Below are 115,343 nucleotides of genomic sequence, written 5' to 3' on the forward strand. Positions count from 1 at the left end.
ATGGTTAAAAATCCTTTGACCTATAAATTAAAGGATTCATATCCTCTTATTTATGAATTGGCTGTGTTTATCTCGAATCAAATTCAGTTGATGGAAAACATTCATATTATGGAAGATGAGATTTCGTATATTGCCTTTCACATCGGTTCGTACTTTGAACGAAAGAAAAACTTAGAAAAGAAAATTGTCTGTGTAGTCATTTGCCCAAACTACTATGATATGCGTCTGCAACTCATTCAAAAGCTTGAAAAAAAATTTCACGATTCTTTAGAGATTATCAAAGTGTTATCGGACTCAAGTGAGATTGCATTACTCGGACAAATCGATTTAATCATTAGTACATTGCCTATAAAGGATGAGCAAACCCCATCTGTGTTTATTCATCCTTACTTGACAGAAGAAGACTATGAATACATTCAAATTCAAGTAAACAAATTAAATAAACAGAAAAAGAACCGCAAAGTGAAACAGTATCTTGATTTATATTTTGATGAAGAATTGTTTATGAAAAATGTTTATCTCGATAGCGATGAGGCTTATATTGAATTCATGTCAAACCTTCTCCATAAGAAAGGCTATGTCTCCAAAGAGTATGGAACGTCTGTACTCGAGAGGGAACGAATGTCCTCCACTGCCTTTAATAACAATGTGGCTGTCCCCCACTCTATGCACATGGACGCTGCAAAAACAGGAATATGTCTGATTATCCTTGACCGCCCGGTAACATGGGGAAAAGAGAAAGTGCAAGTCATTGTCATGATTTCCATTAATAAGCAGCAACGTGAAGTATTCAGCCCTTTCTTTGAAGGGGTGATCAATATCCTTTCCGAATGGAAAAATGTTCATGAGCTTATCAAAGCCAAAGATTATGATGATTTTATGGATAAGATGATGAAGCTGTTAAACGAGAGCGAATAAGCGGAAGCCCCAATTTCTTCGTCATAGAACTGAGAAATGGGGGCTTTTCGTGGCCTTACCATTTTATGGTGGTAACCTATTTAAATCCGTATGGAAATGCATAGCTGGAGTGCTGCTACATTGTATGCTGCCTATCGCTAAATTATTGCTTAAGTAATAAAATTAACATCATACATATTATGTTATTCTCTTTATCGGACCAGCATCTATGCAACCAGACTAAATCAAAGCCATTTTTATTAGCATAGTCGACAATAGTTGGATCCGGTTCTCCATAAAGGTTTTTACTTTGTAAGATCTAACCCATCTGCAGCTAATAAGTTTTTTTTATCCATTGTTTCACCTTAAAAACTTTGTTTAGTGTGCTGGTAGTTTTGCATTAGCATTCTTATATACTGCTAATTTATCAACGATTTTTTTGCTAGATGAATTTAAGCCTTTGATGGTAACTGAATTGTCGTTCTCCTTATATTTAAGAACCACTTTGTCTACCGCACCGACAGCGGAATCATCCCAAATATGCGCATCAGAAAAATCAATCATGATCTCTTTATTTTTAACATTAAAGTCAAATGCATCTATAAAGCTATCTACGGAAGCAAAGAACAATTGGCCTTGGACGGTAAAAGTCGTATGTTTATTTTCTTGTTTTTCTTTTACTTTAAGGTGTGATATTTTAGCTACAAAGAAAATAGCGCTTAACACCACTCCTGCGATGACTCCTTTTGATAAGTCATGAGTTGCTACAACAATACCGACAGTTACCAACATAACGGCAGCATCGGTTTTGGGAGCTTTTCTTATATAAGAGAATGAAGACCAGTCAAATGTACTAATCGACACCATCATCATGATTCCTGCAAGCACAGGCATTGGAATCTGAACAACTAAATCGCCTAAAACAATGATTAAAAACATGAGGCACAACCCCGCAATCAAAGTAGATAGTCGGCCGCGCCCCCCAGATTTAACGTTAATGACAGATTGGCCAATCATCGCACAGCCGGCCATACCGCCAAAGAAACCTGTAACAATATTGGCAATGCCTTGTCCTCTGGCTTCTTTATTTTTATTACTCTCTGTCCCTGTCATATCATCTACAATAGATGCTGTCAGTAAAGTCTCTAATAAACCAACAATGGCCAAAGCAAACGAATAAGGAAAAATGACAGCTAATGTCTCGAACGTAAATGGTACATTTGGAATGAAGAATTCCGGTAATGATCTTGTGATCGCTCCCAGATCGCCTACTGTTCGCAAATCGATGTTTGTGTAAAGAGCCACAGCAGTTAAGACAATAATAGCGATTAATGGTGCAGGGATTGCCTTAAAAAATCTAGGTACGATATATACAATGAGTAATGTGACTGTTGCAAAAACATAAGTCATTGTTGAACTACCTATAAAGTGTGGCACTTGAGCCATAAAAATCAAAATGGCGAGTGCGTTGATAAAACCAATCATGACAGCTCGTGGAATGAATTTCATCACTTTAGCGATTTTAAATATCCCGAAGAGCAGTTGAATGATGCCTGTTAAAATAGTAGCTGCCAACAGGTAATTAAGCCCATGTTCTTTTACCAAAGGAACCATCAACAATGCCATGGCCCCAGTTGCAGCTGAAATCATTCCAGGTCGGCCACCAACAAAAGCAATCATGACAGCGATACAGAAAGAGGCATATAGCCCAATCATTGGATCGACTCCTGCAATGATTGAAAAAGCAATCGCTTCTGGAATTAAGGCTAATGCGACAACAATCCCAGCAAGGCTATCTGCCCTTATATTATTAAACCATTGTTTTTTAATGCTTTCCCCCATTTTGTTACACCTCATTTATTTTATTCCTTTGGCTTTTACTGCTTATAAAAGACGGGTCCGATTTCAAACAACAAAAATTAGTGTAGCATCTTTCTTCCCAAAACGGAACCTTTTTGGTACTTTTTATAAAAATAACAAGTATGGTATGATGATAAGGGAAAACTATTTATAGGCAGGGGAGTCTACATGTTAATAGGGTATATGAGACCTTATGACGGGGATCAAGATTGCCATATCCAATTAGAAAATTTAACAAAATCGGATTGCGATAGAATCATTAAAGAAGAACATTCATCAGCAAAGAAAAGAACCCAACTAAAAAACATATTGGATCATGTCCAACCGGGCGATAAAATGATTGTTCATAAACTGTTTGCGCTGGCTGATTCAACACGTCATTTAGTAGAGTTGTTAGAAATACTAGAAACGAAAGGCGCTTATTTTCAATCCCTTACAGAAGGGATTGATACGAGTAATAAAAATGGATATCCGTTTAATGATATTGTCAGACACCTAGTTGAATTTCAAAGCGATGTCATAAGTGAGAAAACAAAAAAAGGCTTGAATAACGCAAAACAAAAAGGAGTTCCTACTGGAAGACCAAGAAAACCTGATGAAAACGTAAAGCGTGCCATTCATATGTACCAAAGTAAAAAATATAGTTTAACTGAGATAAAAAAAGAAACAGGCATCAGTAAATCTACTTTATACAGATACCTTGAACGTTAAATGTCTTGTATGAATAGGCAAAAAGCCGATTGCCCCTTTGGTAGGAGTTGTCGGATTTCTTGGTGAATCAGGTTATTTAAAACCAACATTTTAGGAGCAGCCTACTCCATTTTAGTTGGTATTTGTCAGCCACCTAACTTTCAGTAGAACCACCAACAACTGCATTCAATTTTTGAAGAAGAAAAGGTAACGCTTCTCTCGATGCAACTTCCACCCAAAGCTTGATTTGCAAGTAGCATACTTTGTTGATTGAGAGGTTTTCCTTTAATGTCCAAAGTTGAATTAGGTGACATATTTGTCTGTATGACCGTTTCGGATGGTCAAAATAAACGTCTGGGATGAAGAGCTTGAAAAAACGCTTATTTTTTTGAATTTAGCTGTATAGCCGAAAAAAAACAGGGCAAACTACGAGCAGCTAACTTACAATAAAAAGGAGCGTTTGGCATGTTGTCGTTTTTCATCCACGCGTTCGTTTCCATTTTTGCGATCCTTTACCCCATTGGCAATCTCTCTGTGCGGCTTGGACTTGCCCACATAAAATGGGATAAACAACGAATACATAAAGCAGCAAAAGCAATGCTTGTCGTTTTAGGAGCCTTGACAACGTTGTTGTTGCTGGAACAATTGATGTTATTGGTCTATAACATTTCCATTGAAACATTTTCGATTGTCTGTGGGCTATGTTTATTAGTGATTGGCTGTAAATTGCTTCAAGGGAAAACGAGTTATCAGAGCAAGCAGCAAACCATTTACCCAACAGTTGCTAGCCAGGGCGCCGCCGGAGCAACAATGTGCTTAACGGCGAACCAGAATCATCGCTGGTTTTATGTACCGATAACTTTTTTGGCATTCGTGAGTGTGCTCGTTCTATCCCTTGGGCCGCTCTTGGTTGCCAATTGGCTTCGCGGACGCACGGGACAAAAGGGACTTTCGTTGGTGAAACGAGCAACAGGCGTTGCCTTAACGGTGATTGCGATTGAAATAATGGTCATGGGCTTTGCCGATATCCTTCCATCTTTTGAACAAGAAGCAGCATAACAAAAAAGATTGCCATAGCTGGCAATCTTTTTTGTTGTTAGGAAAGGTCGTATAGGTTGCTGTATTTCTCGGTTAAATAGGAAAGCAAAGGCTTGGCGTCAATCGATTTTCCAGTAATATCAGCAATGATTTCTTGCGGTTTTTTCAAACTGCCAAAACGGTGGACATGCTTTGTCAGCCATTCGCGAATAACAACGATCTGTTCTTGTTCAAGCAATTGATCGAAATTTGGCAAATCGTTTAACATCGCTTGCTTCATTTGTGCCGCATAAATGTAGCCAAGTGCATACGAAGGAAAATAGCCAAAGGAACCTGATGACCAGTGGACGTCTTGGAGAACGCCTTCTCCATCGTTTTCAGGCCGGATGCCTAAATATTCTTCCATTTTATCATTCCATAGACGTGGCAAATCTTTGACTTCAATCGTCCCTTCAAACAGGCCTTTTTCTAATTCATAGCGCAAAATAATGTGCAGGCAATAGGTAAGTTCATCTGCTTCAATACGAATGAGGGATGGCCTAGATTCGTTTAAAGCAAAGTAAAAGTCCTCAAGCTCGACATTGTCGAATTGGCTACCGGCATGTTGTTTTAAAAGGGGATACACGTTTTTCCAGAAAGGAAGCGATTGGCCGATAAATTTTTCAAAGAACAGTGATTGCGACTCATGGATGCCCATGGAAGTGCCACCAGACAGAGGCGTTCCGATTAAATCATGATCGATGTTTTGCTCATATAGGGCGTGACCGCCTTCATGAATTGTGCCAAGCAGGGCAACGCGGAAATCATGTTCGTTGTATTTGGTTGTGACGCGCACATCATTTGGGTTAATGCCTATCGCAAATGGGTGGACGGTTTCATTTAGTCGTCCTTTGTCAAAATCATAGCCAATATGTTTTAATACATCATGACTTAGTTTTTCTTGGGCGGCCTTCGGGAAATAGGCATACAGTGGTGCCGTATTTGGCTGTTTCTTTGCGTTAGACACTTTTTTCACAAGTGGAATCAACGCTGCTTTTAGCTCAGCAAAGACTCGGTCGAGTGTATCGGTGAAAACGCCAGGCTCGTAATCATCGAGGAGCGTGTTGTAAGGATGCCCTTCATAGCCACGGTACTCAATAAACTTCTTATTGTATGAGACCAGCTCTTCCAAGTAGGGTTGGAACATCGCAAAGTCGTTCTTTTCCTTCGCCTCCTCCCACACCGACTCGGCTGTCGATTGCAGCATGACATACGCTTTGAACTCGTCAGCGGGAATTTTGGTGTTCTGGTCATACGTTTTTTGGCAATGTTCCTTTGATTTTTTTACTATTTCTGACAAATCTGTTGCTTTATCCAATGCAGCGAGCATGTCTTTCATTTGGTCGGACACAGACATGGTAAATACTTCAGCTGATAAAGTACCAAGCACTTCAGCACGCTGAGGTACGCCTGCTTTTGGCGCGCCCGTACGACTATCCCAAGCCATAAGCGCCATCGCTTGCTTATAATGGTTGATTTTTTTCACATACTCAAGAAACTTCTTTTGGATATCGTTTTCCATTTGCTTATAACCACCTTTCTATTTTCTACAATAGCAAGGTTTGTATGGTTTGGACAACTATTTTATGAACGGTATGGTACACTAAAAAGCGGATAGGAGTGGAAACAAATGAACATTCATGTATCGAAGCAAGCGGCTTCTTTCTATAAAAAAGAAATGGAATTGCCTGCAGGCGCGATTCTTCGCCTGTATGTTCGTGTTGGCGGTGTTGGATCTGGCGGTTTTTCAGTTGGCATTATGAGAGAAGAAGAACTTAATAACCGTTATTATATCGAATCAGGATCGCTTTATTTTACTGTTTCAGAAGATGATTTTTGGTATTTGGACGGCATGACCATTGATTATGACGCTGACTTGGATATGATTGTCTTCCATCAGCCCCGTTTTGCTGATTTGCACCATCCACTGGAAACGTGACAAGGTTGTTGGTTTAGGAGGCAAAGCTGAATTTTAACGATCCTTATCCTTACGCTGTTTTTTTTACAAGCTTTCTGAGGTCGGACGAAATGGGCCTCTTCCTTCTAAATGTTTGACGATCTGAATTGACGGAACTCTAGGGGGGCCTCTTTTTCTTACTGGTCACAAGATAAACTTAATGTTAAATGGAATGTTTTTCACGGAAATTCGCTTTTCCTTTAAACTCAATGCTCCTTTTTTACAATAACGATAAAAACTAGTTGTTACGTATAAATAAACAACTAGTTCAATACTGGTTTAATCATTTTTTTGGGCCACAATGATATAAACGGGCTGATTAGCCACTTTAGCTTGAGGATAAAAAATGTCGACTATATCAAAGCCAGCATGAAGAACTTCTTCTTTCATATTTTCTGATGAAACTCTCGGGCCAGTTGATAACTTTGACTTTTCTAATTCAATACAGAGAAACACCCCTTTATTTTTTAAGACCCTATATATTTCACCTAATGCAAGCGAAAGTGGTTTAACTTCGTGAAGTGATATGGAAGCAACAGCCTTATCAACTTTTTCGTCATCTAGTTGTATATCTTTGAAATCTGATACAAGCGTTTTAATATTGGTTATTCTATGTTCCCTCGCTTTTGTTTCCAAGTACGTTAAAATCTCTTCATCAAAATCAAGTGCAATGACTTCATCTACATACTTAGAAATTGGAAGACTTATATAGCCTACTCCTGCTCCAAGATCTAATAATTTATCCTCTTTATGAAGGGGTATAAATTGAAATAGCTCATCAGCAGAGGGACGCTTTATCGTCTCCATATTAGTTATTTTTCTATTTAATTTCTGATTCATTGCCAATCTCCTTTCTATTGTAGATATTTCGACTCTGTTTTAACTTTAATTAAACCGTTATTATTTGTCAACATTTTTGGTCCAAAGGCATGAAGATGTTTCTTGGGTTGTAATCCACGTTTGTATTCATTATTTAGATAAGCTATTTTACGGTCTCCGACAATTGCATGCTCGTTAAGCAAAAACCCAATTCCCCATTTTGATAACGAAAATGGGGAATTTATATTAAGTCGATATTTTCTAACGCAGCTATGTTGTACTTTTCTAATCAGTGTTAGATACTTGCAATGGATGTTTTTCAGAATAATACGCTGCTTTCGAGGGGTGTGTATTAAAGAAAAACAATAGAATCGTTACGACAAACATAATTAGACTTCCTAATACAATGACGAAGCGAATCGAGATGAATTCGGCCATTATTCCAAAAATAATCGTTCCAATAATGATGAAAAAAGCTTCGATGAAACTATAAACACTACCAACCCGCCCCATGACGCTGACCGGAACATTGTTTTGATAAAAGGTGTAAAATCCCGTGTTCATAAAAGCCATCGAAAATGATAAAGTAAAAAAACCAATGGCTGCAGTTAAAAAAGTACCTGAAAAGGCATAGATGACATAACCGATTGAAATCATGAACGAGCCAAGACCGATTAGCCAGGAGGTAGCTATCTTTTTGACAATGAGTATGTTTACGAAGGAACCTACGATGATTCCAACACCCGCAATACTTACCAGTAATCCATAATCTCTTTCTGATAAAGAAAGCACTTTTGTAGAAAACGCGACTTCCAGTGAATCGATCGCAGTTGCCAAAACCATTACCGCACTGAATAGGAAGTAAATAACCATAATGTACACGTGCTTACGACTAAAATCCACGACTAGTTGCCAATCAAGTTTTAAAACTGCCAAGCTTATTTTTTCTTCTTTCGTTTCAATAAAATCATCTTTTTCCATATTAGGCATGAATAATGTGAGTAGGGTTGATAAAAATAGAGCGATTGCATTCATGTATATCGCAAAATGGGGAGTGCCAATCATAAACAACATTCCTGCAATAGCTGGCCCAATAACAAATGCTCCAGAATCAATTAAGCTTCGTAGAGAATTAAACCGTTTCCTTTGATCTCGGGGAATCAACTTCGTAATATAAGTCATTGATGTAGGCTCATATATGGAACTAGCTATACTTATTAAGAAGACAATGCCATATATTGCCCAAAGAGATGATAGTGAAGGAAGGACAGCAATAAACACTGCTTGGAATATAGTACACCACACCATAAGACGCTTTTTATGAAATCGGTCAATTAGACTACCTGACCAAAAGGTGGTAAACAATGCAGATAAAGCGCGAACTATATATAGACCCGAGACAGCCATTACGCCCATCCTATCAAGAACGATTAAATTTAATGCTATAAAATACACCCATTCCCCTATACTGGAAATACCAATACTGGACAATAAAATGGAAGGGTATTTCCATGACCTTATAAACTTTTTTATACGCATTTTTATTTCCACTCCTATGAGAATCTAAAGTTGGACAATAAAAAAACTCACCCCCAAGACCTTTGTCTTGAGGACGAGTTGTTGCGCGCCGTGGTGCCACCTCAGTTTGGTAATATGTCACCATATTCCCCTCATTAGGTACGGTATGAAGTTCATACATATACCCTAGCTCTATAACAGGAGCTCCTGTCACACTATCACCTACATGGATCCAATGTGCTGCTCTGAGGCTTGCTTCCAATCATTCATTCTTACTCCTTTTCACCAACTGGAGCTCTCTTTGAAGAATTGGCGATTGTACTCTTCTCTTCGTAGCATTTTTTTGATGGTTGCTTAGTGAATGTTAGACAATCATAGCAAATCTTTAAGTGGAAAGTAAAGAACTTTATACCCAACCTATACTTATTGAATATAGATTTGATTCAAATGGATGGCTAACTTATTGTGGAGGGATCCCCCAATACAAAAAGGTTTAGCTACCTACTGTCGCAAAGTGGAAAGCTTGCATGGGAATGAGGCTGTCAAAAAGGATGGGCAGCCTCTTTCCTTTTGTTGTTTGTCTCATAAGTCCATACATGCGTGTATTTTCAATCCTGTAAAAGTAAGAGTGAGCATTTCCAGGCGGCGCCTAGTCCTGCAAGTCTTCTTCTGCCTCTTGCAATTGGTGTGCTGCTTGATCAAGCAAAGCCGATGAATGGGCAGCGAAAGCGTTATCCATGTTATGCTGGTGGGCAAGTGCATGCGTAAATTGTTCACGTGCTTGCTTTAATGCCGCATTTGCATTTTCAAGTTGGTCAGGGTCCATGCTATGGGTAGCTTGGCCAACCGCATGTTGTGCGGCTTCGATTGCAAGTTCAATTTGCTTAAGGTCGCTGTAGCCATATACATCTTTTGGGTAATTGTTCATGTGTCTGCCTCCTTTATGGCTAGCATGAACAGAGTTTTACCTATTTATTCAATTTAGTTAACATAATAAAATTATGGTTTACTTATTTTGAAAGGCTGCAATGGCGCTAAATTCTGTTTCTAGTTTTCTGTATAGTCGCTCATACATGGCAAACAGCTCTTGGTATACCTCTGTATGTTGAAGGTTCGGCTTAAAAACGAGCGTCTGCTCTTTTTTCTCTGTTCTTGTTGCTGTAAACAAATCGTGCTCCCCTATTGCATGTTTGGCAAGCAGAACGGCTCCTAGTGCTGAAGCATGATGAGACGGGGGCAAAGTGACATCTTGTCCAATGATATCCGCCAGCATTTGCACCCATTCAGGCGAACGAGCGAATCCGCCTGAAGCTTGCACGCGATCGATTGTGCCGAGGGATTGCTTCAATGCGTTTACAACGGAGCAAATGCTATATAAGACTCCTTCCATTACAGCTCTTGCAAAGTGTGAATGTTGATGGTGCATAGAAACGCCAAAAAAAGTCCCTCTTGCATCTGGGTCCCAAAACGGAGCGCGCTCCCCATTTAAAAATGGAAGAAACAGCAAACCTTCCGAACCAGCAGGGACATTGGCTGCCGACTTAATAATTGATTCATGGATAGAGCGTCCATTTATTTCCGCTTCCGTTTGCGCTCCTTTTGAAAATTGGTCAATAAACCATTGCAATGCCATACCGCCGTTGTTGGTTGCACCGCCTGCGATAAACTTTTCTCCTGTAAGCGCATAACAAAATGTTCGCTGTAATTCGTCTGTCACTACGTCGTCTACAAGTGTTCGCACAGCTCCACTTGTCCCGATTGTAATCGCAACTGTTCCTTTTTCTAGCGCGTCTGCGCCAATATTGGCCAATACGCCGTCCCCTGCGCCAATAAAGAAGCGGCAACCAGCTCCTACTGGAAGCAGCGCTTGTGCCTCTGCTGTTAACGGCGGCAATTCGTAAGTTGTGGGTACGAGCGAAGACAACTTATCTTCACTAATTTCAAGAAAAGCTAACACTTCTTTATCCCATGCTTGTTTCCGTAAATGATAAAGGCCTGTACCACTCGCCATTGAGTGATCGACGACATAGTGGCCAGTCAATCGCTGGCATAAATATTCTTTAATAGTGATGAATTTATACGTTTGTTTAAAAACAGATCGTTCATTTTCTCGTAACCAGTGGATTTTGCCGATCCAAGACATTGGATGAATCGGTATTCCTGTATTTTCATAAAAATGTCTTCCTTGGCTTGTCCCTTTAAACGCTTTAATAAAAGGGGCGCAACGATTGTCTGCCCAAGTAATCGCTAGCGTTAGCGGTTTCCCGTTTTGGTCAACGGCGATGAGCGAGTGCATGGCTGAGGATAAGGCAACCAATGAAACATCTTTTCCTTGTATTTGCCCTTTGTTCATAACGTGATGAAGTACTTTGAAACAAGCATCGACAACAACATCAGGATCTTGCTCTGCATAGTTAACCTTCCGTTTCAGCAATGGATAGGCGATTTCACATGCGCAGATTTCTTCGTTGTTCGCTGTATAGAGTACTGCTTTTGCGCTCGTAGTTCCTATATCTAAACCAATTGAATACACCGAAAAATCCTCCTCTCCCTTCCTATCATTACGCAAATTTGCTATTTTGTCACGGGTTTTGTTGGAATTACTTGCAGGGTAAGACGAGTCAGTATTTCTGTTAATTATCTCACAATGAAAAAGGATTTCAAAAAGGAATTTCTTTTCGCCGCTCCCCTATTTCAGAAAACCAATTGGCGTCTTTCAATTCCAGTGCAAGTAATTGCATCGTATGGTAATCCTCATCTTCTAACGTCAATTCGGCCTTATGTATATCTTTATAGTAAATTAAAATCGGCGCTTTTGATCGTTCGGGATGAAGCGTATGAAAATAGTACGTTTGGTATAAAGGGTCTTTGCAATGAAATGATTTATTTTTTTCAATCCAACCTAAAATCGTGTGATTGCCTCGTTTTATTTTTGCCCACGATCCATCTAGCATAGCGTGCACTCCTTTAGATGTATTGTGGTTTATTTTATTGTTTTTATGTAAATACGGTAAGTGAAATTATGAGGATCGTGTTGGAAGCTTAAATGGATAAAAAACACGTGTCAGTTATGGAGAGACACGTGTGGATCCAAGGGGAATACTGTGAAACAAATGCGTTCGCCTACAGTTTGAATTCGGTCATAAAAACAACGAGGGTTGCCCTTTCAGGTCGTTCTTGGCCGATCAACGATTCGCTCTTTCTATTTTGCTTGTTGTTGCTTTAACGGCATGGTCAGCCGGAATCCAACCTTCCTCGCCTTTTTCTGTACGAGCAAACAACCAGCCATTTAATTCTTTTTTGACAATAAGCCGTTCTCCTGCTGCTACTGTTAGCTCGTGGGCAGTATAGGTTTCCAACAAATAGGCCTCTCCCTTTTCATTTGGAACTGTTAAAAATTGTTTCGGTACCCACCCCTTCTTATGCGATTTGTCCGTTTCACAAAAAATCCACTTTGGGTAGTCGGTATCTTCCTCGCCATATTGAACGCTATCGCCTTTATTTAAAATGAGTGGATCAGGATAACAAGTTTGGTAACTTGTCGTAACCATATATAATGTCATCATGACGGCTCCTTCCGTTTTTTTTATTATAGAAGCTTGGATAAGATTTCGTCAAAACGATACTCATGATAAAAAGAGCTATTCCGTTCTTTGTCCGTGAGGTTTGTCATTTTTTGATGTGTTTTCCTTGCTATACAATTTAATTTCATGTTCTTTTCCATATAAAATGGTTTAACTGAAACACATAAAAAATGACTCCGCAAGATAGATCAAAAAATGACTAATGTAACTTGATATTTTAAAAATAAAGGAGGGAAGCTTGCGTTGTACGATTACGAAATGGTCATTAAAAAAATTATTATGTATGTGGAAGAAAACTTACATCAGCCCCTTACCTTAGAAAACGTCGCAAGGCACTCGAATTTCTCAAAATACCATTTTCATCGAATTTTCCAATCGACGGTTGGTATGACAATAACTGATTACATTCGAAAAAGAAGATTGGCAAATGCTTCTGTCGCTTTACTTCACACAAATGAACGCATACTTGACATTGCGTTATATTATCAATTTGAATCACAAGAATCATTTACAAGAGCATTTAAAGAAGTATACAATCTGACACCTGGCAAATATCGCAAGATCATGTCTACTGTAATTAAGAACAAGGAGAAGGCGTATATGAAAACAAAAATGAAAGGTTGGTTTTTAAGTGGATCCAATCCATTTAATTACGAAATGGGTATTGATCATGAAGTTGTTCATCAAGGGAAGGTATCCGGTTATTTAAAATCAAAAACAGTGCTAGATTCAACCGAATTCTCTACTATGATGCAGACATTTAAGGCGAATAAGTTTGTTGGAAAACGCATTCGACTTTCGTGTTTCATCCGTACAAAGGATGTAGAGACGTACGCTGGAATGTGGATGCGGGTAGACAACAAAATGGATGATGTTCTTCAATTTGATAATATGAGTGACCGCCCTATTAAAGGCAACACAAACTGGAACCGTTATTCTATTGTTTTAGATGTCCCAGATCAAAGTGCTGTTATTTCGTTCGGTATTATTCTTGCTGGTCAAGGGAAAGTGTGGGCAGATCAGTTTGCATTTGAAGAAGTGAGTGAAAGTATTCCAACAACTAATTTGGAAGTTCATGGCGAACTGTTGGATGAACCGGTTAATCTATCGTTTGAGGAAGAAATAGAATAGAAGGAAGGGAGATAACATGGCTAATTGCGAAAAGAAAACAATTGGAGTAGTGTCAAGTATTATCGTAATCGTCGTTATTGTGGCCGTGAAATTTGTAGGAAGCAATACGATTGTTCATCTCTTGAAATTTTGGTGATGGTTAACGATTACGGAAAATTCACTGGCTAAAAGAAACCGCCCCCCATTGGATCTTATGAAATTACAAAAGTGAGACTTCTACAGGTTAAATGAAGTCTCAGCTCTCTTCTTATTAGTCGATGTACAGTGGGAAATGCGATCTTGAAATAATTTGTATCCAATGTACCTAATCCGTGATACGGCCCCTGGTGTCAATGTCTTTCCCTACGCATGCCCTTATTTCTTTCAATAGCACAACTTCACCAGATCTGATCTCTTCTGCGACCATCCACTGTACAGGTGTATCCAGCTTCTGTCGATATCAGAGTCCTGTTCCAACATAACCACAATTTTATTGGCAAAATAGTCCTGTTCAACGATGCCGGGAGACAATGCAGTCATATAAATGGTTGGACCTCTCGCCCATGCTCTTGAAACAGAGCGGTCCTAACGAGACGTTCTCCGGTTTTGCCTCCTTCGACAAAGCAGGATGTCGCCTGATCGCTACTGACGATGGTTTTCTCTCATTTCCAAGCTACGACCGATTTAAACGACGTCCATGCCATAAATATCGCGACTATCAGCCCTTTTTCCACACGTTCTCCTTTTCATGCATAAAAGAGGCGTCCCGACACAGACTAATGGACATGCCAATCTCGGAGTGATGCCAATGCCTAAACAAAGCAAACAAGGCCGTCTTGAACGAAAAATCCGTAAACAAACACGTTCAAGCGCGAAGACGCTGGAAGAGCTCCTTGACTTGTGTCGGCGATCAAATGATTTTCATTCCTTTAAACAAGCGGACGACAATCCTTTTGAGATTTATTATTTTTCATCGATCGTCAAACCCAAAGTCATCCATGAAGAGATTTTGCCGGCTCTTGCCAATAAGCAACTTAAAACGCTCGTTGGTTTAAAAGAAGCAATCAGAGTAGAAAAAACGAAAATTGAACATCATTTAGCCAAAATTGAACAAGCTTTAATGCGCGGAGAAGTCCTTATCTGTCTTCAACAGGCGCCGACAGAAGCGTTGCTTGTCCCAGCAGAGCAAGCTGAAACTCGTTCGATCAATCCACCTGAAGTTGAGTTTAGTGTAGTTGGACCAAAAGAAGCGTTTGTTGAACCGCTGTCTACAAATATAAACTTAGTGCGCAGGCGTCTGCCGATTCCAGACCTTGTCATAACCGAAAGGATTGTTGGCCATTTAAGTAAAACAAAAGTAGCGATTCTACATATAGATGGCATTACAAACAGTCAAGTCGTACAAACGGTTACACAACGCATTGAAGATATCGGCTTTGATGAAATTGTCGATAGTTCTTATATCGCGCAATTGATTTCAGACAACTCCAATTCGATTTTTCCACAACTGATTGATACTGAACGCCCCGACCGGGTTGCAGCGATGCTTGCCGAAGGAAAAGTTGCCGTAATTGTTGATGGCTCGCCTCATGCACTTACCGGGCCAACTTCGTTTGTTGAATTCTTTTCTGCTTTTGAAGATTATTTTTTGCCATGGCCGCTCGCATCTGCTTTTCGCCTTATCCGACTATGTGCTGTATTGTTTTCGATTTTGTCGACAGCCTTATATGTGGCTGTGATGACCTACCATTATGAAATGATTCCGACACAACTGCTGCACACACTCGTTTCGTCGCGGAGCGGGATTCCCTTTCCGCCTATTTTTGAGGCATTGATCCTTGAAGTTGTCATTGAGTTGCTACGAGAGGCAGGAGCGCGATTGCCGAATAAAATTGGGCAAACGATTGGGATCGTTGGCGGCATTGTAATCGGAACAGCCGCTGTCGAAGCAGGACTTACAAGCAATATTCTCTTAATCATTGTTGCATTGACTGCGCTTGCTTCCTTTACGACACCTATTTACCAAATGGGTAATACGATCCGCTTGATTCGTTTTCCTTTTATTCTTGCCGCCCAGTGGCTTGGCTTTTTAGGGGTAGCGGCTTGTTTCGCCCTCATACTAAGCCATCTACTCGTTTTAACTTCTCTTGGACAACCTTATTTAGCGCCGATTTATCCGTTAAGAGCAATCGATTTGAAAGACTCCTTTTTTAGGTTGCCGTTTAACAAACAGAAAAAGCGCCCCATTAGTGTGCGAGCCAAGAAACGCAAGCGCTTTAGTTCCAGCCACGATGGCAATCATCTAAAAAAGAGCGATATCGAGGAGTAAAAAAAGGAGTGCCCGATTATGCCAGCTACACACACTCAAGGCCCCAGTGAAAGTCGGCTGCTTTCGCCGTTTTTCAGCTTTTTTATCGTTGTCGGCGCCCAGATCAGCGTTGGCGTCCTAGGTTTTGAGCGAATTATCGCTACGTTTTCGGGCCAAGACGCTTGGTTATCTGTATTGCTGGCAGGGATGACTGTCCATGTGCTCGTATGGTTTCTATACGGCATATTGAAGCGAGGAAACGGAGACCTTGTTGCGATCCACAAAGCCGTGTTTGGAAAAGCAGTTGGTGGTTTGCTAAACCTTTATTTTATCGGCTATTTTGCCTTGCTCGCTTACACGGTTATTCGTACGTATATTGAGATTATCCAAATGTGGATGTTTGTCGAAGTGTATGTATGGGTGTTGTTTTTGCTACTTGTCTGTCTTGCCTATTCTTATGTAACAAATGGATTGCGTGTCGTTGTCGGCCTTTGTGTGATTGGGCTATTTCTATCAGCCCCATTGCTTTTGGCGAATTACTTTGCATTTACACATGCGAATGTTAGCAATCTGTTTCCTGTGTTTGAACATTCACCGCAGGCACTTCTCCTCGGCAGCAAAGCAATGACCCTTAATATGCTCGGGTTTGAGGTTTTATTGGTTGCCTATCCATTTTTAAAAAACGGTCCTGCATCACAAAAATGGAGCCATATTGCGGTCTTTACGACCACTCTTATCTACACGTTTGCGATTGTGTTAACGACTATCTATTTTAATCAAAATCAACTTAATCAAACGATTTGGGCCACGATTACATTATGGAAAGTCGTCGATTTGTCCGTCATCGAACGGTTTGAGTACATTGGTATTTCGATTTGGCTATTTGTCGTGTTGCCTACCATTTGCTTGCTGCTTTGGGCGGCGAGCCGTATTGCAAACCAAGCCTTCTCCATCAAGCAACGCACAGCATTACGTCTGCTAATTGTCTTGCTGTTTGTTTGCTCCTTTTTCGTCGTAGGGCGTAAAGAAGTCAATCAATTAAATGATGTGACAGCCGCAATCGGCTTTTGGACCATTATCACTTACATCCCGTTCTTATACATTGCCCAAAAAGTAAAGCTTGCTGTCGTTAAAGGAGGGAGCAAACGATGAAAAAATGGCTGCTTGCCTTTTGCTGCGTTTTACTGCTAGTAGGATGCGCGCCTCGTACAAAAGTGATTGAAGACATTCAGCTCATTCAAGCAATTGGCTATGATTATGTGAATAAAAACGAATTCAGGAGCGTAGCCAGTTCACTCATCGTCCTTCCTAGCGAGGAAACGCTGCCGCAAACGAAAGTATTTACTGCTACCGGAAATACTTCGCGGATCACACGCAAAAAAATGCAAACAGAGTCTTCCAAATACATGGTTGTCGGCCGGATTGGGCTCATGTTGTTTCAAGATCGCCTTGCAGAAGACGGCATTTTTTATTTTTTAAATGTCCACCAACGGGATTCAATGATCGGACGCAATCTCCGCCCGGCAATTGTTGAAGGAAAAACACTCGACTTACTTTCCGAAAATTACCATTTGGACACGACTGTTTATCAATATTTAAATGAATTACTTGAACAGAGTGAACGGGAAATTTACCCACGTGTCACACTGCATACCGCCTTATACCAATATTACGCAGAAGGCACTGATATGTTTTTGCCCATCATTAAAGGCAATGGTGATCACGCTCGTGTAACAGGCCTGGCATTGTTTAAAAAGGACCGTTATATCGATAAGCTGAATGTCCGTGAAGCTTCCTTTTTTAAGTTGCTTTCAGAACCGTTCCGCGGTGGGTTTTACCAAGTTCAAATTAACAGCGATTCGTTTGCAAACCTTGAGAATGTCCAAGCAACACCTCACTACACGATTACCAAAGACGATAACGGCTTACATGCTTCTATTCTCGTCTACATAAAAGGCGTTGTTAGTGAAAGTGGCGACTTAAGCATGAGTGCCAAAGACCTCGCTAAAATAAAAGAGCTCGGTATTCAACAGTTCGAAGAGCAAATGCGAACACTAGTCAACAGGTTCCAACAGCACGGCATCGACCCGATTGGCCTTGGCGACGTGGCCAGAAGCAAAATCCGCCATTTGAATATGGAACAATGGCATGACACCTACCCATCTCTTGATATTGATGTCAACGTCGATCTAACCGTGATCGGAAGCGGCATTACAGATTAAAGCGCAAAAATCGTATCTGGTCTTTGGATACAGCTTGTTGATTTAATAAACTGCAACTAAAAAATCGCTCTTACTGTATACTCGGATTGGAATATCAGGATACTCTTTTTTTAAAGAAGGAATTTGTTGCAACGCTTTTTCCTTTTTCTTGTAATACTCAGGCTTGCCTACCCGCTGCCCAGCTTCATCAATTAGCGTAATCAGCCACATTGCCTCAAACACGTCGTATGTGATTTCAATTCTGCTATCCATAAAAACAAGCCTCCGTTTATTTATTGATACTGTTTCATTTCATTGTAGCAAAAAAGCAAGAAAAATGTCGATTTTTCTTGCTTTTTTGTTCCTACTTTGATTAAGAAAATGGATCCTGCAAGCAAAAAAACCTTTGCCACACTGGCAAAGGTCAAAGAAAAATGTTGAAAAGGGATAAGGGGGATCTTACAAATCAAATGATAATGAATATCATTCTCATTGTCAAGTCTTTTTTTGTGAGCATCCTCTCTAAATGCCTGTTGCTGCTTCCTCCCCTTTAATCTAAAAAAGGAGCTGTCTAAAGTCAGCTCCAATCATGGCTCACCCTACTACCAGAAAGAAGGGAGATAATGGTATTATAGCGAACAATGTTTTTGTTGTAAACAAAAAAGTTTCCCTAAGGAAACTTTTCGTTCATCTCACTCTATTTCTTTTCCAAATCATTCATTATGCTTCATGATCAGCCGCAAATACAATATTTGCTGACTGTCTTGCTTTTTCAAATACTTGCATAACAGCATAAGAATGTTTCAGTAATTCCTCGCAACGGTCATAGTGCTGTTTGTCAAAGATGTCTTTAAATGCAAGAAGTTCATAATACATCAGGTTACTGCTCGTTTGTTCATTCAAATTGATTTCTTGATCTTCTAAATGCACGCTCACATTGCGACATCCATTTGCACCATTTTCTACATGAATGTAGCCTTTTTCTCCTTGAATCAAAACGAAATTTTTGCTTCTTGTATCTTTAGCGCCTACACACTCGGCAACCAAATCACGGTATTTTAATACGACTACTCCTGAAGTGTCGATTCCATTTGGATGTTTGTTTGCTGTGTAGGTAACGGACTCAGGCGCTCCAAATAAATGAAGGACAAAATGAAGATTGTAAATATTGATATCGGCTAATGCACCACCAGAAAATTGTGGATTGAACACATTTGGAGTTTCACCAGCCTTTAACCGATCATAGCGGCTAGAATATTGACTATAATTACATTGAATGAGTTTGAGCTGGCCTAATTTGCCAATCTGTTCTTTAATGAGTTGAAAATTTGGCAAATGAATCGTCGTAATTGCTTCAAACACCATTAACTGCTTTTCACGAGCAAGTTCCATCACTTGTTCTGATTCTCTCACGGTCGACGTAAATGGCTTTTCACAGATGACGTGTTTTCCACTTTGTAATGCCTGATACGTATGGCTAAAATGGAAACTGTTCGGCGAAGCTACGTAAATAAAGTCGATTGCTGGATCAGCAAACATGTTTACTAAATCAGTGTAAATCGTCGTTATCTTGTGTTTCTCAGCTAATGGCTTCGCCGTTTCTTTTTTACGGGAGTACATGGCAACACATTCAGCGCCGTCTATGTCTTTTAAAGCGGATAAAAATAAATCTACAATCGAACCAGTGCCAATCGTTCCTATCTTCATCTTGTTCCTCCCTGATAAGTTTTCGTTTCGAAAAGCCCGCTCGTAAGCGGGCTTTTATTAAAGCTAGTCGTTTTTGGGTGGGCGTGGCCCAAAAAATTGATAGAAGTCTGTCTTAATGTTGCCGTTGTAAAGTTTGCGTTTTTTGTTTGCTTTTTTGCCATATAGCTGTTCAAACTCCTCATGAGAAGTCAAAACATAAACAGACCACGTATCATGTAAAGCCATGACTTGTCCCATTTCTTTATACAAATGCTCGACCTCTTGTTGCTCTCCTAACCGTTCACCATAGGGGGGATTGCCAACTAAAATCCCGTACGGGCGCTTATGGCGAAAATCTTTCATTTGCATTTGTTTAAATTGGATGACATCGCCTAACCCAGCTTCCATTGCATTCCCCTTTGCCAGTTCGACTGCACGGTGGTCAATATCAGATCCGATTATATCAAGAGGCTGGTCATAATTAGCTAAATCCTCAACTTCTTCGCGCGCTCGTCTCCACCGCTCTTCACCAATCCAGTGCCACTCCTCAGATACGAAATCACGATTAAACCCTGGTGCAATGTTCTGGCCGATCATAGCCGCTTCGATCGCAAGCGTGCCCGAACCGCAAAAAGGATCTGCAAAAGGGCGATCTTTCGTCCATGTCGTTAATTGGACCATCGCCGCAGCAAGCGTCTCTTTTAACGGCGCCTGATTATGTAAAGCACGGTATCCCCGCTTATGCAAACCAGTTCCGCTTGCATCTAATGTTAATGTAGCTACATCTTTTAATAGCGCCACTTCTATTCGGTATAGCGGCCCATTTTCATCAAACCAGCTACGTTTATAGCGTTTTTTTAAGTTTTCGACGACTGCTTTCTTTACAATCGCTTGGCAATCTGAAACACTAAATAGCTTCGATTTGACAGAGCGCCCAATAACAGGAAATTCCGCATGAGGCGGCAACAAATCCGCCCACGGGAGCGCCTTTGTTTTCTCAAATAATTCATCAAATGTCATGGCTTTAAATTCGCCAATGCGGACTTTGATCCGATCGGCTGTGCGCAACCATAAATTTGCCCTCGGAATCGCTTCAACTGCTGCTTCAAACAACACACGGCCGTTTTCAACTGTTACGTTTTCATAGCCGAGCTGGCGTATTTCCCTTGCGGCAATTGCTTCCAGCCCCATTGTGGTTGTGGCAATGAGCGTCACTTTTTTCATCGTTCATGCCCCTTTCTCTTATCTTCACTGGCGCTAATGCCATAAATAGCCGCCTTGCGTATAAGCAAAAACAGCTCCTGCAATAGCGATGACGCCGAAAGCAAACATTAAAAATGTCGCAAGCTTTTGCGTACGTAAGGAGCGGTGGTACAAAAAGACAATCAGCATGTATAACGCAAAAAACAAGACAAGGAATATCCCACCTGCAAGTAAATCACCTTGAATCGCAAAGCCAATTCCAGTTAACAGGAAAAGCACAACGCCTATGAGATACATCGTTTTTGCTTGGTTGTCCATTTTTCTTCCCTCCTGCCAAACAGTGTTCCCCGTTTATTCTAACAGATTCCATTAAAAAAAACCCTTGTAAAGGGTTTTGGCTCGCTTATAACGATCATCTCCATGCCATCGATAAGCCATGTTCTGTACCTTTGTACTACAAACGGTGATGAGCCTCGTACTCCGGCGACAACCATCTATCTACGAATTGCTTCGTTTTTTCAGTTCCGTTCATTTTCAGACTGAAAAATGCCCCTACCATTGTTTGGGTTTCTCGCTCGAGGGGTTTACCGCGTTCCACTCTGCCCGTTTCCAAGCAGACTACGTCACTGTGGCACTTTCAAGGAGTGCATGCCTTATCCATTTGGACGTAGGCATCTCTCCTGCCGTCAGCTGCATGGCAGCTGCCCTAGCTTATGGATTGGCTAGGCACGAACACTACCGGCCTCTCAGCCGGTGCGAGCATGGACTTTCCTCTACGCATAAAATACGCAGCGGTTGTCTGAGGACATGTGTCTGTCATAAGCGACCTGTTCATTTTAACACATTTGCGCCAACTTGGCAATCACTATTGAAATAACCGCTTTGGTTCACGTATGGCCAAACGTGCAAGCTCATCCGCTTTTTTGTTTTGTTTACTCGGCACCCACATAATAAAAAAAAGCTCCAGTTGTACAATTTTATCCAAAATGGAACAAAGATAGCCGGCATATGCTTCTGTTTTTACATGGCGCTTTTCAATGCTGTCACTGACAAGCTTTGAATCCGTTCGTACCGACACTTGTTGCCATTCCTTTTGGAGGCATATATCTAGGGCAATATCAACTGCGGCAAATTCAGCTTCATGGTTCGTTTTGTCACCAAGGTGAAAACGAAATTCTTGTGCAGCGCCGTCTTTTAAAAAAACAAGCCCAGCTCCAGACGGACCTGGATTGCCAGCACTGGCGCCGTCCGTGTATACATGGATCATTACTCGTACATCTTGCTGCCAAACACTTTTTTCTCCAAGTTGGAAAGGCGTTGCAAAATGTCATAATTGGTGCTGCCAGCCGAAGGCGACGTAACGGTTTGGCTCCGTTGCGGGCGTTCTGTCTGCTTTTTTAAATCTTGTTTTAACAGTTCATTTTCTCGTTCAAGCTGCTCAATTTTTTTTTGGAATGCTTCATAATCTTGAATGACGGTATCGAGAAATTTATCGACTTCGTCTTGGTTGTACCCTCTCATGCTTTGTTTAAAATCTTTATCTAAGATTTCTTTTGCTGTAAGCCTAATCTCTATTTGGCTCATCTCAGATCACCTCATGTCCTATTCCACGTTACTATCTATTTTTTCAAAACTCGCCGCTAAAGTCAATTTAAACCGAGGTAATTCACAAACTTTTACAACGGTTTTAAAGAAAGTCGTCGTATTGGTCTTGGCGCACCGTTTCCTCGACCTCTTCAGGCGAGATGTAAAAAATCGGCTTCCGCTGAGCTTTGGCGCTAGCAATATAGTATAATGGCGAACCTTGCTTTTCTTCATCATAAAGGACAAGCAGACCGTCCGTCCGTTGAACTAAAAAATCATTTTTTTGCCTAAGTTGGCCAACATGCTCATAAGGGCGCTTCGAGATGCACTCTACAAAATCAGCCGTTGCTAGCCTTGCCGCATAGCGCTCTTGCGCTGCCTGGGACCAATTTGCCTCTTGCCCTTCAAAAGGAGGCAATATCGCCAGTTTCAAGTGTGGATAGGCGGTCTTCTTTAGAGAGGAGACCACATCTGCCGCCCATTGTTCAACGCCAAGTTGGCCGCTCGTAATGATCCACTCTGTTCCTTCTTCGATAAAAGGGCGCAACCGGTTTTCAATCGTTTTTTTTAAATAGTGGACCCCCTGATGACGTTCCTGAAAAATCCCCAATTCATGGGCTTTATAGCCTGTTACAAGCAATGAATGGATAGCTCGTCCCTCCTTATTCAATACGTAAGGCAGGCTCGCGCCCGCCCAACGTATTAACCTTAGTACTCGTAGCCATTAAATGGCATCATGCCACTAGGCTTCATATCTGATTTTGTTTTTGCGGTTGGTTTTGTGCTTGCCGGCTTTGTATTTGTTGGCATCACATTGCTCGGCATCACATTACTTGGCTTTACATTTGACGGCATAACGTTTGCTGGCATCGTCGCTTGCGGCTTCTCGCAGAACTGCAAATTTTGCACATTCTCTTTCACGCTTTCGCTATGCGGGAATTTATGAATGTGTTTGTACACATGGTTATTGACATGTGTCGTATGGGTTGGATGGATTTCTGGCACAATGTATTCGTTGGTGCTTTCAACAACATTGTGCTTCGTCGGATGAACAACTGCTGGAAGCTCATGCGTTTGCGTTGGCAACGTCATATTCGGCAAATTTGGCGCCTCACACCCACAGTCTGCGGCAGGCTTTACGTTTGGTTTGCATACTGGCCTTGGCGGCGGGCAGCAATGCGGTGGACGTTTATGAAACATAAAGTAAGTTCCTCCTTTTAATATTAGAGTCACTAATACCTTATGTCAGACTATCAGCAGGTGTACTAGTTCGATTACCTATTTTTACGCCCTCGAGCCATCGGCGTTTGGCAAATCGAAGTCAAAAAACGTCGCATAGTTGCGCATTTCACAGCGAAAACCGTCGACTATTGCGCTTCCCCGGGAAATGCTTATCGTTTTAATTTCCCGCTTATACGCGTTGCCCGCTTTAAAGCAGCTTCCCTTTCCTTGTTAGAGGAGGAAGACTGTAATGCCCGATAAGCGTAGATTTCCGCTTTGTCCCTTTCTTTTAAATAATGCTCATAAATAAGGGACAGCTCCGTCCAACAATGGTAGCTGGCAAACCCTTGCCGCACACAGGCATGGAACTGCTCTGCCGCTTCTGCGTAGCGCCGTTGTTTTTTCAATAAGTCGCCAAGGTGGCGCCTGGCTAAAAGGGGAAAGTCTTTGCTATCCAATAAGCTTTCATATAAAGAAAACGCAGCTTGTTGCTGGCCGGCTGCTTCATGCCATCTAGCAATTTGGTAGCGTTCCGCGTCACTCGCATGCCCCTTTGCATCTAAAATCAAGTCGCTTAACTTGGCATACAAAGCAATTAAAGACAGCATATCTGCTTCATGGTGGGCAAACACAGACTCCATGAATGCCGGGTTCCCTTCCCTGACAAAGTCAAAATAAAGCATTGGCACTAGGTAGGACGGTGTATCCGCTGTACGCTTGATGCCAAGCTTCTCTGCTTCAAGCGTACTCAAGTTGCACGAAGGAAGCTCGTTTTTCCACAGCCTGCGTGAACCGTGGAGCAAGTCGAAGTGACCGAACTTCGGCAATGCTGGTACAGCTTCCCGCAAGTAAGAATGGCGTGTTTTTAACCTTGGCCAATCAAATGCCTTGCCGTTAAAAGTGACAAGATGGTCAAGCTTTTTGGCATCGGCGAGAAAAAAGTGGTACAAAGCCACCTCAGCATCAGGTGCAGACAGCAAATACTGTTTAACCTCTACTTCTTTTTCCGTAAAAGAAGCAAACCCAAGCAAAAACATTTGCGTGCCTGCCCCACTGCTTAAGCCAGTCGTTTCCGTATCAAAAAACAACAGTTTTTCAGTAGGAATGCCCTTCTTTGACAAAGGATGGGCTAAAGCACTCGTATCCCAACGATCAATGGCTGCTTTCATTTCAGCAAATGTTTTGGGGCCATGTTTTTCTTGCAAAGAAAAACGAGTCGTCCGAATATAACAAACCATACCGTCAAACCAGCAAGCCTCAGTATTCAATTGTTCCCAACTTCCATGTTCGTTGTTGTTAGTAACCGATCCCTTCTCTTTTTCGGTGGTCGACATATGCGATTCAAACCGTTTTAATTTCGCCTTGATCGACATAGCCCCCTCCTTTCATCTAATACGGTATGTGAAATTATACAGTCATACTCCCTTTTTGCAATTGCTGAACAAGCATTTTGACGAGAACTTTTATGTTTTTTGCTGAAGAGGCGCTGCCGACACAAGACGGACAGCCTGATTCGCACTGGCATGAGTCGAGGAGTGCCGCGACATCGTTTAAAATGACACTTGTCCGCTCATATACTTCCTTGGCAAGCCCGATTCCTCCTGGGTAAGAATCGTATAAAAATATCGTCGGCAAACCGGAATGGGTCGCCTTCCGTTGTGGCACAACATGAATATCGCCACGGTCACACATAATACGCACAGGCGCAACGTGATGAAGCAAATGAGCCAAAGCTACTAGTGCTTCGTCAAAGTCGCTTTCGCCGATTGCCTCTACTAACTTGGATTTAAACGACAACCACATCCCATTCGTGTGCAACTCTTCTTCTGGTAAATGAATCGGCCCTGAACCGATATTTTCCAACGTGCTAATGCGCAGCTTTTTAAAAATCGTTGCTTTGCCTGTCACGCTAACATCGCCAAATGAAAGCTGGACATCACCCTCTTCCCGGCTCTCGTCTTCTTCAAGCACGCGAAGAGATACAGCCAGATTCGCGTCTGTAAAATATTCAACGCTCACTTCACGGACAAACGCTTTTTTTTCATCCCAATCTAATTGTTCAACTTGATATTGAACGCCTTCATGTAAATAAATCGCTTCCTCATGCAAGAGCGTCATTGCGCTAAAGCGGTCCATTTCGCCAATAACGCGATGATTGGTGACATCTGATTGATCAATAATGACGACGTTTTCTTGTGAAGCTGAGCGTAAACTAATCCCATGGGCTGGAAAAGCGTCGCTCATCCAATGCCATTTGCCGTTGTTGGCATGGAGTACATGCTGCTCTGTTAAGTAATCTAAATAGTCATCAACGACCTCACCACCAAAGACGTCTCCCGTTGAAAACGGCAGCTCGTAGGCGGCACATTTTAAATGGTCGATAAAAATAACAAGATTATGAGGGTTTAACCTTGCTGTTTCTGGCGGCCGTTCAAAAAAATAGTGTGGATTTTTTATCATATATTGGTCGAGTGGTGTAGAGGCGGCAACCATAATTACACACGACTCTTTTTGCCTCCGTCCAGCACGACCTGCCTGCTGCCAAGAGCTGGCAATGCTACCAGGATAGCCAGTCATGATGCAAACTTCCAGTTGGCCAATGTCAACGCCAAGCTCCAACGCATTGGTGGATACGACTCCTTTAATCTCTCCTGAACGGAGCCCTCTTTCAATTTCACGGCGTTGTCTCGGCAAATAGCCGCCACGGTAGCCTCTGATTGCTGATCGGTTAAATGTCCGTTTCGTCAATTCTTGGAGCCTGCTTAAAATCAGTTCAACACGCACTCTACTTTTCGCAAACACAATCGTTTGGATTCCTTCTTTTAAAAACATTCCCGCCAGCTCATTCACTTTGGCCACAGCGCTTTGCCGAATTTGCAAAGGCTCATTCACTAACGGCGGATTGTAAAACAGGAAGTGTTTTTTTCCACGTGGTGCCCCATTGTCATCAATTAAGTCAAACGTTGACCCAGTTAACTCTTGGGCCAGCTCTTTCGGATTCGCAATCGTCGCTGAAGTGCATATAAATTGAGGGTTAGCGCCGTAATATGCACAAATCCGCTTAAGCCGAGCGATGACATTGGCGACATGGCTGCCAAAAACACCCCGGTACGTATGAAGTTCATCAATGACAATATAGCGCAAGTGCTCAAAAAACGATACCCACTTTGTATGATGGGGCAAAATTGCCGCATGAAGCATATCGGGGTTTGTTAGGACGATATGGCCTGCTTTGCGAATCGACGTACGAATTTGCGGAGCTGTGTCGCCATCGTATGTATGGCATTTAATATCCATCCCTATATCGGCAATCATGCCATGCAAATCGCTCATTTGGTCTTGTGCAAGCGCCTTTGTCGGAAATAGGTACAGCGCCCGGCTATGTGGAGAAGAAGCGATCGTATGTAGAACAGGCAAATTGTAGCACAGTGATTTCCCAGACGCTGTCGGGGTAACAGCAACAAAATGCTTGTTGGCTAATGCCTTTTGAAAGGCTTCTGCTTGATGTGTATACAGTTCACCAATCCCTTTTTTTCGCAAGGCCTGGCAAATGTTAAAATCCAATTCTGCTGGAAAAGGCACTGTCTTCGCTTCTAGCGGAGCAATTTCTTTCCAGTAAGATACATTTTCATCTTTCTTTAACTGGTTCATAAGCTGTGGCAAACGCCGTTTAAACATGGAACCACCTCATTTATTGTCTATCCCCATTTTAGCGAATGGTTGTTCTCTTGGCTACACGTAACCACTCATAAAAAAATTCTGAAAGATGGCTGGCAAAGGACAGGCATTCATGTATAATGAAAACATATTTCGATTAACGAAACATAGGAGGCTATTATGGACTTAACAAAACGTCAAGATGTCCCTGTAGAGGAAACGTGGGATTTAACGGCCCTGTTCCCTAATGATGAAGCATGGAAAGCAGCACTTGCCGACGTAAAAGAACAAAGCGCTAAGCTTCCTGTTGGTGAGAAACTTGGGGAGCGCCCTGAACATTTGCTAAACGGTCTCCAAGCAAGAGAAGCGCTATTGGAAAAAGCGGTTCTGGTAATAACACATGCTTCTCTTTCTTTAGCAGGAAATGGAGCTGATGAGATCGCTCAAGCAAATGCAAGCCGAGTTGAAGAAACACAAGCACTCATCCAAGCTAAATTAGCAAAGCTGGAAGCTGATATTATCGCATTGCCGACTGGATTAATCGAGCAATTCCGCAAGTCCCTTCCTGAGCTCGAACGGTTTAGCGTCTATTTGGACAAGCTGTTAGCAAAGCAGCCCTATACCCTTTCTGCTGAAACGGAAGAAGCCCTTGCCGCTCTGTCGCCCGTTCTGTCAGCGCCATACAGCACGTATTCACAAAGCAAAGCTGCTGATATGTCGTTTCCTGCTTTTAAAGGGGCAAACGGCCAGGATAAGCCCCTTTCATTCGCCCGTTTTGAAGACCAGTATGAGCTTTCGCCAAATACAGAAGAACGGAGAAATGCGTTTCACGTTTTCGACGACACGTTAAAAACATATGAACATACGTACGCGAAATTGTTTGCAACCGAGGTATCAAAGAATGTCACAATCGCTCGCCTCAGAGGGTTTAAGTCGGCCGAAGCCATGCTTCTCCACGATCAGGACGTCAACGAAACGATGTACCATAACCAGTTGGACACGATTTATGAAGAACTTGCTCCTCATATGCGCCGTTACGCGACGCTAAAAAAAGATGTCCTTGGCCTTTCTGAGCTTCGTTTTGAAGATTTAAAAGCACCACTTGACCCAGAGTTTGAACCAGAAACGACCTATGACAACGCATTTGCAACTATCATTGACGCACTTCGCGTATTTGGCGACGACTATGTGGACATGTTGCAAACGGCAAAGACGGACCGCTGGGTTGACCGTGCCGACAATATTGGCAAAGCAACAGGCGCTTTCTGTTCTAGCCCATATGGGGCACACCCTTACATTTTACTGACTTGGAAAAATACGATGCGCGGCGGGTTTATTCTTGCTCACGAATTAGGGCATGCAGGTCATTTTTATCTTGCCAATGCCCATCAGCCTCTCAGTGCGACTCGCCCATCGATGTATTGCATTGAAGCGCCGTCAACGATCAACGAATTGTTTTTAGGGAACCACTTGCTTAAACAGACAGACGATCCTCGTATGAAACGTTGGGTGCTGTTGCAATTTATTGGAACGTATTATCATAACTTTGTTACACACCTGCTCGAAGGGGTTTTCCAACATCGTGTCTATCGCTATGCTGAAGAAGGCGTGCCTCTGACCGCTGTTTTGCTTCGACAAACCAAGCAGGAAGTCATTGCCGGTTTCTGGGGCGATGCCGTTCACATTGACGAGCGTGCTGGCCGGACATGGATGAGGCAGCCTCATTACTACAAGGGCCTCTATCCGTACACGTATTCTGCTGGCTTAACGGCAGCGACAAAAGCGTACTCCCTTTATGAAAAAAACGGCCAGGCAGCGATTGACCGCTGGCTAGACATGCTCAAGGCAGGTGGAACCAAAAAACCATTGGATTTATTTAAAATGGCCGGAGTCGACATGGAAAATAAAGAAACAATCCGCGATGCAGTTGCCTACGTTGGACGTCTCATCGAGAAACTTGAACAAAGTTACTAAGCAACGCTCACACTGTTCGCCCAGTCGAACAACGAAGATTAAGAGCGTTTGGCTACAGTTTAAAAACCCGCCTGCTGGAGGCGGGTTTTTTCATGCATAAGCGCAGCTAATTATTGCACACTAACAATAAAAGAAGGAGGCTCTGGTTGTGGCAACAGATTATATAGGCATTTCATACGACGATATCAAAAACAACATCCAGGCCGCCTTCCAAGAGCAAGGCGATTTTGTTAGCAAAGAGATCACCATTCCTGGTTATGGGCAAAAATGTTGCTTATTCTTCCTTGGATCGCAAATAAGTTGGAAAGTCATTGCAGAAGTCGGCTTAAATATTGAGAAAATGAGTGGTTCCGAACGTTTTGACGCTGCTTTATGTTCTTTGCTTGCACCAACATTAAGCAAAACCACCCTTTTTCTAGATGAAATGGTCATGGCCATTTTTGAAGGCAATACAGTTGTAGTAGCCGAACACTTATCGATTGCCTTTATTCTCCGTACGCACGCGCCGAAAAAGAGAAGTTTTGCTGAACCGACCACTGAAAAAGTTGTCCGTGGCCCGAAACTCGCTTACATAGAAGACTTAGACGATAATATCGGCCTAACAAGGCAAATGGTGAACAGTAAAAATTTAAAAGTAGAAGAGCACCAAATCAAAGAAAATGAAAGCATCAAAACATTGTCGCTCCTTTATATCAAAGGGCTTGCCGATGAAGGAATTATCGCTGACATTACCGATCGCCTCCATAAGATTAAAACAACCGAGATTCAAGATTCAGGCATGATTGAAGAGTTGATCGAAGATGCACCTTTTTCTCCTTTTCCACAAGTACAGAGTACAGAGCGCCCAGACCGGGTTACCGCTGCCTTAAACGATGGCCGCCTTGTTCTTTTTGTCGCTAATTCGCCGTTCGCCTTGATTTTGCCGACCACGTTCGATATGTTGTTGCAGTCTCCAGATGACTATTATGAACGTTGGATTGCCAGCGGCTTTCTCCGTTCCCTGCGTTATATGTCGTTGTTTATAACCGTGTTTCTATCATCGCTTTACATTTCATTTGTTTCGTTCCACCATGGGCTTTTGCCGACAGACGTGGCTATGACGATCATCGCCACCAGGGAAGACATTCCGTTCCCACCTATTTTAGAAGTGTTAATTATGGAAGTGACGATTGAATTGCTGCGCGAAGCGGGGATACGCTTGCCAACGCCCCTTGGGCAAACGATTGGCCTAGTCGGCGGCGTTATCATCGGCCAAGCGGCAGTAGACGCCAATATTGTCAGCTCACTCATGGTCATTATTGTCTCGATTACAACCATTACTTCCTTTACCGTACCAAGCTACAGCTTTGGTCTGTCGTTTCGCCTCCTTCGTTTTGGAGCGATTATTATTTCTTCGGTTATAGGGCTCGTTGGCGTGATGCTCTTCTTTTTGTTCGTGTTAATCCATTTGTCGAAACTAACAAGCTTTAAACAGCCTTATTTATCAGGCAAGTTCTTTTTTTATAACCAAAAATGGAAAAAAATTTTCTTGTTGGTATCGAAAAAGAGAACGCTTAGAAAGCCAAAAGGGAGCGGAGCTTAGCCATGATTCCCAAACAGACGCTATCGACTATACAGTTAACCGTCTTAACAGCAACCACATTGCTCGGTGTAGAATTTTTGATTTTGCCCCGCGTGTTGACGGTAACGGCAAATTCAACGGACGGCTGGCTAACGATTGTGGCTGGAGCGCTTTATACATTCATTCTCACTTGCTTAGCGCTCTACTTCATGGGCCGTCACCATGCGACTGACCTCTACACTTACGGGTATATGAGTTTCGGCAAAATCGGCGGCACATTGCTTCTTTTTTTAATCAATGTTTACTTTTGGTTGTCTTCAAGTTATCAAATTGCCGCTATGGCGGAAATGATCCGTTTTTATTTGCTACCATCGACGCCGACTTCCTTAATAAAAGTGCTCATTTTTTTATTAATTGCCTACTTGCTAAGCGGAAACTTGCAAACGATTTTGCGCGTCTCATCGATTATCTTTCCACTCACCCTTTTAGTGGCAGGGACGATTTTATTGTTTAGCATTAAAGAAATGGACATTGGCCACATGAATCCGCCCTTCACAAACGGGGTTACCAATGTCCTATTTAATCCGAATGGTGTCTTTTTCCCTTTTGCAGGAATTGAAATCGTTTATTTCCTTCTTCCTTTTGTCAACAAAAAAGCAAAAATAAGCCTTTCTGTCCTCAGCACACTTGTGCTCCTCTCAGTCATTTACATTATTACTTATTTGATCGTTGTTTTAAATTTAGGGGAACGGGAAGTCAAAACGCTTGTTTGGCCAACGATTTCGTTTATCCAGTCGTTTGAAACAGAGGGGATTTTCATTGAAAGAATGGAAGGATTTTTGCTAAGCGCATGGATCATGCAGTTTTTCTCCACGAGCGTCATTTATAGCTTTTTGTCAGGGTATTCCCTTCGCAAATACACAAAGTTAAAAAAGTCTTTCTCTGGAATGGCGGTTGCCGTTGTCATTAGCATGGTCGTCTGCTTATGTTTTCAACACACATTAGATATAAGAATACTGCGTCTGATGAGTTTTTATGGATTCGAAGTGGTGTTGTTGCTTCCGTTTGTATACTTTCTTATTTACTCGATCAAAAGGAAGGTGGTCCGATGAAACGCCTGTTTTTAGCAAGTGTTGCGGTTATACTATTATTGTCAGGTTGTTGGGATAGCCGAAATATGGAAGACGTGACGTTAAACCTTGGCATTGGCGTTGATGTGACAGAAGAAGGGCTTATTTCGGTTACGAACCAAGTGATCGTGCCCCCCGCTGAACAAGGTGGTTCGTCCGGCTATAACAACGTCACTGGTGAAGGCCCGACCTTTCACGCTGCAATCCGTGATGTTACAACGTTGGAATTCCCGGTGTTCAGCCAACATCAGTCTATTGCCGTTTTTAATGAGGGCGTTTTACGAGGCAAACGCACGTTAGAGAGTTTGATTAACCAAATGATTCGCGACGATCATGTTCGCCGCAGCTCCCTTGTGCTCCTTACGAATGAGCCGACAAAAGATGTACTAGTTGCTCCCGATGAATCGACGATCCCCGCACGTTTTATTGCCGAGCTGTTTGGAAACCGCACACACTCGACTGCGATTTTAAAAGAATCTACGTTAAGCTCTGTTTCATCGGACTTGCAGGAGGATTTGACGTTTCCTATGCAAATGGTCGTCAGTGATAACGGCAGTGCCTCATTAAGCGGTTCTGGTATCTTTAAAAAGGGCAAACTACTTAAACCGTTGTTAAACGAGCAAGACAACATCCGCCTTAACTGGCTTTCAGGGGAACTAGAAGGCGGCATCATCGTTTCTGAATGTAATGGCGATCCGCTCACATTTGAAATTCTTGAGGTCGAGGTCCCTGACATCGAGCCAACGTATCAAAACGGCCACTTTCATTTCCATATTCACCAGCATTTTTCCGGCCGAATCTCCGAAAACTGGGACACACGGGATGAAAGTTTTTCCGATGATTACTTGCAAACATGCATGGCCGCAGTGAAAAAGACGGTCGAAGACGGAGCGTCAAACATGATGGAGCGGTTGCAAAAGGAATACAAAGCGGACGCAGCGCGGCTCTATTTGGAAGCGCAACTCGCTTATCCAAAATTATGGCAACAAATTCGCGACGATTGGGATGATGTTTATTTTGCCAATGCTTCTTTTGATTATGAGCTAACAATTGAAGTCATAGACTTAGGAGCAAAAGCTAGCCGCCGCAACAATCCACAAATTAAATGAGGCTGCAGGCAAAAGTCGTTACGTTTGCTTGTCTTCACTCGCCTGCAACAATGCTTTATAGCCAGAACGCGTCAACTGGTTGTCTTCATCAATAAAGTCTGATTTCGCTAATGCTTCGGCACTCTCTTTAGAAAGACGTGGAATCAAGCGCTGAATTTCTTCATTCAATGCTGTAAATGACCCTGTTTCCAATACGTCCTGATCGATGGAAGCGGCAATTTCTTTCATCGGCGATTCACGGACAAAAAAACGTTTTGTGCCACGCATTAACGTCATCAGCCGGCTCGAAGCTGTCAGCCATTCTTGGCGGATTCGCGAAGTTTCACTATCGGCTTGCTGAAGGCGTTCGCGCATCGTTGATTTCTCAGCTTCTTCCAGCTCCGCTTTATTCAACAGCTCTTCAAATAGCCGCGTCCGGTCAAGGTCTAATTTTTGCAGTTGGAATTCTTTTTCTTCCAGTGCTCTTAAATCATGTTCTTTTGTTTTCTCAAACTCCGTTTGTTCCTGTCGGGCAAGCTCTGCTGATGAAGCTTGCTTTCTTTTCATTTCTTCCAGTTCTCGCTCAATTTTTTTCGTTTTTGCAACGAACACATACATAAGGGCAACTAGGCTTGCCAACACGACAATCTTGTACCAAATATCGCTCCATATGGCGACAATGATAATGGCTACAAGAGCAATCCCTGCAAAAATGTAGGAGCTTGTAGGGTATTTTCCTTTATTTGTAGTCAATTTCAATCGACCTCCCTTTTCTCGCCCATCTTTTTTGCATTCTAGCGGGTTCACACATGTTTGTCTAGAAAAAGATTATCAAAAAAAACGGCAGAGCAACCTGCCGTTTATTCTGGAAACATTCGCTTGTACCATGTTTTTGCTGCATGGATTTCTTCAACAGTCAGCTCGTGTCCTCCTTCTGTCCAATGAACATCGGAGGCAGCGCCGGCAGTTTGCAAATCCGCTAGCAATTGTTCTGTCAGCGGTGCAGGTATGAGAGGGTCATGCTTGCCTGCCCCTAGAAATACAGCCGTATTCTGCAAGGAAGGCAACGCCTCTTTTTCTTGAGGCACCATCGCGTGGAACAAAATAGCCCCTTTAAACGGGTTGCTGTATTCGTACATTAAATTAGCGGCAATATTTGCCCCATTTGAATAGCCGACTACAATGACATTGTCACGGTCAAAACCGTACATTTCTGCGGCTTGATCAAGAAAGGCATACAATTCACTCGTCCGCTTTTGTAAATCTTCCTTGTCAAACACGCCTTCAGCCAAGCGCTTAAAAAACCGAGGCATCCCATTTTCACTTACATTGCCACGCACCCCTAAAACAGAGGCACGCCCGTCAATCATCTCGGCAATCGGCAATAGGTCACGCTCATTTCCTCCCGTGCCGTGAAGCAACACAAGTGTGGGAGCAGCGCTGTGTTTCGCTTGTTGGAAAATATGTTTGTGCTCAGTCATTTCTTTCCTACTCCTCTCGTTTTACATACAACGGCCGTAAATTCGCCTCTATTTCTCCACGCTTCGCCTCTAAATAGGGTGGAAGTGCAAGGCGTTGGCCAAGGGATTCATATGGTTCGTCTACTTCAAATCCTGGACCGTCTGTCGCTAGCTCGAATAAAATGCCATTCCGGTCACGTGTATAGATGGATTGGAAGTAGTAGCGTTCGACAATGCCTGAATGAGCTACCCGGTTCGTAGAAAGCCATTTTTCCCATTTTCCAAGTTCCTCTTTTGATCGGACCCGGAAAGCAACATGGTGGACACTCCCCCGACCAGGGCGTTCTTTATGTGATTCTGTGTCTTCTTTTAAATAGATTTCTGCTCCTGCTCCACCTGCGCCTGTGACATAGAGTGAAGTGCTCTTGCTTACTTCACGTTCTAATCGGAAGCCAAAGATATCTGTAAGCACGTTCGCAGTGACGGTTCGATCGGAAACGGTTATTTCCATAGGGCCCAGTCCATAAATGCCATACTGTTCCGGTACAGGGCTGTGCAGCCATGGTTTTCCACTGTTGTCGGTCCGTTCGTCCGCCACAAGCAACAAACGCTGACCTTCAAAGTCTTCAAACAAAAGCCTGCTTCTCTCCCCTTCCGTTTGAATCCCTTTATGGATTACACCTAGTCCACTAAACCGGTCACTCCAATAGGAAAGCGCTTCATAGGAAGGTACCCTTAACCCTGTGCGCGAGATGCTATTTGTGCCACGATACGTTCTGCCTGCCATCGGGATTTCAAAAAACGTCAACTCCGTGCCAGGATTGCCCCTTTCATCTGCATAAAACAAATGGTACATAGATGGATCGTCTTGGTTAACCGTTTTTTTCACAAGCCGCATCCCTAGCACGTTTGTGTAAAAATCTACATTATTCTTAGCGTCAGCCGTGATCGCCGACACATGATGATGGCCAATTAATGGGAGCATGTCCATTGCTCGTCTCCTTTTTCAGCGCTTCCGCCCTAACGTCGTTTTTCGGTACATAAAGATAAATACATTCAATTATCCGAATCGCGTCCCTTGTCATTATCCTTTTTGCCCTTTTCAGTGTACCATTATACGGGAACGTTGCAACTAAAACGAGCCACACTGTTCATCGAACAATATAGCTCGTACGCAAATCGTTTAAGTTCGCTTTGCAGATTTCAAATGGGCAATCTCATCTTCCAAGAGCGCTACGTATTGTTCATACATTTCAATAAATGCTTCACGGCGATATTGTTGTTCTTCTTCCTTCATCTCCTCGATTTTATGCTTCAGTTCTTCTTTTGAAGGCTGACGCTGTTCCATTGTGTCCCCTCCCAGTTCTCCTTTTTACGATACCATTCCCGTTGCAAAGAAAGTAAAACGTCTGCAACTGCCTTAAATCAGTTACTTTGTATCTCAATTTGTGTTATAACAGACGTTGATTCCAGAGCAAAAAAAAAAACAGGGCATCTGCCCTATGCGTAATAATTGTTAATCATCTCTAGAATTGTCAGTTCTTCTTCCCGTTCTTGTTCAACTTGTTTGGTTTGCTCTCCCATGGCTCACACTCCTTGAATGGTTATAAAGCTGTTTCTCTCTATAGCAATAGTATATGCTCTTTGTATCATAACAGTCAACACCTTTTTTCTATTGTTTTATAACAAATAAAAAACAACCCCTTAGCTAAGGGATTGTTTTTTTAGCGCATAGTTTTGAATGGCGTAAGCAACGCCATGCTCATCATTTGTTTTCGTAACAAGATCAGCTTGTTTTTGAATCTCTCCTGGAGCGTTTCCCATTGCAACGGCCAAGCCTGCTTTTTGAAACATTGACACATCATTAAAATTATCGCCAACTGCCATCACGTCTTTTGGAGAAATGCCTAGTGATTGTGCGAACCGCTCTACCGCAATGCCTTTTTGGGCATTGACATCGGTAATTTCGAGGTTGTCTGCTGCAGAAGCGCTGACGGCAAGGCTTTTGTCTAACTCTAGCCTGTCTCTAGCGCTCATGAGCCGTTCAGCGTTGAGTGAAAATGCAAGGAGTTTAAGTACAACCGCTCCGTCTTCGAGCAGTTTTTCGTAACAATCGATCAATTTGATTGAGCCATTGTCAAAACGATCTTTGGCGAATGTCATGATTTCTTGCTCAGACAATTTCGCTCCTGTTGATTTCAAGACGTCGACTACAACGGCAAGGCCCGTTTCATAATCGTCGGAATAAACGCCTTCATTTGTATACACTTCAAAATATACATTTTCATCTTTTAAGACTGCCATCGCACGGCGGACTTGGTCTGCATTTAGAACGGCTTCATACAGAAGTCGTCTGTGTTCGTCATGGATTTGCGCGCCATTCGCACTAATGATCGGCAATGATAACCCCGTTCTTTTTAAAGGGACTGTTGCCTCGTAAAGATCTCTCCCTGTTGCAATCGCGACAATCGCGCCTTGCTTTTGTGCTGCTTTGATCGCTTCTTCATTTTCTTTCGATACAGAGCGTTTTTCATCAAGCAGCGTCCCATCCATATCAGTGACAATTAGCTTCACGCGCTCACTCCTTTCGCATTCATTTTAAGGGAAATCAATTGCTATTTGCAAATAAGGGCTTTTGTCTAAAGGAATAGTTTTGTGTTTACGCGACATACTACAGGCAACACAAAGCGAAAGAAAGGATGGTCGAAATGGGAAAGAAACCGTTTGTCGCTCTCTTATTTGCAGTGCTTGCTTTATCCGCTTGTGTCGATGGAGCTTCTCCTGGCAAAGCATCAGATGAAATCAAAGGGCTGTCCAGCCAATTGGATGTCCACCACGCTCAAAAAGAACATTCAAAAGCAGCGGAAAACTATGCCCGCGCCTTTGAACAGTATGTTGATGAAGCTGCTCCTGTACTGGTACAATTGCAAGAGGCGGTCACGACAGGAAATAACAGCGAAGCGGCTGCGCTTACAGAGCTTCTAGCCGACAAAGCAAAAGAACATGAGCGAACAAACACGTTTCCACCACCATTTGCTGGAGGATTTAAGGATATCCACCATTCCTATACGGTGAGCTTAGGTGAACTTGAACAGGCGCTAAACACCCATTCATATGAGGCCGAGCAGCAACATTACAGCAATGCTTCCTTATCGTTTCGATTAATGAGGCGTGAATATGAGTCGCTCATTACGGAATATGGCATTAAAGCTAGCCCTTCGTAGCAATTTGTCGAAGCTTGACTCTTTTTCCTTTTATTTGACTAGTTTTGTTAAAGCATTTTTCTTCTTGCCTGATTTTCGCTATAATACGAAATGGAAAATGAAAATGTAAAGGCGGAGTGGCAGAATGATTTATATTGATATTGAAGTGAAACGCAACGAAATGCATTTAATGGCCGGTAAATATGGGATGACTTCTAAAAAAACCGTTCAATGTTCACAGGAACTAGATGTTCTATTAAATTGCTTGGAATCCCACCGCTATAGAAAGACCAATAAATAGTTTGCAAACTGGAATAAAATCTGGTAAGGTTAAGCCATAAAATTGAACAGATGTGAGAGTAGAGGCGCGTAAACGATCAGTACGGCTGCTGAGGAATTGGGATCTGTTTGAACCAGCCGGAAAGGGGTTTATGCCGAAATGGGCGGTTTTCCCAAAAGCCGTGCCATTGGGGCTGTTTCTGAACAAGGGCAGCACTGTCATACGGACGTATGGGGGGCTATCTCAAACTTGGAAAACGACCCGTTTGCCCAATGCAACAATGAGCCTCTGTCATTGTTGTTTTTTTGTGTCTCTACTCGCCACCTATTTAGGAGGATTCCCATGGATTTTGGCTACCTGATGACGGCAATGGTCACACCTTTTACAAAAGAAAATGCCTTAGATGTGAACGGCATACGTACGCTTATAAACCATTTAGCAAACAATGGGACGGATACGGTCGTCATCCATGGCACTACAGGTGAAGCCCCAACGCTGACAGTTGAAGAAAAACAAACGCTCCTCTCAGTCGCGGTGGCAGAAGCAGCCAATGCTAAAATAAAGGTGATTGCCGGCATTGGCGCAAACAGTACACAACAGGGCGTACAAATGGCACAGGCAGCTGAGCAAGCAGGAGCGGATGGGCTGATGGTCGTTGTTCCTTATTACAACAAGCCATCCCAAGAAGGGATCTACCAACATATTGCCCAAGTGGCCCAATCCACGCCGCTACCTGTCATGCTTTATAACGTGCCGGGCCGTACAGGCGCTGACATGAGTGCAGAAACGGCATTGAGGCTGGCTGCGATTGACCAAGTGTTTGCCATTAAAGAAGCGAGCGGAAATATCGATAAAGTAACGGAAATTTTGCGTCTAGCACCAGAAGGCTTTTCTGTATACAGCGGCGATGACTCGTTGACGCTGCCAATGATGGCAGTCGGCGCCAAAGGCGTTGTCTCCGTTGCCTCCCATATCGTTGGCCGGCAAATGAAACAAATGATCGACGCTTTTGCAACTGGTGAGCCTCTGCTTGCTGCCTCGATCAATCATAAGCTGTTTCCTGTCATGAAAGCAATGTTTATGGCACCGAGCCCTGCTCCTGTCAAAGAAGCGCTTGTTCACTATGGGTTACCAGGCGGTGCGGTGCGGCTGCCGCTAGTCGGACTTAATGAAGAGGAAAAAAACGAGCTCCAAGCGGTTCTTGAATCGTTTTTGCCAATAACTAGCGGTGCGGTTGCCTCCTCATGAAAAAAAGTCCCCTCCTGTACGTATGAGGGGACCTTTTTTATGTAGTTAAGCACCTTTAGAAACTGTATTCCTTCCTAACTTCTTTAAGCAGCTGCAAACTTTTAATAGCCCAATCACTGTCGTCGTTTTGCAAACGTTCGCAAGCAGCTTCCCAGGCAGCTTTTAAGGAAGTTTCGTAGTCTGGCAGCTCCCCTTCATACGCTTTCACAGTCGAAAACGGCACCCATGCCTTTTCCAAATAGGCAAGCGCTTTCCGCTCGTGGAAAAAGGGAACGTCTATTTGTTTAGGGTGATGCAAATCACCCTGGTTCGGATGGGTAAGGACAGCAAGTACTTGAAACAGCGCCCTATTTTCTTCCTTCCTCACCTCTAGCACATTGCCGATATAAATACCTGATTTATACTTTGCCTGTGACAGTTCCATCGCATCCTCCCTCCTATCAAACAAGTTGAAAAATCAACACCAAAAAAGCAACGGCGCTACAAAGTGCAAATGGGGCAGTCCAATACAGCAACGGCTTTTTATTTCGCATAACCCCAAGGAGCGCTAGTCCGCCAAAAAGGCCTGCCGCGAAAAAACAGCCCAGCAAGGCAACCATGTAGGCCAAATCTGACGCGCCCATTATAAACCCGGCACAAGCGCCGTGAATAAGTTCCAAAGAAACTCAGACATAGGCACAAAGTATTGATAATTAAATTCCTGAAGGCGGTCATTTTCGACAAATAGTTCTAGAACGACAAGTAAAAACGTGCCACTCATAGACAAAATCGCGGCAGCTAGCACGACAACGAGCAACCCAATATAGGCGCAGACAAGGCGAACTAGCCATTTTAACCAAAATGGACGGGGCTTTCTGAATTTTTTCTCAGCTTCCATCTAACGATTCCTCCATCACTAGTCTCTTTCTCTACTGTACCAAAGAATGAGCCCTTAAGGGAATCGAAAATCTACTAATTGACGACAATTCTAGTAACAAAAAACCTCACGCTAAATAAAGCGGAGGTTCGAGACTATAGCCTGTGTGAATTCGTCCTTCAAACCTCAGGCTGAATAAAGCGGAGGTTCATTTTTTCCCCAATAAATGGTTCCAAGTTCATAGTGGCCGTGGAAATTGTCCTGTAGCACATGGTAATGAAATTGAAACACGTGGCCTTTTTTGGGTGGTCGGTTCAGGCGCACATGGAAACGGAGCAAATCATCGCCTGTTTTTTTATTGTAAATATGCATGATTTTCTCTCCGCGCCCTGGAGCTGGTGCGTGGGAAACGGTGATTTCAGCTAAATCATCGATTTGTACACTGCTTAGCAATTGTGAGACTGCTTGTTTCAAGCTAGGCATAATGATTTCCTTATAAGCAGGCTCAATTTTAGGTGAAATCGCTTGTCCAAATTTTTGCAAGCCTTGTTTGTACGCTTCGTCCATAATAAAACGTTCCGTAAGCCAATAATGAGTTAGTTCAATGTCTTCGTATTGGTCCGAATAGCCGACTACTACATCAAGTAAATGATACTCTTTGGCGTCAGCTTTCTGTACCAACGCTTTTGCATCAGCTCTCTGTTTTGTCTCACGGTCAAACAAAGAATCAAATATTGGTAGATGAAAAGATAGAAAGGTTAGCATGACCATCATCATGCTTTTTAGACGACGAATCATGCCTACACCAGCCTTTCACATGTTCCATTTTTCCCTCATTATCGCACGCATCCACCTGCTTTGCCTATAGAAAAATAGGAAAAAAGCTAAAAAAATTACGGCAAACGGGTGCTGCCCATTAAATAGCGATCACATTCCCGTGCTGCTTCACGCCCTTCATGGATCGCCCATACGACGAGACTTTGGCCGCGGCGATTGTCGCCTGCAGCAAAAATGCCAGGCTTCGAGGTCGTATATTTACCGTATGGCGCTTTTACAGTCGTCCTACTTGTCGTTTCAATACCAAGTTGTTGCAACAGTTCTTGCTCTGGGCCAGTAAAGCCAATGGCAAGGAGAACAAGATCCGCTTTCCACGTCCGCTCGGTGCCAGGGATTTCCGTCCTGATTTTCTGACCGTCTTTGATTTCAGTCGTCACTTCGACTGTTTGTAAGCCAGTCACTTGGCCGTCTTGATCTCCGAAAAACGCCTTTGTTTGCAACATGTAGGAGCGGGGGTCTTTTCCGTAAACAGCCATCGCCTCTTTATGAGCATCTTCAACTGTATGAATAATCGGGTACAATGGCCATACGTTATCTCCGCTTCTCATAGCGCCTTTTTGCTTATTAATGTCAAATTGGGTAACGGACGCGGCCCCATGACGAATAGAGGTAGTAATGCAGTCTGCGCCGGTGTCGCCGCCACCAATGACAATGACATGTTTGCCTTTGGCGGAAATAAACTCTCCGTCAGCGAGTTGGGAGTTTAATAGGCTTTTTGTGTTAGCGGTCAAAAAGTCCATCGCGTAATGAATGCCTTTTAACTCTTTGCCAGGCGCCTGGACTTCTCGTGGCTTTGTTGCCCCTGTCGCTAAAATCACTGCATCGAATGAAGCTTCAAGTTCTTCGGCTGTAATGTCTACACCGATTTCAACTTCTGTTTTAAAGGTAATGCCTTCTGCTTCAAGGAGCTGAACACGTCGCTCTACCACCTCATTCGCCAACTTCACATCAGGAATGCCATAAGTAAGCAGGCCGCCAATGCGGTCATCGCGTTCAAATACCGTTACGGTGTGACCGGCTTTGTTGAGCTGTGCTGCCGCAGCTAAACCAGCGGGGCCAGAACCGACAACAGCAACGTGTTTTCCGGTCCGCGTTTTTGGCGGCTCCGGTTGAATCCAGCCTTCTTGAAAGCCACGCTCAACGATATGGTATTCAATTGATTTAATCGTTACGGCATCGCCGTTAAGAGCAACCGTACAGGAACCTTCACAAGGTGCCGGGCAGACACGACCTGTAAATTCGGGAAAATTGTTCGTTTTATGGAGTCGGTCCAGCGCTTCACGCCATTTCCCCCGGTACACTAAGTCATTCCATTCTGGAATGAGGTTGTAAACAGGACATCCGATTTCTCCTGAACCTGCCATTGTCGTTCCCGCTTGGCAAAATGGGATTGCACAGTCCATACATCGTGCCCCTTGTTGCCGCAGTTTGTCTTCCGGCATAAAAACCTGGAATTCCTGCCAATTTTTCGTCCGTTCAAACGGGTCTCTCTTGTGCGGTGCTTCCCGTTTATATTCTAAAAAACCTGTCGGCTTCCCCACTGTTCTTCACTCCCTGCTGTTAAACCTGACGGGCTGGGCTAGGTTGCCCACCCCGTCAAACTTTTGATCGGTCTCGCTTTGATTCGTCAAATGCAGCCATTGCAGCCTCTTCTTCAGTCATGCCTTGCTGCTTCAATCTCTCGATCGCGGTTACCATGTTTTTATAGTCTTTTGGAATGACTTTTACGAAGTCTGTTTTTACTTGCTCCCAGTTATTCAAAATCCTTTGCGCTTGTTCACTTCCTGTCTCTTCAACGTGCTCTGTTAAAAGAGCGTGCAAGAGCCTCTCGTCCTCAGCTGTAACGTTTTCGATCAACACCATTCCTTGGTTGCACTTGTCTATAAACGTCCCATTTGCATCATTGACAAAGGCAAGGCCGCCTGACATGCCAGCTGCAAAGTTTTTGCCGACTTCACCAAGTGTGACAACAATGCCACCTGTCATATACTCAAGCCCGTGGTCACCCATTCCTTCGACAACAACTTGCGCTCCAGAATTACGAACGCAAAACCGTTCGCCTGCTTGACCTGCGATAAACGCCTTGCCAGACGTAGCGCCATAAAAAGACGTATTGCCGACAATTACGTTGTCTTTTGCGGCAAATGCCGCATTTCTCGCAGGAAAGACGGCAATCTTTCCACCTGATAAGCCTTTGCCGATATAGTCGTTTGCATCGCCTTCCAGCCGAAGGGTAATGCCTTGAGGGATAAATGCACCGAAGCTTTGCCCGGCCGACCCATTAAATGAGAAAGAGAGCGTATTTTCCGGCAAGCCTTTTGCGCCGTATTTTTTGCTCACTTCACTACCGACAATCGTGCCGACTACCCGGTCTGTGTTACGAATTGTCGTTGCGTACGTTACTTTCGCGCCATTGAGAAGTGCTGGTTTGGCTGCCTCTAGCAGCTCTCTTGCATCGAGTGACTGTTCCAATTTATGATCTTGCGCTTTTGTTTTGATACAGGCTTGTATTCCACTTGATTCTGGCTTGAATAGGAGATTCGATAAATCAAGTTGTTTCGCCTTTTCATTGTTAATATGACCGTTTACTTCTAGCAAGTCGGTTCTGCCTACCAACTCATCTACAGTACGGACGCCTAGCTCTGCCATCCGTTCACGCATATCTTCGGCAATGAATGTCATAAAGCGGACGATATAGTCAGCTTCTCCTGTATACTTTCTCCGTAGTTCTGGATTTTGAGTAGCAATTCCAACTGGGCAAGTGTCCAAATGGCACACACGCATAATTACACAACCGAGCACAACTAAAGGAGCAGTAGAAAACGCGTATTCTTCAGCACCTAATAGCGCGGCAACGACTACGTCTTTGCCAGTCATTAGCTTGCCGTCTGTTTCCAACGTGACGCGGTCACGTAAATTGTTCAGCAACAGTGTCTGATGCGTTTCTGCTAAGCCAATTTCCCACGGTAATCCAGTGTGCTTGATACTTGTCCGCGCCGCTGCTCCTGTACCGCCATCGTAGCCGCTAATAATAATGCCATCAGCGCTTCCTTTTGCGACGCCTGCCGCAATCGTACCGACGCCTGTTCCAGCCACAAGCTTAACGCTCACTTTCGCAGTCGGGTTGGCGTTTTTCAAATCATGGATAAGCTCAGCTAAATCCTCGATTGAATAAATGTCATGGTGAGGTGGTGGCGAAATCAAGCCAACACCTGCCGTCGAGCCACGCACTTCTGCCACCCACGGATAAACTTTCTCGCCTGGAAGTTGCCCCCCTTCCCCTGGCTTTGCTCCTTGTGCGACTTTAATTTGGATTTCATCTGCATTTACAAGGTAATGGCTAGTAACTCCAAATCGACCGGACGCTACTTGTTTAATAGCACTGCGGTGCAAATCGCCATTTTCATCAGGAGTAAAGCGGCGTGGATCTTCTCCACCTTCGCCAGTATTGCTTTTGCCGCCTAAGCGGTTCATGGCAATCGCAAGCGTTTCATGGGCTTCTTTCGAAATCGACCCGTAGGACATCGCACCTGTCCGGAACCGCTTTACAATCGATTCTGCCGGTTCGACTTCGTCTAGCGGAATTGCGTTGCCTTTTTTGAAGCGAAAAAGACCACGCAAACTTGTCTGCTTTTCTGTTTGCTCATTGATCGCATGCGTATATTGTTTGTAAAGCTCATAATTGTTCGTGCGGCACGCATGCTGGAGCATGTGAATCGTATGTGGGTTGTATTGATGTTCTTCCCCATTACGGCGCCACTGCAAATCATCCCCTGGATCAAGCTCACCATCATCGCCTTCACGAGGTGAATAAGCGCGTTCATGGCGGGCGAGAACTTCGTTCGCAATCGTCGAGAAGCCGATTCCACCTATACGAGATGCTGTCCACGTGAAGTGGCGGTCAATTAACTCTGGATCAATGCCAATGGCTTCAAAAATTTGTGCGCCTCTATAACTTTGAATTGTTGAAATCCCCATTTTAGACAGAACTTTCATGATTCCATTGGTTGTACCATTCACGTAACGTGTACAAGCTTCTACATAACTGTAATCTGTTAAGAGCTGCTTTTGAATCCAGTCGTCAATTGTGTCGAACACGAAGTACGGGTTGATTGCTTCCGCGCCGTATCCGATCAATAATGCATGATGATGGACTTCACGGGGCTCGGCTGACTCCACTAGCAAGCTAACTTCTGTGCGCGTGCCGCTGCGGATCAAATGGTGATGCAAGCTGGACACAGCCAGAAGCGCTGGAATTGGGGCTTTTTCTGCTGAAATAGTACGGTCGCTTAAAATCAGCAATGTCGCGCCGGCTGAAATGGCTTTATCAGCATTGGCAAACAATGTGTCAAGAGCCTCTTCAAGTCCTTGGCCGCCTTTTTGCGCGTCAAAAACGATTTCAAGCGTTTCCGCTTTAAAGCCGTCCATTTTGTTTGAGCGAAGTTTTGCTAATTCTTCATTATTCAGAATCGGCGAAGGCAAATAAATATGCCTACAACTTAGTGGCTCCGGCTCGAGGAGGTTCCGCTCTGCGCCAATTGTCGTACCTACAGCCGTTACCGCTTTTTCACGGATCGCATCAATAGGCGGATTTGTGACTTGGGCAAATTGCTGCTTAAAATAGTTATAGAGAAGCTGCGGCTTTTTCGATAGCACTGCCAGTGGCGAATCATAGCCCATCGAGCCGACTGGGTCATTTTCATCTTTAATAAGCGGCATTAGCATTTTTGTTAGTTCTTCATACGTATACCCATAGACAAGTTGGCGTTCATGGATGCGCTCAAATTCCGTATCAAACACGTCAGCTGTTTCCAGCACATCATCAAGATGAATTAAATGGTCTTTGACCCACTTTCCATAAGGTTTTTCTTCGACAATTGCTTGTTTGGCTTCCCCATCTGGAATAATGCGCCCTTCTGTGAGATCAACAAGCAACAGCTGTCCAGGATGAAGCCGGTCTTTTTTAACAATCGATTCTGGCGGGAAATCAAGTACGCCGACTTCAGAGCTCATCACAATATAATCATCTTTCGTTACATAATAGCGCGATGGGCGCAAGCCATTGCGGTCAAGGGTGGCCCCGATTTTTTCTCCGTCCGTAAACACAATGGCCGTTGGTCCGTCCCATGGTTCCATAAGTGTGCTATGGTATTCGTAAAACGCCCGTTTCTTTTCGTCCATCTGTTTATTATTTTGCCAAGGTTCTGGGACCATCATCATCGCGCAATGAGCTAAAGAACGCCCAGATAATGACAAAAATTCAAGCGTGTTATCAAACATGGAGGAATCACTGCCATTTTTGTCGATAACGGGATGGATTTTTTCAAGGTCACTTCCAAATGCGGCACTAGCAAATTTCGCTTCCCTCGCGTGCATCCAATTGACGTTTCCTTTAATCGTATTAATTTCGCCATTATGGATCATATACCGATTTGGATGGGCACGTTCCCAGCTCGGAAATGTGTTGGTGCTAAAACGGGAATGGACAAGCGCCAGCGCCGACTCAAATGCTTCATCGAGCAAATCCAAATAAAACATACTTACTTGGGCCGTTGTCAGCATTCCTTTATACACAATCGTCCGGCTAGAGAAGCTGGCGAAATAAAATGACTCTTCTGGCAAAATCGTTGGTTCAATTTCGTGTTCCGCTACTTTCCGAGCTACATAAAGCTTACGCTCAAACGCCAATTGATCAAGAGGCTTGGCGCTCTTTACAAATACTTGCTCAATGACAGGCATGGAGCCACGCGCTGCCTTTCCAAGCATAGACGGGTCTGTTGGCACATTGCGCCAGCCTAATAGCACCAACGACTCTTTTGCAAACACGGCTTCCACTTTTTGTTTGCACGCTTTTCGTGCTGCCTCTGCTCGGGGCAAAAACAGCATCCCAACTGCATACGCTCCTGCTGCCGGAAGATCAAAAGGGAGCACTTTTCTAAAAAAGCGGTCTGGCAGCTGGACTAAAATGCCAGCACCATCGCCGGTGTTGATTTCATCTCCTTGTCCGCCCCGATGTTCAAGGTTTTCAAGCATCAACAAAGCATCCTCTACAAGTTTGTGAGATTTCCTTCCTTTCATTTGCGCAAGGAAACCTATTCCGCAGTTATCGTGCTCAAACCCCGGATCGTATAACCCTTGCTTTTGTGGAAAACCTACATTACGCATAGACACCACCCTTTCCTCCATTTCAATTCTTCTCTCTCTAAAGGCCGGACTTCGTTTTCAGCAGAAACTGTCGTTTTGTTTCTAAATTCATAGTTATGCAACCACCCTATTTAAAAACAGGCATTGCCGTCTTGTTTTTATGTTCATTTTTGAAAAAACGGTGGAAAACAGCAACTGCAAATGTCCATGTCCCCAATAGGCAAAAAACGAATATAAAAACAATACTATGAATAAAAATCCAACGATATGTGCGAAAACCAACGCCCGCCTCGCCATACATTCGTTTATAGACGAACATTCCGATACGGCCTAAAAAAATATTCCGTGTTAGAAGTTTAGCGATAATTTTGGCATCCGTCAAGATTGAACCTCATTTTTGCTTATAATTTTGTCGTTTCGCCTGCAAATAAATTGCCACTGAAGGTAATTTCGTTCATAATAGAAAGGAGAAAACTGAAACATATTTCATTTATCCAACGTATATAAACTAGAACCGATAAATCCGATTACTTGTTGGAGGTTAAGCGAATGACCGAACATAACAATACACAAGACAATGAAATAGACGTGTATAAAAACGAAACCGATATTCACACCCTTTTGCAAAAACTAGACTCGCTAGGAGAAACGGAGCAAAAACAAGCAGGCGAATCACTCGAGGCACTTAAACGCCCTGTCAAACAAATGATGAATGACGAAGCCAATACGCTTCCAAAGCAATTGCATGAATTGCGTGAAGTTGTTGGCCAGCTTGAACCGGACTACTTACATGATTCTTCGTTGAAAAAATTTTTAAACAAACTTTTAAAGAAAGACCCCATCGAGCAATACGCTAAAAAGTACCAAACGGTTGAAGCACAAGTCGACCACATTATTGAGGGGCTGTTAACCGGAAAAGATAAACTGCAAGAAGACAATGTCATGCTCCAAGAGCTAAAAGTTGTTGCAAAAGAACGGATTGAAAATTTGAACAATCAAATTGCGGTTGGGACAGAACTGCACGAGATGTTGGAACAAGAGATGACTTCAGAACGCTGGGCCGATAACGCGAACGAACTGAAAAAAGGACAATTAAAAGTGACGACGCGGATTAAAAATATGCAGCAAGCTGTCATGGTCCTCCAGCAATCCCTCGCCTCCGTCGACTTGATCATGGAAAACAATGAAAAGTTGGAAGAAGCGATTTTCAACGCGATCACGATGACGAAAAACATTATTACGGTAACGGCTTCGATCCAGCTAGCACTCACAAACCAGAAAAAAGTGATTACAGCGGTCCAAAACGTAAACCAAGCGACTGAATCCATGCTTCTTTCAAACGCAGAATTGTTGAAGCAAAATACAGAGGAAACATTAAAAACACTTGAAGAGCCAGCAATTGCACTTGATGCGTTCCGAAAAGCATATGATAATGTATTTAAAGCAATTGAGTTGACGGAACAATCCAATGAACGGATTGTCACGAGCGGAAAACAATTCATTAAAGAAATGGATCAGCTCAATTCCGAAATGCAAACGAAATTGTTAAATCGATAGCAGCAGGAGGTTGACTCCGTTGAAGTTTTTTTCAACATCTCGCTTGGTTGAGTTGTTCACACCAGCGCATAAGCGTCCTGTTGATGATCATATTATCCAAGATGACACAACGATCCGTTTCATCAACGACACGGAACGCTTACTAAAACGCATGGCAGATAATGCCACAGGCAAAAATGAACGCAAAAATGTACGCAGGCGGCAAAAAGATTGGGATATTCGCATTAAAATTACCTATAATCACATTCGGCTAGTAGTCGCCGACACGAAACAATCGAGTTCGCCTGTCCACAAACGGCTTCGCATCGTCTGTTTCCGTAAATACGTCAAGGCTTCTGATGGGGTTGGGAAAATAAAAGAAGCGACAATCCATTACTTGAAGGACGGGCGCATGCACGTACGCTCGCTCCTCAATGTCCCTGCTTTTCAAGGAATTTTTCACGGCATTCACCGTCTGGATTTGGCCTACGTAGGGACGAAATTGACAGACGATGTCTCTCTTGATCGCTTAAACGGCCAAGAAAAACAGTTAAAACGAGAACAAGCAAATGACATTAAAGTGCTTGCCCAAGAAGCGAGACGTTACGTTCAAGCAATGGACACATTATCGATCGATCCGCTGCTCGACAACCGCTTAAAACGAATCCTTGCCCATGTCGAAAAACTAGAAGACGACTTTCCGCTTTTTGGTTATGAACAAAAACACACGGTTAGGAGATTGCTTCGTGATGACCTTCCTAACTTAATGGGCGCCTATTTCGCTTTATCGAAAAAGAACCAACTCGAACAGCGCGATAATGTGTTTGTTTCGTTGTCGCAAATGGAACTTACTTTAATCCATTTGCAAGATGAACTTGAACAAACGAAAATAGAGCGCATGGAACATGTGATGCGATTGCAGGAACTCCGCTATGGAGCACAAAGCGACCAACGAAACGAATAAAGGCCGCGCTTGCAGAAGCGTGGTTTTTTTCGCTATAATGAAATCGCAGCACAGTATTTAAAACAAGCTAAAAGGTGAGGATTGTATGGACCGCAAGGAAGCCCAACAGTTGGTTGGCCAGTTGCTTATCGTCGATCTTGGGGTCGACGGCGTTTATTTAGGCGAACTCGTCAACGTTGTTACAGAACCGAAAAAGCCTTGGCGTGGGGAAGTCCGGATATTCTCTGTTTTGTCGTTGCCTGATTCCATCTTTCGAGATGATACGATTGCCTTGCACGAAGTTCCATACGACGAAGGCGATATTGACCTTTTCAGAAGCCAACAGCTAAAAAAAAGACCACAGCAAATCCAAATTGAGCCTTACTTGGATTCCGTTTTAACTGATTTGAAACGGCGCTACATCCGCTTGAAAAATGATGCTTCTGCACCGTCAGCTGAACTAGAGGCGTTGGAAGTATACATCAAAACGTTGACTAGCCAAAAGCGGCGTACAGAGCGGACGAAAGGCCATAACGCTGGAAATGACGAAGCGCCCTTTTATAATGAATACACATTCCATTTTCGCGATAACCACTATGTGCTTATTGACAGCAAAGGGGAAAGCCTTTATTTGACTCCTTCCCATTTTGAGTATGTTTGGCACCAACAAGGCAAACTCGTTTCAGGCCGCTATGAAGGCGATGGCGTGTTTGTCCGCGACAATGGCATTCGCTATATCCCTGAAGAAAATACCGTTATTTTAATTGACCAAAAACAATTCGACCCTTATTACATTTTGCGCAAGGAGCTCGACCCTGTCGCCTTGCAAGGGTTTGAATACAATTTACAGCTTCACGATGTTTCACACCGCGATTTGATTCATTGCTATAATTCCTTGTTGGAACAACTGTTGAATGGAGAAAATGAAACCTCCTTCCAAGGAGTCAACTTCCTCACATTTCAAACAGATGAACATTTTGTTCTTGTGCAGCATCATTTTAAACGAAATTTGACATTGGAAAGCGGACAGCCTGTGTACGACCGCTTTGAGTTTACAACCGATAAAGGCAAACGCACCATCTCCCTATATACGAACGCATTTCGGTTTTAAAAAAGCCAAGAACCTGACAAAGGTTCTTGGCTTTAAACTGTGGAAAAAAACGCCCCCATCTTTCGTTGTTACCCCGTGCATTCTAGTCTGATTGATAAGAGTACCAGTGGAACAACGCGTCAGCGTTTTCATCGCTTACATTTGGCACGTAAAAGGACTTGCCAGCCAAGCTCGACTGGACAAACATTTCAAAATGGGCCAGCTTGCTCCGCTTTTGCAGGAAGGAGACTCGTTTTGTTACTGACTGGACTTTTTGTTTAGGCGAGATGACGAGCGTTTGCCCAATTGTCCGTGACCGAAGCCAAATAAATGCGTCATTGCTGCCCGCTCCAGCATCTCGGTATTGGAGCCAAGCAAACAAAGCCGCAATTGCTACCACAACGGTTCCTCCAATCAGTCCAATCGCACCGAAAAAATAACTTGTCACACAAGTGGCTACAAGCGGAAGGATGAGCAGCCGCAAAAAAAAGCGGATCGCCGCTCGTTTAGGAGCTGATTCGATTGGGCGTTCAAACACATATTCAGGCAGTGTCTGTTCCAAAAAAGCAGGCAAGTCACGTTCGTGGATTAACGGGACGAGCAAAGTGGAGCCTTGTTCTTTGTTCGTGCCTCCCCCTGCCGACTCGACATACACAGAAACAAAGCCAAACGGTTGGCGAATGATGCTTTTGATGATCCGAACGGCCGTAATACGACGATAAGCTAACGTGAGTTGACGCTTTTCAATTAGCCCTCGCTCAATCACCATTTCCTTTTTATAGGTGCTCACTTTAAAATTTCCATATGTTAAAATCGTTAGCACACTTGAAATGATCCACGATAGGAGCAGCACGGCGACAGCCAGAATGAGCAGGAGAATAAGACTTAAACCGATCACATAATCAAACGTATTTTCGTATATGTCATCTGGTATAAACTGGCCAACTTGCGACAATACTGCTGCCACTGCAGAAATGACGAGGCCGATTCCACTTGATGTTAAGGCAGCATAAATGAGCCGTTTTGTACCCAAATGCCAAACTGTTAACGGTTTGGTTTCTGTTTCAGTTTCCATTTCGCTTTGTGCTTCGTTAAGTTCCCCGTCGTTTTGGCCGCTATGTTCTTCTTCTTTTAACTCCTTTAACAGCTCAGCCCGAATACGGACCGCCTCTGCCCTCGTTACCGCAACAAACTCAGCTTCTGCTTCCATTCCTCCGCCGGCAGTATCAATGCTTACTTTCACAAGTCCAAATAATCGTTGCCACAAACCTGCGGAAATATGAATCGCTTGCACTCGTTTTTTTTGGATATAGCGTTTTTTCTTGACGAAAACGCCCCGTTCTACGTATAGCTCTCCTGCTTCAAGGCGGTAGCGGAATTTGAACCAACTCAGCCAACTAAAAACGGTAGAGATGAGGATGAGCGCACACAATGCGAGGAAAAAATAAAACAGCATTTGCTGCAACAACGCAACAATGGCAAAAGGCACCGCGATCTGCCAAACCCCTTTTGCGGACTGGATCGGAATCGCGGCAATATGTTGGCGCTTTAGCTCATTCATCTTCATGCACCGCGGCAAGTTTAGAAATTTGGTCACGCAACGAGTCCGCATCGTTTAAAAATAAAGTTGGAATGCGATGTGTGGTCGCAGCAGTCGTAATCGAAACTGTGGCCATTTTGTAACGCCTAAGAATCGGCCCCTGCTCCGTGTCGACATGTTGGACACGCACCATTGGCACAAGCGTCCGCCTCACCACTAATACGCCTTGTTGGATATCAATTTCATCATCAAAAATTTCATAGCGGAAACGACGCCACTGCACGAGCGGCCAAATTCCGATTCGAACGATGCCATACATCACAACAGCTCCTGCTAACCACCATGTTAGCCATTCATAAAAGGACAGAAATATGTATCTTTGTGCAAAATAATAGCCGATCGGGACCAGAGCTAGCAGCAGCGTATCGATTGCATGTTGCAGGCGCCACACGTTGATCGCCTTTCTCGGCAGTCGCAATTGCGGTTGCCCTCTCATGCTTATGATGCCTCCTTTTTGACCAGCTTTACCGACTGGCAAGCTGGTCACTCTTCATCATCCGTTACATAAATGAGGTTGACACCTTGTTGTTTAAACCATTCTAACAGCCGCTTATTCTCTTCTAAATCGACAAGCAGCCCAATCGATTCAACCAACTCGATTTCTTCAAGCTCGCCGTTTTGTGCATCTTCAATGAGCTCAAGGATGTCTTCCTTTCCTTCTTTTTCAAGCTTTTCCATTAAATCATCAATGGTCGTTCCCACTTCCATCCTCCTTCCTTACCCTTTACGTGCCTCTGTCATTTGTTTCCAGACAGAGCCTTTTGCTTCTTCGCCACCTTGAATCCGTGCCAATGCCATTTTCACTTGCAGCGCGACTTCAAATTCAGGGTCGTCTTCTGCTTCTTTCAAGGCAGGCACCGCTTCTTCCGTACCTACTTCATACAAAAACATTGCCGCCCGCCAACGGACGATTTTGCTTTCATCTTTTAAAGACTCGATCATTGCTGGAATCGCTTTTTCAGAGCCGATATCTGACATGCAATCGCCAGCTGTACGCCGTACAGTGACAGAAGGGTCTTTCAACGCTTTTTCAAGCAATGGCAAAACGGATTCTGTCTCGATCATCCCTAAATACATCGTAGCCAAACGGCGAATCGACGCTTTTTCATCGGTGAGCGCTTTTTCCAACACTGGCAAGTCTTTCTCTTTTGGATCCATTTGTTCAAGCGCAGCATAACGGTCACGCCAATCTTCTGCTTGCAACATTTCCAGTGTCACTTCTTTGAAGCGGGCGGCAAAGCTTTCGGCTGCCGCTTTTTCTCCTTTAGCAAGCTTGATTAAGCTGTCGAGCCTTGCTTCAGGGTAAGCAGCGCTTATTTCAGCAGCTACTTCTTTCGCAATGGTTGCTAGCTCCCCATAACGAGGCGCTTGCTCTTCCCATTTCCGCTCTAACACCACATTGTCGTTTGGAAGCTGTGCTTGCGCTACAGCTTGGGCAAAACGGTCAGGAAGTCCTTCTCGCACTTCTTCTTCGCCGTCTGATACCTTTACTTGCATGGGAATGCCTTTAAACATTTGGATCTGCACTTGAACTTCGCCATAGCCATCATGTAGGTTGTTGGCTTTAGCTTGCTCGTCTGGTTCTTCGCCAAATTGTTTACGAATTTGCGGCAAAATCGCTTTCCAATCCGCTTTTGGATATCGATCCACTGCTAAAAAGTCACCAACATGGTAAACTTGCTTGATCCCTTCTATGTCAAAAAGCTGTTGAATAAAAGTCGGCGCCTCTGCTTTGTTTTTTTCTTGGTACGTTGTGCTTGCACCGGCTGCTGCTTCACTTAAGTTGATTTTCATTGTATTCGGGCTTGGTGTGGGCTCAATTGAGCGAATATACATCCATGTTTCCTCCTTTGTCACCATTTCCTCTTTTTCCATACTACCACAGCCTAAAAAGCGATTGCTAGCGCGACGATTATGCTTTAAATGTTCTAGTACACATTTTTGCACCACATCTGTTACAATATGATAAAAGGAGGCTTAAAATTATGCGATTTGCTTTTTTATCGGATATTCATGGAAATGCTACAGCGCTTGAAGCTGTCTTGAATGACTTGCAAACGAAGCAAATTGATCAGACGTACATATTAGGAGACCTTTGCTTTCGTGGCCCAGAACCAAAACGAGTGCTAGAACTCGTACAAGCTTCTGGCGCACGTGTCATCAAAGGAAATGCAGATGAGTGGCTCGTGCGGGGCTTTAAAGATGGCGAAGTGCCTGTTGAGCGCCTTGAAATGTTTAACAAAGAAAGAGATTGGACACTTGGCCGCCTAAGCCAAGAAGACTTGGACTATTTAAAAAACCTTCCGACAGAACTTATCATTGACGACGGGCAAGATTTGGTCATCCACGCTTTCCATGCAAGCCCCTCTGGGTTATTTACAGCCATTGATGGGGATGAAACAGAAAAAATCGAAAATGAGCTCATGGTCCGTGATGAAGCAGACATTTATGTTTACGGCCATACCCACCATCCTTATGTCCGCTCCCTCCATGGCAAAAATGTCATTAATACTGGTAGCGTTGGCATGCCATTCGATGGTCATCCTCTTGCTTCTTATATTATTTTGGACATAGAGGACGGCAGCCACTCTGTCCAATTAAATCGCGTCCCTTATAACCGTGAACATGTTGTTGAAATTTACAAGCAAAGTGGCTATCCGAATATTGAAGCAATGAGCGCAGTGATTTATTACGCGGTACGGCCTAATTAAAAAAGCAAGCCGAAATGGCTTGCTTTTTTACTTTGAGCTAATCGATCAGCGAGGTTAGCTCTGCGAGAATCTCAGGTAACTTCGCCTGTTCTCCAAACTGCGCTGTTTGTTCATGGCGATTGTTAAGCAAGACCGTCGTCGGCACACCTTTGCAGTTGAAATGGTCGTACAAAGCAGTGCCGCGATCTTGTAAAACCAAAAAGTCCCATCCTCTTTTTTGTAAGTAAGCTTGTAAATCGACATCGCCTTCACGGCCTGTTACATTGACTGTGACAAATTGCAGCTTGTTTTGATCGGCATGGGCAGCAAGTGGCATTTTCGCCGCCAAATCCCGTTCAGAATCGGGGCACCAACTCGTCCAAAATGTCAGCATCACCGCACGTCCTGCCGCTTCTTTACTTAATTGCCATGTTTGGTTTGTTGAAAGTTGCGGCAATGAAAAATCCATCGCCTTCCCTCCTTAGGAAAAACGCTCTTTCCGTTTGTCGACAACATCAAGCACCTTTAAGAAGAACGTTTTTGGCAATGTTCGTTGTATGCGAGCGCTAAATTACGGACAATCGCCTCTGGTTCTGCACCCTCAATGTCTTCACGGGGAATAAAATGGACAACTTCTGTCCCCTTTAACAACGCCATCGATGGTGAAGACGGCGGATAGTCAGGAAATTTGCTACGCATGGCTGCAGTCGCCTCTTTGTCTTGGCCAGCAAAAACCGTTACCAAGTGGTCTGGCGTATGGTCATGTTGCAAAGAGTAAATCGCAGCAGGGCGTGCTAGTCCAGCAGCGCACCCACAAACCGAGTTGATAAAGACAAGCGTTGTTCCTTCAGCGTCAGCCATATAGTCTTCCACTGCTTCGGCGCTGGTCAATTCCTTAAATCCTGCATCAGTCAGTTCTTGGCGCATCGGCAGAACAACTTGGCGCATATATTCTTCATAAGCCATTGACATCGTTTTCTACCTCCTTCATGTTCGATAGGATCTCCATCACAGAGAAAAGTCGGTATATTTTCGCTTGCAAGCGACCCTTTTTATAATAAAGCAACGCAGGCACACTTTCAATTTGTGCGCTCCTCGCCCATTCCGGCGCAAGTTGGATGTTTACTTGCCAAAATGAAAACGTTTCTTTGCTTTCCTCGATGATCGACAGCATCCGTTCTGCCTTTTTGCAGGCACCGCAAAAAGGTGAATGGACATAGACCCATCCATCTTTGCCTGCATCAAGGGCTGCGCAGAGCTCGGAGTAACGAATATTAATCACGGTTTTTTCTTCCTGCCTTTTCCAGTTCAAACACGAACAAATCTTCAGCAATCATGACATTAGGGAGGAGCGCTGCCGCTTCATCGCGGTATTCGTTTTCATTCCGGGCATACCTAGAGGAAACATGGGTTAAAATAAGTTGGCCAACGGCTGCGCGCTTAGCCAACGCACATGTATCGGCTATGGTCGAGTGCCCATATAGATGAGCATCGTCTTTTTTGTTCGAGGCGAATGTCGCTTCGTGGACAAGAACATCAGCACCAGAGGCAAACGCCTCCATCGCCTTTATAGGTGCCGTGTCTCCAGCAATGACGACTGTTCGTCCACGAATCGGTTCATCTAAAAACGCACTCCCGTTAATGATGCGGCCGTCAGCGAGTTTGACCGTCTCCCCTTTTTTTAGTTGCGCATAAAGGGGGCCAGGGGGAACCCCGATTGCTTTTAGCGCTTCTGCATCGAGTGTTCCAGGCTTATCTTGTTCTTTTATCCTAAAGGCGTAACTTTCCACAGGATGATCAAGCGCCAATGCATCAACCGTTAACTTTTCTTCGTTACGGATACGGCCTTCTGTAAGCACATGGAAGCGAATCGGGAAACGCAATTTCGTTTTGGTCGTTTCCAATGCTTGCATTACAAATGCCTCTAGCCCTTTTGGCCCGTAAATATCTAGCAGTGTTTCCGCCCCTTGAAAAGAGCGGGAACTTAACAATCCTGGCAATCCCAAAATATGGTCGCCATGCAAATGGGTAATAAAGATTGCTTCAACCGCCGCCAGAGACAACGGAGAATGAAGAAACTGATGCTGTGTCGCTTCTCCGCAATCAAACAACCATACCGTCCCGTTGCGCCCTAAAAACCGAATCGCCAAGGCGCTGACATTGCGTTTTTTTGCAGGCACACCGGCGCCTGTTCCTAAAAAATGCAGTTCCATTTTATCGGCCTGCAAGTGCGTCGGCAAATGCTTTGCCATATGGAGCCAAATCTGGAGGGCGGCGGCTTGAAATCAAATGCCCGTCAACGACAACTGGCTCATCGTGCCAAATAGCGCCAGCGTTTTCCATATCATCGCGAATACCTGGCGTGCTCGTCACTCGCTTGCCATTAAGAATACCTGCTGAGATGAGCACCCAACCAGCGTGGCAAATTTGCCCAATCGGCTTTTTTTGCTTGTCCATTTCCTTAATGAAGGAAAGAAGCTCTGGATAACGGCGGAGCTTGTCTGGCGCCCAACCACCAGGAACTAAAACACCATCAAATTCGTCAGCTGATGCTTCGTTAAAAGAAATCGTACTCGTTGCCGGTACTCCGTATTTGCCTATATAGGTTTTGTTCGCTTCAGCCCCTGCAAAAACGACATCCGCCCCTTCTTCTTGCAAACGAATGACTGGATACCAAAGTTCCAAATCCTCAAATTCCGCATCAACTGCAGCTAAAACGCGCTTTCCTTTTAGACGCACGGGCCATTCCTCCTCTGAATCCATTTCTAATTCGTGCTTTGCGTGTAAACAGCGAAGTCAAATAAGCAAAGAAAACAAATTTTCATCCTTGTTGACTTCATTATAGGCAAAACCAATCTTCTCCATTCTTTCGATCAACCCATCATAATCTTTGCTGCATTTCAGTTCAATTCCAATTAATACTGGACCGTTCGATTTATTGTTTTTCTTTGTATATTCAAAGCGAGTAATGTCATCTTCTGGGCCAAGCACATCGGTAATAAATTCACGTAGCGCCCCAGCTCGCTGTGGAAATTCGACGATAAAATAATGCTGCAATCCTTCATAGATAAGCGAACGTTCTCTGATTTCCTCCATCCGCCCGATATCGTTGTTGCCGCCACTCACAATACAGACAACGACTTTTCCCTTAATTTGTTCAGCATACAAATCAAGGGCGGCAATAGGCATAGCCCCTGCCGGTTCGGCAACTAGCGCATTCTCATTGTAAAGGTTTAAAATCGTCGTACAAATTTTGCCTTCTGGAACAAGAATAATGTCATCTAGCAGTTCTTTGCAAATTTCCAGTGTTTTGTCACCGACTTTTTTCACAGCCGCTCCATCAACAAATTTGTCGATTTCATCTAGCTCAACAACGTTGCCTTGCTTAATTGATTCCGTCATTGATGCAGCACCTGATGGTTCACAGCCAATCATTTTTGTGGTTGGGCTGACGCTTTTTATATACGTAGCCGTCCCACTAATGAGCCCACCGCCGCCGATTGATGAAAACACAAAATCTGGCGTTTCCTCAATGTCATTCATAATTTCAAGCCCGACTGTTCCTTGCCCGGCAATCACTTTGTCTTGGTTAAATGGGTGGATGAATGTCATTTCTTGTTCTTCGCAATATTGAATGGCGTCCGCATAAGAATCATCGAACGTATCGCCAATTAACCTGACATCCACATAGTCCCTGCCAAAAAATTTCACTTGTGCGACTTTTTGCTTTGGCGTGGTAGTCGGCATGAAAATAACACCTTTGACTCTTAAAGCGCGGCATGAGTAGGCGACCCCTTGTGCATGGTTCCCAGCACTTGCGCATACAACACCAGCAGCAAGTTCTTCTTTTGATAGCGAAGAAATTTGGTAATAGGCGCCGCGAATTTTAAAGGATCTGACAACTTGCAAGTCTTCCCGTTTTAAATAAACTGTGCAATCATATCGTTCAGACAAAACCTGATCTTTTTGCAAAGGTGTATGCGTCACGACATCTTTAATTTGTTGATTTGCTCGAATAATATCCTGTAAATGCGTGGTCATTACAAACGTCCTTTCGTCGTGCACATTCCCTCGGGTATGTGTATAGATACAATGGTATTTATTCTAACATACGTCCACCAATTCTGAAACCCTTAGCTAAGGAGATCTTGCACAAGCACGAGCGATCTTTTATAATGGTAGTGAGAACGTTTGCAGATGATACATATCCGTTTTTATTGGAAAAGGAGAGGTCTGATGTTAAAGAAAGGACTCTTTGCTGCCGCTCTTATAGTAGCCATTGTTGTGCTTGCTTATGAGCCTGCTGTGCTTGCCGCTGCGGCGGAATCAACTGAACAAGTTGAAGAGAATGATGGTTTTATACGCGTCATCCTTAACATTTTGTCTGTCGCTACACTTGCCTTTCTCGCTTTTTTAACCATCACGGACAAAGGCTAAATGCGAAAAAAGCAAGCCCACACATTTGTGTGGGCTTGCTTCAATGTGTAGACAAACGCCTGCATACGTCGTCGTTCTCTTCACTCAGGCACGTTCTATTGTTCAGACGCAGCTCGTTCCATTTCAGCCAATAGACTGCTTAGCACATAACGAACCGATTTAAACGTTTCACGCTGGCGCTTCATGCCAGATGAAGGATAAAAGGACTTAATCGCAACCACATCCAAGTTCTCAACCGTTTGCTCGAGCTGACTGACATGCAAATCCCGAGGATCGGTTTTCAATAAAAATGCTTTTGCGATTGGTAGCCATGCTGCTGCTTTAGGCTGAACTTTATCGGCAAACGGCTTGACCCGATTATGAAAATCGACTTCATAGGTCGGATCCTGTTTCACCACTTCAATATAGTATTGTTCGGCTTCCTCTGTTAAAGCAAGGAGCTCCTCTGTTAATGACTTTAAAGTATCCATCGGCTACACCTCCCACAGCAAAAAGTGTAGCATATCTTTTTGTTTAAAAGGCAAACAAGTTCATAAACGATCTCCACGGCCCGCGCTTTACCTTCTTCGGCGCATGTTCATTGACGACTTGCTTTTCTTGATGGTGATGGCTCATCATCCGCTTTTCAATTAACGACAGCCTGTCTTCAAGAGTTCCGACCAGTTTCATCATTTCATCGAGCTCGCTTCGATGCTTGAGCAATTGGTAGCTGACAACGTCATCGGCCTTTGTCGCTAGCTTTTCTTCGAGGGCGTCTACTTGCACCATCATCTTTTCAAGCTTTGCTTCATATTGCTTTGTAGGAACACATGGCACCCCTTGGCGTTCATTCAAGTTGATGTCCTTCATGCGCTTCCCTTCGTCAAGCTCCCGCTTTATTTTTTTAAATAGTTGCAGATGTTTTTCGGTATAAAGAAAATGCCCTTGTTCCGTTACGTCGCAATCAATTTTGAAATATTTGGTCCACCTTTGAATCGTGGTCGGATTTACGCCAATCGCCTCTGACATTTCTTTCGTTTTCATGCAATGACCTCCTTTAACTCAATTTGCTTAAAAACGGATTCGCCCTACACTTTTTTTCTCCTACGCCGTTGACAAAACTAGAACGGATTCAACAAAGAAAGTCGTTCTCTCCTGGAATAAGCGGCGATTCACGGTGTTTCGACAACACATAAACGAATCGGTTTTTATCCATACTGAAGGAAAGGAGGTTTTCCGTAATGAAAAAAGATCATCGCCAAGGAAAAACGAACGCTAAAAACCAAACAAGCAATGAAAAAACACGCTATACAGGCGATAAAAAACTAGGCGGTCCAAACCGGCCAGCCGAATAACGAGCGCAATCTAAAGCCCTACAAATAAAAGTGAACTGCACCTTTTTTCCGGTGCAGTTTTTATTTTGTTCGCCAGCGATCGACATGGGCTAGTAATGCCAATTCCCATTTTGCCCATTTCCGCTGTTTCTCTGCCAAAACGGGCTTAACACGGATTGGTTTAAAGAACGATTCTACTTCCTCTAGGTCCTGGCTAACGGCCCAATCATTGCGAGGGGCTGGCTTGTGGCGAAAGCGCGGATAAACAAGCCGTAGCGGCAACGCCTTTTCCAATCGGTCATACTCTTTCCGGGACCCAGTTGGCTCTTGTTGGTTTGTAAATTGGAAAATGGTTGACTCGGTCTCTTCGTGGTAAAGGACAGCGCCGATTCGCTTGCCAAGCGTAATACGTGCTGTTGGATTGGCAAAATTCGTCACCGGCTCAGCGTATCCTGAGCCAGTTGGCGTTGGCAAGATGACATGGCTGAAATGGGCTAGCTCGTTTAGCGTATAAAAAACAGAATGAAAAAAAGATTCTAGTGCTGGCTCATCTAAAAAACGTGTCTGCAACATGAGCTGTTCGTTGATAATCAAAGCAGTCATTAGCCTAATTTCATCACGCTCTTCCCAAAAACGACGCCATTCTTCGATCATAAAACGAGACACAAAGAAATGTTCCAGCTCTTGAAAATGAGGAGTCTTCGTTCGTTTCCATTTTGCATATAATTGCAATTGAGGATAGGCATCTGCAAAAATCAGCCAATTGGCACGCTCATAAACAGAGACAATGGCTTGTCTCGTCTCTTTTGGCAAGACCGCAGCTAACGGGCCACCGGCAAGGTCAGTCATATTCCAGCCCGCATTCCTGGACACGATTCCAGCAAGCCGTGCCCAACGAATTTCAGGATGGCGCCTGCCGAATGCCTCGTATGCTTTTGTCCTTGCAATATTATCGACATTGTTAAAGCGAATGATCCCTTTCATCCCATGCTTTCCCTCATTTTTTCGTTAATTTTTCAACAGATCGCGCTTTCTGTTCCGCTACTCAGACGACAAATATGCTAAAATGTAAGAATGACTATGCTTTGTTACCTTTCCGCATATAGACAAAAAACATACAAAAGCGATTTGGAAAGGATGTGGGCAAATGCCGATTCGCTACCCGAATGGACAGCCCTACTCACGCAGCCCTCAGCAAGGGCAGGCGAAAAAGCCACTACCTGCCGATACATATAGCGGCCGCGGTATGACACTCGAGCAGGACATTGACGAGGCGAATTTATATTATTTGAGCCAACAGCGGGCAGTCGTCCATAAAAAACCGACACCGGTGCAAATTGTCAAAGTTGACTACCCAAAACGAAGCGCAGCTGTCATCCGTGAAGCTTATTTTAAGCAAGCTTCAACGACAGATTATAATGGCGTTTACCGAGGCGCCTATATCGATTTTGAAGCAAAAGAAACAAAAAACAAAACGTCGTTCCCGCTGAAAAACATTCACCCGCACCAAGTTGATCACATGCGGGAAGTCAGCAAACACGGCGGCATTTGTTTTGTGCTCATTCGCTTTTTTCAATCGGCAGAAGTTTTTTTACTTGATGCCAAACATTTAATTGATTATTATGACAATCAGGACGTACGGAAATCGATCAAAAAAACAGAGATTGAACGACTTGGACACCAAGTAAAAACGGGCCTGCACCCGCCCATTGATTATTTGCGGACGCTTGACGCCGTTTACTTTAACGGGGATGCAAAGGAGAGGACGTAAGACATGTCAGATGAGTATAAATCAAGGCAGGAGCGCAAAAAAGCGCAAAGTCGCGGCAAAAATGGCAAAACGCCAAAGAATGGTGGAAAGAAAAAACGAAGCATATGGAAAAAAATCTTTATCACTATGGCGATTTTAATCGGGTTAGCCATTATTGGCGGCGGGATTACCGTTGCATCTATTATATCTGGAGCTCCTGATATTGACGAAGAGCGATTGACACTGCCACAATCGTTGCAGATTTTTGATATGAATGATGAGCAAGTTTATACGCTAGCCTCTGGGGAAAAGCGGATAAATGCCAATATCGACGAAATGCCTGACCATTTGAAAAATGCCTTTATTGCTGTGGAAGACCATCGCTTCTATGACCATTTTGGAGTCGACTTGCGGCGCCTCGGCGGGGCAGTTGTGGCCAATTTCCGCGAAGGTTTTGGCGCTGAAGGAGCATCAACGATTACCCAGCAACTTGTCAAAAATTTATTTTTGTCCAATGAAAAAGCATTGACAAGGAAAATCCAAGAACAGTATTTGGCGATTCAGCTTGAGCGCCGTTATACAAAAGATGAAATCTTGGAAATGTACTTAAACCAAATCAACCTTGGGCCTTCAGCTGGTTACGGCGTACAATTAGCAGCGGAAAAGTATTTCAACAAGGAAGACTTAAACGATTTGACCGTTGCCGATGCTGCTGTACTTGCAGCCATTCCACAGCGGCCGAGTTACTTTGATCCCCACCGAAACCCAGAAAACAATGAAAAGCGGCGTAACGTCGTCATTGACCGGATGGAACGGGAAGGGTTTATCACCGCTGAGGAAGCAGAAGAAGCACGCAATACACCGATTGAAGAGCAACTCGATTATGTTGAAGGCGAGGACACCGAGTATTTAACGTTTTACGATGAAGTGTTAACCGAACTGGAAGAAATGAGCGACTTGTCTACAAATGACATTTACAATTCAGGCTTAAAAGTATACACCACACTTGATATGGATGCGCAAGAACATGTCGACCATGTCATGAAATCGGGAGAATATGCCGATCTCGTCTTCCCAGAAAGCGAAGATTTCCGTGCAGGTGTTACGCTGCTTGAAACGCAAACAGGCGCGATTCGCGCAATGGGAAATGGCATTGACGAAAATGACCCGCGTGTGGAAAATTATGCTACCATCCGTAGACAGCAAGGTTCAGCAATGAAACCACTGCTCTCTTACGCTCCTGGTATTAACGATCAACAATGGTCAACGGCTAAAATTTTCGTCGATGAAGAATACCACTACCAATCTGAAGCTGAAAAAGAGGTCCGCAACTATGACCGGACGCACAAAGGGCCTATGACAATGCGGCAAGCATTAGCAGAATCACGAAATGTCCCAGCTGTAAAAGCAATCAATGAAGAAGGCGTCGACAATGCCTTTGCCTTCCTTGATAAAATGTTTGTCGTAAATGACAATGAGCGCTATGAATCAGCGGCACTCGGTGGCGCTGAAGTATCTACGAAAGAAATGGCCGGCGCTTATGCTGCTTTTGGAAACAATGGCGAATACCATGAACCGTATACGATTCGCAAAATCGTGTTTCCAGACGGCCGGGAACTCAATACTGAGCCTGAACCAACGCAAGTGATGGAAGACTACACGGGCTACATGATTACCGATATGCTAAAAACGGTCGTCACTGCCGGAACAGGCACAGAAGCACAAATTCCTGGCGTGCCGATTGCCGGAAAAACAGGAACGACGAACTATACAGATGATACGAGGCAGAAATACAATATCCCTTCTGGGGGATTCCCAGCCTCTTCCTTTACAGGCTATAGCACCAATTATACCGCCTCTGTTTGGATCGGCTTTTCTCAAAATGGAGAAGGCAACTATTTGTCGAGCGACCATAGCAAAACAGCGCAAAGAATGTTTAAACACATTATGACGGAAGTCCATCAAGGCTTAGATACACCTGATTTTGTGAAGCCAGACTCGGTTGTGGAGATGCGTGTCGAACGCAGCACTGGCAAGCTGCCAAGCGCAGGGACGCCAAGCAGTGAAATTGTCACAGAGCTGTTTGTCAAAGGCACTGGTCCTACACAAGTGTCCCAGGAATTTGCTAGTATTTCTGACCCAACCAACGTCAGCTATTCGTATAACGAAGAATCAAACAGTGTGACGTTCTCTTGGTCTTACCCTGGAGATGAAGTCGATAACGTCAAGTTCTCCACTTCTGTAAGCAGCGGCTCCCTAAATGTAGACGAAGGTAGCATGAAAGCTGTCTTAACGGGTGTCACACCAGGTGAATCTTATACCTTTACAGTCCGAGCCCAGGCAACGGACGGAACAGGCCTACGAAGTGCGGCTGTTTCGGTAACAGCAACGATTCCAGGTGGGACCGAAGAAGAAGAAGAAGAGGAAGAAGAACCAGAAGAAGAAGAGGAAGAGCCAGTAGAAGAGGAAGAAGAGCCAAACGATGGCGAGGAAACACCGCCTGATGAAGATGAAGGCAACGATGATGAAAACAACAATGATGAGAACGATGGTTCAGACTCAGATTCAGACTCAGATTCAGATTCAGATTCAGATGCAGATTCAGATACGGACCCAGCAGATGGTGGCAATGACAATGATGCTGGCAACGGAGACGGAACGGACAACGGCGGTGATGGCGATTCTAGCCCTGGTTCCGATAATGGAAATAATGATAATGGAAACAGCGGCGGGAACGGCAATGACAACACGAATGGCGGCGAAAACACCAACAATAATAGTGGAAACGAAACGCCGCCTAGTGAGCCAGACAATTCATCCGATGGAAGTTCGTCGACTCAAAGCGACAGCAGTTCTGAGGAATAACAAAAGGCGCAGCTTATGGCTGCGCCTTCAGACTGTAGCCAAACGCTCGCATACGTCGTCGTTTGTCTCGGTCATATACTCATGAACCCACGTTCTATTCGCATCTTCCCTCGCCTGCACTCCTCGTCTGACAAGCGTTTTCTATCAGTCTGAGGGCAGGTATCGACTTTGTCGACAACCAAAAGGCGCAGCTTATGGCTGCGCCTTTTGGTTTGCTGTCTCTTGTTCGAGCCAGTTTTGTAATGCGGTGTTTTCTTGCTCCATTTGTTGTGCAAACTCCCGGCTACTAATGGTTTCAAGTCGTTGCAATTGTAATGCAATCGCGCTTTCCATCCGAGCTTTCTCTGTCATAAAGGCCGTCTGTACCGCTTGGGTGATCGCCTCCTTGCAACGCACTTCCTCATCGCGTACATAGGCAACAGCCGAAGCAGCTAGTTCTGCTGCCGCTTGTTCTTTTACATTGTCCAGCTCTCCGCCTTCAAACAGCGATTTAAGCGATTGGAAGTTCTTTGCATATCGCTCAGAATCAAATCGAATATCAGCCGGTTCCACTTGGAGAGCAAACGTAATTGTTTCTTGCTCTTCCAAATAAAATGCTTCATAAGATTGCTGAATCGCCTGCTCCCACTCTTTCAGCCAGCGCCTATAGTGGCGTTTAAACGATAACGTCAAACGAACGGCAGTGGCCCTCGCTTCTTGGGCAAGAAACGAACTGCTATCTTCTCCCCACTCGCGCAACGCTTTTGCTAATGATTCACGCTGTGCTTTTTTGGTCGTTCCCTGTACAGTCGCTACATTTACATGTTCGCCAAACCCATCACGTAACATGTATTGCATCCGTTCGCGCAAATAAAGAAACAATTCGCTAGCTTCTTGCTGGAGCCGCTGTTTAAGTGGTTCCCCTGCTTCCCGACAAAACGCATCATACATTTGCGCAAGCGATTCGCTCATTTCGTCTTTATGTTGTTTTTGGCTCCCTGCTCCTGCTTTTGCATAAGTAGCCATTTGTTGTAAATAGCGGCTATACGCTTCGACTTCTTCATAAAGAATGTCAACATTCAGCTGCTTAAACGTTTGGAGCATTCCTTCGTACAATTCCTTTTCAAATGCAGCAAACAATCCAGTTACAGGCTTGCCTGCTTGCTTTTCGGCCAAGGCGATTTTGCTCGATAGTGGGTACAAAGCAGCATCTTCTACCCCTGCGCTTTGCAACGAACGTAACACATACGCCTCCACCCCTTTTCGCTCGCTTTGATTAGCGGCTAAATCAACCGCATTTAAAACGAAGTAAAGCTTGTTGCTTGTGAATTGTTTATTAATTTTGCCAAGTTGTTCAATAAAGCGGGCATCGGTTTTAGAAAACGAATGGTTGTAATATGTTACATAAAAAATTGCATCAGAACGCCTTACTTGTTCGTAAGCAACATTTGTATGACGACCATGAATGGAATTGACGCCAGGTGTATCGACAAGCGTCAGCCCTTGCGTTGTCAGAAGACAATCGTAGTAAATGCAGACATCGGCAATTAAACAAGCATGGGCTTCATTGGCAACAAGTTCACTAAGTTCTGTTAATGGAACAGTGGCCGTTGTCGATAACAACATTTCTCTTTGCTTCAAGCTAACGGCAAGCGTCTGTAAATAGGCAAGCGCTTGCTTCTTAGCAGCTGTTTCAGTTTTGACACCTGCCAGCTTAAAGGATGTTAGTGTTTCTGGTGTAAGAGTGAGCGACAACAGTTTGCCGATCGAGGCAATCTCTTGTTCGAGCTCTTGATAGCCTTTATACCGAATTTGGACAGTGCCATGGCTAAATGAATCGGTTGCTTGCTGCACATGGGTGATCGTCGCCGTCGTTGGATGTGGGGATGTTGGCAAGACATCCGCGCCAAGCAGGGCGTTGGCAAAGCTCGATTTGCCTGCGCTAAAAGCACCAAACAAAGAAATGGTGAACTGCTGTTTCTCCATTTGCTTAAGGCGGCGTTCAAGGCGCTCTCGCCACTCGCTGCCCCATATGTTCGCTTGATATTGGCGGAGCAGTGTACGCAAAGCGTTTTTGTTTGGTTCATGGCTAAAACGCGGCTGCTCTGTTGGCTTTGCTTGCTCCTCTGCAGCTAAAAGCGTCTCGTCTGAAAAGACGATGTCTTTTACCCAATTTGTCTGTTGTTGCTCGTCTTCTGGCAGCCGCTGCTTTCGTGCTTCCTGCAACGCCTGTTCAAATGCACCGTTGTCGCTCACTCTTTTCGCAGCACTTTCAAGGCTTTCCGCTTGATACGCATATGCTTGGTTGAGTTGTACCCATTTTTCGACAAGTGGTTTCAGGCGTTTATGCTGTTCAAGTTCAGCCTTGCCTTTTTCCAACGCCACCTCATCCGCTGTTCGCAAGCCAGCTTGTGCTTTTTCCAAAGCAGCATTAGCCCGTTTTTTTACTTCACGGATAATCTCGTCTGTGCGTTCTTTCGCAAATTGGTAGGCGTACTCCCGCCCGACTGTTTCCGTCGGTGCGTGCCTGCTTAAAAATGACTCATCAATGTGGAAAGCGGTGTGCTCAACCGCTTCAAGAAATGCTTCTTTATTCGCTAAACGGTCTACTGGAATCGTTTGCAAAGAACGTTTGACATGAAAAACAAGCTGAGACTGGATTTGATCGTCTAACGCTCGTGTTAGCTGTTTCAGGAGCCGCATCCGCTCTTCTTTGGTTTTCTTTTTAGAAAAAAACCAACCGACACGGAAGTTTGGCTGAAGGGTTTCCAGCCATTGTTGCGTTTGTTCCATAAGCGCAGCATTAAACAATGTCGCTTGTCGGAAAAGCGATTGCCACTCCCCCTGGAATTGCCTCTGCCTGTTTTGATGAGCATCCTTTAAGCGCTCAAGGCGCTCGTATTCTTCTTGGTAAGAAAGGAGCGTATCGAAAGAGGCACCCTGTACAGCGGCCTGTTCATCAAGGAGATGCACCGCTTCGTCTTTTTCTTCCTGAAGACGCCGCTGTACAGATTTATAAAAGCTGTGTTTTAACCGGTTTTTGCTTGCTTCCGCTAAGCGGTTGCCAGCTAAAAGCAATGCTTTCATTTCCTGTTTAAACCGGACTAGTTCGTTTTCATGCATATCTGTGTTTTTCATGCTTGTATAATAAATCGATCCATAATGGATGCCCCATTCTTTAAGCGTGTTTTCAATACTTTCCCTGTACGCAGCAAACGAAAGTTCTCCTTCTTCATGTTTATCAATTTGGTTAATCACTAAAAACAGAGGCTTTCCTTCTGTGCTAAGTTGTTTTAAAAAATAGAGGTTCGTTTCCGCTTTTACATGGTTATAATCCATGACAAATACAATCGCATCGGTTGTATAAAGGGCATCGAATGTCACACGTTGATGCGTAGGGTCAGTCGAGTCGACGCCAGGTGTATCCATAAGTTCGCTGCCATGTTTTAAAAAAGGAACAGGGGCATAAATGCGCAGCCGTTTGATTTGGGTGCCGTCCATGCCTGAACGTTTGACAGCATCCCAATCAATTGCCCCTTGCCAGTTTTCCTCTTCGCCATTTGCTTTCTCTAATACAACACGAATGTCACCTTGGCCAATGATCACTTGGTTTGCGCTTGTCGGAATAGGGCTTGTTGGCAGCAGAGGCGCACCGAGAAGCTCATTCAGAAGCGTCGATTTCCCGGCGGAAAAATGGCCGCTAAAAGCAAGGCGAAACGATTGCTTTGTCTCAATCGCCTGCCAATTTTGCTTTTCTTTTTCTGTCCACTCTACAGTCGTCGTTCCAGTCATTCCGCTCACTTCTGTCTTCCTTTCTATTTTCTCTATCGTACTTCCAAAATTTAGTGCGCCAGCTCTTGCTTTTTTGCGCGTGCTTTTGTTCATGCTTCAACCATGGTTTTTTTCATGCGCTTTTTCCCTTCCCTACACATATCTAAAAGAGGACATGTCGGGCATTTCGGTGCTTGCGCTTTACAATGGTAGCGGCCAAAAAAAATCAGTCGATGGTGGGCATCGGACCAATCTTCTTTTTTGATTTTTTTCATTAGCGTCTCTTCAACTTGGCGGACATTGTCTTTCCAACGACAAATGCCAAGGCGTTTTGAGACTCGCTCTACATGGGTGTCAACGGCAATGGCCGGCTCGCCAAAAGCGACACTTGTCACGACATTCGCTGTTTTTCTACCGACACCAGCAAGGGACTCAAGCTGTTCCCTCTCTCTTGGCACTTGTCCATCAAAATGATCAAGCAGAGACTGAGACAACTTTTTAATGTTTTTTGCCTTATTTCGGTAGAGGCCAATGGAACGGATATCTTCTTGCAATTCTTCTAAAGGGACTTGCACGTAGTCCTCTGGCTTTTTATATTTGGCAAACAACTTCGGCGTTACTTTGTTGACGAGTGCATCGGTACACTGGGCAGAAAGGACAACTGCAATTAACAACTCAAACGGATTGGAATGGGTTAGCTCGCATTCAGCATTTGGAAATAGCTCTCCCATTTGATCAATTGCATATTGTGTATCTTTTTTTGACAACATCGCGAAACTCCTTATAAATTTTCGAGCCAATGGAAACCAGGAATGTCTTGCGTATTGGCCGTTTCTTTTCGTTGTTTAGGGGCACTTTTTTTGCGAAAGCGCTCGCTATGGGCTTTGGCGTCTTCGACCGTTTTAATGCTATTGCGTTTCCATTCAAACAGGATTCGGTCAATATAACGGAAATTGAGCTTTCCAGAAACGACGGCTTCTCGCAAAGCGGCGCTAATTAATTCAGCCGAGTGCTTGTCTTCGTCAAGCCACATGGACAATGTTTCAGCCTCGATTGGTGAAAGCGGTCGGGCAAATTCTTGTTCAAACTGTTGATATAGCTCCCCTTCTTGCTTTTCTTGCGTGTTTGTCTGCACGTCTCTACCTTTTTGTTCGAGCAAGCGGATCAACGCTGCCCACAACGGTTCAAGCGTGTAGTTTTCATAAAAAACCCCTGTATCATCAAGGCGATTCTCAATGGCAAGCAGCTTTTTTTTCACGAGTGCACCAATTAATTTGGCGCATTCATCGAGATTGATCGACATGCGTTCGCTTAATAGCTGTGGAGTTGGAAACGCATCGCCTCCATCTAAAAACGACTGAATGTGCAAAATTGCAACGAATTCACACTCGTCTAGTTGTAGATCTGTATAATGTTCTAGTAGCAGCGAAGGGATCGATAAATGCTTTTGCTGCGCCCATTTTAAAAATACATGCTGATTCATTCAAACCACCTCTTGAAGCTTTAGTATACCATGGGCTGGGGGACGGTTGGGCAAAAACAAAAGGGCTGGCTTGAAAAAATCCAAGGCCAGCCTCGTTCTGTTTATGGGTAAAGGCGGTTCAATAACCGCGGAAACGGAATCGTCTCCCTGACATGTTCCGTACCGGACAGCCACGCTACCGTACGTTCGAGCCCTAAGCCAAAGCCTGAATGAGGAACAGAGCCGTATTTGCGCAAATCCAAATACCATCCATAGGCATCTAGCGGCAAATTGTGCTTTTCCAGTTCTTGCTTAAGCAAATCATACTCATGAATCCGTTCAGACCCGCCAATAATCTCTCCATATCCTTCTGGAGCAATTAAGTCTGCGCAAAGGACGACATCGTCACGGTCAGGGGCAGGCTGCATGTAAAACGGCTTTAATGACCTTGGGTAACGGGTAATAAATACCGGTTTGTCGAAATGCTCTGCAATCGCTGTCTCATGTGGGGAGCCAAAATCATCGCCCCATGAAATGTCATCAAACCCTTTTTCTTTGAGCAAATCTAGGGCTTCATCATACGTGATCCGTGGAAACGGCGCTTTGATTGCTTCAAGTTTCGTTACATCCCGGCCAAGTTGCTTCAATTCCAGTTGACAATGATCAAGGACAGCTTTGGCCAGGTGGGCTACATACTGCTCTTGAATTTCTAAGCTTTCATCATGTTCCACAAACGCCATTTCCGGCTCAATCATCCAAAACTCAATTAAATGGCGTCGTGTTTTTGACTTTTCGGCACGGAACGTCGGGCCAAATGTAAAAACGCGCCCTAAAGCCATCGCTCCTGCTTCAGCATATAGCTGGCCGCTTTGGGACAAGTACGCATCTTCATCAAAGTATTTCGTATGGAAAAGCTCTGACGTCCCTTCAGGCGAGCTGCCTGTTAAAATCGGCGAATCCAGCTTAGTAAAGCCACGCTCAGTGAAAAAGTCATACGTCGAACGAATGATTTGACTGCGGATTTTCATAATCGCATGTTGGCGTTTTGAACGTAGCCATAAATGGCGGTGATCCATTAAGAACTCGGTCCCATGTTGTTTTGGGGTGATCGGGTAGTCAGTCGCTTGGTGAATGAGTTCGATCTGTTCTACCGAAAGCTCATAGCCTGACGGCGAGCGTTCATCTTCACGAACGGTGCCTGTAACATAAAGAGAGCTTTCTTGCGTGATCGATTTCGCTAACGCAAATACGTCCTCAGGCACTTCCGCTTTGACGACGACTCCTTGAATGAAGCCTGTCCCATCTCGCAGCTGCAAAAATGCGATTTTTCCACTTGACCGTTTGTTGGCAATCCATGCGCCGATCGTTACTTGTTCATTGACATAACGTCCCACTTGGGCGATTGTTGTTTTCACTCGTGACTCCTCCTGCCAAACGACATTTTCCGTTATCTAAAAAAGACTTCATTATTATACCTTTATCCGTTTTTCGCCGTCAATTGGCTTTGGCGAATGAGTTAGCCGTTTAATTCGTGCGAATACTAAAGCTTTTCATATATTCGCCTGTTTCAAAAGCGGTGTAATAAAATAATTTCCCTTGCGTATCTGATGTATACGTAAACTCATAAACCGCTTGTCCGTTTTCATACCCGAGGCGCACAGAGTCAAAAGCGGTAACGCCTAATTCTTGGGCAACAGCTTGTTCCATTTCCTCTTTAGGCACACCTGCGTGTTGAGGGAGCACAAGCGTTGCCTCCCGCTTCTCTGGATCGTCGTTTACCCACGCAAACAGTGCTTCTCCCTCATCGCTTGTGCCAGATACAACCCAATAGCTTTCCTCTCCATGGTAAAAAGACACGTCGTCCACTTCAGCCATCATCCCTTGCTCAGTCACAAAAGCAGTCGCTTCTTTTGCTCCCTCTGTTAATGGACTACGAATCGCCGTATATAGATAAATCCCAAGCCCGATTCCAACAAGTAAAACAACAGAAAAAATGATGCTTAGCTTTTTTTTCATTCGCTTCCACTCACACTTCGTAAATCGTCATTGTTATTTTTGAATGATCCTTTTCATCAAGCGCGTAGCCAAATGTCAAACCCTTGTCTTTTAAGGTTCGGTTTAATTGGTCCACTACTTTATAAAAATCATCTGTTTTCTCAACTGTCACAGTCGACAGCACTTTCATTTTCATTTCTGAACGCTCCACAACGACACGCCCCTTCCTTCGTTTATACACGCCAATATCTACACTCGCCCACAATCATTGCTAAACATAGCCCCGACCCTTCGTGCCATACTAAGGATACGCCAGTTGAAGGGGGGCGTTTTTAAATGAATCAATATGGCTTAGCCGAGTGGTTTCAGCAGAACAAAGACAAAGCGTCTCTGCTTTGTCGGGCCAATGAGTCCATTGAAGACGTCTGGCCGTTCACACTAAAACAAACCGCATTTCCGGCGATGTTTGTCGCATCCTCTGCTCAAGGAGCAGATACGCAGGCTGAAACTGACTAAAAACCTTCTACCCACACCTCAAAACGCTGCGGACGCCGCAGCGTTTTTTAACTGCGCGTGTTCATTGTTGCAAGCGGCGAAACTGTTCGTTGGCTTCCTTTAAAATCCGCTCTTTGTCAAGCGTAAGCAATTGCTTGTCTTTCATCAACGGCACGCCTTGGACGTACACATCGGTTACATCAGAGCCTTTCGCGGCGAAGACAAGGTGTGAAACAGCCTGGCTGCTTGGATGCAAGTGGGCTTGTTCAGGGTTTAGCATAATAAAATCAGCTTGCTGGCCTACTTCGATCGTCCCTAGGTTGGCAAAACGCAATGCCTTCGCCCCATTGGACGTAGCCATATTCAGCCCTTCCCATGTCGTGACAATATCAGCTTGTTCATTGACGCCCCGCTGAAGCAACACGGCTGTGCGCATTTCTTCAAATAAGTCAAGAGCGTTGTTTGAAGCAACCGAATCAGTGCCAAGGGCCACGACAATGCCGTGTTTTTGCATGCTTGCTACTTGGGCAATGCCTGAGCCAAGTTTTAAATTGCTTTTCGGATTATGGGAAACAGCTGCTTGATGAGCGCCTAACAGTTCATAATGCTGCTCGTGCATATGGACGCCATGGGCAAATAGCCATTCTGTCCCGCTAAGTAAATCCCTTTCTTGCAAAAGCTCGACTGGATGCATGCCGTATTCATCCATATAATCGTGGATTTCTTTTCGTGTTTCAGCAAGATGCATATGAACAGGCAAGCCTTCTTGGCGAGCAGCTTCGACAATGCGCTCGATATAATCAGGCGGGCATGTATACGGGGCATGAGGCGCAAGCATCGTTTGAATACGCCCATTTGCCTGTTTATGCCATCTTCTCGCAAAATCAAGAGATTCAGCTAATTTTTCTTCCTGTTCTTCTTTTGAACAGAGGCCGATCACAGATCGCATCAGCGTTGCCCGCATGCCTACTTTTTCAAGCGCCGCAGCGAAATCGTCAAGGTGCAAATGGTACATTTCTAAAAATGTCGTTGTACCAGATTCAATCATCTCCACCATACTTAAAAGACGGGCTGCTTCTACTGCTTTTTGGTCAAGTTTTTGTTCAAGGGGCCAAATGTGATCTGTAAGCCACTTAGACAGAGGGACGTCATCGCTAATGCCACGGAACAAAGACATGCCTGTATGGCCGTGCGTGTTGATTAACCCTGGCATGAGCCACTTTTTATCGGCATTGACGACATTCGCCCCTTTTGCAGCGTCTTCTGCCGGCTCCCCTTGCTCAATCGCCGTAAATACGCCGTCTTCAATGACGACATAGCCATGCCCGTGTATCGTCCTTGCTTCACTCATCGTCATTACTTTTGCATTCTTGATGATCGTCTTCACGACTGTTCCTCCCTAAAGTCAAGGTGGTCTTCAAGCAATCTTTCCAGCTTCCCTTCGTATACAGGTACATCCGGCAGCGAATCGATGAATGTCCGTCCATAACGGGTCGTCACAATCCGCCGGTCAAAAACAAAGATGAGGCCTCTGTCTCCTTTTGTACGAATTAACCGCCCAAATCCTTGCTTAAACCGAATGACTGCTTGAGGGAGAGCCAAATCGGTAAAAGGGTTTTTCCCCTCCGATTTTGCTCGCTCCATTTGCGCCCGGTTTAATGGCAAGTTCGGCGGCGCAAATGGAAGCCTGACAATAATGAGGCACTCCAACTCGTTGCCTGGGAGGTCGATTCCTTCCCAAAAGCTATTTGTCCCAAACAGCACCGCCCTTTGCTCAGCTTGTTTAAATAACTTTAACAGTCTCATCCGTGAACCGCTTGTCACTCCTTGGCCAATTAACGCCAATTTTCCTTCGTCGTTTAAGTCTTTCACATAATAAAATACCTTTTTGAGCATATCATAAGAAGTAAAGAGGACAAGCGCTTTTCGTTGCATCACTTCCGTAATTCGCCATATTTTAATGGCGATGTCCTGTGCAAACAGCTCATCATCTGTGCCACGGACATCGGGAATATCATGAGGAACGAGCAATTTCGCTTGTTGCTCATAAGAAAAAGGAGACTCAATTTGTTTTGTTTTCACACCGAAATCAACAAGGCCTAACCTGTCAATTTGGTAATCAAACGATTGGTTGACTGTCAAAGTCGCCGACGTCAGGACGACGCTTTTCTTTTTGGCAAAAAATTGGTCAGCCAGCCTTTCTGAGACTTCAATCGGCTTTGCATACAAATAAGTGGCATTTTTTGCCCCTTTTGGCTCCACTTCAATCCAGTAGACATAATTGTCGTCGTATTCAAGGAGGAGCTCGTACAGCAAATGCACCGTTTCCTCAAAAGCGGCAATGGCCCCTTGTGTATCAGCTAGAAGAGAACGGCTATTGTAATCATCTTCCACGTTTTCCTCGACTACTTGATAAGCCGCTTTTAAGTCCGCCAGCACTTGCTCGCCGTGAAGCTGCAAGCGCATCGCGCACTCAAGAATCGCTTGCCAAAGCGATCCTTCTTCTGAAAAGCTTTTATATACATAACTAATACGCCCTACATCTGTCGCATTGCTTTCATGCGCGTCCAAAGCAAACACGTGGATCATTCGGAACAGTTCATCTGTGTCTTCCCGAAAGCGGGCAAGCCCTTCTTTTGCGTCGCCAAGCGCTAGCGGCTGCTTCATTTGTTCCCCGAGCGTTTCCAAACGCGCGATTGCCCCGTATTCGTGATGATCATCACCGATGCGTTGGATGGCAAAACTAACCGATAGAAAACTAGCCGTTAGCCCAAAGTAAGCGCTCGCCGCTTCTTGGAAATGATGGGCTTCATCAATGACCGCGTGGCTATAGGAGGGCAAAATCGAGTGAGTTTGCACAACGTCTGTTAACAGTAAGGCATGGTTCGTAATAATTAAATCTGCTTTTTTCGCTTGTCGACGAGAGCGATGGTAAAAACAGCGGGAAAACCACGGATTGTACTTGCCTAAATCCGACTCGGGATCACTTTGGACCATTGGCCAAAAGCTGCGCCCTCCTGTTGTCAAATTTAACTCTTCCACATCGCCATAATCCGTTTCAAGCAGCCAAACGAGCAATTGGGCTTTCGTTAAACAGACGTCATAAGAGTCATTTTCAAGCTGCTGCAACGCCTGTTCAAATTTGCGTAAATCGAGATAATGGCTCCTCCCTTTGAGGACAGCCGTACGTAGCGGAAAAGGAACAATGGAAGCAAGCAAGCGCAAATCTCGTTGCAAAAGTTGCTCTTGCAACGGAATCGTATAGGTCGACAGCACCACTGGCTTTTTCTGGGAATAAGCAAAGTAAGCGCTCGGTACTAAATACGCCAACGTTTTTCCAGTCCCTGTACCGGCTTCAATAAGCGCATGGGCATGTTCTTCAAACGCAGCGTAAACTTCCTTCATCATTTGCTTTTGCCCTGGACGATCTTCAAATGAGTCGAAGACACGGGCGATGGCGCCACTACTAGAAAAAAGCTCTTCCTCCACTTCAACAAACGGTTTATGGTCGGACGACTCGCTATTTTCGCCCTCCTCTGCCACGCGCTTAAGCGCCAGTTGTCGAAACAAGTCATATTCTCTTTCGTCTTCGTCTAATTTCATCCATTTTTTTTGGATCAACGGCCGCGTTAATACGTCCCAGTCGCTTTTCAACCCCTTTGCGACTTGCTCTAATGATTGCAATGTCACAAGGGGCAACCGTTCCAGTTTATGTAAGAGTTTAATAAACAGTTCTGCTGTTATTTCTGCGTCGCTATCAGCGCGATGGGGATGGTCATGGTCCATATCAAGGCTGCTTGATAGCTCTGACAATTTGTAGCTTTCCTGTGTCGGCAACAATACCCTCGAAAGTTCAACGGTATCAAATTGGCTGCATTTTGGAAGCCTTAACCCTTCTGTTTCTAATTGCGCTTCTAAAAAACCTTTATCAAAAGGCACATTATGGGCAACTAAACTGGAGCCTTCCATAAAGGCAAGCAAATCCGTTGCAATTTCTCGAAAAACAGGCGCTCCCTCCACATCTTTATCTGTGATGCCCGTTAATTCTGTAATAAAAGGCGGAATGCTGCAACAAGGATCCACAAATGTTGAGAACCGATCCGTAATCGTGCAACCTTCCACCTTAACCGCTCCAATTTGTATCATTCTTGCGCCTTGATCTGGCGAGTTTCCAGTTGTTTCCAAATCAATGACAACAAACGATTGAGACACGTTTACACCTCTATTCGGAAGCCTTACCCTCCTTGGGCAGCCTGCAACATACACCATGATTCATACGCTTGCTGGCTTGTCTTGCCAAGCTCAAACAGTAAATCAACAGCACGGCTATCTCCTGACAACGCTTGGTTCCAGGCAAAGCCATGAAGCAGCTCCGGCGTTTTCCCGTTGATAAACATTAACTGTTCGTAACTGTAGCATGCCAGTTCATGTTCGCCGTACCATTCGGTCAGCTTAGCCAGCGCCAAAAGCGCTTCGCTCGAATCAACGTGCTCTGCACAATCAAGCCATACGCCGCGCGCTTCCTCAACCATTCCACCTTTATAAAGCGAAAGACCAAGCAACATAAAAGCATCAGCATCGTCGCATACTTGCGTATAAGAGTGAAAATAAGCTGCAGCACTATCGTAAGCTTCCAACCAATAATAACATATGCCTAAATTATACACGACATCTGGGTTGTCTGTTAATGAATTTGCTTTTTCTAAAAACAATATCGCCTCTTCTGCTCGGCGGGCAACCATTTCTATGATGCCAATGCCAAGATAAGCAAAGTGGGTGACGAGCGGATCACAAGATACTTGCAATACATATAAAAAGCCGCTTCTCGCTTCCTCAAATTTCTCCGTGTATAAGGAAGCATAGGCGACATACAACAGACGAATATTTTCTCTTTCGCCTTCAGCCTCCTCGTTTTTCAAACAACAAAGCGCTTCGTCAAACTGATGGGCATCGAACAGTATCGTCCCTTCCGATTCGTACACAAACAGCGGCGCCGTTTCTTTTAACCGCTGCCGTAATTGGTGCAACGCCTCATCCATCGCTCCCCAAACATCCAATACTTGCTGCGTCATCTGTTCAAGCACGATCACATCATCCATGCTTTTGCTAGTCGGCGACTGCCAAATATTTTGGTAAAGCGCTTGCCACTCATTAATCCATGAATGCAAAAAAATCCCTCCCCCTAATGGCAAAATGCCTTGTTTCATTCAGTGTGTATCACCAGGGGAGGGAATATGCGTACTAACGGACGGTAGAAGCTGGCTCTGTGCCTAACATTTCCACAATTCGGTTGTTCTCATCCAAAATCGCCACTTTCGGCTGATGGGCAAGAGCTTCTGCGTTTTCCATCATCGCATAAGACAAAATGATGACAACGTCTCCAGGTTGGACTTTGCGCGCGGCGGCACCATTTAAACAGATGCCCCCTTCTCCTCTCGGCCCTTTAATCACATACGTTTCAAACCGTTCTCCGTTATTGTTGTTCACAATTTGTACTTTTTCATTTTCGAGCAAATCGACTGCATCCATCAGGTCTTCATCTATGGTGATGCTGCCCACATAGTTTAAATTGGATTCAGTAACCCGTGCACGATGCAATTTTGCTTTCATCATTGTCCGATACATCGTTCAACCCTCCGTCGCGATTGTTCATGTCAATTAAGATATGGTCAATTAAACGTGCTTTCGAAAATTGGTAAGCGAGAGCCAAAATGACAACGCCGTCACTTTGCTCAACTTTTTTAAGGGATGGATACTCATACGCTTCGACATAGTCTATGCTGCCTAGAGGCAATGCAGCGAGATGTTGCCGCACTTGTTGGACAAGGTCGCTTAGTTGGCTTGTCGGCAACTTTGCTGCATCGCGCAGGGCAGCATATAACTTCGGTGCGACTTGGCGTTCTGTCGGCGTCAAATTGGCGTTGCGGGAGCTCTTCGCCAAGCCGTCGTCTTCGCGAACAGTTGGACAAGCAACAATCGTCACAGAAAGGAAGAACTCCTTAACAAGCTGTTTAATAATGGCGACTTGCTGCGCATCTTTTTCACCAAAAAAGGCAAAATCAGGCTGAACAAGCATAAACAATTTCAACACGACTGTAGCCACTCCGTCAAAATGGCCAGGGCGGCTTTTGCCGCATAACACGTTAGCGCCTTGCTTGACATGAACCGTTTGCGTATACCCATCAGGGTACATTTCATCGTCAGTTGGGCAAAACAGTACATCGCACCCTGCCTCTTCTGCTAACGCTCGGTCTTTTTCCAGTTGTCTTGGGTATTCATGATAGTCCTCGTGAGGGCCAAATTGCAGTGGGTTCACGTAAATGCTGACAACGACCAAGTCGCATGTTTGCGTACAGGCACGCACCAACGATTGATGGCCGCCATGCAACGCTCCCATCGTTGGAACAAAACCAATCGTTTTTCCTTGTTCACGTGCGTCCTGCAACACTTTTTGCAACTGAGCTGTTGTTCCCACTTCGATCATTTTTTGTCGCCCCCATACACAGCCAACCAGCCTGTGTCGTTCATTGTATACGTATGGGCCTCTTCTGGAAATGCCCGTTGTTTCACATCGGTGACATAAGAGGCGAGCCCTTCCTCAATGATTGGTGAAATCGCCGTATATTGTTTGACAAATTTCGCCACTCGTTCCGACTCGTAGCCAATCACGTCGTGATAAACAAGAACTTGGCCGTCTGTCTCTGCTCCAGCGCCAATACCAATAATCGGCACGTTGATTTCCTTAGCCAACAGGGCGCCAAGCTGCTTTGGAACACACTCGGCGACAATGGCAAACGCGCCTGCTCGTTCCAATGCCTGTGCGTCAGCAAGCAACTGCTCTCCTTCTTCTCGCGCCCTTCCTTGAACGCGATAGCCGCCTAAAACACCAACTGATTGCGGGGTCAAGCCGATGTGGCCAACAACAGGCACACCCGCTGCCGTTAGACGTTGTACGGTGCTGGCAATGTCTGCGCCTCCTTCCAGCTTTACCGCATCGGCTCCTGCCTCTTGCAACAGCCTACGCACATGGCCAGCCGTTTCAGAAAACGAGCTATGGTACGTTAAAAACGGCATATCTGTGACAACAAATGTGTTCGGCGCCCCGCGTTTGACTGCTTTCGTATGCAAAACCATGTCATCAACGCTTACAGGAACAGTGGAATCGTAACCAAGCACCACCATTCCGAGGGAATCGCCGACAAGGATCATGTCTACACCAGCTCGCTCTGCCAAACGGGCAGAAGGAGCATCATAAGCCGTAAGCATCGCAATCGGCTCACCATCTCGCTTCATTTGTTTAAACGTTTTTGTTGTTTTCACATCTGTCCTCCTGTTTCATGTGTTCAAATTTTGAACTGCATGAAACGGCAAAACTCCTTGCGCCTAGTGCAAGGAGCCGAAGGCAACGCGAAGCTATGTCCCGGTCTAAGATAAGATCCAGGCAAGCTTTCGTTACGTTACGATCCCATACCTCTTTTGGGTGCCGTTCTAGCAGATACAGCCCTTGCGCCCCTAGTATAGCACACGTTTGCCGTCAGTTGTCGAGTTCAATGTCTGCAGAATAAATCAAGTGTTCTTGACCGTCTTCGTCTTGAATGCGCAAGCGCCCGTCATCGGTAATGCCTAATGAATAGCCTTGTACAATCCGAGAAGGTGTTCGGGCAGACAGTTTCGTATGGAGACTGACTGAACGTGCTTCCCAGAGTGGGCGAATCGCAGCAAAGCCGTTTTTTATGTATTCATCGTACAGCCATTCAAATTCATTTATCACAGCGGCTACTAGCTTTGCCCTCTGGACCGGATTGCCCGTTTCCAGCTTGATCGATGTGGCGATGCCAGTTAATGTTTCGGCGAAATCATGACTTTCCTGATTGCAATTAATGCCAATGCCGACAATGCAATAGTTCACCCGGTCAGGGTCAGCAGCCATTTCCGTCAAAATGCCTACCATTTTTTTGCCGCCATACAAAATATCATTTGGCCACTTGATGTCACAAACCAACCCACTTACTGCCTCAATTGCCCTTGTGACGGCAACAGCGGCCAAAAGCGTTAATTGCGGCGCTTGGTTGACGCTTATGTCTGGCCGTAAAAGCAAGCTCATCGATAGGCTTGTCCCCTTCGTTGATTGCCACTGGCGGCCAAGCCTGCCCCTTGCCCCTTGTTGTTCATTTGCGACAATGAGCGTCCCTTCTGGGGCTTCGCGGGCTGCCTCTTCATGGGCGAGAGGTTGGGTAGAGGCGACCGAATCATAACTGTGGATGTTTCGCCCAAGCGTCTTTGTTTGTAAATGTGCTTCAATATCATGGGCAAGCAAAGTGTCAGGAGAAGAGAGCAACCGATAGCCCTTTTTTGGCGCTGATTCAAGCTCGTAGCCTTGTTCTCTCAACGCAGATAGCTGCTTCCACACGGCTGTGCGGGAAACGCCAAGCTTACGGCTCATTTCCTCACCAGAGATGTAAGCACCTGACTGAAGCAGTGCTAGTAGCTGTCCTTTCATTTTCCATCCTCCCTCGTCGTTAAAAATGTCAAAATCGCTGCCTTTTCATTGGGGCACTTTTTTGTCACAACGGCCTTTTCTGCCGCTTGTAGCGCCTCCTTAATCCATGGACCTGGTGCAGCTTTTCCATGAAGCAAATCACGGCCTGTAATTGCCAAATCGCTTTTCGCTTTAATCGGCAAGGCAGACCACTGTTCAACCAATTCTTTTTTCTTAATGCTCGGCATTTGGCGCCCAGCACGAATCGCCTCGATTTGCATAGCGATCGCCAAACCGAAAATGTACAGCTGCCAGTTACTCCAGCGCTGTTGTGTTTGTCGATATTCAAACGCCTTTATTCCCGCTGCCACTCGCTGTTTTCGCTTTTTCGGCAACGGCAAAGCAGCAAAGCTGCTTGTCCCACCTGTGCAAATCGCAAATTCAAGCCAAGCTCTGTCGCCACTGTCCCACTGTTGTTTTGGCAGTCGTTTCAGTTCCGCTAATTGGCTTTCAGTAATATGAATGCCTGGAAGGCTGTGAATGGCGCCTGTCTCCTGTAAAAACGCAAATGCCGCCTCTGTCTCCATTCCTTTTAACAGTTTTTCCAGTTCAGCGGCGACCCGTTCAAGGGCGCAGCGTTGCAAAGCTGCTTTTTGCGCAGTTGTTTCCTTCACCAATTGCCGATCAGCCTCAAAGCCTAAGGAACTAATAAACCGCGCCGCCCGCAACATTCGCAAAGGGTCTTCGCTTAAACGCTTCTGTGCATCATAAGAACGTAATACGCGGTTTTGTAAATCTTGTCTGCCTCCATAGGGGTCAATGACCTCTCGTGTTTCCGTCATCGCCAATGCGTTTATCGTAAAATCGCGTTTTTGCAAATCTTCGGCAAGTGTCTTGCCTTTAAATGTCGTTATTTCGATTGGGCCTTTTTCTCCGGGAATAAGCACCGTCTGGTGTTCCCGGTTAATGTGTACACCTCTAGAAAAGATGTCGGCAACTTGATGAGGGGATGCTTGCGTCGCAATATCAACGTCGTCGACATCCTCGCCAAGCAAATAGTCGCGAACAGCCCCACCGACAATATATGCTTCGAAACCGGCATCGTTTAACGTGCGAACGACTTTAAATCCTTCCGTCCAAATGCTCATAACTGCTCCCCTTTAAGCATTGTTCCATATAAACGCTCATATTGACTAACTATGTGCTGCGAATCAAACGATTGCTTTACTCGCTTAAGCGCCGCTTGTTTAAAGGCTTGTCGCTTTTTATCGTCAGACAATAAGGAAATTGCTTTTGCAGCTGCCTCCTCAATGTTTCCAAGGGGGCACAAATAACCAGTTCCTTCATCTTCAACGACTTCCGGAATGCCGCCAATTTTTGTCGCGATCACAGGTACACCGCATGCCATCGCTTCAAGCGCCACTAAACCAAAGCTTTCTTTCTCGCTTAACAAAAGCATTAAATCGCTCATAGACAACAATTCAGCAACATGCTTCTGGTTGCCTAGCATGAGGACGTCGCTTGTCAAGCCGTGTTCTTCCACAAACTGCCTCGCATTCGGCAACTCTGGCCCGTTGCCGATTAAAAGCAACTTCGCATTTCTCCTTTTAACAATGAGTTGAAATGTTTTCAACACATCCATTATCCGTTTAACTGGTCTGAAATTGGAAATATGGATAATGATATCTTCCGTTTCTGACAGGCCGTAACACGCCCGCAATTGCTCCACTTGTTTTGGATAATACACTTGTTCGTCAATAAAGTTATAAACGGTCTGAATCGGCTTATCAGTACGTACTAGCTCGTTTGTTTGCCGAGCCAGATCATAGGACACAGCTGTAACAATGTCTGACTGCTCAATCCCATAGCGAATAAGCGGCCGCAAAGACGGCTCAAACCCTAGTACGGTAATATCTGTACCGTGGAGCGTCGTTACGATTTTTATGTCTTTTCCGCTCATGTCACGAGCAAGAATCGCGCAAATCGCATGTGGAACAGCATAATGGACATGAAGCAAATCAAGCTCATGTGTTAAAATCACTTCAGCAATCTTGCTGGCCGCACTCAAGTCATGGGGCGGGTGTTTAAATACAGCATATTGGTTGACTTCAACTTGATGAAAAAAAATATTTGGGTAAACTTTATCATCAAGGCGAAAGGGGATTTCCGTCGTAATAAAATGGACTTCATGCCCCCGAGAGGCTAGTTGTTTTCCTAATTCTGTCGCCACTACGCCTGATCCTCCAACTGTGGGGTAACAGCTAATGCCAATCCGCAATTTTTCCACGTTAGCGCCCGCACCCTTCTAATAAATTTGTCATCACAAGTGGATTCTCAGCAACAAACCCTTCTGCTAATGCAACCCCTACCTCTTTGCCAAACAAACGATCTCTAGCGATCACGGCTTCAATATACCCATCGGTTAATGGTGTCTTTACCCCGCCTTGTGCAACAAATTGGCTCTTGTATGCTTGAAGCGCTGCCACTTTAGCCGAGTGGGCATCTGTTACATCAACAACAAAGTCTGGTTTGGCAAAACCATTAATAAAATAGCGGTACGCTGCTTTCACTTTATGGGCTTCGCCTTCCCCGTAACGGCGAATGCCCGCATTAAAAATCGCTTCTTTGATTAGAGCCCCACACTGACCATGGTCGGGATGGCGGTCAGCCGCAGGCATAAACACGAGTGTTGGCTTCGTCAGGCGGATGATATCGACTACTTCCTCCAGTTTTTTCTCGCCTATGCCTGTTAGTCCCCTATCAGGCAATTCCAATTGATAACGTGCGCTCACCCCTAAGTGTTGCGCAGCTTCTTCAGCTTCCTGCTGGCGGCTCGCTATATCGCCATTCGATGACAATTCAGCAAGCGTTAAAGTAAGAAAAGCCACGTTGTACCCTTTTTGTATGTAAGTTGCAACGGTTCCGCCCATGCCGATTTCAATATCGTCTGGGTGGGCGCCGCAAGCTAAAATATCAACCGTTTCTGCCATTATCTCTTATCCCTTCTTTCCATCTCGCTAACACTATACCATATTACCAAAACACACGAAAAACAGCGCGCTTTTAAGCGTTGCCTACATACGAACTGCTGGCCAGTTTATTTGTTAAAAAGGAGTACTCTAAAGCATGTTTGCCTAGTAAAATTGCCTAAAATGAGGCGATTGCCACACCTTTTCTAAAATGATATGACCTCCAAACAAATGGACTGACCAACTATTTTCTCTCGGCTAAGTGATCCTCCTGCGCCTTGTCCTACATTCGACTCTGTGGTTTATGACACGCCCAGGCTATATGAGCAATGCAGCCTCTCGAAGAAGGCGATTTTTTTTAAGCTTTATTACAAAAATAAAATCAAAGCCAACAGGAATCGTTTTCAATTGGTCGCTTAAAATGATATAGTAAGCTGAAAAAGGAGGACATTAAAGTGGAATATTTGCAAGCTGGGTATGGACTTGACAAGAATGGCTATATTTCAAGTGATGTCTCCATTCATAAGATTTCCGAAGTATACGAGCCATGCATTCAACACTCTGTCGAACAAATATCTCGATTATTTCCAAATCAGTTACACAGTGTATATATCTATGGCAGCGTTGCAAGAGGAGATGCGATCGCCATTAAGTCTGACCTAGATCTTTTAGCTGTGTTCAATGGTACACTAAATACTAGTGAGAAAATGAAAGTAAAAAAACTCTCAACGACACTATCTGAAACATACCAATATTTAGTCCGTGATATTGGTATAGCTGTTGCAGATCTCGATCATGTGATGGACCCAATCAACTATTACGAACAGGCTTTTCTAAAAGAACTCTGTGTTTGTATTTACGGAACCGATCTTCGAGATTGCTTCGGCCCCTACAAACTTACGGCCGAGATCGCCATAAGCTTTAATGGTGATATTCGTGATGTTTTCGACCGAACCATTGACCGGTTACAATCAGCCTCCACAGAAGAGTTTAAAAAACTTTCGCAAAATTTCGCCCGAAAGCTCATCCGAACATACTATTCAATGGTGATGGCCCGATCTCAAGTTTGGACGACAAAACTTGATGAACAGTCCAACGTTTTTATTCAATATTTTCAGGACAAGAAACACACTGTCCGTATGTTGCAAAATTGGATCGAAGAAGCACCAACAAACCGGGAATATGTCCATAAACTGTTTATGAGCGAAGGCACATGGCTCGCTGCAAATTTCAAACGCGAAGCACAAATCACTTAATGTTTCTTATCCTATTGATGATTCCTCTTCGTTATCTAGGCAATGTTTATCGATTCTATTGGAATGGTATTGTCTTTTGATGCCTTTCCTTCAAAATCGTCAATAAAGGGCGGGCGCTTTTTTCTCTCTCTTCTAACATCTGATTCATCAATTGCTTAAAGCTTGTCTATAAAAAAACGTCCGCGTTCCTTTTTGATGTCCACTCCCATGCTTTTCCACTATCGTCTCAACCTCCCCTTAATTACCCAAAAATTCAGTCCTATATATCTCCTTCAGTAATGACGAGAATGACGATCCCCCTTCCCTTCTTAGTTAAAGTTCTTCCCTCTTTAGACCACGCCACTGGATTTCATGAGCATAACCGATCCTGATTTCACAATTAGGCTTGACATCCCTAAAAAAATGGTCAAAAAAATACAACTGACATACCTTATAAGGAAATAGAAGATGTTCACATGCCTATTTTGACGCTCGTTCCCCAAGCCTGGCGTAGAAAGAATCGATCGATAAAGCCCTTCAGGAGAGCCCACACCTCTCAAGCGGTAATGGCGGAGCGCGTATTTTCCTGATTTCATTTGTTCATAAAACCGCTGAAGAAGCATATATAGCAATCGTAAAAACGAGTCCTAACGCATGATCGATCAACTCGTTCCTAGTTAGCAAATCCAAACCGTACCACCACAAATTCGTACCCTTACCATCTTGCCGACCACTACATGCAAGTCGTTGTTTGAAAATAACAACAAGAGCTTTTTTTATAACAAAAGAGAAATGATAGGCATAGGTTTCTTGGCGGTTCTGACTGGGACCTTTCACTGGCGTCTTAGAAAAATATTATTATAAAGGGGTTTCCTTATGTCACAACCAAATATCCCGAATATCACCCCCAACGTCTCTTTAACGAGGGATGATGTGGTGAATTTATTAATAGCCTCAATTGCGATGGAAGAAATCGGGCTTTCGCACATTATCAATGCGGAAGGGGAAAAAATTCAATATGCCCTTGGCACCTTGCCAGGAGCTCGTCCAGCAAGCGTCAGCTTACAAGATCTTTTAAGTGCGAGCGCAAGTACGCAACAAATGTTAGAAACGATCTTTAAACAAGAAATGATACTGGATTCAAAAATGAAGACGGCCACCAACATGCCAACAGTTCAAGGACCGACTGGACCGCGGGGAGCTACAGGAGAACCTGGGGGAATTCTCAGTGTGAATGGCATGACGGGTGTCGTGACATTAGAAGCCGACACAGTTGGAGCGCTTCCCCTTTCCACAGCAGTTGCGTCCAATACAAACATCAACCAGTTAGTTGATCCAGGGATTTATAGCTCAAACAATGCCTCAGGTCCGCCGCAAGGTGATCTCCCTTCAGGGGCAACAGGAGTATGGACGATCTATGTATCGGTGATTACGCCGCCATCGGGGGCAAATTATATTCAACAGCTGTACTTCTCCAACCCGACGTTGTTTATCCGTAGTTCCACAGATGGAGGAAATACATGGAACCGTTGGAAACCTCTCGGGCAAATAGGGCCAACAGGGCCGACGGGACCGACGGGAAGCGGAGCCACTGGACCCACTGGACCGACGGGCGACACGGGACCGACCGGAGATCGAGGGCCAACGGGATCGAGCGGCGATACGGGGCCTACTGGGCCAGCCGGAGATGCGGGGCCTACTGGGCCAACAGGAAGCAGCGGGCCTGTGGGACCATCTGGTAGCGGCGGACCGACGGGACCGATAGGCAACAGCGGATCGACCGGACCGGCAGGTAGCAGTGGACCGACGGGATCCACTGGAATGATGGGACCGACGGGGCCGACGGGATCCACTGGAATAATGGGACCGACGGGGCTGGGGACGACCGGACCAGCGGGACCAACGGGCAACACGGGACCGACCGGCGATACAGGGCCGACGGGATCGAGCGGCGATACGGGACCGACGGGGCCAGCCGGAGATGCGGGGCCTACTGGACCGACGGGCAGCAGCGGGCCAACAGGGCATACAGGCGCTACCGGGCCAACAGGGCATACAGGCGAACCTGGACCCACGGGGCCTATGGGTCCCACAGGGCCGACGGGACCGACGGGGCCGAAAAAGGTGCCGTATGCATTATTGCACTCAGAAGAAAGCGGGTACCAGATCCCCCTCGGAACCGCAATTCCTTTCACTCATATTGGATATCAGACCGCTGATATCATTGAGTATGACGGATACAATAGACGTTTCTTAATAAAAGTGCCCGGCATCTATCATGTTGTACTGAATATGAATGTTGCTTGGTATATCCCTCCAGGTCCAAACGATATCCGAATGCTAACGTTCGGGGTGATGCAAGAAGGAAATACCGATCAAGCGATGATCGGCGTAAACGTCTACCAACCATATAGTAAGGTACAACACTCAGGTTTCAATTTTATTGCAACGGTGCAAGCAACCGGAATCGGGCGATTACATGCAGATGGCCAGACATCCTTTTTTGTCCAAAACTTAAACGCGAGCGATGGCAATGCACAAATAGGCTGGTTCAGCACTGATGGAAATATGACGTCCGTTCCCCAGTCTATTCTTGCTCAAGTGTTTATGGACATGAATTTGTTACGGATTGCGCCATATTCACCGTGGGTTGCTCCTACCGGGCCAACGGGACCTCCTGCAAACAGTTGACTGGACCGATTAATTTGTGCAAAGAAGACACGATTAGGATACCTAATAACAGCAAGATGAGACGTTATCAGTCCATACTAAGTTGTGGACAGTTCTTAAACGTAGTTTGCGACAAACAAAAATTACTCTATTGTTAGAAGGATATCTCCTTTGCACAGAATGCCTACTCTTAATAAAACAAAAGGAGTGAGTCTATTGTCCCTACCAAATTTGCCTAATATTTCGCCCACCATCCAATTAACGCGTGATGATGTAGTGAACTTATTGTTAGCTTCCATCGCAATGGAAGAAATGGGATTATCCCATATTATTAATGCCGAAGGGGAAAAAATTCAATACGCCCTTGGGACTTTGCAAGGGGTAACCGGGCCAACGGGCGTCACCTTACAAGATCTTTTAAACGTGAATCAAAGCACCCAATCGATGTTAGAAACGGTTTTTAAACAGGAAATGATGCTCGACTCAAAAATGAAAACGACCGCAGGTATTCCAACACTTCAAGGGCCTTCAGGACCAAGAGGAGCAACGGGAGCGCCTGGCGGGGTTGAAAGCATCAATGGCTTGACGGGTGTGGTGACGTTAGACGCGGCAGAGGTCGGCGCCTTTCCCTTGAATAGGCCAGTTCCGTCCAATACGAACATTGATCAGTTAGTCACCCCTGGTGCCTATAGTTCAGACAATGCCTTTGGTCCACCATCAGGAGATATCCCCCCTGGAGCAACAGGGGTTTGGACGATTTATGTATCGGTGGTCACCCCTCCGGTAGGAGCAAATTATATTCAACAGCTGTATTTTTCGAACCCGACGTTGTTTATTCGCAGTTCCCCAGATGGAGGAAACACATGGAATTCCTGGAAATCAATCGGGCAGATGGGGCCAACCGGTCCGACGGGGCCAACAGGAATAGGAGTTACTGGACCGACGGGGCCAACGGGCGCTACCGGACCGACAGGCGACACAGGGCCAACAGGCAGCACAGGGCCGACGGGCAACACAGGGCCAATAGGACCAACGGGCAACACAGGGCCAACAGGACCGACAGGCGCTACCGGGCCAACAGGGCCAACAGGTGCTACCGGGCCAACGGGACCAACAGGCGCAATTGGACCAACGGGACCGACGGGCAGTATCGGGCCAACGGGGCCAACAGGCGCTACCGGGCCAACGGGACCGACGGGCGCTACCGGGCCAACGGGACCAACGGGCAGCATCGGGCCGACGGGGCCAACGGGCAGTATTGGACCAACAGGACCGACGGGTAGCATTGGGCCGACAGGACCAACAGGCAGTATTGGACCAACAGGACCGACGGGCGCTACCGGACCAACAGGGCCAACGGGCGGCATTGGACCGACGGGACCAACGGGTAGCATCGGGCCAACAGGCGCGCTCGGGCCGACAGGACCGACGGGACCGACGGGCAGCATCGGACCAACGGGGCCACTTGCTCCAGACATGTTGCCATATGCCTTATTGCATTCCACCAATACGAATAGCAACATTGCGATCGGCACTACAATCCCGATCCCCTTCACGCATATTGGATATCAGACAGATGAAATCATTGAATTACAAGAAAACGGGCAATACTTCTTAATCAAAGTACCTGGCATTTATCATGTTGTTTTAAATATGAACGTGGCCTGGAGCACCGCCCCTTCCGATTTAAGAGTGCTCGTGTTCGGCGTGATGGATGACCAAGTCACAGATCAGGCGATGATCGGAATAAATGTATACCAACCGTCTGATGAAGTCCAACCGCTACCAGCAAGCGTTCATGCCACGGGAATTGGACGGCTGCATGCAGATGGTAATAAACGTTTTTACGTAACAAATTTGAACGCCAGTACCGGAAGTGCGACAACAGGCTGGACCCATGCTCAGCCGCAACATACGTCCGTTCCCAATTCGATCCTTGCCCAAGTCACGATGGATTTGAATCTGCTATGGATTGCCCCGTACGCCCAGTGGGTCGCACCTACTGCTGTGTCCCCCCCTGAAGAAGATTAACTTTTGCTTCTTCCTCCAGGAGGAATGAAATGACAAAGACAAGTTTATGCTTCCATCCCCTCGGCATAGCGCTTGCCGGGGGGAAATCGTGTCTTTTGCTCCAATCTCCCTCTTTCCTCGCAGACAGAGCTATAAGATAATGCTCCAATCCCTGGCAATAATATAACCCCATAAACGACAGATTGATGGTTCGCTCTTCATTCCAACCTAAAACGGTCGGTCTGTCCCCTTCCTATGCATTCCGTAACCAACTATTCCGTTTAATAACACTGTCTTTATCATTTTTCTTAAGGGACACGGAGAAAAAACGCATAAATGGGTGCCCGCTTTTTAATTACTCGATCGGACTTTCTCTAAAATGATGCGATAGTTGTTCTGTATCCTTTCGTCCTTTGGGGCCAGCTCTGCCGCCATTCGTGCATACGTGCAAGAGCGCTCTAACATCCCTAGCTCGTAACTGGCGAGGGCGCCAAGATCGTAAATCGTCGCATCCCAAGCAAACGCTTCATTGATATAACGATCATTTCGTTTCTCAATTTGGAGTGTCGCCTCCACCATATGGTAGACACGTGGCCAATCTCTTTGTTCATAAGCCAGCTTGGCCATCTCCACGAATGGCTCTCTTGTATGAGGTGCCTCCGCTATTGCCTTGTAGAGCCAGCGGCTCGCTTCTGTGTACTCCCCTTTCTCCTTAAATGCGCGGGCGATATAGCGCATGGAAGCACATCGCTCCTCTACCCAGCGCGCGCTCGGCATGTTAAGATGTTTCTTCAGTGTCTCGATGCACTTGTCCCAATCGCGATAGTACATGTATTCCCGACCAAGATAGTGCATATTCCGATCGTCAGCGGGATTTTCCTGCACCGACATCTTCAGTAGCCCCAAATAATGCCCCCTGGACTTTGTGCGATCCGGATCGTGATTCAACTGAATGCCAGCTTCCTTTGTATACTTTCGGGGAGCGGAGCCGTAGTATTTTAAGGTCTCATGCACCGGATGGGTCCAGCGAAACCCATGGCGTCTGTGTATTTTCTCGTACCAGAATGTCACGCCTCGAGAGCCATCTGGATTAAAACTCCAAGTATACATATACTTCAGCTGGGTCGTCATCGGTTTCCACGCACGCTCTAGCTTTTCCCGCCATCCTTCCTCTAACACCTCGTCGAGATCGGTGCAAACACACACGTCTACGTCACCAGGCACAAAATTCAGCGAGATGTTGCGCGCTACGTCGAATCGCCATGGATCCACTTTCGTCTGATACACCTTAGCCCCTCTGGCTCGTAATCGATCCACTGTCCCGTCGGTTGAGCCAGTATCGGTTACGATAATTTGATCGGCTTCTCCCATGGAATCCATCCAACGGTCGACGTACTTTTCTTCATTCTTTGTTATCGCGTAAACCGCTACCTTTAGTCGACTCACCTCCACTGTTCTTCCTTTTGGGCCAGCTCCCCTATAGTTTGCTTCAGCTCCTCGAACGCTTTTCCCCAAGCTTGTGGGTTATCATGATCATCTGTTAACCGCTCCTGACATCGCTCTGCCTCTTTCAAAGCGAACCACGCTTCGGCATGGCGCCCTAGTTCATGCAAATACAACCCCTTGTTGAAATAAGGCTCCCTCCGGTTCGGCAAGTAATAAATTGCTTGCTCCAATAACGTTAAGGCACGCTGTTTTTCACCCTGGGCGCTGCATATTCTGAATTTTATGTGGAGAAGATAGGATTTGTCACTGTTCTCAATATTTAGTGCTGTATCAACTGCCTTCTCCGCGTCTTCGTAGCGCCCGATATGTAGATATTCTTCAGCTAACAATGCCCACGATTTCCATACGTCCCTTCTTTCCTTCACAGATTGTTCCAATAACGACAAATACGAAGGCCGTGTTTTGTTCTTATCCAATTTCCGGTAGAGGCAAAACTCTGGCAAATGTTTGATTTTCTCTTCCCCGTTGTATTCTAAGATTTCATGTACTGGCAATTTCCACGTATACCCAGAGCGGGAATGAATACGTTTATGCCATTGCTCCGACTGGCTGCCATCTGGCACCAATGTCTTGTATAAATGACGGTATCGAGTGTAGCCAAATTCCCAATTCGCAATCAGATGCTCCTTCCATCCGGCCATCAAGTATTCATCGATATTAAGTGAAATACATAAGTCGGCATTCGGATTGACTAGCGAAAGTGCAGTATTTCGAGCATCATCAAACCGCCACGGCGAAACCGTAATCGTGTAGACGGATAACCGAACTTCAGGATGGGCTTTGCGGAATGAATCAATGACAGCGTTTGTGCCGTCTGTGGACCCGGTATCGCACAGTATAATCTCGTCTGCCTGCTTCGAAGATTCCAAAAACCTCTTGATACATGATTCTTCATTTTTACAAATGCCATATATGGAGATGATTGGGGCATCGGCATCTGTCACCTCTTTTTCCGTATGAAACTTCGGGTTAAATCCTACATAGATTCCAATTTCGTTTTCTACATAACTTAATGCTAGGTGCGGAAAAGAAACCAGTACTTCTTCGTGACTCCACTCCCTCTTTACATGCTCATCATCACCTTGGGTTTCTCGGCCAGCCTCTCCCAATGCAGAGTGAATCGGCAGGCTTAAAATAACGAATTCGCTGGCATTCAACCACTTATGATACATTTGAAGGATTTGCGCCTTTGTCACATGCTTCTGCTGCTGCTCCGCAAAAACTGTTATCCCGAACGATTCGTCAGGTACAAACACTGTTGCATCTTGTTTATACACAACATCATATTTTCGTTTCAGATTCAATTCTTCCGGTGGGTTCTTCCAAAGTTCAACTGCAGAAAAGGTGATACTGGGCAGTTCTTCTTTCAAAAGATCCGAGAATGCCCCTTCTCCAGCGCCTACATCCAAGATCGAGCGGTTCTGGCATCGGGCAGCAAGTCGTTTGACTATCCGTTTTATCCATAATTTTTCTAATTGCGAACTGAAGAGCATTCTACTATCCCCCCACTCATGACTTAAATATAGGGAGATATATATGGGTAGTCCCCCGTCCATATGCCTGGAATAAATATGAATTAGAATAGCATTTTTTAACCAAAACAGAGCTGTTCATCCTACATCCATCGAAAATCAAGGACCTTGATCACTTTAAAATCGAGGACAGCTGTCTTCCATTGTTTGGAGTATAAAAAATCGCCTTACACCTTTTTGGCGTCAGGTGATTTATTTATAAACGATCACATATAAATATCTAACATAATAGCGATATCGATTTTGCACGATGCTTGTTCACCGCCGTTTTAGTGGCACCGCACACACTGCTGCCAGTTGTAGCCCTATCATAAACGATTCCTTTTAACTCTACTGCACCTTAAAGGAGTAGATGATCTTGTCACAACCAATTATCCCGAATATGACCCCTAATATCTCTATAACTCGGAATGACGCAGTCAACCTTCTTTTAGCTTCTATTGCTTTTGAAGAATTAGGATTAGCCCATATTATTAATGCCGAAGGAGAAAAAATCCAATACGCATTAGGAACGTTGCCTGGCATATCAGGACCAAAAGACGTGACGTTACAAGACCTTCTTGCCGTAAATGAAAGTACCCGATCGATGTTAGAAACGGTTTTAAGAAAAGAAATGGTTTTAGAATCTAAACTAAGAAATGCCCTAAAAATCTTAGATGAGAATAAACTGGTTTAAACACTTGTGCAATAGGCTACGAACAAATCGCTCAATCGATCAGGTTTCTCCCAACTCCCTCCTACAACACATTTTTTAGCCCCTTTCAAAACATTGACTCCGTAAGATAGAGGACATCTCATTATCACGGGAGAGCTTGGCCAGATGAAGGTAAAAAATGAATGATAAAAGGAATGAATGACACAAATGAAGAAAAAGCGAAATGTCTTGTTTGTTACGAGGGATGATACGTATTACACGGTACCTGCTTCTTATTACTTTATCCGAGAACTGAGCCAATTGGTCAATTTAAAGGTTACTCATGAATCGGGCTCCCTCGAACAAATTATCGAACATTCTCAGTTTGAGCCCGATTTTGTTTACCTCCATGATTTTTTAGAAAATAAATCCCCTTTCGTCACGGGATTAAAATCAGTGAATATTCCTTTTGCTGTGGGTCTACATGATTTGCATTACTATGGAATGGAACGGAAAAGGCTACTTATTCAAGAAGACGTAAAACATATTTTTACTTATTATCGTGCTAAATTTTTAGAATGGTATTCAGAGTTAGCTGATCGGATGAGATGGCTGCCACACCATGCCAATACCGACGTCTATCAAGATTACAAACAGGAAAAAGAGATTGATTTATTGATGTCTGGTGCTATGTTTGAACAGTATTATCCGTTTAGGAATTTGCTATTTAACAGACTTAAAGATCGATCTAATTTTGTCTATTTGTCTCATCCTGGATACCGATCAATCGACCAAAACGAACCAGATGTATATGTTGGCGAGAAGTATGCTAGACAGTTGAACAGAGCGAAAATCTGCTTAACTTGTCATTCCATCTATCGATATCCATTAATGAAATACTTTGAAATCACCGCCTGTAACTCCCTTCTACTTGCTCCGTACACAGAAGAATTAGCAGATCTTGGCTTCATTCCAGGTGTGCATTTTGTTTCGATTGATGAAAATAATTTTGAAGAAAAAGCAGCTTATTATTTAAAACATGAGCACGAGCGCCAGCGCATTTCCCTAAACGGCATGAGACTGGTCCATGAGCAACATTCAACAAAAAAACGGGCTGTCGAATTTGTTGCACACATGGAAGACATTCTTAAAGAAAGTCAATTGACGAAATCATCTTTCGTAAAAACCCATTCCTAAAACGTTTCCATTCGGAGCAAATCTTTTCTAATTCAATCTTATCTGAGTGTTTCAACAGCTAAGGTTAACTAGAAGACAAAAAAGAAGGCTTGTCGCTAAATCCCCTAGCGAAAGCCTTTTATTTTTCATCAAGATAAACGTCCTTAAAAATCGAAAAAAATCACTCAGTTCTATAAAAGATTTACTTCATTGTGTATGGTGCATTTTCAATGCACTTAGGCCACCTCTCTTTCGATAGTGGCCTGATGAATGACTTCCTTGTAATGGAAGGTGGTTTTTTGCTACCTTTTGCTCTCACCTGATTCATACAAGTAAATAGATTATTTTCGTGCCTTAAAAAGGGGCCGATCATTGTTCGCTGCCATAAAATCATCGTCACAAAAACCGAGGAACACCACGTTGGTAAACCCTGCACGAGTTAATTTTATTTCTACCTCTTGCACGTTTGTTGTAGCGTTTCCTTCAAATAAAAGGAGCTCGTTCGTGACTTCTCCCAATAATTGATAAAGCCTTTCTGGATTTTTCACATGGGCTTCCATTGCCAAACAGTAAACGACATCGAAAGTACCCCCGAGTTCTTCCTTTGTTAGCTTGTCAATATCACCTTGTATAAAACGAACATGATTTAAATCAGAGAAAGCTGCTACTTTGCGAGCAACATGCACTTTATCCTGATCATATTCTATTCCAAGACATGACTTTGGTTGCAGCTTTTGTGTTTCGAAAATCATTCCCCCACAATGGCTACCTATATCAAGCAATGTCTTATTAACAATCTCTTTTTTATGCAGTTTAAATTGTTCCAGACGTCTTGCACTGTTCCGCTGGGCCATTGTGGATGAGACTTGAAAATTTTGCAAAGTGAAAGAACAGTAAGGGCGGAGAAATGGATGGCGATGCCTTCCTTCTTTCTTTTGGAAGTCTGCGGAGACGGCTGTGATTTCCTGGACTAACTCTGTTTTTAATGCTGAAATGGCTCCCTCTAACGATATGTGTAAAACATTACTAACAGATAAGGGATAATCCCCTAAGAAACCCATGTTTTTTGTATTATATGGACTTTCCAGCCCCTTCCCAGTAATATCATAACTATTAATGAACGAGGGCATTTCCCCTTCTGGATATGGAATCATGAATTCGTAATCGATTAATTTTATCCGGTCATGATGGAAGAATATATTTTTGGCATGGATATCACGATGTGCGAACCCTTCGACAAAAAGATCTAAAATCATGGACATCACTTGGCCTATCACGATTTGACGTCCATTATCGGTAAGTACATGGGCAATTGCATCCAAACGATGATCAAATGGATACATTTCCATTACAATGGCTCGTTGTTGGTTATCCATTTCCCGTTGCGAGAACCATGGAAATCGATGAAACCTTTCACTGGCCAGCTTTTCATTGTTAAAAGCTTCGCTACCTTCGCGAGTTTTATGAAATTGTTTGCGAACAAGAAATTGGGTGGATTGAGAGAATGTATAAGTGTCTGCATGTTGACCACGATAAATGATCACTTCGTTTTGCGACGGTGCCGTATCATTTAATCGTTCTTTCGGAGCCGTCATAGAAAATGAAGGAGTGACGTTATGGGTAGATGTTGAAGTATGATTTTTGTAAAATTCCGCTTGCTGTTCATGATAGTGTGCCTGTTGCTGATCTCCGAGAGCTTGATAGCAGAGAGCAAGTTGTTGGTGGGGAAGCCACGTTTGATAAACGGTATCTGCGACAGACCAGGCGTATCGTTCAGATAAGGGCTGTTTGTAAGCTGTTTTATACCAGAATATCGCCGCTTCGATATGCCCTTTACGTAAAAAGTGCTCTCCCATGCGGCAACTAAAGGCTGGATAAGGAACATCCAATGCCAATGACTGTAAGGTAAGTTCCAGTTCTTTTTCTGGTTGATTCTCCATCGCGTAACTAGTTGCCAATTTATGATGAATAAACATATTATTCTCTAACGATATTTCTGGATGGTCTTTACATTTTTCAAAATACTCAATCGCTTTATCAAATTGTTTTTGGACAATACATTCACGGGCATAATGAAACATATCAGATACAGTGAGTCGATAGCCGTTGGCCAGGCGACGTTCATAAATTTCGATGTTTCTTCGAGAGGGGATTTGGTTCGGATCACTCATCACTTTCGTATGTGTAACCGTAATGTCTGTGTTGAGAAAACGGTATGACCCATCAATCGCCAAATCTTCGTGGACAATCCCCTTCCATCGAAAGCCTTTGCTACGCTTCACTAAACGAAAGCGGACCGTCTGTGAAACAAGACTCTTCTCTACATCTTGAGGAATGAAGTACCTCATTGAAATCGCATCAACGTCTTCAGGCAACGAAGATTTCAATTGGAGAAATTTATCACGTTGTTCCGGTTCCAGGATATCATCGGCATCTAACCAGAAAATATAATCTTGAGTGGCATATTGAAACGAAGCGTTTCTCGCGGCGGAAAAATCATCGATCCATTGAAAGTCGTATACATGCGGAGTCCATTTTTTTGCGATTTCTTTCGTTTGATCAGTTGAGCCTGTATCGACAATAATAATTTCATCTGGGATGCCTTCCACAGAAGACAGGCATTTTTCCAAGGTATGCTCCTCATTTTTAACAATCATGCATAAACTGATCGTGATCATGCAGTATCTCCTTTCCGTCACGCGTGATTATCATTATATTGTATGTTTTTTATTGAGTGTCATAACTTGTTCCTTAAGACTCCCCTCTTATCTAATAGAGAAGTTTCTTTTTTATATCGATGAAGTGTTCGGTAATCTAGCTTTGCATCAAAAACGCTATTAGTGATTTACTGTCTCTTATAACTCTACGTCACTTGCACTTAAGCGAGTGAACCGCGGTATACCGAACAGTAGAACGGTAGTGTAAAAGATCCTACTCGCTACCATAGGATTTTAACTGTCTGATTGGACTCTTTTGTGTTGTAGGGCTTTAATTATAAAGCAGTCTTTCAACGCAGCTGTTATATTTTTTTAATATTTTAATGACTTATATAATCAAGTACTCTACCTGCGTGGGTACCGGACAACACTGTTACGTCATCGTTGCCTACATTTGAAACAGCAGTGTAATCGCTGGCGTTTAAAGCGAATCATCTTCCAATACGGCTTTCCCAGGAAACAGGACCCGTCGGACCGCGCAGCGTACAGGTTGGATACAGTCTTCAGCTTTGAATCACGGCCGGAAGATCGTATCCAGTATCGCCGCCCCCGCCCTGTGTTCACTTGCAAAATATCCTGCAGAGTAGAAGGGACCGCTTCCCCCTTGCAGTACCAAGGGCAAACTGGATTTTCTCGCCTTCGACATTGATCATATGCGCCAGGCCCAGTTCCCGAGGACAATGGAAAACATCAGCAGATGAACGGCATCGTCCTGCGTCAATGCAATTCACGGCGAGATGTTGAGAATATTCGGATGGACAACCTGACACCGCCATTTCCTGGATAGGCTTCTTTCTTGTTAAACATCTTTTGTCACGGGGCATATTGTCTTATTAACAACCTGGGACAGGCTCGATTGTTTTGTCCGCAGTGAACCAGTATTACAGTGTTCTGGTGATATTTACGTAAATATTGGTAAAAGTAACATCTGAAGTTCCAGCCATGAAATTGAGGAAAAAATAATTCTGATTAGTTCCAGGCGGCACTTCAATGGTAACAGTTTGATTAAATGAAAAAAACGTACTGGACGTTACAATTGGACTATTAACAGTAGATAAACGCGTATTAGTAAAAAAAACTACATAACCCGCCTGATTTGTTGTCTCGGCGATAAAGGAGAAGTTGACCAAGTAGGTGGCCCCTGGTGCCAAATCCATTTGTGAATCGCCCAATACGAGTGTGACGGGATTGTTTTCGCTTCTAAGGAGGTTATAGGACGTACCTCCGCCTGAGCCGGCGGTCAGAGTCAAATCATTTCCGGAAAATTCAGCGAATGTCGTTAGGAACGATGGGCCTGTCGCTCCTGTTGGGCCCGTTGCTCCTATTGGACCTGTCGCTCCTGTTGGACCTGTTGCTCCCGCTGGCCCTGTCGCTCCTGTTGGACCTGTTGCTCCCGCTGGCCCTGTTGCTCCCGCTGGCCCTGTTGCTCCTGTTGGGCCTGTTGGACCTACTGGGCCCGTAGCGCCCATCCCGGTTGGACCGGTCGGTCCTGTTGGACCCATTTGCCCGAGTGGCTTCCACGGATTCCATGTGTTTCCTCCATCTAGGGAACTGCGAATAAACAACGTCGGGTTGGAGAAATACAGCTGCTGTATATAATTCGCTCCTACTGGAGGAGTGATCACCGATACATAGATCGTCCATACTCCTGTTGCTCCTGGGGGGAAATCTCCTACTGGCGGGCCAAAGGCATTGTCTGAACTATACACACCAGGGGTGACTAACTGATCTATGTTTGTATTAGATGGAATTGAACTGGCCAAGGGAAAGGCGCCGACCTCTGCCGCGTCTAACGTCACCACACCCGTCAAGCCATTGATGCTTTCAACCCCACCAGGCGCTCCCGTTGCTCCCCTTGGTCCTGCAGGCCCTTGGAGTGTCGGGATATTCGTCGCAGATCTCATTTTCGAATCCAGCATCATTTCCTGTTTAAAAACCGTTTCTAACATCGATTGGGTGCTTTGATTCACATTTAAAAGATCTTGCAAGGTCACTCCTGTTGGCCCGGTGACTCCTTGCAAAGTCCCAAGGGCGTATTGAATTTTTTCCCCTTCGGCATTAATAATATGGGACAAGCCCATTTCTTCCATTGCGATGGAAGCTAGCAATAAATTCACAACATCATCACGCGTTAATTGGATGTTGGGCGAGATATTAGGCAAATTTGGTAGGGACATAGACTCACTCCTTATACTTTATGAGATAGATACTCCATACAAATGTGTTCTCATGACAAACGTCTACGAAATTTGTGATCTGTTTTTAGCAAAAATTGGTTCGGGATTTTTTTTATAAGAGAGGGACTGGTTCATAATAATCTGTTCTACCGTGTTACGAATCAACGTTTTTTTGAGGTTTTTTATTCTTCTTTTATTTGCAAAAAAACTGCTTATTAGCAGTCTCTCACTATATACATGCATAATCGTTCACATACATTTATTTAACTTTCGGTCACCTTTTCTCGGAAAAATTTTTCATTATATAAGACGCGTGGATCAGTGGGGCGGTATGCCTTCGCTTTGTTATTATGTTCAACTGCTAGTTGTTTTTCTCCTAAACTCCAATAACAAACAACTAATTGAAGATGGGGATACCAAGTGTTAAAGTTTGTATTTCTAAACCCATAATCATTGTCTATTTCTACCTCAATTGCGAGCTGATACCAAACGACAGCCTTTTTAAATTGGTTTTGATTTAAATAGTAATCCCCTATTTGACAAGAAACTTCGGGATGGGGGATGTCGTATTTTAACGATCTGACAAGGGCGTCAATTTGCTTACTGGTTTCTCCTAACATTTTATAACATTCAGCCATATGGATGCAGGCCCTAATATTGTCCTCCACCCACCCTTCATTGGTGGCCAGAAATTCATGATAGTACATGGTAGCTTTTTGAAAATTTCCGTTGTCTTTTAATTCATTGGCATAATAAAACAAGTCTCTTGGACTAAAATGCTCTCCCTTTTCTAGGCGTTTTTCATAGATTTGCAAGTTTCGGTCATCTGGAACTGTGAATCGTTTCTTATCCATTTTTCGATGGGAAATGGCAATATCCGATGAAATAATATGGCCGCCAACTTCTAAATATTCATGCACTGCCCCTATCCATTTAAATCCCCTCGATCTTTTGACCAGTCGATTCCTTCTATAGGTAAACGTAGGATTTTCAAACTCGTCAAAGGCAATATTATAAATCATTGATACAGCGTCTATTGTCGGAAAAAGCGCCTCTTTTAATCTTTGAAATTTTTCAACCTCTTGTTCAGGAAGAATGTCATCGGCATCTAACCAAAAAATATAGTCTTTTGTCGCTCGGCTAAACGCAAAATTTCTCGCGGCGGAAAAATCATCTACCCACTCGAAATCAAACACTTGATTTGTAAACTGATAGGCGATATCTTTTGTTGTATCAGTTGATCCTGTATCGACAACGATGATTTCATCGCAAAGATCTTTCACACTACTTAAGCATTGATGTAATACTTCTTCTTCATTTTTGACAATCATGCAAAGGCTTATAGTAACCATATGATCCTCCCGAAAAACTGGTTTCTTCTTTTCATTTATTGCTAAATTGTCAGTGACTTAGAGAGACAGCATTTCATGATTACGTTTGCAGGTTTGGAAGGTCCCCTTTCATAGCTATTAAAATACCGTCGACCTTTCTCACCCTGAACAACTTTACTGACTGCTTTTATTGTGCAACAATAGCAAAATTAGGGATCCTTATATCTTGTGACAAATCCTGTACACCCTATATTTCTTAATCAACATTAAGGCGATAAGCTTCCTAGCTCTACAATGGTTATAGATGTAAACTCAGTCACATTTGCACTACTATCTAGAGCAAGACATATATCGGTTGGGCCGTTGCTATTAAAAATAACAGATTTGCTTACGATAACATGTGGGGTCCCTGTTGTATCGGGAGCCTGACTTCGAGCCTCACTTCCATTAATAGCATTACCACCGAGGCTCATATTTCTTAAACTTGAAGTGATTTCAGTAGTTGCAGTGTTGGTATACTCTACGGAATAAGAAATAAGATACATTTTATTTCCTTCCAAACTAAAGAGAGCACCTGAGTAACTTATACCTGTACCATTAATAGTTGCCGGTCCAGTAAAAGGGATAGCTGTATTTGCACCAATATTAGAGGCGGTATTTCGGCACATAAACAAGTTGTTTCCAGTAAAGATAGACCCGTCTGCTCCAGTAGCGCCTGTCGGACCCGTCGCTCCTGTTGGGCCAGTTGCTCCTGTTGGGCCAGTGGTTCCCGTTGGGCCGGTGGCGCCTGATGGGCCCGTCGCTCCCGCTGGTCCTGTGGGGCCTGCTGGTCCCGTGGCGCCCATGCCGGTTGGACCCGTCGGTCCTGTTGGACCCATTTGTCCGAGAGGCTTCCACGGATTCCACGTGCTTCCTCCATCTGGGGAGCTACGGATAAACAATGTTGGGTTGGAAAAATACAGCTGTTGAATATAATTAGGCCCTGTTGGCGGCGTAATCACCGATACATAGATCGTCCATACTCCTGTTGCTCCTGGCGGAAGATCTCCTTGCGGCGGGCCTGCGGCATTATTGGAGCTATAAATCCCTGGATCGACTAACTGGTTGATATTCGTATTGGATGCAACAGCCGTCGATAGCGGAAACGCGCCAACCGTATCGGCTTCTAACGTCACAACGCCCGTCAAGCCATTGATGCTTTCAACCCCACCAGGCGCTCCTGTTGCTCCCCTTGGTCCTGCAGGTCCTTGGAGCGTCGGGATATTGGTCGCAGATCTCATTTTCGAATCCAACATCATTTCCTGTTTAAAAACCGTTTCTAACATCGATTGTGTGCTTTGATTGACGTTTAAAAGATCTTGTAAGGTGACGCCTGTTGGTCCTGTGACCCCCTGCAAAGTGCCAAGGGCATACTGAATTTTTTCCCCTTCGGCATTGATAATATGGGACAAGCCCATTTCTTCCATAGCGATGGAAGCTAACAATAAATTCACTACATCATCTCGCGTTAATTGGATGTTGGGCGAAATATTAGGCAAGTTTGGTAGGGACATAAACTCACTCCTTTGATAAGACATTCGTCCTGACTTCTATCCCCTATGCTTCCTTGCGGTTAAATCGTTATTTTACGGTTAATTGTTCCAAACATTGTTCTTTTAATTCAGTGGCTCTAAAACTGCCAGCGCCTTTCAGGATTAAATATTTATGGTTGTCTTCTCCAAGTTTTAGACATTGATCTAATGCTTCTACAGCCTCCTCGTATTTTTTAAGGTGAAAGAGGACCGTGCCTTTTATATAATAGAGGTCTACATAATCTGGATAGAGTAGAATCGCTTGATTAATGCTAGGCCACGCGCCATCGATATTGTTGGAATCAATTAAGATCGCATATTTTAAACGATAGACAATCGCCGGCGGGATTAGCCCATGTTCAATAAATTTTAAAATTGCGTAGTTGACAAAGTGGAACGCTTTCTCATAATTTTTGGCATTATAATATTCAGAGGCGGCATGGTATTCAACCCAGGGACTGTGCTTTTCATTGTTTAACTCGATTTTTAATAAGGAAAGGTTGCGGTCATGTTTCTTTTTAGAAGTTTTGAATGAATCTAGGTAACCATAGTGTTTAATCGGAACATCGAGTGTGTCTTCTACTAGACCAGCGTTTGGAATTTCTAATGTTTCATGAATTCGATTTTGAAAGACAAGCTTTTTTCCATTGCGAAATATTCTCGGTTGATAAATGTTGTAAGCATCCTCTTCTTGAACGCTTTTTCCGATATAATTGATAATCGGTACATACAAAATTGCTTCTTCTTTTTTCTGGGATAGAGCTGCTTTCAGATTATCGATGTTTTCCCGATCTAGCTCTTCATCTCCATCGAGCCATAAAATCCATTTGCTTTTCGCCCGTTGAATGCTCTCGTTTCTTGCTTCGGAAAAATTTTGATTCCATTGGAACGAATGGATGTTTTTCGTATATTTTTTACAAATCTCCACCGTCTGATCGGTGCTCCCTGTATCTACAATGACGATTTCATCCACGATATCATGAACGCTCTTTAAACATTGTTCAATATGGGCTTCCTCATTTTTTACAATCATACATAGTGAAATCGTGTTATCGGTCAATCTGCTCACCTCGTTTTTAAAGTTTAGCCTTTCAGGCTTTTAAAAAATTAGTTTTGCAATGGCTAACGGCGCAATGCCGAAAACGATTTATATAAACTGTTGAATCTCCGGTATTCAGGATTTACCCAAGGGGGGCTTGCTTGGCGGTTATCAGCGGAAGATTCCTTTGCCGCCATTTTTAAAAAGTCTTGGTTGAGGATGGTTTGCAACATCTGCTTACATTTTCTTTTATATTTGAGATCGATAAAGGGTTGGTTAGGTAAGTCTTTGTACGTATTTTCTAGAAAGTGTTTAATGTTTTTGATAAACTGCAACACTCTTGGGTTTTCCGACTCTTCCATGAAGATTGGATGAATTAATTTTTCTAATTTTAACCGATTGATATGGTCCAACAGAAAGTTGAACAGCCATAACGAATGGTAAAAACTTTTTTCTAATTGTATCCGTTCTTTGCGGTATAACGGAGTAGATTGAGCAAGATCGAACATATCCCTCAAAAGAAAGCAGTGTTGCTCTATATAGAAAAAATAATGTTCAAGAACGGACTCCATATGATTTCCTGCTAGTTTAGAGCTATCCACTACCTTACCTCCTTCCGAAGGATTTGTATGACGTATAGATTGAGGTTGCAAGAAGGCTCACCTATGGCTATCGTTTTCTTGAATGACGCAGCCACATTGGACGCACCTGTTTACACGTTTCCCTTCATTCATATGGTGGCATTCACATTCGCAGCCAATAGCCTCAAGTTCTTGGCAACAATGTTCGCAAACTCCAACATTTGCCTTGCATTCCTCACACTCACATCGATTTTCAGCGAACCTTGCCCCGCACGCTGGACATCTGTACTTATAATTAACGCTATTCGTTTGATATTTCTCGGCGTAATGCTTTTGGCACGGCTTCCTCTCCTCCTTGTGGGAGCAGCATCGATGATGATTTTCCTGAGAACATCCACACTCTCGACTTGGATGGTGGTGACGAGCTTTGCAACGATTAGGGCCACCTTTGCATGTACAGTAAGATTCGCCATAGCAGCAACAGTGCCCGCAATGTTCGTATTCATGACAGCAACACCCTTTATGTACGCAACAATCATTTCTTTCTTTACCACAACCGTTCCCACAAGGACATTCCGGTTCGTCGCAATTTTCTTCTTCTGAATCGTCGATTGACACCGTCTCTTCCAATTTTAATTGTAAAAGCAATTGCGACTTTACGACGGTTTTTAAGGTGTTGTTTATACTTTTGTTCATTTGTAAATAGTCGGAGAAACAGGTATCTCTCATTTCAAGAAAACGTTGCAATTTCTCTGCTTCAGCGTTCAAAATATGCGACAAACCAATTTCCTCTAAAGCGATCGAAGAGAGCAGTAAGTCAACGGTCTCGCATCGTTTTAAAGAAATAGAGGGTGTAATATTAGGGATACTCGGGAGAGACATTTGACACCTCCGACTATTACTTTTTTTTAGTTGAGTATTCACCGAATGCGGACGACTAGAAATTTTGTGAGGACTACCGACAAATGATTCTTCTTGTTTCTGTACAAATGCCTACAAACGTCTTTGACTAAAGTCACATTACATTTGTTTACATAAGCCCTTGTGATTAATATATACACAGCTAGCTTGCCCAATTTATCTTGTACAATAAAAAATATAAAATCAGTTATCTATTTTCCCAGACAATTATATTCCTATTAGGTAATAAGCCTATGTCGAATAGCTTTTTCCACGATGATGGCTTTGCCGGTTACTGGCTTTTTTCTCATTCTGGGCTATCGCCATTTATGTGCACCCCGTTCACTTGCCCACGCTTCTTTCTTTCAACCTTCTTGGATCAATCAATTGGTGTCTTTATTTTAGTAAACCTAAAACTTATAAAAGAGCCTTCGCCAAAGTCCATCTTTTGCATATTATTTATTAAAGCGCGATCATTTTATTAGGCAAGGAGCGAATCAACATGCAAAATGATGGGCTGTTACAATGTGTGTGCCCTAGATGCAGGAGATGTCTCGATTCACTTTGCAAAAAGTATGTAGACGAAAAACTTAATGGCTGTCGCTCAGAGAAGAGAAAAGGCGATGATGACTGCACAGAAAATGTCTTTATTTGCAATATGAAGAACCGTCATCGCTGCGAAGCTTGCAGGCGCCCGAAACGGCATCATTGTGGCAAAAAAGTACCAGTTGATTGCACAGAATATCATTATCATTATGTTTGCCTGTGTCGTTGTTGTTGCTGTTGCTCCTGTCATTGCTGTCGAAAGTGTCAGTGAATCACATCGCTCTGGTATTGTATTTGAGCCCCTTCTATTCCAGCGCAAACAAATAACACCCGAATTTGGATGGAATCATTCGGGTGTTGCTCTGTTGGTATGACCTGGGAAAACATTAATATACGGTTTTCATCATCTCTGCTTTCCTTCGGATCATCTCTAGATTTTTTTGCAGCCGCTCGTCATGTGGGTTCAATTCTACCGCTTTTTTTCCAAGCTCGTACGATTTTTCGTACATGTTTAAATGATAGCAGCTTAATGCCCCTAAGTCGTAAATTGTTGCATCCCAAGCAAACGCTTCATTCATATAAATCAATGGTTTTTCTTTTATTTTTAAAGCTTCTTCTACCATATGATAGATGGTTGGCCAATCTCTTTCGCCATAGGCGAGCTGTGCCATTTCAACATAAGGTTCGCGAATCGTCGGCGCTTCTGCAATCGCTTTGTATAACCAGTTTTTCGCTTCGTGATGGTCTCCCTTCTCCCGGTACGATCTGGCAATAAACCTCATCGACGCGCTGCGCTCTTCTTTCCAGTTTGCCGATGGCATGCTCAGATGGTTTGTAAGCGTGTCGATGCATTTGTCCCACAATTGATAATACATGTATTCCCGTCCTAAATAATGGACATTCCGATCATGGTCAGGATTTTCCTTCACTGTCTGTTCTAATAAAGCTAAATATTGCCCTCTTGATTTTGTAAGATCAGGATAATGATTTAATTGAATCGTTTCATCTACCGAATAACATTCAGGCCCTGCTCCGTAATAATGTAATTCTTCATGTACAGCGTTGACCCATCTGTATTCATGGCGACAATGGATTTTTTCAAACCAAAACGTTTGCCCTCTTGAGCCATCTGGGTTAAAGCTCCAAGTATACATATATCTAAGCCTTGTCGTCTGAGGAGTCCATGCTTTTTCTAGCTTTTCTCTCCATCCTGGCTCAAACCGTTCATCTAAATCGGCACACACGCATACATCCACATTCTCTGGCACAAAACTTAGGGATGCATTTCGAGCTACATCAAATCGCCACGGTTGGACTGAAATCGGATAAACCATGGCCCCGCGTGCTTTTAATTTTTGTGTGGTTTCATCAAGGGAGCCTGTGTCCGCCACGATAACCATATCCGCTTCTTGCATCGAATCCATCCAACGGTCGACGAATGTTTCTTCATTTTTACAAATGGCATAAACGGCAACCTGCAGTTTACTCATCATCATGTCCCTTCTTTTCGTTCATTTCAGCCTTTTCATTGTTCCCTAATAAAATTTTGCATTGTCTCTTACCGACGCGGCCACGTAATCTGGCAATTGCTTCATTTTCGCTTGAAGACGTTGTTGCGCTTGGCGACCGATTCCACGTTTTTCTTCAATATAATAAGCGGAAACGGAAATTTCAAAGTCAAGAAGATATTCATACACGCCATAATCAACAAAAAGTATATCCTGTTCAGGGAAAGGAGTTTCCTTTCCTTTTAAGGCAAACATTAACGCAATGTGATAGTTGGCCTGCTCCCGATACATTTTTGCTAAACGGTAGAGTGGTTCCGCCCGTTGTGGTCTAGATTGCCACGCTTTCATATAAGAAATTGTGGCAAGTGCCAAACATTGTTCTTCCTCTTGTGCTAGTCGATCCATGGCCTCTAAATCAAACATTTGTCCGCTTTCTTCTGCTTCTTGTGTTATTTGGTCACGCTCTCCGGCGACCTGATGAGCAAGGTCCTCATAACAACAACCGATCTTTAATAAGGAATAAAAAACTTCTTCGTCCCATCCACCAGCTTTAACCCTTTTTTTATACCACTTTATCGATTCTGTAAATTCCTCCATGGCACTTAATGTTTGACCTAAATAAAACATATACCGTACTTTTAAATGAGCTGGAGTCGTTAAGTCACGGATACCGTCTAGCAATAACTGCTTGTCACGTTTAAATTTATTTTCTTTACTGCCACCATCCTCTTGATCGTCAATCTTCAAATGGATCAGTTTCCCTTGTTTTATTGGTTGCTCCTCGTTTATCTTAGAACGGTCAATATCCCAATATTCATGAGTGACGCCATAGGCTTTCCATGGAAGAGTGGTCTTTATCAGGCGAACGTTCCAATATTCAATGACGTTGTTGTACTGCAAGATCATATATTGGTCGTGCTCCAAGTTGGCCTTATCAAACGATTGCTTCACCTCTAAGATCATGTCCGCATCAAGCAATAATAAGTAATCGGCTTCTGGATAGGTTTTTGTCGCTAACTGAGCAGATAAACTTCGATTATAGCCAAAGTTTTTAAATGGTTCATAATGGATTGTCACTGGAATGTTATTCTCCGTACACCAGGTTTCGATTAAATCAACTGTGTCATCAGTTGAGCCTGTATCACAAATGGAAACATAATCGATCACCGGTTTGGCAGATTCCAAGCATCTTTTCATCACGTTCGACTCATTTTTTACAATCATACACAGGCATATTTTTTTATTGGTTGTAGGCTTTTTCATTTTCCAGGTTTTTTTTGTCACCTTTTTTCCTCTCTCCTTAAGCACGGAGATAATAAACTTATTTTTTTCGAGGACAAACTTCCTCTTTTAAGCAAACTCCAGCAGTCATCGAAAGCCTTATAACCAATTGACGGGAGATTAGATGCGATAAACCGGAAAATCTTTTAATGAAAACTCAGCAATGGCTGGAACTTTATGATAGTTGGATGTTCCATAATAGACTTTTTTTCCTAATTTAGCAGCACCAATCATCACATGGGCTCTGTCCGTATAAACGGCGTCAAAATCAGAAATCATTTTTAACCAAGCATCTAGCGTTTGGCACGTAACGGAGATGTCATTGTTGTACCTTGGTGGCGGCTCATGGCCTTCTTTTTCTGGATCCATTCGAAATGCGTTAAGGGCTCCCTTTCCTTTTTTTATATAGGATGAAAAATCATAAAAAAAAGCACAATCGTAAGCAATATCCCCATCACATAAATCTTTGATTTGCTTATAAGACGTCCGTTCACGGGCAAACACTTTCGCTTTCGTATGGGAGAGAGCTTTCTTGACGATTGGTAGAGATGTGTCAAAAGACGTCGGGAAAACCACCACTTTTTCAAAACGGCTTTCAATTAATGGCAAATATTCTGGCCAAGAGTGAAAAGCCCGACACCAACCGCCCCCTCCAGTCACAATAGCGGTATCCCCTTTATAACTCGGTTCATTTACTAACCTTTCTCTCACAATCTCTTTGTAGCCAGTTTTTTCTAGTAATTTTCTTGTTCCACCCCAAATTAAATGATCGCCGATATTCCCATCGGCTCTTATAAAAGTAACATCGTCCGTGTTACCAATCGCCGCCAATAGTTTTTTTCTTGATGCGTGTACTCCCGCTTCATGTGATGAAAAATTATCCTCCATCTTATTCAATTCTCCTTCTCCATATCATTTTTCATTCAGCTAAATATGCAAATAATAGATAATGTCATCAAATGTTTCTACTGTTTGGCTTCTCGGATTGAAAATGCGCATCCCTGTAAAGCGGTTTATGAGCTGCTCTACTTTTATGAAATCACTGCACCTCCCATGGATGATTTTCACTTGATTTTTTAAATAAGTAGGAACAGGAAGCCGGCAATTGTATTCAGGTGTTAATGTCGCCACCCTAAGCTTGCTATAATAAACCGCCTTTCTTAAGCTTGGCTGGTCAATGTTTTTCACCCTACGCAAATCTCTATAAAAACGCAGCCAATCGGTAAAGAGCTCTTCCTCTATACATTGACGATTGAATAGAATAACGCCACTATTAAATTCTGGATAACATGTTGGGATGCCTAAGTTGAAATACGGGATTTGGTCCCTTCCTGGAGTATGCGCTAACGCTAAATCAAACTGGTTTAATAACAAAAATAACTCCGAGATATCACCGCACACATACGTATCCGTATCTAAAAACAATGTGTGTTCGTAAGGGGTTTTCGACAAGTACGCCATTTTACATTCTTTCACATCGTCCGTTGGGGTTACTTTTTCAACCGTGTCAAAACAGTCATCTGCGGAAAGATCCAAATTTGTGTAGATCGTAATGGGTATGTTAGGCATATGTTTTTTGGCACTTATTGCCGACGTCACCGCTTCTTTGACATGCTTATCCCCGAATGCAATGTAGACAATCCCCTTATACACCACTTTCACATCCTTTTATTCACATAGGGTAATGACGCTACTCTGAACACCTAATCGATTTGTTCATGGTGGCCTAATTCCGACACTAACCTTTGCATTTGTTCTTGATCATGTGCACAGCCGTAGTAACGCTGCAACAAACTCCAATTATTGTCATAATGAGGATTTCCTTCCCTCCCTGTTGGCGGGTGCCATAAGTGATATACATAGCCGGCTAGTCGGCGGTAATCCCCACATAACGTATTTAAAGCGATCCCAAAAGCGTCATCTTCTCCACCCCAACCTAAAAACCGTTCATCGAATCCATTCACTTTTTCAAAGTTTTCTCTCGGAATAACATTAATTCCACCAACGGGATCCCATACTCTCTCCCTCCCTTCCTTTTCCATCAAAATCGTTCCGTCTTGATCAAGTAGTTTGTTTGTAAAGGAAGGAGATAAATCAAACACTTTGTGATAAGGAACAACCCAAGCGCATTGATTAAGCAAGTGGATTGCATCAATGAGAATTTGTCGCTCATAAAATATGTCAGCATCTGCTATGACAAAAAGATTCCGATTTGCTTTCTTAGCTGCGTCATTAATTGCTTGGGAACGAGAAAAAAGCGCACTACTGCTTTCGCCAATACATATTTCCACCTCAGGAATATATGTTTGATAAAATTTTATTACCCAGTTCAATAATTTATCTCGATGTCCGTGATCAGATCGAAAAGGAATTAAAATTGAGACGTCCTCTATCATTTGTTGGCTCCTTCGAACGTGATTGAAATGATCGTTCTCATCGATAAAATGTTTTTACTATGTTATTGTCAAAACAGCTTATACTATGATAAAAATTTTGGTTTTCCATTTTCGTTAAATTATTAAACTTTCCTATGAGAGGGTAACCTACAATTATAAGGACTTTAGAATAATGTCATTACCAATAAACGGATTTAACATTACCAATCAATAGGAATTGGAAAGCATATAAAACACCCCATTGAAATAGGCTGCATAATAATGGAGGTGTACTGAATGCCAATGCACGATTTTGAACATATCCTTCGCAAGTGGTTAACCACCTTAAAACCAAAGTCTATTTTAGAGTACGGGCCAGGTTTATCTACAGAAATCATGCTAGCGTTATGTCCAGAGGCTCACATAACGAGTATTGAACATGATCATCATTGGTATGCTAAGGCAAAAGCAACATACAAAGATCGCGTCAATTTGGTTTTTCGAGAAAGTTTTACGTTTAAAAGCCAATATGCTTGTTGGCCACTATTGCAAGACGACATTCCTCAATATGACTTTATTTTTGTTGATGGTCGGCGTCGAGTCGAGTGCTTGCTCGTAGGCCTCCACGTATTAAAGCCAAATGGAACTCTCTTATTACATGATGCAGAACGTAAAGAATATCAACACGGGATTGACTTATATGAAACCGTTGAAAAGCATTCAGGAAAGGATCTGGCAACGACTGTTATACTAAAAAAGCGATTGTAGACCATTCGCATCTGTATATTTGCGACGAGTTGTATAACAATATCAACAAACACGACGCACTCACAAATAGGGTAAGAGCGCTCTTTCCCTATGTACCCCATTTTTAAATAAAAAAGAAAACGTTTAGTGGTGGTGAAAAAGGAATACGAGGACGATTATGGGGCACATACACGTTTTACAAACATTTCATACTTAAACTCTTTTTCAGAGCCCATTTCCAAGGCTATCTTTAGACTAGCACTAGTTTTTATAGTATGCGACTCCGTAAACTACGAAAAAACGATAGGTAAAAGTAAAGAGTGGCACACATCCCAATGAGAAGTTGGGGTATGTGCCACTCTTTTCCAATCGTAACAGCATGTAAGCGTAAAAAACGGTTACAGATTTAGTGTATATTTGGAAATGATTTGCTCAAACTAAAAATGCAGTTAACAATCATCGGATAAGGAGGAATATCTTTGTATTATTACAAAGAAGAATTAATTAACATCATTAAACCCGATAAACCTGATCCCGCCGCAGCTAAAGTCCTTCAAGAAATTCTCGGAGGGCATTATGGAGAAATGCGTACGATGATGCAATATTTCTTCCAAGGTTCCAATTTTAGAGGGAAGGATAAGCAATATCGTGATTTGTTGCGAGGGGTTTTCCTAGAAGAAATTGCCCATGTAGAGCTCGTCCAAACGACCATTAATGCCTTACTCGATGAATCAGGTGAACCAGGAGTAGGAAATCAAGCCCCCAATCATGCTCCTCTCGATACTGCCTTACAAGATGCCAATCCCCATCACTATATCATAGGTGCCCAAGCTTCTCTTCCTTTTGACGCATCCGGAAACCCGTGGAATGGATCGTGGGTGTACAGTCATGGAAACTTAGCTGCGGATATGCTCAATAACGTTGTATTAGAATCAACAGGCGTGCTCCAAAAAACACGTATTTATGAAATGAGTTCCAATGCAACCTTTAGAGAAACGCTTGCATTTCTAATTGTTCGAGATAATGCCCACCAAAATGCTTTTGCGAAAGCACTTGAAACACTTGGCGTAGAGTGGGGCAAATTATTCCCTATCCCAAATTACGACATTAATAAATATCCAGAATGCCGAAAATTTGTTGACATGGGCTACCATAACGTCCAGTTCAATTTCAGATTAGACGAAACCCGAATTGGAGAGATTCTTCAAGGGACGTCCCCAAGCAGAAACGAAGGCGCGTTTTCAGTCACTCCTCCTCCTGAAGGCTTCCCTGTTCCCCAACTTCCTGAAATGCCTAATGAACACAGCCCGGGAATTAGTGATTTGAATAACTAACATTCATCAAATTCCACGATTTACGGTAATGAGAACATTTCGCCTGCCTTGACCCGCTCTTAGCGGGTTTTTTGTTACGTAAAAAATTAGCGAACAATTCTAAGAAACCACGGAATACATTAGTTGAAAAGAACAATAATTGCGCATAAAATAAATGACAAGTAAACACTGTTATGGGTTGCATTGTATAACGAAATTCGTTTTTCGCTGTTAACACTCCTCTCCTATAAACAAAAAAACGCATCTATAAAATAGATGCGTAAACTGATTCCTAAAGGTTTGTGTCGAAACTGACTAACTTTGCAATGCACGCCTTACTGCCTCGCCAACTTGAATTTGAAATTGTTGTGACTGCAACAGCGCAGCATCTGCTTGGTTGGACACGTACCCCAATTCAATTAAGAGTGACGGGGTTGATGTATTTCTGAGTACATAAAAATTGGACTCGTAGTGGCCTCGGTAAACAGCGTTTGGCAAGTCACGGAACTGATTTTCCAGTTTTAAAGCTATGTTGTTTGGCACAAACGAATGAATTTCCATGCCTCTTATAAGCGAATTTTCATGGCCATTTGCGTGAATGCTCAGAAAAAGATCGGCTTGGAACGAATCAGCGATATTAGCCCTTTCTTGTAAATAAACATACTCATCGCTAGACCTTGTTAAATAAACCTCTATGCCATTCTCTTGTAAAGATTTTTTTATTTGTTTAGCGAACAAGAGCGTAATGTTTTTCTCGATTAGCCCATTTCCTCTCGCGCCAGGGTCTCTACCGCCATGCCCAGGATCAATGACAACACGGGAAATGGTTCCTGTTACAGCTGCTTGCTGGTCGACGGTTTTGCTTTCATTACTGGTGGATCCAGATATATTTTCATTGCTAGTAGATCCAGATAAATAGGAGGTATCAATAAACGCCCGTTGGCCATTATAAGTAATTTGACCCCAGCCATCCGTTGAGATTCGATACTCGACCTTTGAACCGTAATCAATTTTCCCTAACATTGCGGAATTCGTGCTTGCTTGCGTACGAACGATCAGACCGTTTTTTGCTGTTACCTTACCAACGTTTATACCAGACACAGCGGTTTGTTGATGGCTCGTTGCTTGATGACTCGTTGCTTGGCTGGTTGGCCGGTTTTCCTTAATAAAAAGGCTGTTAAGATATCCGGCATTTCCGTTGTATGTAATTCGAACCCAGTCATAGCCAACATCCACGTACTCTATCTTGGCCCCTGACTGCAACTGGCCAATTACCGGAGCATCATTGCTAGGGTTCTCGCGTACATTTAAACTCGTATTTGTAACCACTGTACCTGTTTGGACAGTATAAGCAGAAGCATATGATTCCAAGAAGAAAAAAAACGTACTAAATAGGAGTGCAACCACTATGAAAGACTTTCCCTTCAACCTTTTCACCTCTTTTCATGGATTTTTAATTCTATCATATTGCAACAGAAATATAAGAGAGTCTATTTCCCTAGCTGATTAAACCGGTTGCTAGTGAATCAGCGCCCAAGGGTCCTTATTTTTACAAGTGTATCCTTAACTCCTTTTTTTAAGATATATTTTATATCTATAGACATACGTCTTTAGACTCTAAAACAAACATCCCTGTCGAATAAACATCTATATAGACCTATGTCCATTGTTCTATTCATAAAAGAGCCCTCTTATTAAACAAAAAAAGAATACTCTTTTTTATAATTACACTGTTGACGTATTACTTACTTTGTGAAAAATCACTCCTAAACAGTCAATCTACTATGGGCAGAACATAATTCACAACCGGCCTACTACATCCTCAACTATTTTAACGGTTGCTATTCCCTATTTTAATGTGGCACAGTCTAGTTCATACAAAAGGCCAAATTTAGTAAACTTGTATCATTCGGCTGAGTCTATGAAACAATAAGAAACTTAAAAGGATAAACACTGAAAGGTGCACA

Annotated in this window: 106 protein-coding genes, 1 other RNA gene, 1 pseudogene, 1 riboswitch and 1 other annotated feature (1 of these 110 only partly in view); of the genes and pseudogenes, 32 read left to right on the forward strand and 76 right to left on the reverse strand. The window is 44.0% G+C overall.

Annotated elements, in window-relative coordinates; genetic code table 11:
• On the forward strand, positions 1-918 hold the end of the coding sequence (locus tag N6H06_RS09835) for a BglG family transcription antiterminator (protein WP_263706156.1). It extends 987 nt beyond the left edge of the window; 918 of the gene's 1,905 nt are visible here — the last part of the coding sequence; its start codon lies off the left edge, out of view; it ends in the stop codon at positions 916-918.
• 357 nt (positions 919-1,275) lie between these two features.
• Here the strand turns inward: N6H06_RS09835 and N6H06_RS09840 are convergent, their stop codons facing one another.
• Positions 1,276-2,739 (reverse strand): SulP family inorganic anion transporter, encoded by a 1,464-nt coding sequence (locus tag N6H06_RS09840; protein WP_263706157.1) that lies wholly within the window; start codon positions 2,737-2,739, stop codon positions 1,276-1,278.
• Between the two features lie 186 nt (positions 2,740-2,925).
• Here N6H06_RS09840 and N6H06_RS09845 point away from each other — a divergent pair, with 186 nt between their 5' ends.
• Both N6H06_RS09845 and N6H06_RS09850 read left to right on the forward strand, forming a co-directional pair.
• Positions 2,926-3,468, forward strand: coding sequence for a recombinase family protein (locus tag N6H06_RS09845; RefSeq protein ID WP_062746805.1), 543 nt, complete (start codon positions 2,926-2,928; stop codon positions 3,466-3,468).
• A gap of 444 nt (positions 3,469-3,912) precedes the next feature.
• The gene (locus tag N6H06_RS09850) at positions 3,913-4,506 is read left to right on the forward strand and encodes a MarC family protein (protein WP_263706163.1); all 594 of its coding nucleotides are present in this window, start codon (positions 3,913-3,915) and stop codon (positions 4,504-4,506) included.
• Between the two features lie 37 nt (positions 4,507-4,543).
• On the opposite strand, the gene N6H06_RS09855 is transcribed toward N6H06_RS09850, so the two are convergent.
• Complete coding sequence (locus tag N6H06_RS09855; protein ID WP_263706165.1) at positions 4,544-6,046, reverse strand: carboxypeptidase M32; 1,503 nt, start codon at positions 6,044-6,046, stop codon at positions 4,544-4,546.
• Between the two features lie 108 nt (positions 6,047-6,154).
• Between N6H06_RS09855 and N6H06_RS09860 the strand changes: the two genes are divergently transcribed.
• Positions 6,155-6,463: an iron-sulfur cluster biosynthesis family protein gene (locus tag N6H06_RS09860; protein ID WP_212953577.1), complete on the forward strand. Its 309-nt coding sequence runs from the start codon at positions 6,155-6,157 to the stop codon at positions 6,461-6,463.
• Positions 6,464-6,760: 297 nt separating this feature from the next.
• On the opposite strand, the gene N6H06_RS09865 is transcribed toward N6H06_RS09860, so the two are convergent.
• From N6H06_RS09865 to N6H06_RS09890, 6 genes are all read right to left on the reverse strand, one after another.
• Positions 6,761-7,321 (reverse strand): class I SAM-dependent methyltransferase, encoded by a 561-nt coding sequence (locus N6H06_RS09865; protein ID WP_263706169.1) that lies wholly within the window; start codon positions 7,319-7,321, stop codon positions 6,761-6,763.
• A 264-nt stretch (positions 7,322-7,585) separates the two neighbouring features.
• Complete coding sequence (locus tag N6H06_RS09870) at positions 7,586-8,839, reverse strand: MFS transporter (protein ID WP_263706171.1); 1,254 nt, start codon at positions 8,837-8,839, stop codon at positions 7,586-7,588.
• A gap of 66 nt (positions 8,840-8,905) precedes the next feature.
• Positions 8,906-9,161 (reverse strand) — a binding site (T-box leader).
• 306 nt (positions 9,162-9,467) lie between these two features.
• Positions 9,468-9,746 (reverse strand): DUF2564 family protein, encoded by a 279-nt coding sequence (locus tag N6H06_RS09875; RefSeq protein ID WP_212953581.1) that lies wholly within the window; start codon positions 9,744-9,746, stop codon positions 9,468-9,470.
• Between the two features lie 78 nt (positions 9,747-9,824).
• The gene (locus N6H06_RS09880; RefSeq protein WP_263706174.1) at positions 9,825-11,351 is read right to left on the reverse strand and encodes a gluconokinase; all 1,527 of its coding nucleotides are present in this window, start codon (positions 11,349-11,351) and stop codon (positions 9,825-9,827) included.
• 127 nt (positions 11,352-11,478) lie between these two features.
• The gene (locus N6H06_RS09885) at positions 11,479-11,772 is read right to left on the reverse strand and encodes a hypothetical protein (RefSeq protein WP_263706175.1); all 294 of its coding nucleotides are present in this window, start codon (positions 11,770-11,772) and stop codon (positions 11,479-11,481) included.
• Positions 11,773-12,003: 231 nt separating this feature from the next.
• On the reverse strand, positions 12,004-12,381 hold the full coding sequence (locus N6H06_RS09890; RefSeq protein WP_263706177.1) for an SH3 domain-containing protein: 378 nt from the start codon (positions 12,379-12,381) through the stop codon (positions 12,004-12,006).
• A 279-nt stretch (positions 12,382-12,660) separates the two neighbouring features.
• Here N6H06_RS09890 and N6H06_RS09895 point away from each other — a divergent pair, with 279 nt between their 5' ends.
• From N6H06_RS09895 to N6H06_RS09910, 4 genes are all read left to right on the forward strand, one after another.
• Positions 12,661-13,533, forward strand: coding sequence for an AraC family transcriptional regulator (locus tag N6H06_RS09895; RefSeq protein WP_213028909.1), 873 nt, complete (start codon positions 12,661-12,663; stop codon positions 13,531-13,533).
• Between the two features lie 787 nt (positions 13,534-14,320).
• Positions 14,321-15,841: a spore germination protein gene (locus N6H06_RS09900; protein ID WP_263706178.1), complete on the forward strand. Its 1,521-nt coding sequence runs from the start codon at positions 14,321-14,323 to the stop codon at positions 15,839-15,841.
• 18 nt (positions 15,842-15,859) lie between these two features.
• The gene (locus N6H06_RS09905) at positions 15,860-16,972 is read left to right on the forward strand and encodes a GerAB/ArcD/ProY family transporter (protein ID WP_212953588.1); all 1,113 of its coding nucleotides are present in this window, start codon (positions 15,860-15,862) and stop codon (positions 16,970-16,972) included.
• Positions 16,969-18,042 (forward strand): Ger(x)C family spore germination protein, encoded by a 1,074-nt coding sequence (locus N6H06_RS09910; protein ID WP_263706182.1) that lies wholly within the window; start codon positions 16,969-16,971, stop codon positions 18,040-18,042. The genes N6H06_RS09905 and N6H06_RS09910 overlap by 4 nt, the downstream gene beginning before the upstream one ends.
• A gap of 42 nt (positions 18,043-18,084) precedes the next feature.
• On the opposite strand, the gene N6H06_RS09915 is transcribed toward N6H06_RS09910, so the two are convergent.
• The 12 genes from N6H06_RS09915 to N6H06_RS09970 all read right to left on the reverse strand — a co-directional run bounded on the left by N6H06_RS09915 (position 18,085) and on the right by N6H06_RS09970 (position 27,393).
• Positions 18,085-18,294, reverse strand: coding sequence for a hypothetical protein (locus tag N6H06_RS09915; protein WP_035202542.1), 210 nt, complete (start codon positions 18,292-18,294; stop codon positions 18,085-18,087).
• A 20-nt stretch (positions 18,295-18,314) separates the two neighbouring features.
• Positions 18,315-18,608, reverse strand: coding sequence for a hypothetical protein (locus N6H06_RS09920; protein WP_062746785.1), 294 nt, complete (start codon positions 18,606-18,608; stop codon positions 18,315-18,317).
• A gap of 133 nt (positions 18,609-18,741) precedes the next feature.
• Positions 18,742-19,728 carry a Gfo/Idh/MocA family protein gene (locus N6H06_RS09925; RefSeq protein ID WP_263706194.1) on the reverse strand — a complete coding sequence of 329 codons (987 nt, stop codon included), beginning with the start codon at positions 19,726-19,728 and terminating at the stop codon, positions 18,742-18,744.
• 63 nt (positions 19,729-19,791) lie between these two features.
• Positions 19,792-20,931, reverse strand: a complete 1,140-nt coding sequence (locus N6H06_RS09930) for a THUMP domain-containing class I SAM-dependent RNA methyltransferase (RefSeq protein ID WP_263706196.1) — start codon at positions 20,929-20,931, stop codon at positions 19,792-19,794.
• Positions 20,932-20,964: 33 nt separating this feature from the next.
• On the reverse strand, positions 20,965-21,228 hold the full coding sequence (locus tag N6H06_RS09935; protein WP_212953595.1) for a hypothetical protein: 264 nt from the start codon (positions 21,226-21,228) through the stop codon (positions 20,965-20,967).
• 107 nt (positions 21,229-21,335) lie between these two features.
• An RNA gene (gene rnpB, locus N6H06_RS09940) (RNase P RNA component class B) lies at positions 21,336-21,717 on the reverse strand.
• 58 nt (positions 21,718-21,775) lie between these two features.
• Entirely contained in the window at positions 21,776-22,177 is a 402-nt protein-coding gene (locus tag N6H06_RS09945; protein WP_212953597.1) for an RNase H family protein, read from the reverse strand.
• Positions 22,177-22,494, reverse strand: a complete 318-nt coding sequence (gpsB, locus tag N6H06_RS09950; protein ID WP_212953599.1) for a cell division regulator GpsB — start codon at positions 22,492-22,494, stop codon at positions 22,177-22,179. Before gpsB ends, N6H06_RS09945 begins: the two co-directional genes overlap by 1 nt.
• 103 nt (positions 22,495-22,597) lie before the next feature.
• A complete protein-coding gene (locus N6H06_RS09955) occupies positions 22,598-23,134 on the reverse strand; it encodes a DUF1273 domain-containing protein (protein ID WP_263706202.1) in 537 nt (178 codons plus the stop codon).
• A gap of 68 nt (positions 23,135-23,202) precedes the next feature.
• Positions 23,203-23,694, reverse strand: coding sequence for a spore coat protein (locus N6H06_RS09960; RefSeq protein WP_249413832.1), 492 nt, complete (start codon positions 23,692-23,694; stop codon positions 23,203-23,205).
• Positions 23,695-23,885: 191 nt separating this feature from the next.
• On the reverse strand, positions 23,886-25,088 hold the full coding sequence (locus tag N6H06_RS09965) for a ribonuclease H-like domain-containing protein (RefSeq protein WP_212953602.1): 1,203 nt from the start codon (positions 25,086-25,088) through the stop codon (positions 23,886-23,888).
• 34 nt (positions 25,089-25,122) lie between these two features.
• Entirely contained in the window at positions 25,123-27,393 is a 2,271-nt protein-coding gene (locus N6H06_RS09970; protein ID WP_263706207.1) for a DEAD/DEAH box helicase, read from the reverse strand.
• Positions 27,394-27,552: 159 nt separating this feature from the next.
• Here N6H06_RS09970 and pepF point away from each other — a divergent pair, with 159 nt between their 5' ends.
• From pepF to N6H06_RS09990, 4 genes are all read left to right on the forward strand, one after another.
• Positions 27,553-29,346 (forward strand): oligoendopeptidase F, encoded by a 1,794-nt coding sequence (gene pepF, locus N6H06_RS09975; RefSeq protein WP_212953609.1) that lies wholly within the window; start codon positions 27,553-27,555, stop codon positions 29,344-29,346.
• Positions 29,347-29,494: 148 nt separating this feature from the next.
• Positions 29,495-30,928, forward strand: coding sequence for a spore germination protein (locus N6H06_RS09980; RefSeq protein WP_263706210.1), 1,434 nt, complete (start codon positions 29,495-29,497; stop codon positions 30,926-30,928).
• A gap of 2 nt (positions 30,929-30,930) precedes the next feature.
• Entirely contained in the window at positions 30,931-32,019 is a 1,089-nt protein-coding gene (locus N6H06_RS09985; protein WP_263706212.1) for a GerAB/ArcD/ProY family transporter, read from the forward strand.
• A complete protein-coding gene (locus N6H06_RS09990; protein ID WP_263706213.1) occupies positions 32,016-33,146 on the forward strand; it encodes a Ger(x)C family spore germination protein in 1,131 nt (376 codons plus the stop codon). Before N6H06_RS09985 ends, N6H06_RS09990 begins: the two co-directional genes overlap by 4 nt.
• Before the next feature lie 18 nt (positions 33,147-33,164).
• Here N6H06_RS09990 and N6H06_RS09995 read toward each other — a convergent pair whose 3' ends face one another.
• The 5 genes from N6H06_RS09995 to N6H06_RS10015 form a co-directional block, all read right to left on the reverse strand.
• A complete protein-coding gene (locus N6H06_RS09995) occupies positions 33,165-33,878 on the reverse strand; it encodes a hypothetical protein (protein ID WP_263706215.1) in 714 nt (237 codons plus the stop codon).
• A 107-nt stretch (positions 33,879-33,985) separates the two neighbouring features.
• Positions 33,986-34,606 (reverse strand): alpha/beta hydrolase, encoded by a 621-nt coding sequence (locus tag N6H06_RS10000; RefSeq protein WP_212953619.1) that lies wholly within the window; start codon positions 34,604-34,606, stop codon positions 33,986-33,988.
• Positions 34,607-34,613: 7 nt separating this feature from the next.
• A complete protein-coding gene (locus N6H06_RS10005) occupies positions 34,614-35,576 on the reverse strand; it encodes a ring-cleaving dioxygenase (protein WP_212953621.1) in 963 nt (320 codons plus the stop codon).
• A 192-nt stretch (positions 35,577-35,768) separates the two neighbouring features.
• Positions 35,769-35,933: a hypothetical protein gene (locus N6H06_RS10010; protein WP_212953623.1), complete on the reverse strand. Its 165-nt coding sequence runs from the start codon at positions 35,931-35,933 to the stop codon at positions 35,769-35,771.
• A gap of 356 nt (positions 35,934-36,289) precedes the next feature.
• Positions 36,290-37,159, reverse strand: coding sequence for a Cof-type HAD-IIB family hydrolase (locus N6H06_RS10015; RefSeq protein ID WP_212953625.1), 870 nt, complete (start codon positions 37,157-37,159; stop codon positions 36,290-36,292).
• A 134-nt stretch (positions 37,160-37,293) separates the two neighbouring features.
• Between N6H06_RS10015 and N6H06_RS10020 the strand changes: the two genes are divergently transcribed.
• The 3 genes from N6H06_RS10020 (at position 37,294) to dapA (ending at position 39,316) form a co-directional block, all read left to right on the forward strand.
• Positions 37,294-37,809, forward strand: a complete 516-nt coding sequence (locus N6H06_RS10020; protein WP_212953626.1) for a hypothetical protein — start codon at positions 37,294-37,296, stop codon at positions 37,807-37,809.
• A 124-nt stretch (positions 37,810-37,933) separates the two neighbouring features.
• A complete protein-coding gene (locus N6H06_RS10025; RefSeq protein WP_082808255.1) occupies positions 37,934-38,089 on the forward strand; it encodes an aspartyl-phosphate phosphatase Spo0E family protein in 156 nt (51 codons plus the stop codon).
• 51 nt (positions 38,090-38,140) lie between these two features.
• Positions 38,141-38,317: riboswitch (Lysine riboswitch) on the forward strand.
• Between the two features lie 93 nt (positions 38,318-38,410).
• Positions 38,411-39,316, forward strand: a complete 906-nt coding sequence (dapA, locus tag N6H06_RS10030; RefSeq protein WP_212953627.1) for a 4-hydroxy-tetrahydrodipicolinate synthase — start codon at positions 38,411-38,413, stop codon at positions 39,314-39,316.
• 55 nt (positions 39,317-39,371) lie between these two features.
• On the opposite strand, the gene N6H06_RS10035 is transcribed toward dapA, so the two are convergent.
• From N6H06_RS10035 to N6H06_RS10060, 6 genes are all read right to left on the reverse strand, one after another.
• A complete protein-coding gene (locus N6H06_RS10035; RefSeq protein WP_062746755.1) occupies positions 39,372-39,740 on the reverse strand; it encodes a kinase-associated lipoprotein B in 369 nt (122 codons plus the stop codon).
• Positions 39,741-39,938: 198 nt separating this feature from the next.
• Positions 39,939-40,193 (reverse strand): hypothetical protein, encoded by a 255-nt coding sequence (locus tag N6H06_RS10040; protein WP_062746751.1) that lies wholly within the window; start codon positions 40,191-40,193, stop codon positions 39,939-39,941.
• Positions 40,194-40,358: 165 nt separating this feature from the next.
• A complete protein-coding gene (locus N6H06_RS10045) occupies positions 40,359-40,970 on the reverse strand; it encodes a YpjP family protein (RefSeq protein WP_062746749.1) in 612 nt (203 codons plus the stop codon).
• A gap of 95 nt (positions 40,971-41,065) precedes the next feature.
• On the reverse strand, positions 41,066-42,550 hold the full coding sequence (locus N6H06_RS10050) for a glutamate synthase subunit beta (protein ID WP_062746747.1): 1,485 nt from the start codon (positions 42,548-42,550) through the stop codon (positions 41,066-41,068).
• A 55-nt stretch (positions 42,551-42,605) separates the two neighbouring features.
• Positions 42,606-47,174 (reverse strand): glutamate synthase large subunit, encoded by a 4,569-nt coding sequence (gltB, locus tag N6H06_RS10055; protein WP_263706377.1) that lies wholly within the window; start codon positions 47,172-47,174, stop codon positions 42,606-42,608.
• A 106-nt stretch (positions 47,175-47,280) separates the two neighbouring features.
• On the reverse strand, positions 47,281-47,535 hold the full coding sequence (locus N6H06_RS10060; protein WP_062746744.1) for a hypothetical protein: 255 nt from the start codon (positions 47,533-47,535) through the stop codon (positions 47,281-47,283).
• 167 nt (positions 47,536-47,702) lie between these two features.
• Between N6H06_RS10060 and N6H06_RS10065 the strand changes: the two genes are divergently transcribed.
• The 3 genes from N6H06_RS10065 to N6H06_RS10075 all read left to right on the forward strand — a co-directional run bounded on the left by N6H06_RS10065 (position 47,703) and on the right by N6H06_RS10075 (position 50,743).
• Positions 47,703-48,710 carry a toxic anion resistance protein gene (locus N6H06_RS10065; RefSeq protein WP_263706233.1) on the forward strand — a complete coding sequence of 336 codons (1,008 nt, stop codon included), beginning with the start codon at positions 47,703-47,705 and terminating at the stop codon, positions 48,708-48,710.
• Positions 48,711-48,729: 19 nt separating this feature from the next.
• Positions 48,730-49,653: a hypothetical protein gene (locus tag N6H06_RS10070; RefSeq protein ID WP_238583307.1), complete on the forward strand. Its 924-nt coding sequence runs from the start codon at positions 48,730-48,732 to the stop codon at positions 49,651-49,653.
• A gap of 85 nt (positions 49,654-49,738) precedes the next feature.
• Positions 49,739-50,743, forward strand: coding sequence for a DUF2777 family protein (locus N6H06_RS10075; RefSeq protein WP_062746739.1), 1,005 nt, complete (start codon positions 49,739-49,741; stop codon positions 50,741-50,743).
• An 82-nt stretch (positions 50,744-50,825) separates the two neighbouring features.
• Here N6H06_RS10075 and N6H06_RS10080 read toward each other — a convergent pair whose 3' ends face one another.
• The 4 genes from N6H06_RS10080 to N6H06_RS10095 are packed head-to-tail and all read right to left on the reverse strand — an operon-like array spanning position 50,826 to position 54,158.
• Positions 50,826-52,283 (reverse strand): PH domain-containing protein, encoded by a 1,458-nt coding sequence (locus N6H06_RS10080; RefSeq protein WP_263706236.1) that lies wholly within the window; start codon positions 52,281-52,283, stop codon positions 50,826-50,828.
• Positions 52,276-52,758 (reverse strand): PH domain-containing protein, encoded by a 483-nt coding sequence (locus tag N6H06_RS10085; RefSeq protein WP_263706238.1) that lies wholly within the window; start codon positions 52,756-52,758, stop codon positions 52,276-52,278. Before N6H06_RS10085 ends, N6H06_RS10080 begins: the two co-directional genes overlap by 8 nt.
• A gap of 47 nt (positions 52,759-52,805) precedes the next feature.
• Positions 52,806-53,024 carry a hypothetical protein gene (locus N6H06_RS10090; RefSeq protein WP_263706240.1) on the reverse strand — a complete coding sequence of 73 codons (219 nt, stop codon included), beginning with the start codon at positions 53,022-53,024 and terminating at the stop codon, positions 52,806-52,808.
• Between the two features lie 15 nt (positions 53,025-53,039).
• Positions 53,040-54,158 carry a conserved virulence factor C family protein gene (locus N6H06_RS10095; RefSeq protein WP_062746732.1) on the reverse strand — a complete coding sequence of 373 codons (1,119 nt, stop codon included), beginning with the start codon at positions 54,156-54,158 and terminating at the stop codon, positions 53,040-53,042.
• Positions 54,159-54,307: 149 nt separating this feature from the next.
• Here N6H06_RS10095 and N6H06_RS10100 point away from each other — a divergent pair, with 149 nt between their 5' ends.
• Positions 54,308-55,033, forward strand: a complete 726-nt coding sequence (locus N6H06_RS10100) for a metallophosphoesterase family protein (RefSeq protein WP_062746731.1) — start codon at positions 54,308-54,310, stop codon at positions 55,031-55,033.
• 37 nt (positions 55,034-55,070) lie between these two features.
• On the opposite strand, the gene N6H06_RS10105 is transcribed toward N6H06_RS10100, so the two are convergent.
• Genes N6H06_RS10105 through ilvA form a run of 6 tightly spaced genes read right to left on the reverse strand, consistent with a single transcriptional unit; the run spans position 55,071 to position 59,053 of the window.
• Positions 55,071-55,481: a TlpA disulfide reductase family protein gene (locus tag N6H06_RS10105; RefSeq protein WP_062746729.1), complete on the reverse strand. Its 411-nt coding sequence runs from the start codon at positions 55,479-55,481 to the stop codon at positions 55,071-55,073.
• A gap of 56 nt (positions 55,482-55,537) precedes the next feature.
• Complete coding sequence (locus N6H06_RS10110; RefSeq protein ID WP_062746728.1) at positions 55,538-55,984, reverse strand: BrxA/BrxB family bacilliredoxin; 447 nt, start codon at positions 55,982-55,984, stop codon at positions 55,538-55,540.
• A complete protein-coding gene (locus tag N6H06_RS10115) occupies positions 55,968-56,294 on the reverse strand; it encodes a thioredoxin family protein (RefSeq protein ID WP_062746726.1) in 327 nt (108 codons plus the stop codon). The genes N6H06_RS10110 and N6H06_RS10115 overlap by 17 nt, the downstream gene beginning before the upstream one ends.
• The gene (gene rnz, locus N6H06_RS10120; RefSeq protein ID WP_062746724.1) at positions 56,287-57,225 is read right to left on the reverse strand and encodes a ribonuclease Z; all 939 of its coding nucleotides are present in this window, start codon (positions 57,223-57,225) and stop codon (positions 56,287-56,289) included. The genes N6H06_RS10115 and rnz overlap by 8 nt, the downstream gene beginning before the upstream one ends.
• Before the next feature lies 1 nt (position 57,226).
• A complete protein-coding gene (locus tag N6H06_RS10125; RefSeq protein WP_062746722.1) occupies positions 57,227-57,751 on the reverse strand; it encodes a type 1 glutamine amidotransferase domain-containing protein in 525 nt (174 codons plus the stop codon).
• 57 nt (positions 57,752-57,808) lie between these two features.
• Positions 57,809-59,053 (reverse strand): threonine ammonia-lyase IlvA, encoded by a 1,245-nt coding sequence (gene ilvA / locus N6H06_RS10130; RefSeq protein WP_263706248.1) that lies wholly within the window; start codon positions 59,051-59,053, stop codon positions 57,809-57,811.
• Positions 59,054-59,248: 195 nt separating this feature from the next.
• Here ilvA and N6H06_RS10135 point away from each other — a divergent pair, with 195 nt between their 5' ends.
• The gene (locus tag N6H06_RS10135) at positions 59,249-59,449 is read left to right on the forward strand and encodes a hypothetical protein (RefSeq protein ID WP_062746719.1); all 201 of its coding nucleotides are present in this window, start codon (positions 59,249-59,251) and stop codon (positions 59,447-59,449) included.
• Between the two features lie 95 nt (positions 59,450-59,544).
• Here the strand turns inward: N6H06_RS10135 and N6H06_RS10140 are convergent, their stop codons facing one another.
• Both N6H06_RS10140 and racA read right to left on the reverse strand, forming a co-directional pair.
• Positions 59,545-59,919 (reverse strand): YppE family protein, encoded by a 375-nt coding sequence (locus N6H06_RS10140; protein WP_062746717.1) that lies wholly within the window; start codon positions 59,917-59,919, stop codon positions 59,545-59,547.
• A gap of 43 nt (positions 59,920-59,962) precedes the next feature.
• A complete protein-coding gene (racA, locus tag N6H06_RS10145; protein WP_263706253.1) occupies positions 59,963-60,472 on the reverse strand; it encodes a chromosome-anchoring protein RacA in 510 nt (169 codons plus the stop codon).
• A 197-nt stretch (positions 60,473-60,669) separates the two neighbouring features.
• Here racA and N6H06_RS10150 point away from each other — a divergent pair, with 197 nt between their 5' ends.
• On the forward strand, positions 60,670-60,783 hold the full coding sequence (locus tag N6H06_RS10150) for a spore protein (RefSeq protein WP_153020515.1): 114 nt from the start codon (positions 60,670-60,672) through the stop codon (positions 60,781-60,783).
• A gap of 60 nt (positions 60,784-60,843) precedes the next feature.
• Here the strand turns inward: N6H06_RS10150 and N6H06_RS10155 are convergent, their stop codons facing one another.
• Positions 60,844-61,746, reverse strand: a complete 903-nt coding sequence (locus N6H06_RS10155) for a DUF2515 family protein (RefSeq protein WP_062746714.1) — start codon at positions 61,744-61,746, stop codon at positions 60,844-60,846.
• A 163-nt stretch (positions 61,747-61,909) separates the two neighbouring features.
• Here N6H06_RS10155 and recU point away from each other — a divergent pair, with 163 nt between their 5' ends.
• Positions 61,910-62,533 carry a Holliday junction resolvase RecU gene (gene recU / locus N6H06_RS10160; RefSeq protein WP_062746713.1) on the forward strand — a complete coding sequence of 208 codons (624 nt, stop codon included), beginning with the start codon at positions 61,910-61,912 and terminating at the stop codon, positions 62,531-62,533.
• 3 nt (positions 62,534-62,536) lie between these two features.
• A complete protein-coding gene (locus N6H06_RS10165; RefSeq protein WP_212953641.1) occupies positions 62,537-65,377 on the forward strand; it encodes a penicillin-binding protein 1A in 2,841 nt (946 codons plus the stop codon).
• A gap of 192 nt (positions 65,378-65,569) precedes the next feature.
• Here N6H06_RS10165 and N6H06_RS10170 read toward each other — a convergent pair whose 3' ends face one another.
• The 6 genes from N6H06_RS10170 to N6H06_RS10195 form a co-directional block, all read right to left on the reverse strand.
• A complete protein-coding gene (locus N6H06_RS10170; RefSeq protein WP_263706378.1) occupies positions 65,570-69,148 on the reverse strand; it encodes a dynamin family protein in 3,579 nt (1,192 codons plus the stop codon).
• Between the two features lie 89 nt (positions 69,149-69,237).
• The gene (nth, locus tag N6H06_RS10175) at positions 69,238-69,897 is read right to left on the reverse strand and encodes an endonuclease III (protein WP_263706257.1); all 660 of its coding nucleotides are present in this window, start codon (positions 69,895-69,897) and stop codon (positions 69,238-69,240) included.
• A gap of 11 nt (positions 69,898-69,908) precedes the next feature.
• Entirely contained in the window at positions 69,909-70,610 is a 702-nt protein-coding gene (locus N6H06_RS10180; RefSeq protein WP_263706259.1) for a DnaD domain-containing protein, read from the reverse strand.
• A 101-nt stretch (positions 70,611-70,711) separates the two neighbouring features.
• Positions 70,712-72,004, reverse strand: a complete 1,293-nt coding sequence (gene asnS, locus N6H06_RS10185; protein ID WP_263706262.1) for an asparagine--tRNA ligase — start codon at positions 72,002-72,004, stop codon at positions 70,712-70,714.
• 109 nt (positions 72,005-72,113) lie between these two features.
• Positions 72,114-72,605 (reverse strand): cell wall elongation regulator TseB-like domain-containing protein, encoded by a 492-nt coding sequence (locus N6H06_RS10190; protein WP_062746703.1) that lies wholly within the window; start codon positions 72,603-72,605, stop codon positions 72,114-72,116.
• A 10-nt stretch (positions 72,606-72,615) separates the two neighbouring features.
• On the reverse strand, positions 72,616-72,795 hold the full coding sequence (locus tag N6H06_RS10195; RefSeq protein ID WP_062746701.1) for a YpmA family protein: 180 nt from the start codon (positions 72,793-72,795) through the stop codon (positions 72,616-72,618).
• A gap of 125 nt (positions 72,796-72,920) precedes the next feature.
• On the opposite strand from N6H06_RS10195, the gene N6H06_RS10200 reads away from it, so the two are divergent.
• Entirely contained in the window at positions 72,921-73,100 is a 180-nt protein-coding gene (locus N6H06_RS10200) for a hypothetical protein (RefSeq protein WP_062746699.1), read from the forward strand.
• Positions 73,101-73,161: 61 nt separating this feature from the next.
• Here the strand turns inward: N6H06_RS10200 and N6H06_RS10205 are convergent, their stop codons facing one another.
• From N6H06_RS10205 to bshB1, 10 genes are all read right to left on the reverse strand, one after another.
• On the reverse strand, positions 73,162-74,466 hold the full coding sequence (locus N6H06_RS10205) for an amidohydrolase (protein ID WP_263706265.1): 1,305 nt from the start codon (positions 74,464-74,466) through the stop codon (positions 73,162-73,164).
• Complete coding sequence (dinG, locus tag N6H06_RS10210) at positions 74,463-77,291, reverse strand: ATP-dependent DNA helicase DinG (RefSeq protein WP_263706268.1); 2,829 nt, start codon at positions 77,289-77,291, stop codon at positions 74,463-74,465. The genes N6H06_RS10205 and dinG overlap by 4 nt, the downstream gene beginning before the upstream one ends.
• Positions 77,292-77,314: 23 nt before the next feature.
• Positions 77,315-78,286, reverse strand: coding sequence for a tetratricopeptide repeat protein (locus N6H06_RS10215; RefSeq protein WP_212953647.1), 972 nt, complete (start codon positions 78,284-78,286; stop codon positions 77,315-77,317).
• Between the two features lie 34 nt (positions 78,287-78,320).
• Positions 78,321-78,704, reverse strand: a complete 384-nt coding sequence (panD, locus tag N6H06_RS10220) for an aspartate 1-decarboxylase (protein ID WP_011246908.1) — start codon at positions 78,702-78,704, stop codon at positions 78,321-78,323.
• Entirely contained in the window at positions 78,655-79,563 is a 909-nt protein-coding gene (gene panC, locus N6H06_RS10225; RefSeq protein WP_263706271.1) for a pantoate--beta-alanine ligase, read from the reverse strand. The genes panD and panC overlap by 50 nt, the downstream gene beginning before the upstream one ends.
• Complete coding sequence (gene panB, locus N6H06_RS10230; RefSeq protein ID WP_263706273.1) at positions 79,560-80,399, reverse strand: 3-methyl-2-oxobutanoate hydroxymethyltransferase; 840 nt, start codon at positions 80,397-80,399, stop codon at positions 79,560-79,562. The genes panC and panB overlap by 4 nt, the downstream gene beginning before the upstream one ends.
• A 214-nt stretch (positions 80,400-80,613) precedes the next feature.
• On the reverse strand, positions 80,614-81,579 hold the full coding sequence (locus tag N6H06_RS10235; RefSeq protein ID WP_263706274.1) for a biotin--[acetyl-CoA-carboxylase] ligase: 966 nt from the start codon (positions 81,577-81,579) through the stop codon (positions 80,614-80,616).
• Positions 81,576-82,706 carry a CCA tRNA nucleotidyltransferase gene (locus tag N6H06_RS10240; RefSeq protein ID WP_263706275.1) on the reverse strand — a complete coding sequence of 377 codons (1,131 nt, stop codon included), beginning with the start codon at positions 82,704-82,706 and terminating at the stop codon, positions 81,576-81,578. Before N6H06_RS10240 ends, N6H06_RS10235 begins: the two co-directional genes overlap by 4 nt.
• On the reverse strand, positions 82,703-83,845 hold the full coding sequence (gene bshA / locus N6H06_RS10245; RefSeq protein ID WP_263706276.1) for an N-acetyl-alpha-D-glucosaminyl L-malate synthase BshA: 1,143 nt from the start codon (positions 83,843-83,845) through the stop codon (positions 82,703-82,705). Before bshA ends, N6H06_RS10240 begins: the two co-directional genes overlap by 4 nt.
• 1 nt (position 83,846) lies before the next feature.
• Positions 83,847-84,548, reverse strand: a complete 702-nt coding sequence (gene bshB1, locus N6H06_RS10250) for a bacillithiol biosynthesis deacetylase BshB1 (RefSeq protein WP_212953660.1) — start codon at positions 84,546-84,548, stop codon at positions 83,847-83,849.
• A 434-nt stretch (positions 84,549-84,982) separates the two neighbouring features.
• Between bshB1 and N6H06_RS10255 the strand changes: the two genes are divergently transcribed.
• The 3 genes from N6H06_RS10255 (at position 84,983) to N6H06_RS10265 (ending at position 90,463) form a co-directional block, all read left to right on the forward strand.
• Positions 84,983-85,783 (forward strand): nucleotidyltransferase domain-containing protein, encoded by an 801-nt coding sequence (locus N6H06_RS10255; RefSeq protein ID WP_212953662.1) that lies wholly within the window; start codon positions 84,983-84,985, stop codon positions 85,781-85,783.
• A gap of 855 nt (positions 85,784-86,638) precedes the next feature.
• Positions 86,639-88,453, forward strand: coding sequence for a hypothetical protein (locus N6H06_RS23075; RefSeq protein WP_318527534.1), 1,815 nt, complete (start codon positions 86,639-86,641; stop codon positions 88,451-88,453).
• A gap of 195 nt (positions 88,454-88,648) precedes the next feature.
• Positions 88,649-90,463: a collagen-like domain-containing protein gene (locus tag N6H06_RS10265; protein WP_318527535.1), complete on the forward strand. Its 1,815-nt coding sequence runs from the start codon at positions 88,649-88,651 to the stop codon at positions 90,461-90,463.
• A gap of 330 nt (positions 90,464-90,793) precedes the next feature.
• On the opposite strand, the gene N6H06_RS10270 is transcribed toward N6H06_RS10265, so the two are convergent.
• The 3 genes and pseudogenes from N6H06_RS10270 to N6H06_RS10280 all read right to left on the reverse strand — a co-directional run bounded on the left by N6H06_RS10270 (position 90,794) and on the right by N6H06_RS10280 (position 93,441).
• Positions 90,794-91,348, reverse strand: a complete 555-nt coding sequence (locus tag N6H06_RS10270; protein WP_263706386.1) for a tetratricopeptide repeat protein — start codon at positions 91,346-91,348, stop codon at positions 90,794-90,796.
• A gap of 240 nt (positions 91,349-91,588) precedes the next feature.
• Positions 91,589-91,894 (reverse strand): annotated as a pseudogene (locus N6H06_RS10275) (glycosyltransferase); the annotation flags it as partial.
• Positions 91,885-93,441 (reverse strand): glycosyltransferase, encoded by a 1,557-nt coding sequence (locus N6H06_RS10280; RefSeq protein WP_263706279.1) that lies wholly within the window; start codon positions 93,439-93,441, stop codon positions 91,885-91,887. The gene N6H06_RS10280 and the pseudogene N6H06_RS10275, both read right to left, overlap by 10 nt.
• 397 nt (positions 93,442-93,838) lie before the next feature.
• On the opposite strand from N6H06_RS10280, the gene N6H06_RS10285 reads away from it, so the two are divergent.
• Complete coding sequence (locus N6H06_RS10285; protein ID WP_263706280.1) at positions 93,839-94,156, forward strand: hypothetical protein; 318 nt, start codon at positions 93,839-93,841, stop codon at positions 94,154-94,156.
• A 186-nt stretch (positions 94,157-94,342) separates the two neighbouring features.
• Positions 94,343-95,311, forward strand: coding sequence for a glycosyltransferase family protein (locus tag N6H06_RS10290; protein ID WP_263706281.1), 969 nt, complete (start codon positions 94,343-94,345; stop codon positions 95,309-95,311).
• Between the two features lie 320 nt (positions 95,312-95,631).
• Here the strand turns inward: N6H06_RS10290 and N6H06_RS10295 are convergent, their stop codons facing one another.
• From N6H06_RS10295 to N6H06_RS10325, 7 genes are all read right to left on the reverse strand, one after another.
• Complete coding sequence (locus N6H06_RS10295; RefSeq protein ID WP_263706282.1) at positions 95,632-97,947, reverse strand: glycosyltransferase; 2,316 nt, start codon at positions 97,945-97,947, stop codon at positions 95,632-95,634.
• A 941-nt stretch (positions 97,948-98,888) separates the two neighbouring features.
• Entirely contained in the window at positions 98,889-100,184 is a 1,296-nt protein-coding gene (locus N6H06_RS10300) for a collagen-like protein (protein WP_263706283.1), read from the reverse strand.
• Between the two features lie 263 nt (positions 100,185-100,447).
• Positions 100,448-101,536: a tetratricopeptide repeat-containing glycosyltransferase family 2 protein gene (locus N6H06_RS10305; RefSeq protein ID WP_263706285.1), complete on the reverse strand. Its 1,089-nt coding sequence runs from the start codon at positions 101,534-101,536 to the stop codon at positions 100,448-100,450.
• A gap of 245 nt (positions 101,537-101,781) precedes the next feature.
• Positions 101,782-103,068: a pyocin knob domain-containing protein gene (locus N6H06_RS10310; protein ID WP_263706286.1), complete on the reverse strand. Its 1,287-nt coding sequence runs from the start codon at positions 103,066-103,068 to the stop codon at positions 101,782-101,784.
• 67 nt (positions 103,069-103,135) lie between these two features.
• Positions 103,136-104,146: a TPR domain-containing glycosyltransferase gene (locus tag N6H06_RS10315; RefSeq protein WP_263706287.1), complete on the reverse strand. Its 1,011-nt coding sequence runs from the start codon at positions 104,144-104,146 to the stop codon at positions 103,136-103,138.
• Between the two features lie 62 nt (positions 104,147-104,208).
• Positions 104,209-104,727, reverse strand: coding sequence for a hypothetical protein (locus N6H06_RS10320; RefSeq protein WP_263706289.1), 519 nt, complete (start codon positions 104,725-104,727; stop codon positions 104,209-104,211).
• Positions 104,728-104,855: 128 nt separating this feature from the next.
• Positions 104,856-105,212 carry a hypothetical protein gene (locus tag N6H06_RS10325; protein WP_263706290.1) on the reverse strand — a complete coding sequence of 119 codons (357 nt, stop codon included), beginning with the start codon at positions 105,210-105,212 and terminating at the stop codon, positions 104,856-104,858.
• Positions 105,213-106,316: 1,104 nt separating this feature from the next.
• On the opposite strand from N6H06_RS10325, the gene N6H06_RS10330 reads away from it, so the two are divergent.
• Positions 106,317-106,526: a hypothetical protein gene (locus N6H06_RS10330; RefSeq protein WP_263706292.1), complete on the forward strand. Its 210-nt coding sequence runs from the start codon at positions 106,317-106,319 to the stop codon at positions 106,524-106,526.
• Between the two features lie 12 nt (positions 106,527-106,538).
• On the opposite strand, the gene N6H06_RS10335 is transcribed toward N6H06_RS10330, so the two are convergent.
• The 5 genes from N6H06_RS10335 to N6H06_RS10355 form a co-directional block, all read right to left on the reverse strand.
• On the reverse strand, positions 106,539-107,642 hold the full coding sequence (locus N6H06_RS10335; RefSeq protein ID WP_263706294.1) for a tetratricopeptide repeat-containing glycosyltransferase: 1,104 nt from the start codon (positions 107,640-107,642) through the stop codon (positions 106,539-106,541).
• Positions 107,643-107,687: 45 nt separating this feature from the next.
• Entirely contained in the window at positions 107,688-108,923 is a 1,236-nt protein-coding gene (locus tag N6H06_RS10340) for a glycosyltransferase (protein ID WP_263706381.1), read from the reverse strand.
• 138 nt (positions 108,924-109,061) lie between these two features.
• Positions 109,062-109,829, reverse strand: a complete 768-nt coding sequence (locus N6H06_RS10345; protein WP_263706296.1) for a polysaccharide pyruvyl transferase family protein — start codon at positions 109,827-109,829, stop codon at positions 109,062-109,064.
• A 39-nt stretch (positions 109,830-109,868) separates the two neighbouring features.
• Positions 109,869-110,594 (reverse strand): glycosyltransferase family protein, encoded by a 726-nt coding sequence (locus N6H06_RS10350; RefSeq protein ID WP_263706298.1) that lies wholly within the window; start codon positions 110,592-110,594, stop codon positions 109,869-109,871.
• A gap of 50 nt (positions 110,595-110,644) precedes the next feature.
• Positions 110,645-111,337 carry a galactosyltransferase-related protein gene (locus N6H06_RS10355; protein ID WP_263706300.1) on the reverse strand — a complete coding sequence of 231 codons (693 nt, stop codon included), beginning with the start codon at positions 111,335-111,337 and terminating at the stop codon, positions 110,645-110,647.
• A 276-nt stretch (positions 111,338-111,613) separates the two neighbouring features.
• On the opposite strand from N6H06_RS10355, the gene N6H06_RS10360 reads away from it, so the two are divergent.
• Positions 111,614-112,084, forward strand: coding sequence for a class I SAM-dependent methyltransferase (locus tag N6H06_RS10360; RefSeq protein ID WP_263706302.1), 471 nt, complete (start codon positions 111,614-111,616; stop codon positions 112,082-112,084).
• Between the two features lie 458 nt (positions 112,085-112,542).
• The gene (locus tag N6H06_RS10365) at positions 112,543-113,397 is read left to right on the forward strand and encodes a manganese catalase family protein (protein WP_062746678.1); all 855 of its coding nucleotides are present in this window, start codon (positions 112,543-112,545) and stop codon (positions 113,395-113,397) included.
• Positions 113,398-113,691: 294 nt separating this feature from the next.
• Here N6H06_RS10365 and N6H06_RS10370 read toward each other — a convergent pair whose 3' ends face one another.
• Entirely contained in the window at positions 113,692-114,804 is a 1,113-nt protein-coding gene (locus N6H06_RS10370; RefSeq protein WP_212953664.1) for an N-acetylmuramoyl-L-alanine amidase, read from the reverse strand.
• Positions 114,805-115,343: the final 539 nt, after the last annotated feature.

Origin of the sequence: Shouchella tritolerans (assembly GCF_025770735.1) — a bacterium.
In the GTDB taxonomy this organism is placed as follows: Bacteria; Bacillota; Bacilli; order Bacillales; family Bacillaceae_D; genus Shouchella; species Shouchella tritolerans.

Excerpts from the sequence above, each read along its gene's own strand:
- N6H06_RS09840 (WP_263706157.1), bottom strand. The coding sequence starts at position 2,739 with ATGGGGGAAAGCATTAAAAAACAATGGTTTAATAATATAAGGGCAGAT.
- N6H06_RS09845 (WP_062746805.1), top strand. The coding sequence starts at position 2,926 with ATGTTAATAGGGTATATGAGACCTTATGACGGGGATCAAGATTGCCAT.
- N6H06_RS09850 (WP_263706163.1), top strand. The coding sequence starts at position 3,913 with ATGTTGTCGTTTTTCATCCACGCGTTCGTTTCCATTTTTGCGATCCTT.
- N6H06_RS09855 (WP_263706165.1), bottom strand. The coding sequence starts at position 6,046 with ATGGAAAACGATATCCAAAAGAAGTTTCTTGAGTATGTGAAAAAAATC.
- N6H06_RS09860 (WP_212953577.1), top strand. The coding sequence starts at position 6,155 with ATGAACATTCATGTATCGAAGCAAGCGGCTTCTTTCTATAAAAAAGAA.
- N6H06_RS09865 (WP_263706169.1), bottom strand. The coding sequence starts at position 7,321 with ATGAATCAGAAATTAAATAGAAAAATAACTAATATGGAGACGATAAAG.
- N6H06_RS09870 (WP_263706171.1), bottom strand. The coding sequence starts at position 8,839 with ATGCGTATAAAAAAGTTTATAAGGTCATGGAAATACCCTTCCATTTTA.
- N6H06_RS09875 (WP_212953581.1), bottom strand. The coding sequence starts at position 9,746 with ATGAACAATTACCCAAAAGATGTATATGGCTACAGCGACCTTAAGCAA.
- N6H06_RS09885 (WP_263706175.1), bottom strand. The coding sequence starts at position 11,772 with ATGCTAGATGGATCGTGGGCAAAAATAAAACGAGGCAATCACACGATT.
- N6H06_RS09890 (WP_263706177.1), bottom strand. The coding sequence starts at position 12,381 with ATGACATTATATATGGTTACGACAAGTTACCAAACTTGTTATCCTGAT.
- N6H06_RS09895 (WP_213028909.1), top strand. The coding sequence starts at position 12,661 with ATGGTCATTAAAAAAATTATTATGTATGTGGAAGAAAACTTACATCAG.
- N6H06_RS09900 (WP_263706178.1), top strand. The coding sequence starts at position 14,321 with ATGCCTAAACAAAGCAAACAAGGCCGTCTTGAACGAAAAATCCGTAAA.
- N6H06_RS09905 (WP_212953588.1), top strand. The coding sequence starts at position 15,860 with ATGCCAGCTACACACACTCAAGGCCCCAGTGAAAGTCGGCTGCTTTCG.
- N6H06_RS09910 (WP_263706182.1), top strand. The coding sequence starts at position 16,969 with ATGAAAAAATGGCTGCTTGCCTTTTGCTGCGTTTTACTGCTAGTAGGA.
- N6H06_RS09915 (WP_035202542.1), bottom strand. The coding sequence starts at position 18,294 with ATGGATAGCAGAATTGAAATCACATACGACGTGTTTGAGGCAATGTGG.
- N6H06_RS09925 (WP_263706194.1), bottom strand. The coding sequence starts at position 19,728 with ATGAAGATAGGAACGATTGGCACTGGTTCGATTGTAGATTTATTTTTA.
- N6H06_RS09930 (WP_263706196.1), bottom strand. The coding sequence starts at position 20,931 with ATGAAAAAAGTGACGCTCATTGCCACAACCACAATGGGGCTGGAAGCA.
- N6H06_RS09935 (WP_212953595.1), bottom strand. The coding sequence starts at position 21,228 with ATGGACAACCAAGCAAAAACGATGTATCTCATAGGCGTTGTGCTTTTC.
- N6H06_RS09945 (WP_212953597.1), bottom strand. The coding sequence starts at position 22,177 with ATGATCCATGTATACACGGACGGCGCCAGTGCTGGCAATCCAGGTCCG.
- gpsB (WP_212953599.1), bottom strand. The coding sequence starts at position 22,494 with ATGAGCCAAATAGAGATTAGGCTTACAGCAAAAGAAATCTTAGATAAA.
- N6H06_RS09960 (WP_249413832.1), bottom strand. The coding sequence starts at position 23,694 with ATGTTTCATAAACGTCCACCGCATTGCTGCCCGCCGCCAAGGCCAGTA.
- N6H06_RS09965 (WP_212953602.1), bottom strand. The coding sequence starts at position 25,088 with ATGTCGATCAAGGCGAAATTAAAACGGTTTGAATCGCATATGTCGACC.
- N6H06_RS09970 (WP_263706207.1), bottom strand. The coding sequence starts at position 27,393 with ATGTTTAAACGGCGTTTGCCACAGCTTATGAACCAGTTAAAGAAAGAT.
- pepF (WP_212953609.1), top strand. The coding sequence starts at position 27,553 with ATGGACTTAACAAAACGTCAAGATGTCCCTGTAGAGGAAACGTGGGAT.
- N6H06_RS09985 (WP_263706212.1), top strand. The coding sequence starts at position 30,931 with ATGATTCCCAAACAGACGCTATCGACTATACAGTTAACCGTCTTAACA.
- N6H06_RS09990 (WP_263706213.1), top strand. The coding sequence starts at position 32,016 with ATGAAACGCCTGTTTTTAGCAAGTGTTGCGGTTATACTATTATTGTCA.
- N6H06_RS10000 (WP_212953619.1), bottom strand. The coding sequence starts at position 34,606 with ATGACTGAGCACAAACATATTTTCCAACAAGCGAAACACAGCGCTGCT.
- N6H06_RS10005 (WP_212953621.1), bottom strand. The coding sequence starts at position 35,576 with ATGGACATGCTCCCATTAATTGGCCATCATCATGTGTCGGCGATCACG.
- N6H06_RS10010 (WP_212953623.1), bottom strand. The coding sequence starts at position 35,933 with ATGGAACAGCGTCAGCCTTCAAAAGAAGAACTGAAGCATAAAATCGAG.
- N6H06_RS10020 (WP_212953626.1), top strand. The coding sequence starts at position 37,294 with ATGGGAAAGAAACCGTTTGTCGCTCTCTTATTTGCAGTGCTTGCTTTA.
- N6H06_RS10025 (WP_082808255.1), top strand. The coding sequence starts at position 37,934 with ATGATTTATATTGATATTGAAGTGAAACGCAACGAAATGCATTTAATG.
- dapA (WP_212953627.1), top strand. The coding sequence starts at position 38,411 with ATGGATTTTGGCTACCTGATGACGGCAATGGTCACACCTTTTACAAAA.
- N6H06_RS10035 (WP_062746755.1), bottom strand. The coding sequence starts at position 39,740 with ATGGAACTGTCACAGGCAAAGTATAAATCAGGTATTTATATCGGCAAT.
- N6H06_RS10040 (WP_062746751.1), bottom strand. The coding sequence starts at position 40,193 with ATGGAAGCTGAGAAAAAATTCAGAAAGCCCCGTCCATTTTGGTTAAAA.
- N6H06_RS10045 (WP_062746749.1), bottom strand. The coding sequence starts at position 40,970 with ATGATTCGTCGTCTAAAAAGCATGATGATGGTCATGCTAACCTTTCTA.
- gltB (WP_263706377.1), bottom strand. The coding sequence starts at position 47,174 with ATGCGTAATGTAGGTTTTCCACAAAAGCAAGGGTTATACGATCCGGGG.
- N6H06_RS10065 (WP_263706233.1), top strand. The coding sequence starts at position 47,703 with ATGACCGAACATAACAATACACAAGACAATGAAATAGACGTGTATAAA.
- N6H06_RS10075 (WP_062746739.1), top strand. The coding sequence starts at position 49,739 with ATGGACCGCAAGGAAGCCCAACAGTTGGTTGGCCAGTTGCTTATCGTC.
- N6H06_RS10080 (WP_263706236.1), bottom strand. The coding sequence starts at position 52,283 with ATGAATGAGCTAAAGCGCCAACATATTGCCGCGATTCCGATCCAGTCC.
- N6H06_RS10085 (WP_263706238.1), bottom strand. The coding sequence starts at position 52,758 with ATGAGAGGGCAACCGCAATTGCGACTGCCGAGAAAGGCGATCAACGTG.
- N6H06_RS10095 (WP_062746732.1), bottom strand. The coding sequence starts at position 54,158 with ATGTATATTCGCTCAATTGAGCCCACACCAAGCCCGAATACAATGAAA.
- N6H06_RS10100 (WP_062746731.1), top strand. The coding sequence starts at position 54,308 with ATGCGATTTGCTTTTTTATCGGATATTCATGGAAATGCTACAGCGCTT.
- N6H06_RS10105 (WP_062746729.1), bottom strand. The coding sequence starts at position 55,481 with ATGGATTTTTCATTGCCGCAACTTTCAACAAACCAAACATGGCAATTA.
- N6H06_RS10110 (WP_062746728.1), bottom strand. The coding sequence starts at position 55,984 with ATGTCAATGGCTTATGAAGAATATATGCGCCAAGTTGTTCTGCCGATG.
- rnz (WP_062746724.1), bottom strand. The coding sequence starts at position 57,225 with ATGGAACTGCATTTTTTAGGAACAGGCGCCGGTGTGCCTGCAAAAAAA.
- ilvA (WP_263706248.1), bottom strand. The coding sequence starts at position 59,053 with ATGACCACGCATTTACAGGATATTATTCGAGCAAATCAACAAATTAAA.
- N6H06_RS10135 (WP_062746719.1), top strand. The coding sequence starts at position 59,249 with ATGTTAAAGAAAGGACTCTTTGCTGCCGCTCTTATAGTAGCCATTGTT.
- N6H06_RS10140 (WP_062746717.1), bottom strand. The coding sequence starts at position 59,919 with ATGGATACTTTAAAGTCATTAACAGAGGAGCTCCTTGCTTTAACAGAG.
- racA (WP_263706253.1), bottom strand. The coding sequence starts at position 60,472 with ATGAAAACGAAAGAAATGTCAGAGGCGATTGGCGTAAATCCGACCACG.
- N6H06_RS10150 (WP_153020515.1), top strand. The coding sequence starts at position 60,670 with ATGAAAAAAGATCATCGCCAAGGAAAAACGAACGCTAAAAACCAAACA.
- N6H06_RS10155 (WP_062746714.1), bottom strand. The coding sequence starts at position 61,746 with ATGAAAGGGATCATTCGCTTTAACAATGTCGATAATATTGCAAGGACA.
- recU (WP_062746713.1), top strand. The coding sequence starts at position 61,910 with ATGCCGATTCGCTACCCGAATGGACAGCCCTACTCACGCAGCCCTCAG.
- N6H06_RS10165 (WP_212953641.1), top strand. The coding sequence starts at position 62,537 with ATGTCAGATGAGTATAAATCAAGGCAGGAGCGCAAAAAAGCGCAAAGT.
- N6H06_RS10170 (WP_263706378.1), bottom strand. The coding sequence starts at position 69,148 with ATGACTGGAACGACGACTGTAGAGTGGACAGAAAAAGAAAAGCAAAAT.
- nth (WP_263706257.1), bottom strand. The coding sequence starts at position 69,897 with ATGTTGTCAAAAAAAGATACACAATATGCAATTGATCAAATGGGAGAG.
- N6H06_RS10180 (WP_263706259.1), bottom strand. The coding sequence starts at position 70,610 with ATGAATCAGCATGTATTTTTAAAATGGGCGCAGCAAAAGCATTTATCG.
- N6H06_RS10190 (WP_062746703.1), bottom strand. The coding sequence starts at position 72,605 with ATGAAAAAAAAGCTAAGCATCATTTTTTCTGTTGTTTTACTTGTTGGA.
- N6H06_RS10200 (WP_062746699.1), top strand. The coding sequence starts at position 72,921 with ATGAATCAATATGGCTTAGCCGAGTGGTTTCAGCAGAACAAAGACAAA.
- N6H06_RS10215 (WP_212953647.1), bottom strand. The coding sequence starts at position 78,286 with ATGAAACAAGGCATTTTGCCATTAGGGGGAGGGATTTTTTTGCATTCA.
- panD (WP_011246908.1), bottom strand. The coding sequence starts at position 78,704 with ATGTATCGGACAATGATGAAAGCAAAATTGCATCGTGCACGGGTTACT.
- panC (WP_263706271.1), bottom strand. The coding sequence starts at position 79,563 with ATGATCGAAGTGGGAACAACAGCTCAGTTGCAAAAAGTGTTGCAGGAC.
- N6H06_RS10235 (WP_263706274.1), bottom strand. The coding sequence starts at position 81,579 with ATGAAAGGACAGCTACTAGCACTGCTTCAGTCAGGTGCTTACATCTCT.
- N6H06_RS10240 (WP_263706275.1), bottom strand. The coding sequence starts at position 82,706 with ATGAGCATTTGGACGGAAGGATTTAAAGTCGTTCGCACGTTAAACGAT.
- bshB1 (WP_212953660.1), bottom strand. The coding sequence starts at position 84,548 with ATGGCAGAAACGGTTGATATTTTAGCTTGCGGCGCCCACCCAGACGAT.
- N6H06_RS23075 (WP_318527534.1), top strand. The coding sequence starts at position 86,639 with ATGTCACAACCAAATATCCCGAATATCACCCCCAACGTCTCTTTAACG.
- N6H06_RS10280 (WP_263706279.1), bottom strand. The coding sequence starts at position 93,441 with ATGCTCTTCAGTTCGCAATTAGAAAAATTATGGATAAAACGGATAGTC.
- N6H06_RS10290 (WP_263706281.1), top strand. The coding sequence starts at position 94,343 with ATGAAGAAAAAGCGAAATGTCTTGTTTGTTACGAGGGATGATACGTAT.
- N6H06_RS10295 (WP_263706282.1), bottom strand. The coding sequence starts at position 97,947 with ATGATTGTTAAAAATGAGGAGCATACCTTGGAAAAATGCCTGTCTTCT.
- N6H06_RS10300 (WP_263706283.1), bottom strand. The coding sequence starts at position 100,184 with ATGTCCCTACCAAATTTGCCTAATATCTCGCCCAACATCCAATTAACG.
- N6H06_RS10305 (WP_263706285.1), bottom strand. The coding sequence starts at position 101,536 with ATGGTTACTATAAGCCTTTGCATGATTGTCAAAAATGAAGAAGAAGTA.
- N6H06_RS10310 (WP_263706286.1), bottom strand. The coding sequence starts at position 103,068 with ATGTCCCTACCAAACTTGCCTAATATTTCGCCCAACATCCAATTAACG.
- N6H06_RS10325 (WP_263706290.1), bottom strand. The coding sequence starts at position 105,212 with ATGAATACGAACATTGCGGGCACTGTTGCTGCTATGGCGAATCTTACT.
- N6H06_RS10335 (WP_263706294.1), bottom strand. The coding sequence starts at position 107,642 with ATGAGTAAACTGCAGGTTGCCGTTTATGCCATTTGTAAAAATGAAGAA.
- N6H06_RS10340 (WP_263706381.1), bottom strand. The coding sequence starts at position 108,923 with ATGAAAAAGCCTACAACCAATAAAAAAATATGCCTGTGTATGATTGTA.
- N6H06_RS10345 (WP_263706296.1), bottom strand. The coding sequence starts at position 109,829 with ATGGAGGATAATTTTTCATCACATGAAGCGGGAGTACACGCATCAAGA.
- N6H06_RS10355 (WP_263706300.1), bottom strand. The coding sequence starts at position 111,337 with ATGATAGAGGACGTCTCAATTTTAATTCCTTTTCGATCTGATCACGGA.
- N6H06_RS10360 (WP_263706302.1), top strand. The coding sequence starts at position 111,614 with ATGCCAATGCACGATTTTGAACATATCCTTCGCAAGTGGTTAACCACC.